Annotated in this window: 105 protein-coding genes, 5 tRNA genes and 1 pseudogene (2 of these 111 only partly in view); 95 read left to right on the top strand and 16 right to left on the bottom strand. The window is 67.7% G+C overall.

All coding sequences use genetic code 11. The features are described from left to right. The 3 genes in view from KL788_RS02815 to KL788_RS02805 are tightly spaced (at most 9 nt apart) and all read right to left on the bottom strand, a layout consistent with a single transcriptional unit that may run on beyond the window. Positions 1-678, bottom strand: the 5' portion of a protein-coding gene (locus tag KL788_RS02815) for a dihydrofolate reductase family protein (protein ID WP_293168298.1). Its footprint begins 54 nt before the window's first position; only the first 678 of its 732 coding nucleotides appear in the window; it begins with the start codon at positions 676-678; its stop codon lies off the left edge, out of view. Then, positions 678-1,109 carry a SufE family protein gene (locus KL788_RS02810; protein WP_293168296.1) on the bottom strand — a complete coding sequence of 144 codons (432 nt, stop codon included), beginning with the start codon at positions 1,107-1,109 and terminating at the stop codon, positions 678-680. Before KL788_RS02810 ends, KL788_RS02815 begins: the two co-directional genes overlap by 1 nt. Positions 1,110-1,118: 9 nt before the next feature. Then, on the bottom strand, positions 1,119-2,018 hold the full coding sequence (locus KL788_RS02805) for a sulfurtransferase (protein ID WP_293168294.1): 900 nt from the start codon (positions 2,016-2,018) through the stop codon (positions 1,119-1,121). A gap of 114 nt (positions 2,019-2,132) precedes the next feature. Here KL788_RS02805 and zapE point away from each other — a divergent pair, with 114 nt between their 5' ends. The 9 genes from zapE to KL788_RS02760 all read left to right on the top strand — a co-directional run bounded on the left by zapE (position 2,133) and on the right by KL788_RS02760 (position 11,840). Continuing rightward, entirely contained in the window at positions 2,133-3,173 is a 1,041-nt protein-coding gene (zapE, locus tag KL788_RS02800) for a cell division protein ZapE (protein ID WP_293168292.1), read from the top strand. A gap of 215 nt (positions 3,174-3,388) precedes the next feature. After that, a complete protein-coding gene (gene mbhE / locus KL788_RS02795) occupies positions 3,389-6,238 on the top strand; it encodes a hydrogen gas-evolving membrane-bound hydrogenase subunit E (RefSeq protein WP_293173109.1) in 2,850 nt (949 codons plus the stop codon). After that, the gene (locus KL788_RS02790; RefSeq protein ID WP_293168290.1) at positions 6,235-6,585 is read left to right on the top strand and encodes a sodium:proton antiporter; all 351 of its coding nucleotides are present in this window, start codon (positions 6,235-6,237) and stop codon (positions 6,583-6,585) included. Before mbhE ends, KL788_RS02790 begins: the two co-directional genes overlap by 4 nt. Then, positions 6,582-8,216 carry a monovalent cation/H+ antiporter subunit D family protein gene (locus tag KL788_RS02785; RefSeq protein ID WP_293168288.1) on the top strand — a complete coding sequence of 545 codons (1,635 nt, stop codon included), beginning with the start codon at positions 6,582-6,584 and terminating at the stop codon, positions 8,214-8,216. Before KL788_RS02790 ends, KL788_RS02785 begins: the two co-directional genes overlap by 4 nt. Further along, positions 8,213-8,593 (top strand): Na+/H+ antiporter subunit E, encoded by a 381-nt coding sequence (locus KL788_RS02780; protein WP_293168287.1) that lies wholly within the window; start codon positions 8,213-8,215, stop codon positions 8,591-8,593. Before KL788_RS02785 ends, KL788_RS02780 begins: the two co-directional genes overlap by 4 nt. Next, positions 8,590-8,856, top strand: a complete 267-nt coding sequence (locus KL788_RS02775; protein ID WP_293168285.1) for a monovalent cation/H+ antiporter complex subunit F — start codon at positions 8,590-8,592, stop codon at positions 8,854-8,856. The genes KL788_RS02780 and KL788_RS02775 overlap by 4 nt, the downstream gene beginning before the upstream one ends. Next, complete coding sequence (locus tag KL788_RS02770; protein ID WP_293168283.1) at positions 8,853-9,254, top strand: cation:proton antiporter; 402 nt, start codon at positions 8,853-8,855, stop codon at positions 9,252-9,254. The genes KL788_RS02775 and KL788_RS02770 overlap by 4 nt, the downstream gene beginning before the upstream one ends. Before the next feature lie 191 nt (positions 9,255-9,445). Further along, positions 9,446-10,657, top strand: coding sequence for an ammonium transporter (locus KL788_RS02765; RefSeq protein WP_293168281.1), 1,212 nt, complete (start codon positions 9,446-9,448; stop codon positions 10,655-10,657). Between the two features lie 97 nt (positions 10,658-10,754). Then, positions 10,755-11,840, top strand: coding sequence for a hypothetical protein (locus KL788_RS02760; RefSeq protein ID WP_293168280.1), 1,086 nt, complete (start codon positions 10,755-10,757; stop codon positions 11,838-11,840). 4 nt (positions 11,841-11,844) lie between these two features. Here the strand turns inward: KL788_RS02760 and KL788_RS02755 are convergent. Then, positions 11,845-11,920 (bottom strand) — tRNA-Val (locus KL788_RS02755). 138 nt (positions 11,921-12,058) lie between these two features. Between KL788_RS02755 and KL788_RS02750 the strand changes: the two genes are divergently transcribed. From KL788_RS02750 to KL788_RS02665, 18 genes are all read left to right on the top strand, one after another. Further along, positions 12,059-12,130: transfer RNA gene (locus tag KL788_RS02750), tRNA-Gly, on the top strand. 38 nt (positions 12,131-12,168) lie between these two features. Then, a tRNA-Cys gene (locus KL788_RS02745) sits at positions 12,169-12,239 on the top strand. A gap of 36 nt (positions 12,240-12,275) precedes the next feature. Then, a tRNA-Val gene (locus KL788_RS02740) sits at positions 12,276-12,350 on the top strand. Positions 12,351-12,411: 61 nt separating this feature from the next. Further along, the gene (locus tag KL788_RS02735) at positions 12,412-14,292 is read left to right on the top strand and encodes a glycosyltransferase family 2 protein (protein WP_293168278.1); all 1,881 of its coding nucleotides are present in this window, start codon (positions 12,412-12,414) and stop codon (positions 14,290-14,292) included. Positions 14,293-14,383: 91 nt separating this feature from the next. Next, entirely contained in the window at positions 14,384-15,463 is a 1,080-nt protein-coding gene (locus KL788_RS02730; protein WP_293168276.1) for a hypothetical protein, read from the top strand. A 196-nt stretch (positions 15,464-15,659) separates the two neighbouring features. Then, positions 15,660-17,573, top strand: coding sequence for a threonine--tRNA ligase (thrS, locus tag KL788_RS02725; RefSeq protein ID WP_293173107.1), 1,914 nt, complete (start codon positions 15,660-15,662; stop codon positions 17,571-17,573). Positions 17,574-17,586: 13 nt separating this feature from the next. Further along, a complete protein-coding gene (locus KL788_RS02720; protein WP_293168274.1) occupies positions 17,587-18,162 on the top strand; it encodes an HIT family protein in 576 nt (191 codons plus the stop codon). Positions 18,163-18,240: 78 nt separating this feature from the next. After that, complete coding sequence (gene pdxS, locus KL788_RS02715) at positions 18,241-19,143, top strand: pyridoxal 5'-phosphate synthase lyase subunit PdxS (RefSeq protein WP_293168272.1); 903 nt, start codon at positions 18,241-18,243, stop codon at positions 19,141-19,143. Next, positions 19,133-19,744 (top strand): pyridoxal 5'-phosphate synthase glutaminase subunit PdxT, encoded by a 612-nt coding sequence (gene pdxT / locus KL788_RS02710; RefSeq protein WP_293168270.1) that lies wholly within the window; start codon positions 19,133-19,135, stop codon positions 19,742-19,744. Before pdxS ends, pdxT begins: the two co-directional genes overlap by 11 nt. Before the next feature lie 16 nt (positions 19,745-19,760). Further along, the gene (locus tag KL788_RS02705; RefSeq protein ID WP_293168268.1) at positions 19,761-20,393 is read left to right on the top strand and encodes a hypothetical protein; all 633 of its coding nucleotides are present in this window, start codon (positions 19,761-19,763) and stop codon (positions 20,391-20,393) included. Positions 20,394-20,441: 48 nt separating this feature from the next. Then, positions 20,442-21,206 carry a YebC/PmpR family DNA-binding transcriptional regulator gene (locus KL788_RS02700; protein WP_293168266.1) on the top strand — a complete coding sequence of 255 codons (765 nt, stop codon included), beginning with the start codon at positions 20,442-20,444 and terminating at the stop codon, positions 21,204-21,206. Positions 21,207-21,209: 3 nt separating this feature from the next. Continuing rightward, positions 21,210-21,803 (top strand): crossover junction endodeoxyribonuclease RuvC, encoded by a 594-nt coding sequence (gene ruvC / locus KL788_RS02695; RefSeq protein ID WP_293168264.1) that lies wholly within the window; start codon positions 21,210-21,212, stop codon positions 21,801-21,803. Continuing rightward, complete coding sequence (gene ruvA / locus KL788_RS02690; RefSeq protein ID WP_293168262.1) at positions 21,800-22,438, top strand: Holliday junction branch migration protein RuvA; 639 nt, start codon at positions 21,800-21,802, stop codon at positions 22,436-22,438. The genes ruvC and ruvA overlap by 4 nt, the downstream gene beginning before the upstream one ends. Beyond that, a complete protein-coding gene (gene ruvB, locus KL788_RS02685) occupies positions 22,416-23,468 on the top strand; it encodes a Holliday junction branch migration DNA helicase RuvB (RefSeq protein WP_428846106.1) in 1,053 nt (350 codons plus the stop codon). The genes ruvA and ruvB overlap by 23 nt, the downstream gene beginning before the upstream one ends. A gap of 90 nt (positions 23,469-23,558) precedes the next feature. Continuing rightward, the gene (locus tag KL788_RS02680; RefSeq protein WP_293168260.1) at positions 23,559-23,936 is read left to right on the top strand and encodes a preprotein translocase subunit YajC; all 378 of its coding nucleotides are present in this window, start codon (positions 23,559-23,561) and stop codon (positions 23,934-23,936) included. A 92-nt stretch (positions 23,937-24,028) separates the two neighbouring features. Then, a complete protein-coding gene (secD, locus tag KL788_RS02675) occupies positions 24,029-25,789 on the top strand; it encodes a protein translocase subunit SecD (RefSeq protein ID WP_293168258.1) in 1,761 nt (586 codons plus the stop codon). After that, positions 25,786-26,796, top strand: a complete 1,011-nt coding sequence (gene secF / locus KL788_RS02670; protein ID WP_293168256.1) for a protein translocase subunit SecF — start codon at positions 25,786-25,788, stop codon at positions 26,794-26,796. Before secD ends, secF begins: the two co-directional genes overlap by 4 nt. A 45-nt stretch (positions 26,797-26,841) precedes the next feature. Continuing rightward, complete coding sequence (locus KL788_RS02665; protein ID WP_293168254.1) at positions 26,842-29,097, top strand: RelA/SpoT family protein; 2,256 nt, start codon at positions 26,842-26,844, stop codon at positions 29,095-29,097. Here KL788_RS02665 and KL788_RS02660 read toward each other — a convergent pair. From KL788_RS02660 to KL788_RS02650, 3 genes are all read right to left on the bottom strand, one after another. After that, a complete protein-coding gene (locus tag KL788_RS02660) occupies positions 29,084-29,638 on the bottom strand; it encodes a hypothetical protein (RefSeq protein WP_293168252.1) in 555 nt (184 codons plus the stop codon). The genes KL788_RS02665 and KL788_RS02660 overlap by 14 nt on opposite strands. Positions 29,639-29,734: 96 nt before the next feature. Beyond that, positions 29,735-30,967 (bottom strand): DUF349 domain-containing protein, encoded by a 1,233-nt coding sequence (locus tag KL788_RS02655; protein ID WP_293168250.1) that lies wholly within the window; start codon positions 30,965-30,967, stop codon positions 29,735-29,737. A gap of 111 nt (positions 30,968-31,078) precedes the next feature. Beyond that, positions 31,079-31,852 (bottom strand): peptidylprolyl isomerase, encoded by a 774-nt coding sequence (locus KL788_RS02650; protein WP_293168248.1) that lies wholly within the window; start codon positions 31,850-31,852, stop codon positions 31,079-31,081. Positions 31,853-31,971: 119 nt separating this feature from the next. On the opposite strand from KL788_RS02650, the gene KL788_RS02645 reads away from it, so the two are divergent. The 51 genes from KL788_RS02645 (at position 31,972) to pyk (ending at position 85,602) form a co-directional block, all read left to right on the top strand. Then, complete coding sequence (locus KL788_RS02645) at positions 31,972-33,309, top strand: replication-associated recombination protein A (protein WP_293168246.1); 1,338 nt, start codon at positions 31,972-31,974, stop codon at positions 33,307-33,309. Positions 33,310-33,502: 193 nt separating this feature from the next. Further along, positions 33,503-34,132 (top strand): 30S ribosomal protein S4, encoded by a 630-nt coding sequence (gene rpsD / locus KL788_RS02640; RefSeq protein ID WP_255159518.1) that lies wholly within the window; start codon positions 33,503-33,505, stop codon positions 34,130-34,132. Between the two features lie 158 nt (positions 34,133-34,290). After that, the gene (locus tag KL788_RS02635) at positions 34,291-34,518 is read left to right on the top strand and encodes a hypothetical protein (RefSeq protein ID WP_293168241.1); all 228 of its coding nucleotides are present in this window, start codon (positions 34,291-34,293) and stop codon (positions 34,516-34,518) included. Positions 34,519-34,571: 53 nt separating this feature from the next. Next, positions 34,572-37,229: an alanine--tRNA ligase gene (alaS, locus tag KL788_RS02630; RefSeq protein ID WP_293168239.1), complete on the top strand. Its 2,658-nt coding sequence runs from the start codon at positions 34,572-34,574 to the stop codon at positions 37,227-37,229. 2 nt (positions 37,230-37,231) lie between these two features. Beyond that, positions 37,232-37,690: a Holliday junction resolvase RuvX gene (ruvX, locus tag KL788_RS02625; protein WP_293168237.1), complete on the top strand. Its 459-nt coding sequence runs from the start codon at positions 37,232-37,234 to the stop codon at positions 37,688-37,690. An 8-nt stretch (positions 37,691-37,698) separates the two neighbouring features. Continuing rightward, complete coding sequence (gene mltG, locus KL788_RS02620; protein WP_293168235.1) at positions 37,699-38,961, top strand: endolytic transglycosylase MltG; 1,263 nt, start codon at positions 37,699-37,701, stop codon at positions 38,959-38,961. Beyond that, complete coding sequence (locus KL788_RS02615) at positions 38,954-39,790, top strand: shikimate dehydrogenase (protein ID WP_293168233.1); 837 nt, start codon at positions 38,954-38,956, stop codon at positions 39,788-39,790. The genes mltG and KL788_RS02615 overlap by 8 nt, the downstream gene beginning before the upstream one ends. Before the next feature lie 58 nt (positions 39,791-39,848). After that, a complete protein-coding gene (gene aroC / locus KL788_RS02610; RefSeq protein ID WP_293168231.1) occupies positions 39,849-41,054 on the top strand; it encodes a chorismate synthase in 1,206 nt (401 codons plus the stop codon). Further along, a complete protein-coding gene (locus KL788_RS02605) occupies positions 41,047-41,595 on the top strand; it encodes a shikimate kinase (RefSeq protein WP_293168229.1) in 549 nt (182 codons plus the stop codon). Before aroC ends, KL788_RS02605 begins: the two co-directional genes overlap by 8 nt. Then, positions 41,592-42,668 carry a 3-dehydroquinate synthase gene (aroB, locus tag KL788_RS02600; protein WP_293168227.1) on the top strand — a complete coding sequence of 359 codons (1,077 nt, stop codon included), beginning with the start codon at positions 41,592-41,594 and terminating at the stop codon, positions 42,666-42,668. The genes KL788_RS02605 and aroB overlap by 4 nt, the downstream gene beginning before the upstream one ends. Before the next feature lie 34 nt (positions 42,669-42,702). Beyond that, the gene (gene aroQ, locus KL788_RS02595) at positions 42,703-43,137 is read left to right on the top strand and encodes a type II 3-dehydroquinate dehydratase (protein WP_293173104.1); all 435 of its coding nucleotides are present in this window, start codon (positions 42,703-42,705) and stop codon (positions 43,135-43,137) included. Between the two features lie 107 nt (positions 43,138-43,244). Next, positions 43,245-43,808, top strand: coding sequence for an elongation factor P (gene efp, locus KL788_RS02590; protein WP_293168225.1), 564 nt, complete (start codon positions 43,245-43,247; stop codon positions 43,806-43,808). Further along, positions 43,808-44,224, top strand: coding sequence for a transcription antitermination factor NusB (gene nusB / locus KL788_RS02585; protein WP_293168223.1), 417 nt, complete (start codon positions 43,808-43,810; stop codon positions 44,222-44,224). Before efp ends, nusB begins: the two co-directional genes overlap by 1 nt. Beyond that, positions 44,221-44,880: a hypothetical protein gene (locus KL788_RS02580; RefSeq protein WP_367120407.1), complete on the top strand. Its 660-nt coding sequence runs from the start codon at positions 44,221-44,223 to the stop codon at positions 44,878-44,880. The genes nusB and KL788_RS02580 overlap by 4 nt, the downstream gene beginning before the upstream one ends. A 170-nt stretch (positions 44,881-45,050) precedes the next feature. Then, positions 45,051-46,034, top strand: coding sequence for a phosphate/phosphite/phosphonate ABC transporter substrate-binding protein (gene phnD, locus KL788_RS02575; RefSeq protein WP_293168221.1), 984 nt, complete (start codon positions 45,051-45,053; stop codon positions 46,032-46,034). 72 nt (positions 46,035-46,106) lie between these two features. Continuing rightward, complete coding sequence (gene phnC / locus KL788_RS02570; protein WP_293168219.1) at positions 46,107-46,916, top strand: phosphonate ABC transporter ATP-binding protein; 810 nt, start codon at positions 46,107-46,109, stop codon at positions 46,914-46,916. Then, the gene (gene phnE / locus KL788_RS02565) at positions 46,913-47,719 is read left to right on the top strand and encodes a phosphonate ABC transporter, permease protein PhnE (protein WP_293168217.1); all 807 of its coding nucleotides are present in this window, start codon (positions 46,913-46,915) and stop codon (positions 47,717-47,719) included. The genes phnC and phnE (KL788_RS02565) overlap by 4 nt, the downstream gene beginning before the upstream one ends. Next, the gene (phnE, locus tag KL788_RS02560; RefSeq protein WP_293168215.1) at positions 47,716-48,579 is read left to right on the top strand and encodes a phosphonate ABC transporter, permease protein PhnE; all 864 of its coding nucleotides are present in this window, start codon (positions 47,716-47,718) and stop codon (positions 48,577-48,579) included. Before phnE (KL788_RS02565) ends, phnE (KL788_RS02560) begins: the two co-directional genes overlap by 4 nt. Before the next feature lie 83 nt (positions 48,580-48,662). Continuing rightward, positions 48,663-49,478 (top strand): ABC transporter ATP-binding protein, encoded by an 816-nt coding sequence (locus tag KL788_RS02555; RefSeq protein WP_293168213.1) that lies wholly within the window; start codon positions 48,663-48,665, stop codon positions 49,476-49,478. Between the two features lie 64 nt (positions 49,479-49,542). Beyond that, positions 49,543-50,571 (top strand): aliphatic sulfonate ABC transporter substrate-binding protein, encoded by a 1,029-nt coding sequence (locus tag KL788_RS02550; RefSeq protein WP_293168211.1) that lies wholly within the window; start codon positions 49,543-49,545, stop codon positions 50,569-50,571. Positions 50,572-50,597: 26 nt separating this feature from the next. Continuing rightward, the gene (locus KL788_RS02545; RefSeq protein WP_293168209.1) at positions 50,598-51,467 is read left to right on the top strand and encodes an ABC transporter permease; all 870 of its coding nucleotides are present in this window, start codon (positions 50,598-50,600) and stop codon (positions 51,465-51,467) included. A 69-nt stretch (positions 51,468-51,536) separates the two neighbouring features. After that, on the top strand, positions 51,537-52,067 hold the full coding sequence (pyrR, locus tag KL788_RS02540) for a bifunctional pyr operon transcriptional regulator/uracil phosphoribosyltransferase PyrR (RefSeq protein WP_293168207.1): 531 nt from the start codon (positions 51,537-51,539) through the stop codon (positions 52,065-52,067). Further along, complete coding sequence (locus KL788_RS02535; protein WP_293168205.1) at positions 52,064-53,035, top strand: aspartate carbamoyltransferase catalytic subunit; 972 nt, start codon at positions 52,064-52,066, stop codon at positions 53,033-53,035. Before pyrR ends, KL788_RS02535 begins: the two co-directional genes overlap by 4 nt. Next, positions 53,032-54,363: a dihydroorotase gene (locus KL788_RS02530; protein WP_293168203.1), complete on the top strand. Its 1,332-nt coding sequence runs from the start codon at positions 53,032-53,034 to the stop codon at positions 54,361-54,363. Before KL788_RS02535 ends, KL788_RS02530 begins: the two co-directional genes overlap by 4 nt. Next, entirely contained in the window at positions 54,356-54,883 is a 528-nt protein-coding gene (locus KL788_RS02525; RefSeq protein WP_293168201.1) for an ABC transporter permease, read from the top strand. The genes KL788_RS02530 and KL788_RS02525 overlap by 8 nt, the downstream gene beginning before the upstream one ends. Next, positions 54,880-56,022, top strand: coding sequence for a glutamine-hydrolyzing carbamoyl-phosphate synthase small subunit (carA, locus tag KL788_RS02520; protein ID WP_293168199.1), 1,143 nt, complete (start codon positions 54,880-54,882; stop codon positions 56,020-56,022). The genes KL788_RS02525 and carA overlap by 4 nt, the downstream gene beginning before the upstream one ends. Continuing rightward, a complete protein-coding gene (carB, locus tag KL788_RS02515) occupies positions 56,022-59,306 on the top strand; it encodes a carbamoyl-phosphate synthase large subunit (RefSeq protein ID WP_293168197.1) in 3,285 nt (1,094 codons plus the stop codon). The genes carA and carB overlap by 1 nt, the downstream gene beginning before the upstream one ends. After that, positions 59,303-60,130, top strand: a complete 828-nt coding sequence (gene pyrF / locus KL788_RS02510) for an orotidine-5'-phosphate decarboxylase (RefSeq protein ID WP_293168196.1) — start codon at positions 59,303-59,305, stop codon at positions 60,128-60,130. Before carB ends, pyrF begins: the two co-directional genes overlap by 4 nt. A gap of 8 nt (positions 60,131-60,138) precedes the next feature. Then, complete coding sequence (gmk, locus tag KL788_RS02505; RefSeq protein ID WP_293173098.1) at positions 60,139-61,053, top strand: guanylate kinase; 915 nt, start codon at positions 60,139-60,141, stop codon at positions 61,051-61,053. A gap of 48 nt (positions 61,054-61,101) precedes the next feature. Continuing rightward, positions 61,102-61,359: a DNA-directed RNA polymerase subunit omega gene (gene rpoZ / locus KL788_RS02500; protein ID WP_293168195.1), complete on the top strand. Its 258-nt coding sequence runs from the start codon at positions 61,102-61,104 to the stop codon at positions 61,357-61,359. 11 nt (positions 61,360-61,370) lie between these two features. Then, complete coding sequence (gene coaBC / locus KL788_RS02495; protein ID WP_293168193.1) at positions 61,371-62,606, top strand: bifunctional phosphopantothenoylcysteine decarboxylase/phosphopantothenate--cysteine ligase CoaBC; 1,236 nt, start codon at positions 61,371-61,373, stop codon at positions 62,604-62,606. A 24-nt stretch (positions 62,607-62,630) separates the two neighbouring features. Continuing rightward, positions 62,631-63,824: a methionine adenosyltransferase gene (gene metK / locus KL788_RS02490; RefSeq protein ID WP_293168191.1), complete on the top strand. Its 1,194-nt coding sequence runs from the start codon at positions 62,631-62,633 to the stop codon at positions 63,822-63,824. A 1-nt stretch (position 63,825) separates the two neighbouring features. Beyond that, a complete protein-coding gene (locus KL788_RS02485) occupies positions 63,826-65,865 on the top strand; it encodes a primosomal protein N' (RefSeq protein ID WP_293168189.1) in 2,040 nt (679 codons plus the stop codon). 49 nt (positions 65,866-65,914) lie between these two features. Beyond that, entirely contained in the window at positions 65,915-66,832 is a 918-nt protein-coding gene (gene fmt, locus KL788_RS02480; RefSeq protein WP_293173095.1) for a methionyl-tRNA formyltransferase, read from the top strand. Then, positions 66,829-68,232 (top strand): RsmB/NOP family class I SAM-dependent RNA methyltransferase, encoded by a 1,404-nt coding sequence (locus KL788_RS02475; protein WP_293168187.1) that lies wholly within the window; start codon positions 66,829-66,831, stop codon positions 68,230-68,232. The genes fmt and KL788_RS02475 overlap by 4 nt, the downstream gene beginning before the upstream one ends. Before the next feature lie 48 nt (positions 68,233-68,280). Continuing rightward, positions 68,281-68,943, top strand: a complete 663-nt coding sequence (rpe, locus tag KL788_RS02470; protein WP_293168185.1) for a ribulose-phosphate 3-epimerase — start codon at positions 68,281-68,283, stop codon at positions 68,941-68,943. 29 nt (positions 68,944-68,972) lie between these two features. Further along, positions 68,973-69,341, top strand: a complete 369-nt coding sequence (locus tag KL788_RS02465) for an FKBP-type peptidyl-prolyl cis-trans isomerase (RefSeq protein WP_293168183.1) — start codon at positions 68,973-68,975, stop codon at positions 69,339-69,341. Between the two features lie 40 nt (positions 69,342-69,381). Then, complete coding sequence (locus tag KL788_RS02460) at positions 69,382-69,645, top strand: phosphoribosyl-ATP diphosphatase (protein ID WP_293168181.1); 264 nt, start codon at positions 69,382-69,384, stop codon at positions 69,643-69,645. 50 nt (positions 69,646-69,695) lie between these two features. Further along, entirely contained in the window at positions 69,696-70,535 is an 840-nt protein-coding gene (gene hisG, locus KL788_RS02455) for an ATP phosphoribosyltransferase (protein WP_293168179.1), read from the top strand. Beyond that, positions 70,535-71,296 (top strand): imidazole glycerol phosphate synthase subunit HisF, encoded by a 762-nt coding sequence (gene hisF / locus KL788_RS02450; protein WP_293168177.1) that lies wholly within the window; start codon positions 70,535-70,537, stop codon positions 71,294-71,296. Before hisG ends, hisF begins: the two co-directional genes overlap by 1 nt. Further along, a complete protein-coding gene (hisI, locus tag KL788_RS02445; RefSeq protein WP_293168175.1) occupies positions 71,293-71,679 on the top strand; it encodes a phosphoribosyl-AMP cyclohydrolase in 387 nt (128 codons plus the stop codon). Before hisF ends, hisI begins: the two co-directional genes overlap by 4 nt. Further along, complete coding sequence (locus KL788_RS02440; RefSeq protein WP_293168173.1) at positions 71,676-73,196, top strand: anthranilate synthase component I; 1,521 nt, start codon at positions 71,676-71,678, stop codon at positions 73,194-73,196. Before hisI ends, KL788_RS02440 begins: the two co-directional genes overlap by 4 nt. Next, positions 73,193-73,786 (top strand): Trp biosynthesis-associated membrane protein, encoded by a 594-nt coding sequence (locus KL788_RS02435; RefSeq protein WP_293168171.1) that lies wholly within the window; start codon positions 73,193-73,195, stop codon positions 73,784-73,786. Before KL788_RS02440 ends, KL788_RS02435 begins: the two co-directional genes overlap by 4 nt. A 37-nt stretch (positions 73,787-73,823) precedes the next feature. Further along, positions 73,824-74,054 (top strand): DUF6704 family protein, encoded by a 231-nt coding sequence (locus KL788_RS02430; RefSeq protein ID WP_293168169.1) that lies wholly within the window; start codon positions 73,824-73,826, stop codon positions 74,052-74,054. After that, entirely contained in the window at positions 74,055-74,831 is a 777-nt protein-coding gene (trpC, locus tag KL788_RS02425; RefSeq protein WP_293168167.1) for an indole-3-glycerol phosphate synthase TrpC, read from the top strand. Then, positions 74,828-76,048, top strand: coding sequence for a tryptophan synthase subunit beta (gene trpB / locus KL788_RS02420; protein ID WP_293168165.1), 1,221 nt, complete (start codon positions 74,828-74,830; stop codon positions 76,046-76,048). Before trpC ends, trpB begins: the two co-directional genes overlap by 4 nt. After that, positions 76,045-76,827: a tryptophan synthase subunit alpha gene (gene trpA, locus KL788_RS02415; RefSeq protein WP_293168164.1), complete on the top strand. Its 783-nt coding sequence runs from the start codon at positions 76,045-76,047 to the stop codon at positions 76,825-76,827. Before trpB ends, trpA begins: the two co-directional genes overlap by 4 nt. Positions 76,828-76,853: 26 nt before the next feature. Then, positions 76,854-77,879 (top strand): prolipoprotein diacylglyceryl transferase, encoded by a 1,026-nt coding sequence (lgt, locus tag KL788_RS02410; RefSeq protein WP_428846105.1) that lies wholly within the window; start codon positions 76,854-76,856, stop codon positions 77,877-77,879. A 159-nt stretch (positions 77,880-78,038) separates the two neighbouring features. Continuing rightward, positions 78,039-82,616 (top strand): glutamate synthase large subunit, encoded by a 4,578-nt coding sequence (gene gltB, locus KL788_RS02405; RefSeq protein ID WP_293168160.1) that lies wholly within the window; start codon positions 78,039-78,041, stop codon positions 82,614-82,616. Beyond that, the gene (locus tag KL788_RS02400) at positions 82,609-84,066 is read left to right on the top strand and encodes a glutamate synthase subunit beta (RefSeq protein WP_293168158.1); all 1,458 of its coding nucleotides are present in this window, start codon (positions 82,609-82,611) and stop codon (positions 84,064-84,066) included. Before gltB ends, KL788_RS02400 begins: the two co-directional genes overlap by 8 nt. Before the next feature lie 78 nt (positions 84,067-84,144). Continuing rightward, positions 84,145-85,602 (top strand): pyruvate kinase, encoded by a 1,458-nt coding sequence (gene pyk, locus KL788_RS02395; protein WP_293168156.1) that lies wholly within the window; start codon positions 84,145-84,147, stop codon positions 85,600-85,602. Between the two features lie 48 nt (positions 85,603-85,650). Here the strand turns inward: pyk and KL788_RS02390 are convergent. Next, positions 85,651-85,733, bottom strand: a tRNA-Leu gene (locus KL788_RS02390). 52 nt (positions 85,734-85,785) lie between these two features. Between KL788_RS02390 and KL788_RS02385 the strand changes: the two are divergent. Next, positions 85,786-86,388, top strand: a pseudogene (locus KL788_RS02385) (ANTAR domain-containing response regulator); the annotation flags it as partial. Between the two features lie 79 nt (positions 86,389-86,467). Here the strand turns inward: KL788_RS02385 and KL788_RS02380 are convergent. After that, positions 86,468-86,893: a PaaI family thioesterase gene (locus tag KL788_RS02380; RefSeq protein ID WP_293168154.1), complete on the bottom strand. Its 426-nt coding sequence runs from the start codon at positions 86,891-86,893 to the stop codon at positions 86,468-86,470. A gap of 68 nt (positions 86,894-86,961) precedes the next feature. Here KL788_RS02380 and polA point away from each other — a divergent pair, with 68 nt between their 5' ends. The 3 genes from polA (at position 86,962) to rpsA (ending at position 92,970) form a co-directional block, all read left to right on the top strand. Then, positions 86,962-89,616: a DNA polymerase I gene (gene polA, locus KL788_RS02375; RefSeq protein ID WP_293168152.1), complete on the top strand. Its 2,655-nt coding sequence runs from the start codon at positions 86,962-86,964 to the stop codon at positions 89,614-89,616. Positions 89,617-89,696: 80 nt separating this feature from the next. Then, positions 89,697-91,376, top strand: coding sequence for a DUF885 domain-containing protein (locus tag KL788_RS02370; protein ID WP_293168150.1), 1,680 nt, complete (start codon positions 89,697-89,699; stop codon positions 91,374-91,376). A 151-nt stretch (positions 91,377-91,527) separates the two neighbouring features. Then, a complete protein-coding gene (rpsA, locus tag KL788_RS02365; protein WP_293168148.1) occupies positions 91,528-92,970 on the top strand; it encodes a 30S ribosomal protein S1 in 1,443 nt (480 codons plus the stop codon). A gap of 96 nt (positions 92,971-93,066) precedes the next feature. Here rpsA and KL788_RS02360 read toward each other — a convergent pair whose 3' ends face one another. Further along, positions 93,067-93,693, bottom strand: a complete 627-nt coding sequence (locus tag KL788_RS02360) for a DUF4126 domain-containing protein (protein ID WP_293168146.1) — start codon at positions 93,691-93,693, stop codon at positions 93,067-93,069. Between the two features lie 41 nt (positions 93,694-93,734). Between KL788_RS02360 and coaE the strand changes: the two genes are divergently transcribed. The 13 genes from coaE to KL788_RS02295 all read left to right on the top strand — a co-directional run bounded on the left by coaE (position 93,735) and on the right by KL788_RS02295 (position 108,951). After that, entirely contained in the window at positions 93,735-94,370 is a 636-nt protein-coding gene (gene coaE / locus KL788_RS02355) for a dephospho-CoA kinase (RefSeq protein ID WP_293168144.1), read from the top strand. Between the two features lie 10 nt (positions 94,371-94,380). After that, positions 94,381-96,459: an excinuclease ABC subunit UvrB gene (gene uvrB / locus KL788_RS02350; protein ID WP_293168142.1), complete on the top strand. Its 2,079-nt coding sequence runs from the start codon at positions 94,381-94,383 to the stop codon at positions 96,457-96,459. A gap of 284 nt (positions 96,460-96,743) precedes the next feature. Then, on the top strand, positions 96,744-97,556 hold the full coding sequence (locus KL788_RS02345) for a methyltransferase domain-containing protein (protein ID WP_293168140.1): 813 nt from the start codon (positions 96,744-96,746) through the stop codon (positions 97,554-97,556). A 62-nt stretch (positions 97,557-97,618) separates the two neighbouring features. Beyond that, entirely contained in the window at positions 97,619-100,504 is a 2,886-nt protein-coding gene (gene uvrA / locus KL788_RS02340) for an excinuclease ABC subunit UvrA (protein ID WP_428846104.1), read from the top strand. 1 nt (position 100,505) lies between these two features. Continuing rightward, positions 100,506-102,431 carry an excinuclease ABC subunit UvrC gene (gene uvrC, locus KL788_RS02335; protein ID WP_293168136.1) on the top strand — a complete coding sequence of 642 codons (1,926 nt, stop codon included), beginning with the start codon at positions 100,506-100,508 and terminating at the stop codon, positions 102,429-102,431. Between the two features lie 37 nt (positions 102,432-102,468). Next, a complete protein-coding gene (gene rapZ, locus KL788_RS02330) occupies positions 102,469-103,341 on the top strand; it encodes an RNase adapter RapZ (protein WP_293168134.1) in 873 nt (290 codons plus the stop codon). Positions 103,342-103,391: 50 nt separating this feature from the next. After that, entirely contained in the window at positions 103,392-104,372 is a 981-nt protein-coding gene (gene whiA, locus KL788_RS02325) for a DNA-binding protein WhiA (RefSeq protein WP_293168132.1), read from the top strand. A 129-nt stretch (positions 104,373-104,501) separates the two neighbouring features. Further along, positions 104,502-105,128 carry a superoxide dismutase gene (locus KL788_RS02320; RefSeq protein ID WP_293168130.1) on the top strand — a complete coding sequence of 209 codons (627 nt, stop codon included), beginning with the start codon at positions 104,502-104,504 and terminating at the stop codon, positions 105,126-105,128. Between the two features lie 102 nt (positions 105,129-105,230). Continuing rightward, positions 105,231-106,241, top strand: coding sequence for a type I glyceraldehyde-3-phosphate dehydrogenase (gap, locus tag KL788_RS02315; RefSeq protein ID WP_293168128.1), 1,011 nt, complete (start codon positions 105,231-105,233; stop codon positions 106,239-106,241). Between the two features lie 31 nt (positions 106,242-106,272). Then, the gene (locus tag KL788_RS02310) at positions 106,273-107,487 is read left to right on the top strand and encodes a phosphoglycerate kinase (RefSeq protein ID WP_293168126.1); all 1,215 of its coding nucleotides are present in this window, start codon (positions 106,273-106,275) and stop codon (positions 107,485-107,487) included. After that, positions 107,478-108,269 carry a triose-phosphate isomerase gene (gene tpiA, locus KL788_RS02305; protein ID WP_293168124.1) on the top strand — a complete coding sequence of 264 codons (792 nt, stop codon included), beginning with the start codon at positions 107,478-107,480 and terminating at the stop codon, positions 108,267-108,269. The genes KL788_RS02310 and tpiA overlap by 10 nt, the downstream gene beginning before the upstream one ends. A 65-nt stretch (positions 108,270-108,334) precedes the next feature. Next, positions 108,335-108,583 carry a preprotein translocase subunit SecG gene (secG, locus tag KL788_RS02300; RefSeq protein ID WP_293168122.1) on the top strand — a complete coding sequence of 83 codons (249 nt, stop codon included), beginning with the start codon at positions 108,335-108,337 and terminating at the stop codon, positions 108,581-108,583. An 11-nt stretch (positions 108,584-108,594) separates the two neighbouring features. Beyond that, positions 108,595-108,951, top strand: a complete 357-nt coding sequence (locus tag KL788_RS02295; protein ID WP_293168120.1) for an RNA polymerase-binding protein RbpA — start codon at positions 108,595-108,597, stop codon at positions 108,949-108,951. A 29-nt stretch (positions 108,952-108,980) separates the two neighbouring features. Here the strand turns inward: KL788_RS02295 and pgl are convergent, their stop codons facing one another. The 6 genes in view from pgl to tkt are tightly spaced (at most 48 nt apart) and all read right to left on the bottom strand, a layout consistent with a single transcriptional unit that may run on beyond the window. Next, a complete protein-coding gene (gene pgl / locus KL788_RS02290) occupies positions 108,981-109,793 on the bottom strand; it encodes a 6-phosphogluconolactonase (RefSeq protein WP_293168118.1) in 813 nt (270 codons plus the stop codon). A 48-nt stretch (positions 109,794-109,841) separates the two neighbouring features. After that, on the bottom strand, positions 109,842-110,771 hold the full coding sequence (locus tag KL788_RS02285; RefSeq protein ID WP_293168116.1) for a glucose-6-phosphate dehydrogenase assembly protein OpcA: 930 nt from the start codon (positions 110,769-110,771) through the stop codon (positions 109,842-109,844). Next, complete coding sequence (zwf, locus tag KL788_RS02280; protein WP_293168114.1) at positions 110,768-112,297, bottom strand: glucose-6-phosphate dehydrogenase; 1,530 nt, start codon at positions 112,295-112,297, stop codon at positions 110,768-110,770. The genes KL788_RS02285 and zwf overlap by 4 nt, the downstream gene beginning before the upstream one ends. Beyond that, positions 112,294-113,889, bottom strand: coding sequence for a glucose-6-phosphate isomerase (locus tag KL788_RS02275; protein ID WP_293168112.1), 1,596 nt, complete (start codon positions 113,887-113,889; stop codon positions 112,294-112,296). Before KL788_RS02275 ends, zwf begins: the two co-directional genes overlap by 4 nt. Further along, positions 113,886-114,995, bottom strand: a complete 1,110-nt coding sequence (gene tal / locus KL788_RS02270; RefSeq protein WP_293168110.1) for a transaldolase — start codon at positions 114,993-114,995, stop codon at positions 113,886-113,888. Before tal ends, KL788_RS02275 begins: the two co-directional genes overlap by 4 nt. 39 nt (positions 114,996-115,034) lie before the next feature. Continuing rightward, positions 115,035-115,343, bottom strand: partial view of a transketolase gene (gene tkt, locus KL788_RS02265; protein WP_293168108.1) — the 3' portion only. It continues 1,782 nt past the right edge of the window; 309 of the gene's 2,091 nt are visible here — the last part of the coding sequence; its start codon lies beyond the right edge, outside the window; its stop codon occupies positions 115,035-115,037.

Raw genomic sequence — 115,343 nt, 5'->3', positions numbered from 1 at the left:
GTCGACGAGCAGCGAGAGCGGTCGTGCGTCGTGGATGCGGGTCGGCGCCGACGTCAGCAGCGGTAGAGCCGGGCCGCCGAGGCGCGGCATGACGGTCAGGCACAGCTCGTCGACGAGGTCTGCCTCGAGCAGCTGAGCGGCGAGCCGCGGACCGCCCTCGGCGACGATGCGCCCGAAGCCCGCTCGACGCAGGGTCGTGATCACCTCGACGGGCTCGAGTCGCTCGTCGCCGTCGAGCACGAGGCGCTGCGCCGCCGGCAGGGTCTCGGCCGCCCGCCGCGCGCCGCTCTCGGTCGTCAGCACGAGCAGCGGGTGACCGCCCGCAGGAGCGTCGAGCCGGTGCCCCCGCAGGTCGCCCGAGGCGGTCACGATGGCCAGGGCGGCGCGCTTCGGGCGCAGGTAGCCCTCGCGCCGCGCCGACTCGGCGCCCACGAGCACGAGGTCGCTCAGCTCGCGGATCACGCCGAGAATGGTGCGGTCGACGCGCGACGTGAGCGACTCCGAGGTGCCGTCACTGCCGGCCGCGCGACCGTCGAGCGTGGTCACGAGGTTGAGCCGCAGGAGCTCGGGGGCGCGCGGGTCGTACGCATCGAGCAGGGTCGTGCGGGCATCCGTCGCGTCGAGATCGATGGCGCCGCCGTCGGCCGGAACGATGCGCCGCAGCGTGCCGTGCAGCATCAGACGGCCGCCTTGGCGCTCACTTGCCGCTTGATGCGCCACAGCATGCCCGACATGCCCCGCAGACGCAGCGGGCTGACAGCGGCGGTCAGGCCGAGTTGCAGCGGAAAGTCGTCGGGAATCGCGAGCACGACGTCGGCGGGCAGACCGGAGATGCCCTGTACGAGAATCGATGCGAAACCGCGGGTGGTCGGTGCCTCTGCAGGTGCGGTCGCGTGCACCTGAACATCACCATCGACGACATCGACAAAGAGGTACACGGGCGATTGGCATTCTTCGACCCGTTCGAGCAGTTCTGGATGCTCGGCATAGCGCTCGGGTAGCGCAGGCAGCTCGTTCGAGAACTCGAGCAGCAGCTGCAGCCGCTCTTTCTCGGTGAACGAGAGAAAGTCGTCGCGAATCTCGGCGAGGGGGCCGGGCAGGTCGGTCACGCGCCCAGGCTATCGGCCGGGTGCCGTGCCAGGCTCGGTGCCGACGGCAATCGGCACACGCACGGCGCTGCCCCACTCGGTCCACGACCCGTCGTAGTTGCGCACGCGCGGAATGCCGAGCAGGTGGGTGAGAACGAACCACGTGTGGCTCGAGCGCTCGCCGATGCGGCAGTAGGTGATCACGTCATCGGCGTCACCGAGCCCGGCTCCGTCGCGGTAGACCGTCGCGAGCTCGGCCGCGGTGCGAAAGGTGCCGTCGTCGTTCGCGGCGCGCGACCACGGCACGCTCGCGGCGGTCGGAATGTGGCCGCCGCGCAGCGCGCCTTCTTCGGGGTAGGCAGGCATGTGGGTGCGCTCGCCGCTGTACTCCTCGGGCGAGCGCACGTCGATCAGGGGATTGCCGAAGTGCGTGAGTACATCGTCTTTGAAAGCTCGTACCGCTGCGTCGTCGCGTTCGACGACGGGGTAGTCGGTGGGGGCGGGCTGAGCGGTCTCAGTCGTGAGCGAGCGCTCGTCGGAGACCCAGCGGTCGCGCCCGCCGTCGAGCAGCCGCACGTCGTGGTGGCCGAATAGCGTCAGAACCCACAGGGCGTAGGCCGCCCACCAGTTGCTCTTGTCGCCGTAGATGACGACCGTCGAATCACGGGCGATGCCCTTGGCGCTCATGAGCCGGGCGAACTGCTCGCCGTCGATGTAGTCGCGCATGACGGGGTCATTGAGCTCGGTGTGCCAGTCGAGCTTGACGGCGCCCGGAATGTGGCCCGTCTCGTAGAGCAGCACGTCTTCATCGCATTCGACGACGACAAGTCCGGATGTGTTGAGGTGAGCCTCGAGCCAGGCGGCCGACACCAGGCGCTCAGGGTGCGCGTACTGCTGAAACTTCTCGGCGGGGTCGAATGCGACGGTCATAAGGGCCTCTCTTCACAGCGGTAAACTGAACATCACCGCCCACCGATGAATCTACGCACTCCGGCTGGGCGTCGACCTATTGATGACGGAGTGCGACAACCTCGAGGGCACACAATGACGGGCGAACCCACGCGAACAGTGGCACGCCTGGTCGACCGGCAGCCCGGCATGACGGCGGCAGAGCTCGTCGGCCACCTGGTGCCGCCGCCGCAGTTCGCCCACGCGAGTCTCGAGAACTACGAGCCCGATGAGCGCTACCCCTCGCAGGCTCAGGCGGTCGAGGCGATGCGCACCTTCTCGGGCGACACGGTGTCGGCCTCGCGCGGCTTCTTCTCGCGCAAACCTGCGGCACCTGTGGCCAAGCCGGGTGTCTATCTTGACGGTGGTTTCGGCGTGGGAAAGACCCACCTGCTGGCCGCGCTGTGGCACCGCACGCGCGGTCGCAAGTACTTCGGCACCTTCATCGAGTACACCGCGATCGTCGGGGCACTCGGCTATCGCGAGGCTGTGGCGCACTTTCGAGGCGCCGCCCTCATCGCGATCGACGAGTTCGAGCTCGACGACCCGGGCGACACGATGGTGATGTCGCGGCTGCTGGGCGAACTCGTGGCGAGCGGATCGCGCATCGCGGCGACCTCGAACACACCCCCGCACGCGCTCGGCGAAGGCCGATTCGCAGCCATCGACTTCTTGCGCGAGATCAACGCGCTCGCCGACCGCTTCACGACCGTGCGCATCGATGGTGAGGACTACCGCAAGCGCGACATCGAGGGCCACGCCGTGTCGCTCAGTGACGAGGCATTCGATGCGCGCATCGTCGCCGAAGGCGACGGTGTCACGGTCGACGGCTTCCGCGATGTGTTGCGCCACCTCTCGACGGTGCACCCCAGCCGCTACATCGGCCTCATCGACGGAGTTACCGCCGTCGGCGTCCGTGATGTCGAGGTGCTGCACAACCAGACCGACGCGCTGAGGCTCGTCGCCTTCGTCGACCGGCTGTATGACGCACAGGTGCGCATCCATGCCACGGGGGTTCCTCTCGATCAGGTGTTCTCTGACGAGATGCTCGCGGGGGGCTACCGCAAAAAGTACCTGCGAGCGACGTCGCGCATGATCGCTCTCACGTCGGCGGCGCACGAGCACGCCGCTCGCTGACACCCGTGTAGATCGCGGTAGCGCTGGGTGCGGGCTGTGCGCCGCGACCGGTGACACCCAGTACCCTGGAAGCTGGTGTGCCGGGAAGCCTGGTCGGCGTAGTGGAGCGCGTTCGACGCGCTGCACGTCACCGTCGATACGGCGGTGCGACCGACGTTGCCCCCTCGTGAGGAGACCATGACCCCCGCACGCCCCTGCAAGACCCCAGCGTCGTGATGCTCACGGCGCTGCTGGTCGCGACACTCGCGGTCGTCGTCATCACGATGGTCGCCACCGTGGTGATCGGCCGCAATGCGGGATGGATCGCTGCGGCCGGGCTCGCGGTGCTCGCCACGCTCGTCGGCTTACGCCTACCTGAACTGCTCGACGGCCCGGGCGTGGTGCGCGAGGTCGTGCCGTGGATGCCGACGCTCGACGTCGCCCTGCGGTTGCGGCTCGACGGGCTCGCCGCGCTTTTCTTGCTCATCGTGCTGGGCATCGGCGCCCTCGTCATGGCCTACTCGGCCCGCTATCTCTCCGACATGACGGTGCACCGGCACACCGGCTACTTCGCCTGGATGCTGCTGTTCGCGTTCTCGATGACCGGGCTCGTGCTCGCCGACGATCTCGTGCTGCTCTTCGTGTTCTGGGAGCTCACGACGCTCTGCTCGTTCTTCCTCATCAACCGGTCGGGCCGTCGGGCGAGCGCTCCCGCCGTGCGCACCCTTCTCGTTACCGCGATGGGCGGACTGGCACTGCTGTTCGCGGTCGTGCTCATCGTCGCGCGCACCGGCACGACCGTGGTGAGCGACGCCCTGCAGAGCGATGCGTGGCAGACCGACAGCGGCTTCACGGCCGCCGTCGCCGTGCTGATCGCGCTCGCCGCGATGACCAAGTCGGCGCAGTTCCCTTTCCACATGTGGCTTCCCGATGCGATGGTGGCGCCGACCCCGGTGAGTGCCTACCTACACGCCGCCGCGATGGTGAAGGCCGGCATCTACTTGCTCATGCTGTTCTCACCTGCCCTCGCTGCGACGGTCGTCTGGCAGTCGATCCTCGTGACGAGCGGCCTCATCACCGCCATCATGGGGGCGGTCTTCGCGCTTCGACGCTTCGATCTGAAAGAGATCATGGCGTACTCCACGGTGAGCCAGCTCGGCTTCATCGTGGCGCTCATCGGCATCGGCACCCCGTCGGCGCTCGCGACAGCCGCGCTGTACACGCTCGCTCACGCTCTCTTCAAGTCGGCTTTGTTCATGGTCGTCGGCATCGTCGATCAGCGCGCGGGCAGCCGCGACATTAGGCTGCTGCGCGGCTTGCGGCGAACCATGCCGGTGACGTTCGTGGTCACGGTGCTCGCCGGGCTCTCGATGGCCGGCGTCTTTCCGCTGCTCGGCTTCATCTCCAAGGAGTACCTGCTCGGTCAGATGATCGAGCCCGGCGGTCCAGCGTGGCTGGGCATCCTCTTGGCGGCCACCGCCGTCATCGGAGCCACGGCCACCTTCGCCTATACCGGCCGCATCCTGCTCGGCGGATTCACCGACTATCGCGGAAGCGAGCGCGTCGACGACGACCTCGATACTCACCGAATGCCGCAGTACGTCTCCGAGGCCGGTCCGGGAATTATCGTGCCGGCACTGCTACCCGCGCTGCTCGGCCTCGTGCTCGGCCCCGCCGTGGTCTGGCTGCACCCGCTGATCGGCGCTGCAGGCGGTGCCGCGGCGGGCATCTCCTACAGCGCCACGTTCGCGCTGTTCGGCGGGCTCACCGTCGAGCTCGCGCTCTCGATCACGATCATCGCGCTCGGCCTCGTCACCATCAGCCGCCGTCGCGCGCTCGACCGCCTCTTCGAACGGCGCATCCTGCCCTTCACGGCGATCGATGTCGTCGAGCGCATCCGCACCGGCTTGATCTCTCTCGGCTCGCGTGTCGGAGATCTGACCCGCACCGACGCGCAGCCGGTCCACCTCGCGACGCCGTGGGCGCTTCTCGGCGTCGTTGCGCTGGCGGCGATCGCCATCGCGCCCGCTCTCGGAGAGATCGTCGAGCCGGGCGAGCCATGGACCGACGCTCTGCTGCTCGCCCTGCTGCTCGCCACCGTCGTGCCCGCCGTCATCACGCGATCGAGGTTGACCGCCCTCATCCTTGTCGGTGGCGCCGGCTTCGTCGTGGCTCTCTGGTTCTTCGCGCTCGGAGCGATTGACGTCGGCCTCACCCAGCTGCTCGTCGAGCTGCTCACCGTGGTCGCGCTCGTGCTCATATTGCGCCGTCTGCCCGCCGTCTTCCATCGCGTCACGCGGTCGCGACAATTCATCACGGCCACGATCGCTCTCGCGGTCGGCGCACTAGCGACTGTCGTCACGCTCGCCTTCACGGGTCGTCGCGACATCTCGGCGGCGGGGCAGTACTTCCTCGACGAGGCCTACACCGATACCGGGGGCACAAACATCGTCAACACGATCCTCGTCGACTACCGCGCGCTCGACACCTTCGGTGAACTCACCGTGATCGCCGTAGCCGGCATCGTGCTCATGGGGGTGCTCGCCGCCCGGCCCATCCTGCCCGAACGCACTCCCGATATGCGGGCGTGGGCGGGCACTGCTCTGCTGCGCGAGGCCGACAACACTCTGCCCATCAGGGTGGTCGCGCGCTGGGCTGCGCCCGTCATCATCGTGCTCTCGATCTACCTGCTGCTGCGCGGCCACTACGAGCCGGGCGGCGGCTTCATCGCCGCGCTCGTCGGTGGTACGGGCTTCGCGCTCGCCTATCTCGGAGCATCATCCGATCGGCGGGCACCCGTGCGATGGCCCTATCGAGCGCTGCTCTCGGCCGGGGTCGTCGTCGGCGTGGTGAGCGGCATCGGCGGCTACCTTGTCGGTTCGTTCCTCAAGCCCGTGCGCATCGATATTCCGTTGCCCTGGGGCGACGAGTACGGCTTCACGAGCGCCCTGATCTTCGACCTCGGCGTCTATTTCGCCGTCGTCGCCATCATCATCGCCGTGCTCAACGAGCTCGGCGGCGTGCGCGACCGCCCCGGCGAGGTTTCTGAACGTGCCGGGTCGCGCGATCAGGAGGTGGCGCGATGAGCCTCGCTCTCGGAATCGGACTGCTCGCGGCTGCGGGCGTCTACCTCGTGCTGCAGCGCGGCATGATCCGCATCATTCTCGGCTTCGTGCTGCTGACGCACGCGGTGAACCTGCTGCTGATCGCTGCCGGGGGAGTCGCGCGTCGAGACGCTCCGTTCTTCGGCGGCGACACCTCGAGCGCCGCCGACCCGCTGCCGCAGGCCTTCGTGCTGACCGCGATCGTGATCGCGTTCGCGATCACGGTCGTCATGGCGACGCTTGCGGTGGTGGGTCGAGGCGACGATGACACCGAGCCGCCGGCTGCCGGCCACGACACAGATGCGGCGACTCAGGAGGCAGCGCCATGATCCCCGTGATCGAGGCCCTGCTGCCTCTCTTCGTCGGCGCGCCCCTTCTCGTCGGCGGCGCCTTCTTCGTCGCGCCTGCGCACCACCGGCTGCGGCAGGTGCTCGGTGCGGCATCCCTCGTCGCGCTGCTGGTCGGCGCCGTGGTGCTCGTGGTCATTACGGCAGACGGCACAGTGCTCGCCCACCAGGTCGCTCTGTGGCCCGGCGGCATTGCGATCCCGTTCGTCGCCGATGCCTTCTCGAGCCTGCTGCTGCTCGTGACCGCGATTCTCTCGACCGTGACCTTCGGGCATCTGATCACCAGTGGCGAGGCCCGCAGCCCGTCGATCGCATCATTCGTGCTCGTGCTTGCCGGTGGCGTCGCGGGTGCGCTCCTGACTGCCGACCTCTTCAACCTCTTCGTGTTCATCGAGGTCATGCTGCTGCCTTCCTACGGACTGCTGGTGATTCTCAGCCGACGCGGAGACCTAGGCGGGTCGCGGCTGTATGTCACCGTAAATCTGCTCGCGTCGACACTCTTCCTCGCGGGCGTAGGGCTTATCTACGCCGTGCAGGGCACGGTCAACCTTGCGGAACTCGCCGGTGCGGGCGACGACCCGGCCACGGCCATCGCCGCGGCCGTGTGCTTGAGCGCGATTGCGGTCAAGGCCGCGGTCTTCCCGGCGCACGGTTGGCTCGCCCGCACCTACGGCGCCGCTTCGCCCGCCGTGGCCGCCCTGTTCTCGGGCCTGCACACGAAGGTCGCCGTGTACATCATCTTTCGCATCAGCGCGGTGATCTTCGAGGGCGACCCGGCGTGGATGACGCCGATCATCATCGTCGCCACGATCACGCTGCTGGTCGGTGCGCTGACGTCTCTGGGCGAGAGCGAGATGCGCCCTCTGCTCGTCTTCCAGATGGTCAGCGGCATCGGTTTCATCCTCGTCGGTGTCGCGGTGTTCACTCCCGCCGGGCTCGCCGCGGGCGTGGTCTACATGGTTCATCACATGATCGTCATGGGCTCGCTGCTGCTCATCGCGGGCGCCATCGAGCAGACTTACGGGTCGGGGCACCTCAGCCGCGTATCGGGCCTGCGCACGCGTGAACCGCTGCTGACGGCCGTGTTCGTTGTCGGGGCACTCTCGCTCGCAGGGCTGCCGCCGTTCTCGGGCTTTGTGGCCAAGTACGCGCTCGTGCAGGCCACGGCTGAGGGTGGCCAGGTGCTCGTCGCCGGGCTTCTCATCGTCGCCAGCTTGCTCGCTCTCGTGGCGATGATGAAGATCTGGGCCGAGATGTTCAACGGCAAGCGGCACGCCGACGTCGAGCTACTCGCGGCCGAGGCGCGCATCCGTGAACGGCATGCATTGCTCGATGACCAGCCGGTCGATGCCGACGCTGTCGCGGAGGAGGCGGCCCTCGCGGTCGAGCGACATGAACCGCCGCGCGGAGCCGAGACCGCCGCAGACGACGACGACCCGCACGAGCATCGGGGCACGCGCGTGCCGGTGCGGCTCCTGGTGCCATCACTGGTGCTTGCGGCGATCTCGGTCGGGCTCGGGCTCGGAGCAGAGGGCCTGCTGCAGCTTGCCGAACAGGCCGCCGCCGGGCTCGTCGACATCAACGACTATGTGCGGGCGGTGATCGACCGATGACTACTTCGCCCTGGAGCCTCCCCGTGCGCGCGCTCGCGCTTCTCGGCTGGTTCACCAAGCAGTTCATCGTGACGAGCGTGCAGGTGAGCGCTCTGATCCTCACGCCCGGCCGCCAACCTCAGCCGGGCATCGTGCGGGTCGACCTCGACGAGATGAGCGACGCCGAGCTCACCCTGCTCATCGCGATCATCACCATCACGCCCGACACACTTGTCATCGCCGTCGACCGTCGAGCGCGCGCGATGTTCGTGCACGGGATGTTCGTCGCGGGTGACCCGGAAGCATTCCGGTCGTCACTTCTCGACACGCAGGCGCGACTCGTGCGCGGGGTGCGCTGGCGAGCCCCGGCGTCTCATGCCAGAGAGGACACGCCGTGATTCCCACAGTCGTCGCCGCCATCGTCATCGGCTTGCTGGCGATCGCCGTCGTGCTCGCGGTAGTGCGCATCGTGCGCGGACCCACCGCGGGCGATACCGCGGTCGCCGGCGACCTCATCTTCTTCGCCTTCATCGGTATCGTCGCGGTCTTTGGCCTCACTTTCTCGATCGACGCCGTCATCGACATCATCCTCATCGCGGCGATTCTCGGCTTCCTGTCGATCCTCTCGCTCGCGCGCCTGCTGCAGGGGGGCCAGCGATGACCGCCGATCTCGTCGTGACGATCAGCGGCAGCGCACTGCTCATCCTCGGTGCGTTCATCATCGCCAGCGCTGCGATCGGCCTGATCAAGCTGCCCGACCTCTATACGCGCACCAGCGCGATCGGCACGGCCGCGGGTCTCGGCGTCGCGCTCATCATCGTCGGTGTCGTCGTACTCGACTTCAGCCCCCTGAATGTGGTGAAGGGCGTGATCGCCATCGCTGCACAGTTGCTGACGAGCTCGATCGGAAGCTTCGCCCTCGCACGATCCGGCTACCTGACCGGCAGTCGTCCTGTGGCGACGACGATCCCCGACGAACTCGCCGCTTCCACTGCATCGCCGCGCGATCGTCTGATCGATGACGACGAATCCTTCGGTGACGACTCGGCGACTTCATAGCCGCACCGCACATCGCCGAAACGCGATGTTTACCTGAGGCGCGTCTGCGTAACACCGGGGAAACATCGCGACACCGGTGCTGAAACCTCCTGCCTCAACACTGGGCACGTGACCGCGACGGCTGACCGTCGTGCTGGGTTCCCCTGACCCGACCGTCACGACCCACGTTCCACTATGAGAGGTAGAAACAGATGGATACCGGCGAACTCAGTTGGGCCATTACGGCCACCGCCCTGGTTCTGTTCATGACCCCGGGCGTCGCGTTCTTCTATGGCGGTCTCGTCAAGGCCAAGAGCGTCATCAGCATGATGATGATGAGCTTCGGCGCGATGGGCCTCATCAGCGTCCTCTGGGTGCTGTACGGGTTCAACATGTCTGCCGTCGGCGGACCGACCGAACTGTTCGGCAACCCGTTCTCAGACTTCGGCCTCATGGCGGCCGCGGGCGACAATGAGACGCTTGTAGGCGCTGCGTTCGGCGCGACCTTCGCGATCATCACCGTCGCGCTCATCTCAGGTGCCATCGCCGACCGGGCCAAGTTCGGCTCGTGGATGATCTTCGCCGGCATCTGGGCGACGCTCGTCTACTTCCCCGTTGCCGCGTGGGTGTGGGGCGGAGGCTGGATCCTCGAGCTCGGCAACACGCTCGGGCTCCCGGGCGTCATCGACTACGCGGGTGGTACGGCTGTGCACATCAACGCCGGTGCTGCGGCCCTGGCGCTCGCGCTCGTGCTCGGCAAGCGGGTCGGGTTCGCCAAGGGTGCTCACGTGCCTCACAACCCGCCGTTCGTGCTGCTGGGCGCCGGCATCCTGTGGTTCGGCTGGTTCGGCTTCAACGCTGGCGCTGAGTTCCTCAACGACCTCGCGCTCGTCGGCCTCATCGTCACCAACACGCTCGTCGCCACTGCCGCCGCGATTCTCGGCTGGCTCATCGTCGAGAAGATCAAGGACGGCAAGCCCACCTCGGTCGGCGCCGGTTCGGGTGCGATCGCTGGTCTGGTCGCCATCACCCCGGCGTGCGCCAACCTCGCACCGGGCTGGGCTCTGCTGCTGGGTGTCATTGCCGGTGTGCTGTGCGCTCTCGCGATCGAGCTGAAGTTCAAGCTCGGATTCGACGACTCGCTCGACGTCGTCGGCATCCACCTCGTCGGTGGCCTCATCGGAACCCTGTACCTGGGCTTCTTCGCGATCGACACCGGCCTCTTCACGGGCGGCGACCTCGGTCAGCTCGCGGTGCAGGCGATCGCCGCCTTCGGTGTGATGATCTACTCGTTCGTGGTCGCCTTCATCATCGGCTTCGCGATCGAGAAGTCCATCGGCTTCCGCATCAAGGAAGAAGACGAGATCGCGGGCATCGACCCGATCGTGCACGGCGAGACCAGCTACGTGTTCGAGACCAAGTAACACCGGCACTTCTCGATCCCTCTCGGGGGATTCCAGGGCGCTACTCTCGCAAGGGGGTAGCGCCCTTCGGTGTCTATGCGCAAGGAGGTTTGACGTCATGGTGACCAGCGATGTGCCTCTCCAGCTCATCGCCGCGCTGCTCGTGCTGCTGATTCCCCTAGGGCTCCTGCTGATCGACAGGGTCTCGATCCGGGCTCGAGCGGCGAGTGCATCGGCCGCGGTCGTCGTCGGCATGGTCGCCTCGTGGGCCCTGAATGCTGTGCTCTCGAGCCCGAGCGACCTGCCCGCCCGCGTGCTCGACGCATCGTTCGCCGGAGCGATCGCTGGCGGGGTGGCGATTCTCGCGGCCCGCTTCGGGCCCGTCGGCGCCGCCGTTTTCGCGAGCCTCTGGTCGGTGCTCGTCTTCCAGCCGGTGTTCGCCGCCACCGTCGGTTCGGTGCCTTCGCTCGTGCAGATCGTCTTCGGCGCGGTCGACTTCTCGGCAGTGCTCGCGACCCACGTCGCGGCCTCGGCGTCGATGATCGCTGCGTCCCTGCTACCGGGCCCTCGTCGACGTGTGGTGAGCGACCTGGCGGCGCTGAGCCGACCCCGGGGGATGGTGCCGGCCGGGCTCGTGGCCGTCGGTGCCACGGCGTGGATGGTGGGCGCAGAGCGCGTGCTGAGCGTGGCCACGGGCAGAACACTCGCGAACTCGATCGTGGGCCTGGTTCTGGGTGCCCTGATGTGGTGGCTGATCGAGCGCATAGCGGGTAGGCCCTTCTCACCGTCGGGTCTGACGACGGGTGTCGTCATTGCCTGGGGCGCTATCGGGCTCGGAGTGCCTTTCCTGGCCCCGACGGCCCTGGGCGCCACGGCTGTCATCGCCACGGCAGCCGGGGTGGCAATCGTCGTGCGCGCCCCCTCGGGGGCGATCGTCGAACGACGCGTGTCGATCGGCATCATCGTGGCGGTCGCCGTGGGAGGCACCGTGCTGGCGCTGCTTGCCGATGGTTTCGGGATGGCCGCGACGGGCTCGACCGCGCTCGTCGCCGCGCAGCTCGGAGCCGTGATCGCGGTCGCGGTCGGAGCATTCGGGTCGGGACTGCTGTGCGCGGGGGCCGCGCTCATCGCCATCGTGATCGCCGAACGTCGGTCGACGACGGCCGCACAGCAGGCGACGAAGGCCGGCGACGCGGAAGAATAGGTCGTGGTGGGCGATACCAGACTCGAACTGATGACCTCTTCCGTGTGAAGGAAGCGCGCTACCAACTGCGCCAATCGCCCGTGCGACACCATCTTGCCACAAACGGGGGAGAGCATCCGGCCGCCCGTCGACCATCTTCATCGCCGCGCGCGCCGGTTTGGCCGTCGATGAAAATGTGGGCTAGAGTTTCGATGCAGCCCGGCAACGGGAAGCAACATGCGGATGTGGCGCAGTGGTAGCGCATCACCTTGCCAAGGTGAGGGTCGCGAGTTCGAATCTCGTCATCCGCTCGAGTGACAGCCCTCTGGTAGTTGGGGGCGTTGCCCACGGTGGCGTGGCCGAGAGGCGAGGCAGCGGCCTGCAAAGCCGTATACACGGGTTCGAATCCCGTCGCCACCTCACAGCTACCACACCGAAGAAACACCCCATGAGAATGGGCGATTGGCGCAGCGGTAGCGCGCTTCCCTGACACGGAAGAGGTCACTGGTTCGATCCCAGTATCGCCCACCACACCCCCCTCTACCCCTTTCTGGGGCGAGCACTGGTGCGCCTCAGCACCTAGGCTGGTGGCATGGCTCCGGGGGGAGAGACAAGCGGCGTGCGCGTCAACGACAGCGAGGCGTTCGCCGATCTGTTGCTGCGCTCGGGCCTCGTGTCACCAGAGAATCTCGAGTTCGCGCGGCAGGTCAAGCAGCGCACGGGCGCTCATATCGACCAGGTGCTCATCAGCGAAGGCCTGCTCGATTCTGAATCTCTACTGCTTGTCGAGGCGAAGTCGTGGGGCATTCATCCCATCGACCTGGCCGCGGTGACCTTCGACGACGAGCTCGTGCGGCGCGTCTCTGGCCAGACGTACATCAGCGAGAACTGGCTGCCCATCCGTCGCAATGCGGCAGGCACCATCTTCGTGGCGACCGCACGCGGTGTCGCGCCCGAGCGTGTCGAGCGCATCCGCCACCTGCTCGCTGGCGCCGAGCTGCAGTTTGTCGCGACGACATCGTGGGACATCAAGAATGCCTGCCTGCGCCTCTTCCGCGCCGAGATCGCCGACGAGGCAGCCAACGAACTCTGGCGGCAGAATCCGGAGATGTCGGCGCGAGTCACTTTCAGCCGCGGCCAGAAGGTCGGAGGCGCCGTGCTCGCCGTCGCGCTGCTCGTGAGCGCCGTGCTCTGGCCGCTTCCCACCGCGATCGGCGTGCTCACGGTCATGAGCGTCACCTTCCTCGCCGGCACGAGCTTCAAGTTCTTCGTCGCGATGCGTGGTGCGCGGTATGACGTCGTCGAGCGCATCACCCGTGCACAGGTCGAGGCGCTCATCGATCGCGAACTTCCGCGGTACACGGTGCTCGTACCGGTGTTCCGCGAAGCCAACATCGTCGGCCAGCTCATTCGCAATCTCGGCGGTCTGGACTACCCGACCGAGAAGCTCGAGGTTCTGATTCTCATCGAGGAGGAGGACCACGAGACGCGGGATGCCGTGCTCTCGTCGAAGCCGCCACCCCACTTTCGTATCGTGACGATCCCGAAGGGGCACCCGCAGACGAAGCCTCGCGCGTGCAATGTGGGCTTGTACTTCGCGACGGGCGACTACCTCGTCATTTACGACGCCGAAGACACGCCTGACCCCGACCAGTTGAAGAAGGCTGTCGTCGCTTTTCGGCGGGGCGGCGAAGAAACGGTGTGCCTGCAGGCCTCTCTCAACTACTTCAATGACCGCGAGAATGCGCTCACTCGCATGTTCACCCTCGAGTACAGCTATTGGTTCGACTACATGCTGGCGGGGCTTGACTTCGGCGATCTGCCGATTCCGCTCGGGGGCACCTCGAACCACTTCCGCACCTCGGCGCTCATCGAGCTTGGCGGCTGGGACCCGTACAACGTGACGGAAGACGCCGACCTCGGCATTCGCGCGAGCGCGCTCGGCTACCGAGTCGGCGTCATCAACTCGACGACGATGGAAGAGGCGAACACCTCGATACCCAACTTCATCCGGCAGCGTTCCCGCTGGATCAAGGGCTACATGCAGACGACCCTCGTGCACGCCCGGCAGCCGGTGGCGCTCATCCGTCAGATCGGCCTGCGACGATTCGTGAGCTTCGTGCTGCTCATCGCCGGTACGCCCGCGACCTTCCTCGGGGTGATCCCGTTCTACATCGTCACCGTGCTGACGGTCTTCCTGCCGGTGACCGCACTCGCCGGCCTGTTCCCGATCTGGCTGCTGTGGCTCACCCTGCTGAACTTCGTCATCGGCAACGTCGTGATGATCTACCTCTCGATGATGGGACCGTACAAGCGCGGCACGTTCTATCTCGTGCTCTGGGCATTGCTGAACCCCGTCTACTGGCTGCTGCACTCGATCGCGTCGTACAAGGCGCTGTGGCAGCTGCTCACCAACCCGCACTACTGGGAGAAGACCGAACACGGTCTGACGACTCATGTCCAGCACCATTGAAGCCCCCGCACTGCGGCGCGATCGCAGCAACCGCGGTGCGCCGCCGCGAACCCGATTCGACGCGTTCCCGCGGGGCCCTGTGGCAAGGTGGATGCTCCGTCTCGGACTCGCGACCCCTCTCGCGCTCCTCGCGCTGCTGCACTCGCTGCTGCCCGCGCCTGCCGACACTCCGAATGCCGACCTGGTCGCGAGCCTCGCCAGCATCGACTGGAACCGCGGAGACGCCGAGTGGCTCGCGCTGCTCTACCCGCACGTGTCGATCATGCTCGCCGCCGCCAACCCGTTCGGACGCCTCGGCCTGAGCCTGATGGGTGCCATCGCCGCGGGATTCCTGCTGCAGAAAGTGGCGGAGATCATCGCGCAGCGCGCGATTCCGCGGTCGACGGGCATCATTCTCATCATCGCCCTCGCCGCGAACCCGTTGTTCGCCTATTTCGCGCTCGAGAACCTGCCCGGATTCCTGGCCCTGACCTTCTTCGGGCTGGCACTGGGCGACGTCGTGCGCTTTGTGAACTGGGGCAACACCGAGTCGGGGTTCCGGGGCGGGATCCTCATCATGCTCGCCGCCTTCAGCGACCCCTCGGGCATCCTCTTCGCGGTGATCATCGTGCTCGCCTCGCCGTTCCTCCGGCACGGTCGGGCCGCAGCGCCGGGGCTGCGCGCCGCGAACATGCTCGTCATCGCCTTCCCCACCCTCGGGGCTTTCGCGACCATTGCCTTCTTGAACATCCTGTTCTTCGGCACGCCGTGGCCGACGAGCGACGTCGAGGTGATCATCGGCAGCATCGCACCGGGGTTGTCTGAGCTCGTCGTGCGGTACGCGACCCCGACCGGCTGGCTCATCGCCGCTCAGCTCGCCAGTGCATGGCTCGTCGCGGTCATCGTGCGGCGGCCTCGCACCATTGCGGTGTCGACGATCGTCTTCCTGCTGCTCAACATCGCCTTCGTGCTGGGGGTCTTCCACCCTGCCGCAGCGGGGGTGAACTTCGCGATCCTGACGCTTCTCGCCATCGCCATCATCCCTTCTGCACGCACGATCAGCTCGAATGTGCTGGTCGATGCCGTTGCTCTGGGCCAGGTTGCTCTCGCGTGGCTCGCCGCATTCGACCGACCTGTGGTGCGGGAGTGGATGGCGCGGACCATCGACGCCTGGTCGATGCTCGTCGGCTGAGTGATCGCGAATCGAGGCCGGATGCTCGCCGGTAGAGTTGACGACGCCATCCCGCCCGCCCTACCGCACCAAAGGAGCACGCGTGCCTGACGCCGCCCCGGCAGAGAAGTCCGTCGTTCCGCCCGCCCCTGAGGCGGTCGACGTGGCAGAGGCCACCGACGGCTTCGGTATCTTCAGCGACCGCTCGGTGGTCGCCATGCGGGTCGACGGCGAGCTGCGTGATCTCGCTCACCGCCTGCAGCCCGGGGATCACGCTGAGCCGGTCACGATCAGTTCGCCCGATGGTCTCGCGATCTTGCGGCACTCGGCTGCCCACGTGCTCGCCCAGGCGGTGCAATCGATCAACCCCGAGGCCAGGCTCGGTATCGGCCCGCCAATCACCGACGGCTTCTACTACGACTTCGACGTCGAGACTCCGTTCACGACCGACGATCTCGCCGCGCTCAGTAAGGCCATGGACCGCATCATTCGGCAAGGGCAGCGGTTCGTGCGGCGGGTCGTGACGGACGAGGAGGCGCGGGCCGAGCTCGTGAACGAGCCCTACAAGCTTGAGCTGATCGGGCTGAAGGGCTCGGCAGGCTCGGGCGCTGACGGCGAGAGCGTCGAGGTCGGCGGCGGCGAGCTGACGATCTACGACAACGTCGACGGCAAGACCGGCGAGGTCTACTGGAAAGACCTCTGCCGCGGCCCGCACCTGCCGAACACCCGCATGATCGGCAACGGCTGGTCTCTCACGCGCGTTGCGGCGGCGTACTGGCGCGGCAGCGAGAAGAACCCGCAGCTGCAGCGCATCTACGGCACGGCGTGGCCGTCGAAGGATGCCCTGCGCGAGCACCTCGGACGCCTCGAAGAAGCCGCGAAGCGCGACCACCGCAAGCTCGGGGCCGAGCTCGACTTCTTCTCGTTCCCCATCGAGATCGGCAGCGGCATGTCGGTCTGGCACCCGCGCGGTGCGATCGTGCGGCAAGAGATGGAGCAGCACGCGATGCGACGCAACCGTGAGGCTGGCTACTCGTACGTCTACACGCCGCACATCACCAAGGGCGACCTCTTCGTGCAGAGCGGGCATCTCACGAACTATGCCGACGGCATGTTTCCGGCCATGCGCCTCGATGAAGAGCGCGACGCCGACGGCAAGGTGACCAAGGCGGGGCAGGACTATTACCTCAAGCCCATGAACTGCCCGTTCCACATCTTGATCTACCGCGAGCGCCCGCGCAGCTATCGCGATCTGCCCCTGCGCTACAGCGAGTTCGGAGCCGTCTACCGCAATGAGCTCTCGGGTGCACTGCACGGCCTCACGCGGGTGCGGGGCCTCACGATGGACGACGCGCATCTCTTCGTGCGACCCGACCAGCTCGAAGAAGAGGTCGCAAAGACGCTCGATCTCGTGCTGAGCATGCTGCGCGACTTCGGCCTGACCGATTTCTACCTCGAGCTCTCGACGCGCGACGACGAGAAGGCGAAGTGGCTCGGCGACGAGTCGATGTGGGAGGAGACGACCGGGGCTCTGCGGCGCGTCGCGCTCGCGTCGGGCCTCGAGCTCGTCGACGACCCCGGCGGAGCGGCCTTTTATGGCCCGAAGATTTCGGTACAGGCGCGCGATGCCATCGGGCGCACCTGGCAGCTGTCGACCGTGCAGATCGACCCCAACCTGCCCGAGCGCTTCGAGCTCGAGTACACCGCGAGTGATGGCAGCAAGCAGCGGCCGATCATGATCCACCGCGCGCTGCTCGGCTCGATGGAGCGGTTCTTCGCGATTCTGCTCGAGCACTATGCCGGAGCTTTCCCCGTATGGCTGGCCCCCGAGCAGGTCGTAGGCATCCCCGTCGCAGAAGAATACGCCGAGTACCTCGGAGGCGTGATCGGGCAGCTCGCCGCGGCGGGCGTGCGCGCGCACGTTGATGACTCTGACGAGCGTATGCAGAAGAAGATCCGCACGCACACGAAGGGCAAGGTGCCTTATTTGCTTATCGCGGGGGAGGAAGATCGTGCCAACGGCGCCGTGAGCTTCCGGTTCCGCGACGGCACCCAGGTCAACGGGGTGCCAGTGGCCGAGGCGGTCGAGCGCATCACCACGGCGATCGCGACCCGGTCGGCCGAGCTGTAGCGAGCATCCGTTCATGACTGACAGGCAGTCTGCGAGCATCGACGGCGTCGACGCCGAGAACGGTGCGTCCTTGGCGGGCGTGCCCGACGCCTTTCAACGGCTCTGGACTCCGCATCGCCTCGTCTACATCGAGAACGGGCAGCAGCCCGACGACGACGCCTGCCCGTTCTGTCGGGCTCCTGAGCTCGACGACAAGCAGGCCTTGATCGTCGCGCGCGGCGAACACGCCTACGTGCTGCTCAACCTCTACCCGTACAACAGTGGTCACCTGCTGGTGTGCCCGTACCGGCATGTTGCGCTGTATGACGAAGCGACGCCCGACGAGATCGCCGAGATCGGTGCCCTCACGCAGACAGCGATGCGCGTGCTCAGCGCCACCTCCGGGTGCCAGGGGTTCAACATCGGCATGAATCAGGGTCGCATCGCCGGCGCCGGAATCGCGGCACATCTGCACCAGCACATTGTTCCTCGGTGGGCGCTCGACTCAAACTTCTTTCCGATCATCGCCGGCACGAAGGCCGTGCCGCGGCTGCTCGGCGAGGTGCGCGACGAGATCGCGCGGGCCTGGCCCTCAGAATCGCCGCAGTAGACTGGCGCGCGCCGCCGCACCACTGAAACTCCTCGCGCGCGCGATCGCGCGCACCGTGCCAGAAAGGGCCGATAGACCATGACCGAGACCACGACGACGAGCGTGCAGGGCACGAGCCGCGTCAAGCGCGGACTCGCAGAAATGCTCAAAGGCGGCGTCATCATGGACGTCGTGAACGCCGAGCAAGCGCGTATTGCTGAAGACGCTGGGGCCGTCGCCGTCATGGCGCTCGAGCGCGTGCCGGCCGACATCCGCGCCCAGGGCGGAGTTGCCCGCATGAGCGACCCCGACCTGATCGACGAGATCATCGCGACAGTATCGATTCCCGTCATGGCGAAGGCCCGCATCGGCCACTTCGTCGAGGCGCAGGTGCTGCAGTCGCTGGGCGTCGACTACATCGACGAGTCGGAGGTGCTGAGCCCCGCCGACTACGTCAACCACATCGACAAGTGGCCCTTCACGGTGCCGTTCGTGTGCGGGGCGACCAACCTCGGCGAGGCGCTGCGCCGCATCACCGAGGGCGCGGCCATGATTCGCTCGAAGGGCGAGGCCGGCACGGGTGACGTTTCCGAGGCCACCAAGCACATCCGCACGATCCTCGGCGAGATCCGGGCACTGTCGGCCAAGGCTCCTGACGAGTGGTACGTCGCGGCGAAAGAGCTGCAGGCGCCGTACGAGCTCGTCGCCGAGGTCGCGCAGACCGGAAAGCTGCCCGTCGTGCTGTTCACGGCCGGTGGCGTCGCGACGCCCGCCGATGCCGCGCTCATGATGCAGCTCGGTGCCGACGGCGTGTTCGTCGGCTCGGGCGTCTTCAAGTCGGGCAACCCGGCCGCGCGCGCGGCAGCGATCGTCAAGGCGACCGCGGGCTACAACGACCCGGCCATCGTGGCTGAAGCGTCGCGTGGTCTGGGCGAGGCCATGGTCGGCATCAACGTCGCCGACCTGCCGGCACCGCACCGTCTCTCTGAGCGTGGCTGGTAGCGAACTTCCGCCCGTCGGAGTCTTCGCGCTGCAGGGCGATGTGCGCGAGCATGTCGCCCTGTTGCGTGCGCTCGGTGCCGACGTGCGTGAAGTGCGTACGACGGCACAGCTCTCAGAGGTCGCCGGTCTCGTCATTCCCGGTGGAGAGTCGAGCGTCATGGACAAGCTCAGTCGCCTGTTCGGTCTGCGCGAGCCGCTGCGCGAGCGCATCGCGGGCGGCATGCCGGTGTATGGCACGTGCGCCGGGCTCATCATGCTCGCCGACCGCGTGCACGACGCGATCGAGGGCCAGCAGACGCTCGGCGGGCTCGATGTGGCAGTGCGACGCAACGCCTTCGGCACCCAGCTCGAGTCGTTCGAGACTGACCTCGACGTGCCCGTGCTCGGCGAGCCGCCCGTGCACGCTGTCTTCATCCGCGCTCCCGTGGTCGTCGAGGTCGGCGAGGGCGTCGACGTACTTGCCTCGCTCGACGACGGTCGCATCGTCGCGGTCGAGCAGGGGCGACTGCTCGGTACCTCGTTCCACCCTGAGGTGGCGTCGGAGACCCGGTTCCACGAACGGTTCCTCGAGCACGTCGCCGCCGCGTCGTCTGCCGGTTAGCTGACACGATGGGGGCATGAGCCTCTACTCCGACTATCCGGCCGCTCGCACCCGCCAGATCATCGCCGACATCGTCGGCGTCATCTCGGTCATCGTCGTGGTGACGATCGCCGCGTCGATCGCGGCCGCGATCCGCACGCTGGCCGCTTTCGGCCGCGACCTCGAGACAGCCGGGCTCGACTTCCAGGCCGGGCTGCTCGACGCGGCAGACGCCCTCGGAGACGTTCCCGTGATCGGTGACGGCATCCGCGCCCCCTTCGATGCGGCCGCATCAGCCGGGCAGTCTGTCGCCGATGCCGGTCGCGGTCAGCAGCAGCTCGTCGAGTTCATCGCGGTGAGCGTGGGCTGGTCGGTCGCACTCGTGCCGCTACTGCTGATCGCCCTCATCTGGCTGGTTCCGCGCGTGCGATTCGCCCGACGCTCGGGCCGCATGCGCGCCATGATCGCGCGCGGGCTGACCGTTGACACGCTCGCCGCGCGCGCTCTCGCGCGTGCTCCCCTCGGCCAGCTTGTGGCCGTGCACCCCGACCCCGCGGCGGCGTGGCGCAGCCAGCAGCCCGACCTTCTGCGCGATCTCGCCGCCATCGAGCTGCGCCGAGCGGGCATTCGCCCCTCTGCGGTCAGCGGCGCCGTTCAGCAGGGTCACTGACCGCCCTGCCCTAAACTAACGGGGCACTGCAGACCCGCGAGGAGCACTATGTCAGGCCATTCCAAGTGGGCGACGACGAAGCACAAGAAGGCGATCATCGACAGTCGCCGCGCGAAGTCGTTCGCCAAGCTGATCAAGAACATCGAGGTCGCCGCCAAGATCGGCGGCGCCGACCTGAGCGGCAACCCGACTCTCGTCGACGCCGTGCAGAAGGCCAAGAAGACCTCGGTGCCGAACGACAACATCGAGCGCGCGATCAAGCGCGGCGCGGGCCTCACGGGCGAGTCGGTCGACTACCAGACGATCATGTACGAGGGCTACGGCCCCGGAGGCCTCGCGCTGCTCATCGAGTGCCTCACCGACAATCGCAACCGTGCTGCGGCCGAGGTGCGCACGGCGATGTCGCGCAATGGTGGCACGATGGCCGACCCGGGCAGCGTCGCCTACAACTTCAGCCGCAAGGGCGTGATCTCGATCACGAAGACCGACGGTGTGACTGAAGACGACATCCTCATGGCTGTGCTCGACGCCGGCGCCGAGGAGGTCATCGACCAGGGTGGGGGCTTCGAGGTCATCACCGACCCCTCGCACCTGCTCGCGGCGCGCGAGGCGCTGCAGCAGGCGGGCATCGAGTACGACTCGGCTGAGGCTGAGTTCGTGGCCAACCTGCAGATCGAGGCCGATGTCGACACGGCGCGCAAGCTCTTCCGCCTCGTCGATGCGATGGACGAGCTTGACGACGTGCAAAACGTGTTCACCAACGTCTCACTGACGTCAGAGGTTCGCGCCGAGCTCGACAACGACGACGAGTAGCCCGTGCTGCGGGTGCTCGGCGTTGACCCCGGCCTGACCCGCTGCGGGGTCGGCATCGTCGACATCGAGCCCAACCGGCGTGCGACGCTCGTCGCCGTCACCGTGATTCAGACCGCCCCCGACCTCGCACTCGAGCAGCGGCTGCTCGCGATCGGCTCTCAACTCGCGCTGCTTCTCGACGAGCATCGGCCCGACGCCGTCGCGCTGGAGAGGGTTTTCGCGCAGCACAATGTGCGCACGGTCATGGGCACGGCACAGGCGAGTGGAGTGGTGCTGCACGCTGCGGCCGCGCGCGGTCTTGCGGTCACTCTGCACACGCCGACCGAGGTTAAGGCGGCCGTGACGGGTCACGGCGGCGCCGACAAGAAGCAGGTCACCGCGATGGTGCAGCGCATTCTGCGTCTGGATGCTCCGCCGAAGCCCGCCGACGCCGCCGATGCTCTCGCGCTCGCCATTTGCCATGGGTGGCGCGGGTCATCGAGTCCGGCGGCGCGAGCAGCGGGGGAGTCGGCCCCGAGTTCCCCGGGTCTGACACCGGCCCAGCAGGCGTGGCGAACGGCGGAGAAGGCGACCCGCGCCCGTAGGCTCGACGGGTGATCGCCAGCCTGCGGGGAACCCTCATCGCCCGTGCGGGCTCACGTGTGGTGATCGATGTCGCGGGGGTCGGCTATGCCGTGGCGGTGACCGAGCGGCACGGGCGAGAGTTGCGCACCGGTGACACCGTGCGTCTGCACACGGCGCTGGTGGTTCGCGAAGACGATATGAGCCTGTTCGGGTTCGCTGACGAGGTCGAGCTGGGGCTGTTCGAGCTGTTGCGCACGGTCTCGGGGGTCGGGCCGAAGTCGGCGCTCGGCGTGCTCGGCGAGATGACACCCGACCAGATCGCTCGGGCGATCGCGGCCGACGACGATGCGCCGTTTCGCGCGGTGAGCGGCATCGGGCCCAAGACCGCGAAGCTCATTGTGGTGACGCTCGCCGGCAAGCTCGCAGCGCCTGCCGGAGAAGCCGCATCGGCAGAAGAGTCGTCTCCGCCAGCAGCGGTGACCATGTCACTCGTCGCGGCACTCACCGGCCTCGGCTGGCCCGAGCGCACCGCACTCGACGCGGCGACCCAGGTCGTCGAGGCCGACTCCGAGGCCGCGCAGACCGGGCTGCCGGTGCTGCTGAGGCGTGCGCTGAGCATCCTCGGTCCGACGCGCGGGCGCGGCGATGACGTCGGCGGCCGGTCATGAACGACGGGATGCGCTCGTGAGCGACGTTCTGCGTCCGACACCCGAATCCGACGCCGAGTTGGCGTTCGAGGGTGCGTTGCGGCCGCAGAGTCTTGACGAGTTTGTCGGTCAGCACAAGGTGCGTCGTCAGCTGCAGTTGCTACTCGAGGCGGCGGGCTTGCAGAACCGCACCCCCGACCACATTCTGCTCGCGGGCCCTCCCGGCCTCGGCAAGACGACTCTGGCGATGATCGTGGCCTACGAGGGTCAGCGACCACTGCGCATGACCAGCGGCCCGGCCATTCAGCACGCCGGAGACCTGGCTGCAGTGCTCTCGTCGCTCGTGCCAGGCGAAGTGCTCTTCATCGATGAGATCCACCGCATGGCCCGTTCGGCCGAAGAGATGCTCTATCTCGCGATGGAAGACTTCAGGGTCGACATCATGGTCGGCAAGGGCGCCGGCGCCACGAGTATTCCACTCGAGCTGGCGCCGTTCACCCTGGTCGGCGCGACCACACGATCAGGACTGCTGCCTAATCCGCTGCGCGACCGGTTCGGCTTCACGGCGCACCTCGAGTTCTACGAACCCGAAGAGCTGCATCAGGTGCTCGTGCGCGCTGCGCGCTTACTGAGCCTGGCGATCGACGACGACGCGCTGGCCGAGATATCCCGCCGATCACGCGGCACGCCTCGCATCGCGAACCGCCTGCTGCGGCGTGTGCGCGACTACGCGCTCGTTCACGGGGGCGCGGCCGATCGCACGGCGGTGCGCGCCGCGCTCGAGCTCTACGACGTCGACGAGCAGGGGCTCGACCGCCTCGACCGTGCTGTGCTCGCCGCGATCGTCGAGCGCTTCGAGGGCGGGCCCGTCGGCCTCTCGACCCTCGCCGTGTCAGTGGGGGAGGAGGCCGAGACGATCGAAGCGGTCGTCGAGCCGTTCCTGGTGCGCACAGGGCTGCTGTCGCGCACTCCCCGCGGTCGGGTGGCGACCTCACGAGCATGGGCCCACCTCGGGCACCCGCCACGGACTGCCTCGGCCAATGACCTATAGTTGTCGGCGGGCCTCGGCTGAGCATCCTGCTCGCCGACCGGCACCCGCACGAGTGCCACGCCGTCGAACTCCCCGAAAGGCTTCTCCCTCATGGATCCGTTGACGATCGTCATGCTGGGCATCCTCGCCCTGCTCATCTTCTTCATGTTCCGCAACTCTCGCAAGCGCAAGGCCGAGCTCGAGATGCTGCAAGAGAAGATGGTGCCCGGCGCGGAGGTTATGACCAACTTCGGCCTCTTCGGCACGCTCGTCGCCGTCGACGACGACACCAACGTCGCCACGATCGAGACGAGCCCCGGCAGCACGGTGCGCGTGCACCGCCAGACCCTCGCGCGCGTCGTCGAAGACGAGCCGGTGATCGACGAGGTCGCCGATGACGTCGAAGACGCATCGGGCCCCGTTCTCAATGAATCCAGCCTCGACGCGCCGCCGAAGAAGCCCAAGCGCGCGTCGAGCACTGACGACTAGCAACTGACGACTAGTAGCTGACCGCTGTTCCGCGCGGGGCGCGCCGTTCACCAACGTGCCCCGACACCCCCGTGAAGAAATGAGTACCTGAGGTGGCCAGAAGCACCGCAGAGCGCAAAGCCATTCGATCGCTTGTCTGGCTTCTCGTCATCATCATCGCCTTGATCGCTGCCAACGGCGCCAGCGTGCTGTTCAACAACGGCCAGTGGACTCCGAAGCTCGCACTTGACCTCGAGGGCGGCACGCAGATCATCTTGAGCCCTCAGATCGCGAGCGGTGAAGAGGTCACGCAAGAGCAGCTCGACCAGGCCGTCGCGATCATCCGTCAGCGCGTCGACGCCGGCGGCGTGAGCGAGGCCGAGATCAACACCCAGGGCGGCCAGAACATCGTCGTCTCGATTCCTGGCGAGCCCGACGACGAGACGCTCGAGCGCATTCAGAGCTCGGCGAAGCTCGAGTTCCGCGCCGTACTCATTGCCGACCTCGCCTCGAACAGCGTGATCGGCGACGAAGGCGCGACCGACCCCGAGGCTGAGTCCGATCCCGAGGCGACCGACGGGGCCTCGACCGACGACCCGTCTGCGGTGCCCAGCGATGAACCCAGCGCTGAGCCGACTCCGAGCGCCTCGCCGACCGACGCGAGCGACCTCGCCTGGATCACTCCCGAGCGTCAAGAGCTGTTCGACAGCTTCGACTGCGCCTCGCTCGACGTCGTCGGGGCCAACGTCGCGCCCGTCGACGAGCCGCTCGTGACGTGCGAGCAGGATTCGAGCATCAAGTACATTCTCGGCCCGGTCGAGGTCGCAGGTGAGCGCATCGCGGATGCTCGCTCGGGTCTCATCGCCTCGTCGACGGGCGTCACCACCAACGAGTGGGGCGTCTTCATCGAGTTCGATGCCGACGGAACCCAGCAATTCCGTACCGTCACCGAGCGTCTCGTCTCGCGCGTCGGCGTGCAGAATCAGTTCGCGATCGTGCTCGACGGTCGGGTGATCAGTGCGCCGCGCACGATCAGTGCGATCACCGACGGGCGCCCGCAGATCAGCGGCAACTTCACGGAGGAGAGCGCCCAGGTGCTCGCCGATCAGTTGAAGTTCGGCGCCCTGCCGATCGGCTTCGAGGTGCAGTCGAGCGAGAACATCAGTGCCACGCTCGGTGTCTCTCAGCTGCAGAGCGGCATTATCGCCGGCATCATCGGCCTGATTCTTGTGGCGCTGTACGGGTTCTTCCAGTACCGCGCCTTGGGCGGCGTGGTCGTGGCGTCGCTCGTCGTGGCGGCGATCGTGACGTACTTGATCATCACCTACCTCTCGAATCAGCAGGGCTACCGACTGTCGCTTGCCGGTGTCGCAGGCCTGGTGATCTCGATCGGCGTGATCGCCGACTCGTTCATCGTCTATTTCGAACGCATTCGTGACGAGCTGCGCGACGGCCGCAGCGTCGACGGTGCTGTGATGGCGGGCTGGAAGCGTGCCTTTCGCACCATCCTGATCTCCGACGTCATCAACTTCATCGCCGCCGTCGTGCTCTTCGTGCTGGCTGTGGGCAACGTGCGCGGATTCGCGTTCACACTCGGCATCACGACCGTGGTCGACCTCATCATCGTCATCATGTTCACGCATCCGCTGATGGTGCTGCTCGGCCGCACCTCGTTCTTCGGCGGCGGGCATCCGCTCAGCGGGCTCGACCCGAAAGCGCTCGGTGCGGTGTACCGCGGTCGCGCGCAGTTCCGGGCTCCGGCTGGCGTGTCGAGCGTCAAGGTCGCGAGCAGCAGTCGAGAGGCCCAGCGTCGCCAGACGATCGCCGAGCGCAAAGCCGCCGAAGCGAACGGCGAGAGGAAGGATGAACGATGAGCAGGCTCACGCAGTTCGGCAATGACCTCTACACGGGGGCCCGCTCGTTCGACTTCGTCGGCAAGCGACGCATCTGGTACGCCATTGCTGCACTCTTTGTCATCCTGGCGATCGGCCTCACGGCGCTGCGCGGCGGCTTCGTCTTCGGTATCGAGTTCCGCGGCGGCTCGGAGTTCCGCGTGCAGGGAACGACCGCGGTCGAGCAGGGCTCCGCAGCGGCGACGGCGATCGCTGTCGATGCCGTCAACACCGTCGTCGCGGGGTCGAATCCGCGCGTGTCAATTGTTGGTGGAGACTCGGTGCGCGTGCAGACCGAGCAGTTGACGCCCGCTGAGACTGACGAGGTGCGTGCCGCCCTGGCGGAGGCCTACGGAGTCAGTGAATCAGAAGTCAGCTCGTCGTTTATTGGCGCCACCTGGGGCGCCGACATCACTCGGCAGGCGATACTCGCGCTCGTGGTGTTCCTCGTGCTCGCGAGCCTCGTCATGGCGGTGTACTTCCGAACCTGGAAGATGGCCGCGGCAGCAATCGTGGCTCTCTTCCACGACCTCATCGTGACGACGGGTGTCTACGGCGTGCTCGGGCTCGAGATCACTCCGGCCGCGGTCATCGGCTTCTTGACGATTCTCGGCTACTCGCTCTACGACACGGTCGTCGTCTTCGACAAGGTGCGTGAGAACACGAGTGAAGACGGTGCAGAGTCGCGGCGCACGTTCGCGCAGTCGGTGAATCTCGCGGTCAACCAGACCCTCGTGCGATCGATCAACACATCGATCGTGGCCGTGCTGCCGACGGCCGCGATCTTGTTCATCGGTTCGCTGTTGCTGGGCGCCGGAACACTGCGCGACATCGCCCTCGCCCTCTTCATCGGCACGATCGTCGGCACGTATTCGTCGATCTTCTTGGCTGCTCCGCTCTACGTGCACCTGCGCGAGAACGAGCCCGAGGTCAAGAAGCAGGGAACCCGGCCGCGCGTCGTGCGCACCGAGTCGGGCGCTGTGCGCTGAGTCTCACCTGACGCGTCTTAGAATCTAGCGGGAGAGGACGCGCGCATGACGGATACGACCCAGCAGTCGACTCCTCCACTGCGCGCGCTCCTGCCTCGCATCTTCTCGCGAGCGCAACCGGCCGGCGCGCTCGAGAGCCTGATGCGCACCGTGCGCGCGCAGCATCCGAAAGCCGATCTCGCTCTGATCGAGCGGGCCTACAAGGTCGCCGAGCGGGCGCACGAGGGCCAGACGCGCAAGAGTGGCGAGCCGTACATCACTCACCCGCTTGCGGTGGCCCAGATTCTCGCCGATCTAGGCATCGGGGCGAAGACCATTGCGGCGGCGCTGCTGCACGACACCGTCGAAGACACCGGGTACAGCCTCGACGAGCTGCGGGCCGACTTCGGTGACGAGATCGCGATGCTCGTCGACGGTGTGACGAAGCTCGACAAGCTGAAGTACGGCGACAGCGCGCAGTCAGAGACCGTGCGCAAGATGATCGTCGCGATGTCTAAAGACATTCGCGTGCTCATCGTGAAGCTCGCCGACCGCCTGCACAATGCGCGAACCTGGGGCTTCGTGCCGGCTGAGTCGGCGCAGCGCAAGGCCCAGGAGACGCTCGACATCTACGCTCCGCTCGCGCATCGGCTGGGCATCCAGACCATCAAATGGGAGCTGGAAGACCTGTCGTTCGCGGTGCTGCACCCGAAGATCTACGTCGAGATCGAGAGTCTCGTGAAGGGCCGCACGCCCGAGCGCGAGGCCTTCGTGCAGCAGGTCATCGACGCCGTGAAAGACGACCTGCGGCAGGCGAAGATCAAGGGCGAGGTGAAGGGCAGGCCGAAGCAGTACTACTCGATCTACCAGAAGATGGTGCATCGCGGCCGCGACTTCGACGAGATCTACGACCTCACGGGCGTGCGAATTCTCGTCAACTCAATTCGCGACTGCTACGCGGTGCTCGGTGCGGTGCATGCCCGCTGGAACCCGATGCCCGGCCGGTTCAAGGACTACATCGCCACGCCGAAGTTCAACCTCTATCAGTCGCTGCACACGACGGTGTTCGGCCCGGGCGGCCGGCCCGTCGAACTGCAGATCCGCACCCACGAGATGCATCAACGGGCGGAGTTCGGTGTGGCGGCGCACTGGAAGTACAAAGAGCGTATGGCGGGCGCTGCTCGCGGCGACGCGGGAGTCGAGCGCTCGGATGCCGACATGGCGTGGCTGGCCCACATCTCCGACTGGCAGGCTGAGACGAGCGACCCGACCGAGTTCCTCGACAACCTGCGCTACGAGATCGGCGCGAAAGAGGTCTACGTCTTCACCCCACAGGGCAAGGTCATCGGGCTGCCGGGCGGTGCGACCCCGGTCGACTTCGCCTATGCCGTGCACACCGAGGTCGGCCACCGCACGATGGGGGCCAAGGTCAACGGGCGCCTCGTGCCGCTCGAGACGACGCTCACGAGCGGCGACTCGGTCGAGGTCTTTACCTCGAAGAACCCGGATGCCGGCCCGAGCCAGGACTGGCTGAACTTCGTCACGAGCACCCGGGCACGGTCGAAGATCAGGCAGTGGTTCACGAAGGAGCGCCGCGACGAGGCCATCGAGCAGGGCAAGGATGCGATCGCGCGCGCCATGCGCAAGCAGAACCTGCCGCTGCAGCGTCTGATGTCGCAAGATTCCGTCGGCCAGGTGGCGTCGCAATTGCGGTACGAGACGGTCGAGGCGCTGTACGCCGCGGTCGGTGAGGGGCACGTCTCGACACAGTCGGTGATCGAGAAGATCGTCGGCACGCTGCACCTCGAGGCAGAGTCTGACGACGAGCCCTTCAGCGTTCCGAGCCGCGGGCGAACGCCGGTGCGCTCGAGCGACTCGGGGGTGCTCGTGCGCGGGGCGCCCGACATTTTGGTCAAGCTCGCCAAGTGCTGCACCCCCGTGCCGGGTGACAGCATTGTCGGCTTCGTCACCCGCGGCCAGGGGGTCAGCGTGCACCGGGGCGACTGCACCAATGTGCAGTCGCTGCTCACCGAGCCCGATCGCATGATCGACGTCGAGTGGGCGCCGACGACCAAGAGCGTCTTCCTCGTGCAGATTCAGGTCGAGGCGCTCGACCGCAGCGGGCTGCTCTCGGATGTCACGCGCGTGCTCTCTGAGCACCACGTCAACATTCTCTCGGCGAGCGTCAACACCTCACGAGACCGCTTAGCCATCAGCCGGTTCGTCTTCGAGATGGGCGACACCACCCATCTCGACCGGGTCCTGAACGCCGTGCGACGCATCGACGCGGTCTACGACGTGTACCGGGTCAGCAACGGCTGATCGCCCGGTCGATGCGGCGCTGAGCGCGTCGCACGTAGGCGATACCCGGACGCCGGTGCACGGCGGCGTTCAGTTCTGCTGCGGTCACGCTGCTCGATCGCAGGGCGGCCTCGATCGCCTCGGTGGCGTCGTCGTCATCGTCATCGTGCCGTGCCAGATCGATCACCGTGCGCACGGGCGCGGTGACCCGCACGTCGTCGAGCCACACCACTTCGTCGCGGTCGAGCACTGCCTCGCGAGCACGCAGTCGCCGCCGCACCGGGGAGGCCACGCGAGCGTCGATCGATACGCAGGTCGACGCGACCGCGGGTGGGGGGACCCACCCCCACACCCAGGCCGCCGATCGATCGCACACGATCGCTCGGACATCGCCCAGCACGGGTGCCAGCGAGCGAGCCCGTTCGCGCGGGCTGTCGGGCTCATCGAGACCGAGGAAGCTCGTGCCGAGTCGAACGAGTTCTCCGTCGAGCAACGCAGACTGCAACTCGGCGGGGGCAAGACGCTGGTCGAGAGGCCGGGGGAGTCTCAGGGGTGAGGTCACGCCGGGCAGTGTGCCCTACCGGCGCATGAGACGGCTCAGGAGATCGCCCGGTGTGGAAAACCTCCGGCAGCGCAGGTGACGAGAACGAGCAGCAGACTAGCGGTCGACCGCGGCAAGCCAGGCCTTGCGCGCCTCCAGGGCCTCGGTGACCTCGGCGACCCGCTTCGCGTCTTTCGCGGCCGTGGCCTCGGCGAGATCCGCTTCCAAGCCAGCGATTGCCTGCTCGAGCTGCGAGGCCAATCCTTCAGAGCGGGCTTTCTTCTCGGGGTCAGAGCGGTTCCAGTGCTCTTCCTCGAGCTTCTTGACCGCGAGCTCGATCGCTCGCAGACGATCTTCAACCGTCTTGACCTGGTCGCGCGGCACCTTGCCCGCCGCATCCCACTTTCGCTGAATGGCCGTCAGGGTGCGACGTGCGGCGACGCGGTCGGTGGCCGTCATCAGTGGTGCGGCTTCGTCGAGCAGGGCGAGCTTGACCGTCAGATTCGCGGCGAACTCCTCGTTCTCGCGGGCATCGACCTCCGCCTTTGCGGCGTAGAGCACGTCACCAGCGGCCTTGAACTGATCCCACAGCGCGTCGTCGACCTTCTTGCCGGCGCGACCCGCGAGCTTCCACTCGTCGAGCAGGCGTCGGTAGGCCGGTATGCCTGCCGTGCCCTGCGGTGCGAGTGCCGCAGCGCGATCGACGAGTTCTTGTTTGCGGCTGCGCGCCTGCTTGTGCTCAGAGTCGAGACCCGCGAAAAACGCACGTCGATTCGATTCGACTGTGGTGCGCGCGGCGCGGAATCGCTTCCAGAGCTCGTCGCCGTGTTTCTTCGGCAGTCGCGGGCCGTTCTGCTGGTGGTCTTTCCAGCGCGTGAAGAGCTCGTCGAGCGATGCCGAGAGCTGTTTCCACTGCACCGACTGCGGGTCTTTCGCGGCGAGTGCCTCGGCGGCCTCGACGATCGCCGTGCGCTCCACGACGGCGGCCTCAACGGCTGCTGCCGCCTCGGCCTTCTGCTCTTCGGTGAGCTGCTCGACCTTCTCGGTCAGGGCACTGACCCGAGTGCGCAGCGACTCGAGGTCGCCGACGGCCGAGGGCTCGACGAGAGCCGCCGTCAAGGCGGTGACGGTCTTCGCGACGTCCTGTGCGGGCGCACCGGCTTTCGCACGCTGCTCGAGCAGTCGAACCTGGCCCTCGAGCTCGGTGTACTTGCGGGTGAAGTAGGCGAGCGCTTCGTCGGCGGTGCCGTCGGGGTACTGACCGACTGCCCGCTCGGCTCCGCCGTCGGTGACGTACACGGTTCCGGTCTCGTCGACGCGGCCCCAGGGGGTGCTCTCGTTCACTGACACGTCTGCTTTATCCCTCTCAACGGCGCCCGACCGCACGAGCGACGGGCGGTTTTTCAGCGTAGTGCACCCATGCCGGGCCGAGCGGGCCCGTCGCCCGGTCGAGACCGATCGCTATTGGATCGTGATGCCCGTGAGGGTAGTCGCGACGGCGGGCGCACCGTCGGGCGCGCCGCCGTCGGCACCGGCGGAGATCACCTCGGTGATCAGAGAATCCAGACCGCTCGTGATGCGCCCCATGATCGTGTATCCGCCCGCCGCATCCGAGGGGATCACCGACTCGTCGTACACGATGAAGAATTGGCTGCCCATGCTCGAGCCGTCGCCGCCCTGGCGTGCCATCGCGATGACGCCGGTGTCGTAGATGTCGTCGAGCGGCGGGTTCTCGATCGGTCCGAAGCGCCAGTCGGGGCCGCCGGTGCCGTCACCGTTGGGGTCACCGCACTGCAGCACGAAGATGCCCTCGGTCGTGAGCCGGTGGCAGTTGAGGCCGTCATAGAAGCCGCTCTGAACGAGGGTGACGAACGAGGCGACCGCCTGCGGAGCCGCGAGGCCGTCGAGCTCGTAGTCAAGGGCGATGCTCTCGTTCACCGTCATCGTGCCCGTCCACGTGCGGAACTCGCTCAGGGCAGCCGCGGGCGCCTCTGCGAGCGGGGTCTCGGTCGGCTCGGGGCTCGCGCTCGCGACCGGCTCGGGCGTGCCCGGACCGACGGTGAAGTAGACGATCTGGGCGGTCGCGGCGAGCGCACCGACGACGACGATGGCGAGCACGGCCACGAGGTTGTCGCGCCGGCGGCGGCGCGTCTTCGTCTCGTGCACGGTCTGGCGCGCCTGGTAGCGACGCAGGCGATCCTGCGCCTCGCGGTCTTTGGGCGATGCGGTAGCCACTGCTCCTCCGTTCGGCGCAGCCCGCTCCGGGTGCCGTGCGCCGCAGTGAACTCTAGTCGAGCAGGTGCGCGCGTGCGGGCGAGGCCGGTTGCGTCGGCCGCGGCCAGTAGCCTGAGGCCATGGATGCTCAGCCGGGCCTGGGCTCCGCCGCGGTTCCGCTGGCGGTGCGTATGCGGCCCACGCGCCTCGACGAGGTCGCCGGTCAACGGCATCTGCTCAAGGCCGGCTCTCCGCTCGTGAGCCTCGCGAGCGATGATCCCGCTCGTGTCCCAAGTGCGGTTTCTGTCATCCTCTGGGGCCCGCCGGGCACGGGCAAGACCACGCTCGCTCAGGCGATCGCGCGATCGAGTGGCCGTCGCTTCGTGGAGCTCTCGGCCGTGACCGCAGGCGTGCGCGATGTGCGCGAGGTCATGGAACGCGCTCTGGCCGACCGCGATCTCTACGGCACGTCGACCGTGCTCTTCCTCGACGAGATCCACCGTTTCACCAAGGCGCAGCAGGACGCGCTTTTGCCGGGGGTCGAGAACGGCTGGGTCATTCTCATCGCAGCGACGACCGAGAATCCTTCGTTCTCGGTCATTGCGCCGCTGCTGAGCCGAAGCCTGCTGCTCACCCTCGAGACGCTCGACGATGACGATCTCGGCACGCTCGTCGACCGAGCCGTCGCGGATCCGCGTGGCCTGGCCGGAGCCGTGACGCTCGAGACTGCGGCCCGCGAGGCGATCGTGCGACTGGCCTCAGGAGACGCGCGTCGAGCTCTGACGGCACTGGAAGCGGCCGCGCAGTCGGCCGCGGCCGAGGGCGAGCATCCCGTGATCACCGCCGAGATCGTGGCCGCCGCAGTCGATCGAGCCCTGCTGCGCTACGACAAGCAAGGCGACGAGCACTACGACGTGATCAGCGCCTTCATCAAGTCGATCCGCGGCAGCGATCCCGATGCCGCCCTGCACTACCTCGCACGCATGATCGAGGCGGGGGAGGACGTGCGGTTCATCGCGCGCCGCGTGATCATCTCCGCGGCAGAAGACATCGGCACGGCTGACCCGCAGGCGCTGCCGATCGCGGTGGCCGCAGCGCAGGCAGTGCAACTGATCGGCATGCCCGAAGGGCGCATCCCGCTCGCCGAGGCCGTCGTCTATCTCGCGACCGCGCCGAAGTCGAATGCCGCGTATATCGGCATCGACGCTGCGATCGCCGATGTCAAAGCCGGTCGCATCGGCCGCGTGCCGAAGCCGCTGCGTGATGCGCACTATGCCGGGGCGAAGCGGTTGGGACACGGCAAGGGCTATGTCTACCCGCACGACGAGCCCGTGGGTGTGGCGCAGCAGCAGCACCTGCCCGACGAACTCGTCGGTACTGAGTACTACCGGCCGACCGGGCGGGGTCATGAGCGCGAGATCAGTGCGCGCCTCGCGAAGCTGCGGGCGATCATCCGGGGCGAAGCATCGCCCGACTGAGGCTCGCACTGACAGCGACGACCGTCGGCCTCTGGCAGGTCCCGCGCTCTGGTAGGCTTTCCCGGCCCGTCAGATATGGGCACACCCTCCCTCGAAGCTTCCACCGAAGCGCCTCGGCGTGCGTTCGGACCGGACGGAGCGGTGTACGCCCGTGAGCCGCTGAAATTCTCGGCCACGCCCATGGAAGGAAACCGTGTCTACTAAGTCACGTACTCGCAGCAAAACCCGTCTCTCGCGCGCGCTCGGCATTGCCCTCACCCCGAAGGCCGCCAAGTACCTCGAGAAGCGCCCCTACGCTCCCGGTGAGCACGGCCGCACCAAGCGCAAGGCCGACAGCGACTACGCCGTTCGTCTGCGCGAGAAGCAACGCCTTCGTGCCCAGTACGGCATCCGCGAGGCCCAGCTCAAGATCGCGTTCAACGAGGCCCGTCGCTCGGCCGGCCTGACCGGTGAGAACCTGGTCGAGCTGCTCGAGATGCGTCTCGACGCTCTCGTGCTGCGCTCGGGCTTCGCGCGCACCACGGCGCAGGCGCGCCAGATGGTCGTGCACCGCCACATCATGGTCGACGGCCAGCTTGTCGACCGCCCGTCGTTCCGCGTCAAGCCGGGTCAGCTCATCCACGTGAAGCCGCGCTCCGAGGGCACCGAGCCGTTCCAGGTCGCCGCTGCCGGCGGTCACGTCGACGTGCTGCCCAAGGTTCCGGCCTACCTCGAGGTCGAGCTCGACAAGCTGCAGTCGCGGCTCGTGCGTCGCCCCAAGCGCGCCGAGGTTCCCGTGACCTGCGAAGTGCAGCTCGTCGTCGAGTACTACGCAGCGCGCTAGTCGCACGCGCACACGCTCCGTCGAACGGGGGTCCGGCCACTGGTCGGGCCCCCGTTCGCTGTCTGGCCCCGTTCGCTGCCGGAGCCGTGGCCGCTAGGCTGGGTCTCTGCCCGTTCGCGGGCGGGCCACCACATCGACCCCACCGAGAGGGAGCACTCATGAAGAACGTCATCTGGCTCATCGCCGGCATCGGCATCGGCTTCGTCGCCGCCCACCAGGTCTCGCGCACGCCGCAGGGCGCCCAGTTCTTCGACGACGTCGACGCGAAGGCCAAAGAGTTCGGTGCGGCGGTCGTCGACGGGTACAAGGCGCGCGAAGCCGAGCTTCGCGCGGCCGTCGCCGAGGCCGAAGACACCATCGCCGACCTCACTAGCCGCCTCAAGTAACCGGCGGGGCCCCGTGCCCCGCCCACTCTCGACTCAGGACGCCACAGCCCCTCATGCAGACCGCCGACATCCAACGCCGGTGGCTCGACTACTTCGGTACTCGCGGTCACACGGTCGTGCCCTCCGCTTCGCTCGTCAGCGACGACCCGACGTTGCTGTTCACGGTCGCAGGCATGGTGCCCTTCGTGCCGTACCTGACCGGCGTCGTGCCGGCGCCCTACCCGCGCGCCACGAGCGTGCAGAAGTGCATTCGCACCAACGACATCGAAGAAGTGGGCAAGACGCCCCGCCACGGCACCTTCTTTCAGATGAACGGCAACTTCTCGTTCGGCGACTACTTCAAAGAGGGCGCGATCGGGTACGCGTGGGAACTGCTGACCTCGGCGCAGGCCGACGGCGGTCTCGGGTTTGACGAGAAAGACCTGTGGGTCACCGTCTACGAAGACGATGACGAGGCGATCGCGCTCTGGAAGAAGATCGCCGGTCTGCCCGACGAGCGCATCCAGCGCCTCGGCATGGATACCAACTACTGGTCGACGGGCCAGCCAGGGCCGGCCGGGCCGTGCAGCGAGATCTTCTTCGACCGCGGTCCTTCGTACGGCATCGACGGCGGCCCCGCCACCGACGACGACCGCTACGTCGAGATCTGGAATCTCGTCTTCATGCAGTACCTGCGCGGCGCGGGCACGGGCAAGGGTGACTTCGAGATTCTTGGCGAGCTGCCGAGCAAGAATATCGACACCGGCATGGGCATGGAGCGGGTGGCCTTCTTGCTGCAGGGCGTCGAGAACATGTACGAGATCGACCAGGTGCGTCCGGTTCTGGATGCTGCTGCCGAGCTCTCCGGTCGCCGCTACGGTGCCGACCACGACGACGATGTGCGCATGCGTGTGATCGCCGATCACGTGCGCAGCGGCCTCATGCTCATGACCGATGGCGTCGCGCCCGGCAACGAGGGGCGCGGTTACATCTTGCGCCGCCTGCTGCGACGCAGTGTGCGGGCGATGCGCCTGCTCGGTGTGGATGCGCCGAGCTTCGAGGTGCTGTTCGCCGCCTCGCGCGATGCCATGAGCGCCGCCTACCCCGAGGTCGCCCAGAACTACGACCGCGTCTCGCGTCTCGCACTCGGCGAAGAAGACGCCTTCTTGCGCACGCTCGCTGCGGGCACGACGATTCTCGACCTCGCGGTGGCCGAGACCACGAAGTCGGGCGGCACGACGCTCGCGGGCGACACGGTCTTCCAGCTGCACGACACCTTCGGGTTTCCGCTCGATCTCACGCTCGAGATGGCTGAAGAGAACGGTCTCGCGGTCGATCGTGAGGCGTTCGACCGACTCATGGCCGAGCAGCGCACCCGCGCGAAGGCCGACGCGAAGTCGAAGAAGGGCGCTCTCGCCGACCTCTCGGTCTATGGCGAGTTCCGCGCGCACGGAGAGACGCAGTTCTTGGGCTACGAGGCGCTCGAGACCGAGACCCGCGTGCTCGGCATCATCGTCGACGGCGCGAGTGTTCCGGTGGCCCATGCGGGAGACCTGGCCGAGGTGATCCTCGCCGAGACGACGCTCTACGCCGAGTCGGGCGGCCAAGAGTCTGACGAGGGCCTCATCGTCGGCAGCGGCTACGAGCTCGAGGTGCTCGACGTGCAGCGCCCCGTCAAGGGGCTCGTGAGCCACCGCGTGCAGGTCGTGCACGGCCAGGTCGAGGTCGGGGCGGTGGCGACGACGAAGGTTGACCGGCAGTGGCGTCGATCGGCGACGCAGGCGCACTCCGCGACGCACGTCATCCACGCTGCGCTTCGTCAGACGCTCGGGCATGACGCGCACCAGTCGGGCTCGTACAACAAGGCCGGCTACATGCGGCTCGACTTCAGCTGGAACCAGGCTCTGAGCCCGGCAACGCGCAGCGAGATCGAAGAGATTAGCAATCTCGCCGTGCGCGACAACCTGCCCGTCGAGACGCGGGTGCTGCCGCTCGACGAGGCCAAGGCGCTCGGCGCCATGGCGCTCTTCGGCGAGAAGTACGGCGACGAGGTGCGGGTTGTCGACATCGGTGGCCCCTGGTCGCGCGAGCTCTGCGCGGGCACCCACGTGGGCTCGTCGGCTGAGATCGGCATGATCAGTCTCGTCAGCGAGTCGTCAGTCGGGTCGACGAATCGACGGGTCGAGGCCCTCGTCGGCTTCGAGGCCTTCCGTGAGTTCGCGGCTGAGCGGGCTCTCGTGCAGCAGCTGACGAGCACGCTCAAGACGCCGCGCGACCAATTGGCCGAGCGCGTGGCCGACCTCAGTGCGCAACTCAAGGCCGCCGAGAAGGCCGTGGCGCAGTTCGAGTCGGCGCGACTGACCGAGCGGGTTCCGGCACTGCTGGCGTCTGCCACACCTGTCGGCGCCGTATCGGTGATCGCCGACAACGTCGGCACCCTGTCGAACTCCGATGATCTGCGCACACTCGCGACCACCGTGCGCGGCCGCATCAGTGACACGGCCTCTGTGGTCGTGCTCGCCGCCGAGGTGGGGGGCAAGGCGGCCGTCATCGTCGCCACGACTGCCACGGCGCGCGACGCCGGAGCGAAGGCGGGCGTGCTCGCGCGTGCGGCCTCGGCGGTGCTCGGCGGGGGCGGCGGCGGTAAGGACGACCTCGCCCAGGGCGGGGGCGCCGACCCGTCGGCGATCCCCGCGGCGATCGAGGCTGTGCTCGCGCAGCTGCGGCACTAGCGGTGCGCACCGGTGTGCGGCTCGGCGTCGACGTGGGCACCGCCCGGGTCGGGGTCGCGCGCAGCGATCCGCACGGCATGCTGGCCACCCCAGTCGAGACGCTCGCGCGACGCGATGATGTCGTGGCGGGCATCCGTCGCCTCGTCGACGAGCACGGCGCGATCGAGATCGTCGTCGGGCTGCCGATCGCGCTGAGCGGCGCCGAGACCGCCTCGACAGCGGATGCGCGGGCCGTCGCGAGCACGATCGCGGACTCGCTCGATGTGCCGGTGCGCCTGGTCGACGAGCGCCTGACGACCGTGTCGGCCGCGCGCGGACTGCGCCAAGCGGGCAGGACGAGCAAGAACTCACGATCAGTAGTCGACCAAGCCGCCGCTGTTATCCTGCTCCAGCACGCCCTCGACCTCGAGCGCGCCTCTGGGAACCCGCCCGGAGCGCTCGTCGAGCCGCACGAAAGCTGACCAGCAGAGTGACTGAGAACGACAACTGGGACGACATCTTTCGCCCTCAGCCGTCCGCGGCCGACGATGCCCCGCGCTCGGGCGCGACGCCGGCAGCGGTGCAGACCGATGAGGGGGCTCCGCAGAGTCGTCGGGCAGCGCGCGAGAGCGAGGGGCGCGGCTCCCGCTCGAAGGGCTCGACTGCGCGCCCCCCGCGCCGTCGCCGCCGCTGGCCCTGGGTCGTGCTCGGCATTCTCGCGCTGCTGCTTGGCGTCGGCGCGGCCGGCACCTGGTACGTCTGGACCAATTACGAGTCTCAGGTGCGCGAACTGCTTGGCTGGGAACTGCCGAACGACTTCGAGGGAACCGGAAACGGCACCGAGGTGTTCGTGACCATCTACAGCGGCGAGATCGGGGCCGATGTGGCCGACTCGCTCGTCGAGCAGGGTGTCACGATGACCTTCGAGGCCTTCTACGACCTGCTGCTCGCCGACTCGACGATCCAGTTCATCCCCGGTACCTACCGTCTGCAGGAGGAGATGTCGGCGCAGTCGGCGCTGGATGCCTTGCTCGACCCCGCGAACAAGGTGGAGTTCAGCGCGACCGTGCGCGAGGGTTTGCGTGCTGGCGAGGTCATCGAGGCACTCTCCGCCGGGACCGGGATCCCCCTGGACGAGTACGAGGCCGCCATTGCCGACCCCTCGATCTACGGCATCCCTGCCGAAGCGCCCAACATCGAGGGCTACATGTTCCCGGCCACGTATACGTTCGAGCCGAACACCACGGCTGAAGACCATATCCGCACCCTGGTCGACGAGATGTTCCGACGGCTCGACGCGGCAGGGGTCGCTGAGGCCGATCGTCACACCGTGCTCACCAAGGCATCGCTGATTCAGCGCGAAGCACGCCTCGCAGACGACTTCTACCGGGTGTCGCGCGTCATCGAGAACCGCCTGGCCGATGGCTGGCGCCTCGAGTTCGACTCGGCCACGCAGTACGGCGCTGGCGAGACCGGCTCCGTCTGGTCGAGCGGCGATGCGCTGGATGCCGACAACCCCTACAACACCTACGTCATCACCGGGCTGCCGATCGGCCCGATCGCGGCACCGGGAGACGTGGCGATCGACGCGGTGCTCAACCCCGCCGACGGGCCCTGGTTCTTCTTCGTCACAGTTAACCTGGCCACGGGAGAAACCAAGTTCTCTGAGACTCTTCGTCAGCATGAGGAGGGTGTTGCTCAGCTGCGGGCCTGGTGCCGCGCGAGCGACGAGAACGCCGTCTACTGTGCGTAGGCGTCTCGCAGTACTCGGGTCTCCGGTCGCTCACTCGCTGTCGCCCACACTGCACACCGCCGCGTACCAGCACCTCGGCCTCGACTGGGTCTACGAGCGTCACGAGGTGCGCGAGGCTGAGCTCGCCGGCTTTGTCGACGGTCTCGACTCGAGCTGGCGTGGTCTCTCGGCGACGATGCCCCTCAAAGAAGAACTGCTCGCCCTGGCCGACGAGCGCGATATCGCGAGCATGCTGACCGGTGCCGCCAACACCCTGCTGCTCGACGACGATGGAGTTCGCCGGGTGCGCAACACCGATGTGGCGGGCATCGAGCGCGCCCTGCGCGATGCCGGGGTGGTGACGGCCGAGCACGCTGTGATCGTCGGGGCGGGCGCGACGGCGCGATCCGTGCTCGTCGCGCTCGAAGGCCTCGGGCTGCGTAGCGCCGTGCTCGCGGTGCGCGAGCCTGCTCGTGCACAGGCAATGGTCACGCTCGGCGACCGACTCGGCCTCGAACTCGACGTCGTGCGGCTCACCGACCTCGACCAGGTCGTCGACGAATGCGATGTCGTGGCGTGGACTCTGCCCAATGGGGTCGGCCTGCATCAGCCGCTGCCGTTCGACGCCCGCACGAGCGCGGTGGCTCTTGACGTCACGTACCACCCGTGGCCGGGGCCGCTCGCCGCGCAGTGGCTCGAGGTCGGCGGGCGCGTGGCATCGGGGCGCGACATGCTGTTGCACCAGGCCGTGCGCCAGGTGCGGTTCTTCGTCTCCGGACAGACCGAGGTGCCGCTCGACGACGAGTCCGGGGTCGAGGCGGCGATGCGGGCCGCCCTCGACCTCGTGTGACGGTGCGAGCGGCTGCGAGCGGGCATCCCGCCCCATGCGACCGTGGGAGGATGGAAGCATGCTGCGCTGGTTGACTGCCGGAGAATCCCACGGCCCCGAACTGATCGCCGTGCTCGAAGGGTTGCCCGCGGGCGTGCCCGTGCTGCGCGAAGCGATTCAGGCCGACATGCAGCGCCGCAAGCTCGGTTACGGGCGCGGAGCACGCATGAAGTTCGAGCAAGACGAGTTGACGATCTCGGGCGGCGTGCGCCACGGTGTGAGCATGGGCAGCCCGATCGCGCTGCGCATCGGTAACACCGAGTGGCCCAAATGGACCACGATCATGAGCCCCGACCCCGTCGACCCCGCCGAGCTCACGGGTGGTCGAGGTGCGCCGCTCACCCGCCCCCGCCCCGGTCACGCCGACCTCGTCGGCATGCAAAAGTACGGCTTCGATGAGTCGAGGCCGGTGCTTGAGCGGGCGAGCGCGCGCGAGACAGCCGCTCGCGTGGCGCTCGGGGCCGTGGCGCGATCGTTCCTCAGCGAACTCGGCATCCGTCTCGTCGCTCACACGCTCGCGATCGGGCCGGTGCGCGTGCCCGACGACGCGGCACTGCCGCTACCCGACGATGTGGATCGACTGGACGCCGACCCGATGCGGTGCCTACACGCCGAGACGAGTGCCGCCATGGTCGCCGAGGTCGATGACGCCCACAAGTCGGGTGACACACTGGGCGGCGTGGTCGAGGTGCTCGCCTACGGCGTGCCGCCGGGGCTCGGGTCGTACGTGCACTGGGACCGACGCCTTGACGCGAAGCTCGCCGCCGCGCTCATGGGCATTCAGGCGATCAAGGGCGTCGAGGTCGGCGACGGGTTCGAGACCACCCGGCGCCGCGGCTCAGCAGCCCACGATGAGCTCGTCGTCGACGATGGAGTTATTGAGCGATTGAGCGACCGCGCGGGTGGCACCGAAGGCGGCATGAGCACGGGCACCGTGCTGCGCGTGCGGGCCGGCATGAAGCCGATCGCGACCGTGCCGCACGCGCTGCGCACTGTCGACACCTCGACCGGTGAGGCCGCACCGGCCCACCACCAGCGCTCCGACGTGTGCGCCGTGCCCGCTGCGGGCGTGGTGGCCGAAGCTATGGTCGCCCTCGTGCTGGCCGAGGCCATGCTCGAGAAGTTCGGTGGCGACTCGATCGCCGAGACGCGTCGCAATCTCGAGGGCTACCTCGCAGCGATTCCCGCGACCCTCACGACGGCGGTCTCCGACGGCCGTGGCTGAGTCGGCAGCAGCGGGAGACAGCCCGACCGGCCCGCTGGTCGTGCTCATCGGGCCTCCAGCCGCCGGCAAGACGCGCGTGGGCAAGCGCGTGGCGCGCATCCTCGAGGCTCCCTTCATCGACACCGATCGGATCATCGCGGCCGAGCACGGACCGATTCCGGCGATCTTCGCCGAACGCGGAGAGCTCGCTTTTCGAAAGATCGAGGCCGACGCGGTCGAAGAAGCGCTGCAGCAGCGCGCCGTGGTCTCGCTGGGCGGGGGAGCCGTCATGACCCCGAGCGTCGCGGCCGGCCTGGCCTCAGCACCCGTTGTGCTGCTCACGGTCAGCGCCGACGCGGCGGCAGAGCGGCTCGACCCCGAGACGCGGCCGCTCGTGCGCGAGGGGATCGGCGCCTGGGTCGACCTCGTCGCGACCCGCATGCCGACCTACATCTCGCTCGCTTCCGCGACCTGGGACACCTCATCGCGGCCCATCGACCGCATTGCCGAAGAGATCGCCGAGTGGACGCGCGAGCGCGCCGTCTCGGCCGGAGGATCATGACCGACACCACCGTCATCCCCGTGAGTGGCCCGCCGACGTACGACGTGCTTGTCGGCCGTGGTCTGCTCGCGCAGTTCGACGAACTGCTGCCGCCGACGGCCGCGAAATTGCTGGTCATTCACGCGCCGCCTCTTGCGGCGCACGCGGAGGCTTTGCGCGAGCTTCTCACGGGCCGTGTCGAGGTGCTGCTCGCCGAAGTGCCCGACGCTGAGGGCGCCAAGCGGGTCGAGGTGGCTGCCTTCTGTTGGCAGATCATGGGACAAACCGATTTCACACGAACGGATGTCGTGGTCGGCCTGGGAGGGGGAGCCACGACCGATCTGGCGGGCTTCGTGGCCGCCACCTGGCTGCGTGGTGTGCCGGTGATCCAGGTGCCGACGACGGTGCTCGGCATGGTGGATGCTGCGGTCGGCGGCAAGACCGGCATCAATACGGCGGAAGGCAAGAACCTCGTCGGCGCTTTCTGGGCACCGGCTGCCGTGGTCGTCGATCTCGACCTGCTCGAGGGTCTGCCCCAGAACGAGATTCTTGCGGGGTTCGCCGAAGTCGTGAAGTGCGGCTTCATCGCCGACCCGGCCATTCTCGACCTGCTGGAGGCTGATGTCTCGGTCGCGACCGATCGACACAGCCCGGTGTTCCGCGAACTGATCGAGCGCAGCATCCGAGTCAAGGCGGCCGTCGTGAGCGATGACTTCACCGAGCAGGGCCAGCGCGAGATTCTGAACTACGGCCACACGCTCGGACACGCGATCGAGCACGCCGAGCGATATCGCTGGCGGCACGGCGCGGCCGTCGCGATCGGCATGGTGTTCGCCGCCGAGCTCTCGCACCTGGCGGGCTCGCTGCCGGCTGAGCAGGTCGATCGCACGCGGCGCATCCTCGCGTCGCTGACCCTGCCGACGGGGTACCCGCTCGGCCGGTGGAAGACCCTGCTCGCGACCATGCAGCGCGACAAGAAGGCTCGCGCCGGCATGCTGCGCTTCATCGTGCTCGACGACGTCGCCCGCCCGCGCGTGCGGGGCGGCATCGATGAGTCGATGCTCTTCGCGGCCTACCAGGAGGTGGGGGAGTGACCTCGCGCGCCTCTAGGCTGTGCGCATGACCGCCGTGACTCGAGTGCTCGTGCTCAACGGGCCGAACCTCAATCGACTGGGCACTCGTGAGCCAGAGGTCTACGGCACGCAGACTCTCGACGACATCCGCGCGATGCTCGCCGCCGAGGCGAGCGGCGTCGAGATCGACCTGCGTCAGTCGAACGACGAGGCAGAGCTGATCGGCTGGCTGCATGAGGCGGTGGATGCTCGCACGCCCGTCATTCTGAACCCGGCCGCCTTCACGCACTACAGCTACGCCCTGCGTGACGCGGTCGCCCTCGTGACCGAAGCAGGCGTGCCCGTCATCGAGGTGCACCTGTCGAACCCGCACGCCCGTGAGGCATTCCGGCACAACAGCGTGGTCTCCGGCGTGGCGACCGGGGTCATCGCCGGATTCGGTGCCGACTCGTACCGGCTCGCGCTCGCTCAAGTGCTGCGCGGCGCCTGACTGCCCGCCCCTGCCCGCTGGGCTGGGGCACTGTCGACTAGACTTCCAGGTCGGCGCGAGTGCGCGCCCGACAGACTGCTCTCCACCGGAACGGAACCCTCACACTCATGGCGACCACGAACGACATCAAGAACGGCAGCGTGCTCAATCTCGACGGCCAGTTGTGGAACGTCATCGAGTTCCAGCACGTCAAGCCGGGCAAGGGCGGCGCGTTCGTGCGCACCAAGATGCGCAACGTCATGAGCGGCAAGGTCGTCGACAAGACCTTCAACGCTGGCACCAAGGTCGACTTCGCGACGGTGGACCGACGCGACTACTCGTACCTGTACCAGGACGGCGCCGACTACGTCTTCATGGACACGACCGACTACGAGCAGGTCACCGTGCCCGCGACCGTCGTCGGTGATGCCGCGAACTTCATGCTCGAGAACCAGCAGGTGACGATCGCGATGCACGAGGGCGCAGCGCTCTACCTCGACCTGCCGGCCTCGGTCGTGCTCGAGGTCACCTACACCGAACCCGGCCTGCAGGGCGACCGCTCGACGGGCGGCACCAAGCCCGCGACGCTCGAGACGGGCTACGAGATTCAGGTTCCGCTGTTTCTCGAGACCGGCACGAAGGTCAAGGTCGACACGCGCTCTGGCGACTACCTCGGTCGCGTGAACGAGTAGTGAGCGCCCGCAGCAAGGCACGCAAACGCGCGCTCGACATGCTGTACATCGCAGACGTGCGCCAGGTGCCGATCGCTGCGGTGCTCGACGAGGAGACCCGCCGCGCCGCGGCGCTCCCGCAACGCGCGTCGAGCTGGCCCTACGCCGAGCAGATCGTGCGCGGGGTCGACGAGCACCGGGCAGAGATCGATGCGGTGATCGAGCAGCACGCCGTGGGCTGGACGCTCGCCCGCATGCCCATCGTCGACCGCGCGATCCTGCGACTCGCCACGTGGGAGCTGCAGCACAACCCCGAGATTCCGACGGCCGTGGCCATCGCCGAGGCGATGGAGCTCGCGAGCGTGCTCTCGACCGATGACAGCGCGCCGTTCGTCAACGGTCTGCTCGGATCGATCGCCGAGACCGCTCGGGCGTGATGGCCGACCGGCTGCTGATTCTCGACTTCGATGGCACGCTGTGCCTCGGCGACGGGCCAGTGCGCGCGTTCGCCCGGGAGGTGGCCTCGACGGCGGGTGCCGCTGCCGTCGACCTGCTCGACCCCCTCGATCGTTTTCTGCAGGGCGAGCTGGGCACGCCGTTCGAGGGCTGCGCCGACGCCTACACGGCGGTGGCGACATGGGCTCGTGAGCGCGGACTCGAACGCGGAGCGATGACGGCTGCTTTTCTGCGCGGGCGCGCCGAGCTCGATGCTGGCCATATTGAGATCTCCACCCCGGACGGGGTGATCGATCGCCTCGGGGCGATGCAGGGTTGGCACCGAGTGCTCGTGACGAACTCGCCGCTCGCGAGCACGGTGACGCTCACCGCGCGACTCGGGCTCGACACTGTGCTCGACACGATCATCGGCGACGCCGCGAAGCCAGGCGGACTCGAGGCTCTCCTGGCACCCGGCGGCGATCTCGACGCGCGTCGCTGGAGCCGCGTCGTCTCGCTCGGAGACATCTGGATCAACGACCTCGCGCCGGTGCACGCGGTCAGGGGAGAGACCGGGCTTATCGAACGCCACCCCCAGCCCCAGGCTGTTCCGACCTGGCGTGCAGGGAATGTTCAGGCATTGCTCCACCAGATCTGAAGGCGTTTCGACGTTCAGGGGTCGCGCGTGAACAGCGCGTAAACATCCTCATCCCGAAACGCACTATCACTCGACCACCCCCGAATGAGGGGTTACCGTGAGGGGGAACGGCGCGCCCACCAGGAGCGTCGCTCGCCACCTTCCTGCATCGACACCACAAGGAGCTCACAGTGAAGACCTCATTCCGTCGCCTCGGCGCCCTCGCGGCCGCCTCGGCCCTCGCCCTCAGTCTCGCCGCGTGCGCGACCGACGCTGCCCCCGAAGAAGACGCCGCCGGCACCGAATGGCCCGATGAGCTCGTGCTCGGCCTCGTGCCCTCCCAAGAAGTCGACCAGCTCGTGCTCGATGCCGAGGTGCTCGGCGAGTTGCTCACCGCCGAGCTGGGTATCCCCGTGACCACGGAGGTCACTGACAGCTACAACGCGCTCGTCGTGGCCATGCAGTCGGGACAGGCCCAGATCGGAATGTTCGGCCCGATCGCGCTCGTGCAGGCGGCCGACCAGGCCGGCGCGGTTCCGATTCTGCAGTCTGTGCGCTTCGGCTCGAGCACGTACGTCACGCAGTGGTTCACGAACGACCCCGATCGCTTCTGCACGACCGAGGTCGTCGTCGACGACGACGGCTTCGCGTTCTGCAACGGAGTCGACACCGCCGAGTCGGGTCCGGTCGGCGATGAGGCTCTCGCCAATATCGCCCAGGATGAGATCATCTCGTTCGTCGACGAGGGCTCGGCCTCGGGCTACTACTACCCGGCCACCCAGCTGCAAGAGGCCGGTCTCGACCCGTTCGACCTCAGCGGCGCGTTCTTCGCCGGTGGGCACCCCAACTCGGTGCTCTCGGTCGCCCGAGGCGATGCCGCGGTGGGTGTGAGCTTCAACGACGCTCGCGGCAACGTGGTCGAGGAACTGCCCACTGTCGGCACCGACGTCGTCGTCTTCGCGTGGTCGACGAACATTCCGAACGACGGCGTCGCTGTCGGCGGAGACCTGCCCCAAGACCTGCAAGACGCGATCACGGCGGCCTTCCTCGCGATCGCTGAGTCAGAAGAAGGGCTCGCCGCTCTCGACGCGGTCTACAACATCGAGGGGCTCGTGCCCGCCGACCTCGCCGCACTCGACGCAGCGCGTCAGGTCGAGGCCAACTTCGGCGAGTAGTACGGTCGAATCGGGGCCGGGTCACCCACGACCCGGCCCCGATCCTGTTTCGACGACGAACTGGAGCACGCGGTGATCTCCTTCCGTGACGTGACCGTCACCTATCCGACAGGAACGATCGGCCTCGACGGAGTCTCGCTCGACATCGAGCCCGGCGAGTTCGTGGTGGTCGTGGGCCTCTCGGGCGCGGGCAAGTCGACGCTCGTGCGCACCATCAACGGGCTCGTCCCCGTGAGTTCGGGCACGCTCGAGGTCGACGGTGTCGCGGTGCATGAGGCATCGAGCCGGCGTCTGCGCGAGCTGCGGGCCCGCGTCGGCATGATCTTCCAGTCGTTCAACCTCGTGGGCCGCGTCTCAGTTCTGCAGAACGTGCTCGTCGGCAGGCTGCACGCCACCCCGGTACTGCGCTCGCTGCTGGGGCTGTTCCGCGAGTCCGACCGCGAGCAGGCGTTTCAGGCGCTCGAGCGGGTCGGCATCGTCGAGAAGGCCTACGTGCGAGCATCCCAGCTCTCCGGCGGTCAGCAGCAGCGCGTGGCGATCGCCCGCGCGCTGGCGCAGAACCCCACCGTCATCCTCGCTGATGAGCCCGTCGCGTCGCTCGACCCGCCCACCGCCAACATGGTCATGCGCGACCTGCAGCGCATCAACGCCGAACTGGGCATCACGACCATTGTGAACCTGCACTTCCTCGACCTCGCCCGACGCTACGCGCATCGCATTATCGGTATGCGGGCCGGCACGATCGTCTTCGACGGGCCGCCCTCCGAAGCCGACGACGCCGTCTTCGAGCAGATCTACGGCCGCTCGCTCACGGCCGATGACGTGCTCACCACTGATCCGAGCGAGCTCGAGAGCGACGAGCCGACCGCGGCGGCATCGTGACGACCGTCGTCGAACGACCGGTGTCGCCCGCACGGCCACCGCGACCGCGCACTCGGCCGAGCACCTACATCGCGATCGTGGTCGTCGTCGCCATCACGGTCTGGGCGGGAGCCGGCATCTCGTTCGACCTCTCCCCGCTCTGGACCGATTGGGGCCGCGGCTGGTTCATCATTCAAGAGTTCCTGGCCCCGAACTGGTCGTTCATCGGCCGCACGATCTCGCCCTTCCTCGACACGCTCGCGATCGCGGTGATCGCGACGGCGGTCGGATGCGCGATCGGGCTCGGAATGGCGATGCTGGCCTCGCGAGTGACCATGAGCAACGCGTTCGTCTACCGCGCCGCCAAGATCTTCCTCTCCATCGTGCGCTCGCTGCCCGACGTCGGCTACGGACTGCTGTTCGTCGCCCTCGTCGGGGTCGGCACACTGGCAGGCGTGCTCGCCCTCATCATGTTCAACATCGGCATCATCGCAAAGCTGACCAGCGAGACGATCGACGCGATCGACCGGGGTCCGCTCGAAGCCGCCGCCGCTTCAGGTGCCAGGCCCGCGCAGACGGCGCAGTTCGCGGTCGTGCCGCAGATACTGCCGAACTACCTCTCGTACTCGCTGTACGTCTTCGAACTGAATATTCGCGCTTCGGTGGTGCTCGGCATCGTCGGCGCGGGCGGCATCGGCTCGACGCTCAGCGTCGAGTTCGCGCGGTTCAACTACTCGAACGTCTCGGCGATCATCGTGCTGCTCTTCATCGTCGTGTTCTCGATCGACCTGCTCTCTCAGTGGCTGAGGCGGAGGCTGATGTGAGCGTCGAACCGCGCCGGAGTGCCCCGCCCCGCCCCTCGGCACCGAGCCGACTCCGCTACACGCTGACGCAGCTCGGAGTGCTCGCCATCATCCTGATCTGCATCGTGGTCATCGATGCGCGCTGGGATCGCCTTCTCGACCTGCCGGCACTGTCGATCACGTACGGGCAGCTCATGATCGGCGGCGTCGTCCAGAACCCCTTCGTCGAGCCGAACCTGACCTACTGGGGCGACGCGCTGCGCCTGATGGTCGAGTCGCTGCAGATCGCCTGGGTGGGCACCGTCATCGGAGCCGTGCTGTCGTTTCCGATCGCCTTCATCGCGGCGTCGACGGTCGCTCCGCGATGGGCGGTCTTCCTGACGCGGCAGATCTTGAATATTCTGCGGGCGATTCCCGAACTGGTGCTCGCGATCGCGATCATGCTCCCGATCTTCGGCCTCGGTCCGCTTGCAGGGGCCCTCGCGATCGGCGTCGGCTCGGTGGGCACTCTCGGAAAGCTCACGGCAGAAGCGATCGAATCGGTGCCGCGCGGACCGGGAGAGGCCTTGACCGCCGCAGGCGCCAGCACGCTACAGAAGCTGCGCTGGGCCGTCGTGCCGCAGATCCTGCCCGAGGTCATCGCCTTCTGGCTCTACCGCTTCGAGATCAACATTCGTGCGAGCGCTATTCTCGGCGTGCTCGGCGCGGGTGGCATCGGTTCGCTACTCGCGCAAGTGTTCGAACGGCGCGACTGGGACCGCATCGGCATCACCCTCGTCGTGATCATCGTGGTGACGATCATCGTCGACCAGATCTCGGCGGCAGTGCGCCATCGCGTGATCTCAGGCGCGCCGGCCCTCAGCGCGAAGGCGCTCGTGTAGTCATGTGACGCTGTGTTTCGTTGCGTGTCGTCACGTTTCCGCACGGTTTGTCCGCGTCGCGGGCGTGCTCATACGGTGGCGTCATGTCGATCACCACGTCCCGCTCCGAGACCGCTGCCCCGGCGCTGCCGGTCGCGCTGCGCGGCGTGGGTCGCGAGTTCCCGGCACCGCAGGGGCAGGATGCCCGGCTCGTGCTGCGCGATATCGATCTCTCCATCGCGCCCGGTGAGATCGTCGCCCTGCTCGGCCCTTCCGGCTGCGGTAAGTCGACACTGCTGCGCCAGATCAGCGGTCTCGACCGCCCGACCGCCGGCAGTTTGACCATCGACGGCACCGCTGTGGCCGCGGCCGATCAGCGGTGCGCGGTCGCCTTCCAAGAGCCGCGACTGCTGCCGTGGCGCACCGTGGCGCGCAATGTCGAACTCGGGCTGCCCCGCGGCACGGAGCGCACGGCCGGACGTGAGCGCGTGGCCGAGCTGCTCGACCTGGTGCAGTTGACGGCAGCCGCCGCGCTCAAGCCCCGCCAGATCTCGGGGGGTATGGCGCAGCGCGTTTCGCTCGCCCGAGCACTCGCGCGGGGCCCAGGTGTGCTGCTGCTCGACGAGCCGTTCGGAGCGCTCGACGCGCTCACGCGCCTGACCATGCAAGACCTGCTCGTCGACATCCATCGCGCTGAGCCCGCGACCATCGTCCTCGTGACTCATGATGTCGATGAGGCTCTCGCCGTCGCAGACCGCATCGTCCTGCTCGGCACTCGCGCCGATCGGCCCGGCGCCACCATCAGCATGATCCTCGACGTGCCGGGCGCACGGCCTCGAGACCGCGGTTCGGTCGTGCTCGCGCGACTGCGCGCTCGACTGCTCGACGCTCTGGGCGTACCGAGCCACCACTCGAACTGAACCCTCCAGACCGCACCACCCGCACTACCGAACCGGTCGACCGACCGACAACCGAAAGGCCACCATGACCATCCGCACCCGATCGACCCTGCTGACCGCGACTGTCGCCGTGGCCGCCATGGCCATGACTGGATGCGTCGCCGGTGAAGGCGCACCGGCCGCGGAGCCCGTCGAGGGCGCCGAGTGGTCGAGCACGACGCTCACCGTCGACTTCGCGACCTACAACCCGCTGAGCCTCATCATCAAAGACCAGGGCTGGCTCGAAGCCGAGCTCGGCGACGATGTCGCCGTCACCTGGGTGCAGTCTGCCGGATCAAACAAGGCCAACGAGTTCTTGCGCTCCGGTGCAGTCGATGTCGGTTCGACTGCGGGATCTGCAGCGCTGCTCGCGCGGTCGAACGGCAGCCCGATCCACACGATCAATGTCTACACGCAGCCCAACTGGTCGGCGATCCTCGTGCCGACCGGCTCGGAGATCCGCACGGTCGACGACCTCGTCGGAGCGAACGTTGCGGCCACGAAGGGCACCGACCCGTACTTCTTCCTGCTGCAGACGCTCGCCGAGTTCGACCTCGGTCTCGACGACATCACCGTGCAGAACCTGCAGCACGCCGACGGCAAGACGGCGCTCGAGACGGGAGCAGTGGATGCCTGGGCAGGCCTCGACCCGCTGCTGTCGACGTCGGTCGCCAATGGCGCCTCCGAGATCATCTACGACAACGTGTCGTTCAACTCGTACGGGTTCCTCAACGCGACGGAGGACTTCATCACGAACCACCCCGATCTCGCGCAGCTCGTCGTGAACGCGTACGAGAAGGCTCGCCTCTGGGCGCTCGAGAACCCCGACGAGACGGCGGCCATCCTTGCCGAGGTCGCGGGCATCGACATCGCCATCGCCGAAGCCACGATCGAGCGCACCGTGATCGACATCGACTCGGTACCCGGTGAGGAGCACCGCGCAGTGCTCGCGGTGATCGGGCCAATCTTCGTCGACAGCGGAGACGTGGCGAATCAGCAGCTCATCGACGATGCACTCGATTCGCTCTTCTTCCCGGACTTCACCGAGGCGGCCGACCCGGACGCGATCGGCTGATCGTGAGCTTCGACGAGCGCGGAAGCGTGCCCCCCGTCCGGCCCCCTGCTCAGCAGGGGCGCCGGGCGGCGTCGTTGTTCGGCTGGGCAGACTCATTCGGCTTCGCGGCCGCGGGAACTGCTGTCTCTGGTGCACCCGACCGGAAGGTCAACCTGAGCACGGTCGTGCTCGGCCTGGTTATCCCGGTCGTCCTGTTCAGCTGGTGGTGGTGGGCCTCAGAGGTTGGCGACACGCCCGACTACCTCCTTCCGTCACCGGCGCAGGTAGTCCAGGCGGGCGTCGAACTGGGAGAGTCCGGCCTGCTGTGGACCTACATCCTCATCTCGGTGCAGCGTGTGCTCACTGGGTTCGCGATCGGGTCGGCGATCGGCCTTGCGCTCGGGGCGCTGGTCGGGCTCTCGCCGCTCGCGTCGAAGCTGCTCAGCCCCATTCTCGGAGCGATCCGCGCAGTGCCTTCGCTTGCCTGGTTGCCGCTGCTCACCATCACTCTCGGCATCTTCGAGACGCCGAAGATCACCCTCATCGCCATCGGTGCAGCGTTTCCGGTCTTCACGACGGTGGCCGGCGCGCTCCGGCACGTCGACCCCCACCTGGTCGAAGCAGGCCGCGCATTCGGTCTGAGTCGGGTGAGACTGCTCACCACCGTGCAGCTGCCCGCGGTGGTGCCCTCGGTCGTCTCCGGTTTGCGACTCGCGCTCGTGCAGGCCTGGCTGTTCCTCGTCGCCGCCGAACTGCTCGCTTCGTCGATGGGGCTCGGCTTCTTGCTCACCGACTCGGCGAACAATGGGCGTATGGACCGCATCTTCCTGGCGATCCTTCTGCTGGCGATTCTCGGAAAGACTTCCGACGCACTCGTCGGTGTCGGTGAGCGCGCCCTGCTGAAACGCTGGGGGTAGCACCCGCTAGACTCGAGCTCGTTCGACGTCCTTTAACCACCGTCCTGTGAGGCGGGAAAGGAGGTCAGAGTGGTCGCACGCACCGTGCTGCACGACGCTGACATCACCCGCGCTCTGCGCCGCATCGCCCACGAAGTGCTCGAGAGCCGGCGCGGCGATGGCCGCCTGGTGTTCCTCGGCATCCCGACCCGGGGCGCGACGCTGGCCCTGCGCATCCAGCAGATCGTCGACGAGATCGAGCCCGGTGTCTCGAGTGCCGGCTCCCTCGACATCACGATGTACCGAGATGACCTGGCGCGCACGCCGACCCGAACGCCGGCGCCCACCCGCATCCCTGCCGAGGGCATCGATGACGCGATCGTCGTGCTCGTCGATGATGTGCTCTACTCGGGACGCACGATCAGGGCAGCACTCGACGCGCTCGTCGACCACGGTCGACCTCGAGTGGTGCGGCTGGCCGTGCTCGTCGACCGCGGTCATCGAGAGCTGCCGATCCGCGCCGACTTCGTCGGCAAGAACTTGCCGTCGGCGACGAGCGAACGGGTGTCTGTGCGGCTCGCTGAGGTCGACGGTCTCGATGAGGTGACGATCGCACCATGAAGCATTTGCTGAGCACCCGCGATCTCGACCGCGAGACGGCCGTGCGCATTCTCGACGTGGCGGAGGACATGGCGCAGACCGCCGACCGCGAGGTACGCAAGCTGCCCCCCCTGCGCGGCAAGACCGTCGTCAACCTGTTCTTCGAAGACTCCACGCGCACACGGCTCTCGTTCGAGTCGGCGGCCAAGCGGCTCAGCGCCGACGTCATCACCTTCAGTGCGAAGGGCTCGAGCGTCTCGAAGGGCGAGAGCCTCAAAGACACGGCGCAGACGCTCGCGGCGATGGGCGCCGACGCGATCGTCGTGCGCCATCACGATTCGGGCGCGGCCCACCAGCTCGCCCACGCTGGGTGGATCGACGCGGCGATCATCAACGCCGGTGATGGTACTCACGAGCATCCGACTCAAGCGCTGCTCGACGCCTTCACCATGCGATCGCGTCGGCACGGTGCAGACTCCCGAGGCCGTGGCCTCGACGGGTTGCGCGTCGCGATTGTCGGCGACATTCTGCACTCACGCGTCGCGCGCTCGAATATCTGGCTGCTGTCGACTCTGGGTGCCGAGGTGCACGTTGTCGCACCGCGCACGCTGGTGCCGCACGGCATCGAGCAGTGGCCGGTGACCGTGCACGAGCACCTCGATGACGCGCTCGCAGCGACTCCCGACGCGGTCATGATGCTGCGCATCCAGACCGAGCGCATGCGCGACGCCTTTTTCCCGTCGAGTCGTGAGTACGCGCGCGAGTGGGGGCTGACGGCCGAGCGGATGACCCTTCTCGGCCCCGATACGATGGTCATGCACCCCGGCCCGATGAATCGGGGCCTGGAGATCTCGTCCGCCGCCGCCGACTCTTCAGCGTCGACGGTGCTCGATCAAGTCACGAACGGGGTATCGATCCGCATGGCCGTGCTCTACCTGCTTGTTGCGGGGTCATCCGAGATCGTCGACTCGACCGGGGGAGAGCGATGACCGGCATTCTGATCCGCGGAGCATCGACTCTCGGCGAGCACACTGACGACATCCGCATTCGCGACGGCGTCATCATCGCTCGCGGAAGCCTCACGACCGAGCTCGGCGAACGGGTCATCGACGGCGCGGGGCTCATCGCGCTGCCCGGGCTCGTCGACCTGCACACCCACCTGCGCGAACCGGGAGGCGAAGCGAGCGAGACGGTGCTCACGGGCACGCGCGCTGCTGCTGCAGGCGGCTTCACAGCGGTTCACGCCATGGCCAACACCTCACCGGTCGCCGACACCGCCGGCGTCGTCGAGCAGGTGCAGCGTCTCGGAGAGCGGCACGGCTACGCGACCGTGCGCCCGATCGGCGCCGTGACCGTCGGGCTCGCCGGCGAGCAGCTCGCTGAGATCGGCGCCATGGCGCGCTCGACAGCCGCCGTGCGAGTCTTCAGCGACGACGGCTTCTGCGTGCATGATCCGCTCATCATGCGCCGGGCGCTCGAATACGTCGCCACCTTCGACGGTGTCATCGCGCAGCATGCTCAAGAGCCGCGACTGACGCAGGGCGCGCAGATGAACGAGGGTGCACTCTCGGGCGAGCTCGGGCTTGCGGGGTGGCCTTCGGTGGCCGAAGAAGCGATCATCGCGCGCGATGTTCTGCTCGCCCAGCACGTGGGAGCGAGACTACACATCTGCCACGTTTCGACCGCGGGCTCGGTCGAGGTGGTGCGCTGGGCGAAGGCTCGAGGCATCGCCGTGACTGCCGAGGCGACCCCTCACCATCTGCTGCTGACGGAAGACCTCGCGCGCGGCTACGACGCACGCTTCAAGGTCAACCCGCCGCTGCGACGCGATGAGGATGTGCTGGCTCTGCGCGCGGCTCTCGCCGACGGCACGATCGACATCGTGGCCACCGATCACGCTCCGCATCCCACAGAGGCGAAGGAGTGCACGTGGGCTGAGGCCGCCTTCGGCATGGTCGGGCTCGAGTCGGCGCTCAGCATCGTGCAGCGCACCATGGTCGACACCGGCCTGCTCGAGTGGCAGGGGGTCGCACGTGTGCTGTCGACGGCGCCCGCCAAGATCGGCCGAGTGCCCGGATACGATGACCCGCTCGAGGTGGGCAGCCCCGCCAACATCACGCTCGTCGACGCATCGACGACGCGCACCTGGAGCGTCGCAGATTTGCGCGGTCGCAGCCGCAACTCGCCCTACGTCGGCGAAACGCTGCCGGGCCGCGTTGTGCACACGCTGCACCGCGGCGTGAGTACGGTGGTCGACGCCGAGCTCGTCGACGCCGAGACCGTTGCGGCCGCACAGCTGGCGGTGGCTCGTGGATAGGGCACTGCCGACGCTGCTCATCGTCGCGCTCGTCGTCGCGGCTGCCGCGCTCATGCTGGTCGGCTGGCGCGCACGCCGGCGACGTCAATCCGGCGTCGAAGCCCCGCTGGCGGTAGCAGCCGAGCTCGGCCCCGCGACGCTCGACGTCGAGGGGTGGTACGTCGCGACGACGCCTGCCGGTGAGCCCCTCGAGCGCATCGCCGTGCACGGGCTCGGGTTCCGCGCGCGGGCGACGGTGAGTGTGCATCCACAGGCCATCGTGCTCGACCGCCGCGGTTCAGACGCTGTGTACCTGCCCGCGTCAGATCTGCGCACGGCAGGCCGGGCGACCTGGGCGATCGATCGCGTCGTCGAGCGCGAGGGGCTCGTCGTTATCGGCTGGATGCTCGGCTCGACCCCGGTCGACACCTACCTGCGGCTTCCCGACCGCAACGACGCCGAGCGGCTGCTCGCCGCCGTCACCGACCTGCTGCCCGGCTCTGCCCCCGCCCCCGACCCTGCTGAGGAAGTCGCATCGTGACCAGTTCTGCCGCCGTACTCGTGCTCGAAGACGGCACCCGCTACGTAGGCCGCCGCTACGGGGCCGAGGGCCGCACCGTCGGCGAAGCCGTCTTCGCCACCGGCATGAGCGGCTATCAAGAGACCCTGACTGACCCGAGCTATGCCGGCCAGATCGTCGTCATGACGGCACCGCACATCGGCAACACCGGTATGAATGACGACGACGAAGAGTCGCGGCGCATCTGGGTCGAGGGCTTTGTTGTGCGCGACCCAGCGCGCCGCGTGTCGAACCACCGCGCCACCCGCAGCCTCGACGACGATCTCGAATCGAACGGCATCGTCGGCATCAGCGGCATCGACACGCGCGCTCTGACGCGGCGCATTCGCGAGAGCGGGGCGATGCGCGCGGGCATCTTCTCGGGCTCCGACGCGACTCTCGGCGACCACGAGCAGCTCGCGATCGTGCGCGCGTCTGCCGAGATGACGGGCCGCAACCTGTCGGCCGAGGTCTCGGTCGAGTCGCTCAGGGTGGTGCCGGCGATCGGGGAGAGCATCGGCCGCCTCGCCGTGCTCGATCTGGGAATCAAAGAAGCCACGGTGCGACACCTGGCCGAGCGTGGCTTCGAGGTGCATGTACTGCCTCAGTCGGTCACGCTCGAGGAGCTTCGTGCGATCGATCCCGCCGCCGTCTTTTACTCGAACGGCCCCGGCGACCCCGCGGCGAGCGCCGCGCATGTCGAGCTGCTGCAGGGCGTACTGCGCGACGGCCTACCGTTCTTCGGCATCTGCTTCGGCAATCAGCTGCTGGGTCGTGCGCTCGGCTTCGGCACCTACAAGCTGCCCTACGGCCACCGCGGCATCAATCAGCCAGTGCTCGACAGAGAGACGGGTCGCATTGAGATCACGGCCCACAACCACGGCTTCGCTGTCGATGCGCCGCTCGAGGGCATCGTCGAGAGCCCCGCGGGGTTCGGCCGCGTCGAGGTGAGCCACATCGGCCTCAACGACCAGGTGGTCGAGGGCCTGCGGGCGCTCGACATCCCCGCCTTCTCAGTGCAGTACCACCCCGAAGCCGCGGCTGGCCCGCACGACTCCACCTATCTGTTCGACCGTTTCCGCGACCTTGTCGTGGCCCACAGCCGAAAGGCCGACGCCTGATGCCCAAGCGCGACGACATCAACAGCGTGCTGGTGATCGGCTCAGGCCCGATCGTCATCGGCCAGGCGGCCGAGTTCGACTACTCGGGCACCCAGGCGTGCCGCGTGCTGCGGGCGGAGGGCATCCGGGTCATCCTGGTCAATTCGAACCCCGCGACGATCATGACCGACCCCGACTTCGCTGACGCGACTTACATCGAGCCGATCTCCGCCGAGGTCATCGAGGCGATCATCGCGAAGGAAAAGCCGGATGCTGTGCTGCCGACCCTCGGCGGCCAGACGGCCCTCAACGCCGCCATCCAGCTGCACGAGCGGGGCATCCTTGCGAAGTATGGCGTCGAGCTCATCGGCGCCTCGTTTGAGGCGATCCATAAGGCGGAAGACCGCCAGCTCTTCAAGCAGCTCGTGCTCGCGGCGGGCGCCGACGTGGCGCGCAGCCATATCGCGCACACCGTCGACGAGGCTGTCGATTTCGCCGACGACCTCGGGTACCCGCTCGTCATCCGCCCCTCGTTCACGATGGGCGGCCTCGGCTCGGGCTTCGCGCACGACCGCGATCAGCTCATCCGCATGGTCACCGACGGCCTGCACCAGTCGCCGACGACCGAGGTGCTGCTCGAGGAGTCGATTCTCGGCTGGAAAGAGTATGAGCTCGAGCTCATGCGCGACAACGCCGACAACACGGTCGTCGTCTGCTCGATCGAGAACGTCGACCCGGTCGGCGTGCACACGGGCGACTCGATCACGGTCGCGCCCGCGCTGACGCTCACCGACCGCGAGTACCAGAACCTGCGCGACATCGGCATCCGCATCATCCGCGACGTGGGCGTCGACACGGGCGGATGCAATGTGCAGTTCGCGGTTGATCCCGCGACGGGCCGCGTCATCGTCATCGAGATGAACCCGCGCGTCTCGCGTTCGAGCGCGCTCGCCTCGAAGGCCACGGGCTTCCCGATCGCGAAGATCGCCGCAAAGCTCGCGATCGGCTACCGGCTCGACGAGATCCCCAACGACATCACCAAGGTCACCCCGGCGAGCTTCGAGCCCACGCTCGACTATGTCGTGGTCAAGGTGCCACGCTTCGCGTTCGAGAAGTTTCCAGGCGCCGATGTCGAGCTCACCACGACCATGAAGTCTGTCGGCGAGGCGATGGCGATCGGCCGCAATTACTCCACCGCGCTGCAGAAAGCGCTGCGCAGCCTCGAGAAGCGTGGCAGCAGCTTCCACTGGCAGGGCGCACCCGGCGACAAGGATGCTCTCCTCGAGCTCGCGAAGACTCCGACCGACGGCCGCATCGTGACCGTGCAGCAGGCGATGCGCTCGGGCGCGACCATCGACGAGCTCTTCGCCGCGACCGGCATCGATCCGTGGTTCCTCGACCAGATGGTGCTCATCAACGAGGTCGCCGCTGAGATCGCCGAGGCCCCAGAACTGACGGCCGAGGTGATCCGGCACGCGAAGGATCACGGTTTCAGCGATGCTCAGCTGGGCGAACTGCGCGGCCTCGATGAGAGTGCCGTTCGTGAGGCTCGCTGGGCCGCGGGCGTGCGCCCGGTGTTCAAGACAGTCGACACCTGCGCGGGCGAGTTTCCGGCCCTCACGCCGTACCACTACTCGAGCTACGACGACGAGACTGAGGTCGCGCCGAGCGAGGCCCGCAAGGTCGTGATTCTCGGCTCGGGCCCGAACCGCATCGGCCAGGGCATCGAGTTCGACTACAGCTGCGTGCACGCGAGCTTCGCGCTGCGTGACGCCGGCTTCGAGACCATCATGATCAACTGCAACCCCGAGACGGTGTCGACCGACTACGACACGAGCGACCGGCTCTACTTCGAGCCGCTCACGCTCGAAGACGTGCTCGAGGTGATCCACGCCGAGTCGGCGACGGGTGAGCTCGTCGGAGTGGTCGTGCAGCTCGGCGGCCAGACGGCGCTCGGTCTCGCGCACGGGCTCGAGCGCGCGGGCATCCCGATTCTCGGCACGAGCCCCGACGCGATCGACCTCGCGGAAGAGCGCGGAGCCTTCTCGCGCATCCTCGACTCGGCGGGGCTCATCGCGCCGCGCAACGGCACAGCGACCGACGTCGACAGCGCGGTCGCGATCGCCGAGGGTATCGGGTATCCGGTGCTGGTGCGCCCGAGCTTCGTGCTCGGCGGGCGCGGTATGGAGATCGTCTACGACAGCGCGACCCTCGTCGACTACTTCGATCGTGTGAAAGACCAGGCGATCATCGGGCCCGAGCAGCCGCTGCTCGTCGACCGATTCCTCGACGACGCTGTCGAGATCGACGTCGATGCTCTCTACGACGGCGATGAGCTGTACATCGGCGGCATCATGGAGCACATCGAAGAGGCCGGCGTGCACTCGGGCGACTCCGCGTGCACCCTGCCGCCCGTGACGCTCGGTCGCACCGTGATCGATCGCGTGCGCGAGGCCACGCGCGGCATTGCCGCCGGCATCGGCGTGCGGGGCCTCCTCAATGTGCAGTTCGCGATCGGCGCCGGCGTGCTCTACGTGCTGGAGGCCAATCCGCGTGCCTCGCGCACCGTGCCCTTCGTCTCGAAGGCCCTCGGCATTCCGCTCGCCAAAGCGGCATCGCTCGTCATGACGGGCCGCAGCATCCGCTCGCTGGTCGAGGAGGGGCTGCTGCCGGTCGCCGACGGCTCGACGGTGCCCCTCGACGCCCCCGTGGCGGTCAAGGAGGCCGTGCTGCCCTTCAAGCGCTTCCGCACGCGCGAGGGCGTCATCGTCGATTCGGTGCTCGGCCCCGAGATGCGCTCGACCGGCGAGGTCATGGGTATCGATCGCGACTTCCCTCGCGCGTTCGCCAAGAGCCAGGATGCCGCGTACGGCGGCCTTCCGAAGCAGGGCGTGGTCTTCGTCTCGGTGGCCGACCGCGACAAGCGCGCGGTCGTGCTGCCTGCGCTGCGGTTGCACCAGCTTGGGTTCGAGCTGTGGGCGACCGACGGCACGAACGAAGTGCTCGCGCGCTACGGCATTCCCGCGCGGGTCGTGCGCAAGCACAGCAGCGCGGCGCAGGGCGAGAAGTCGATCGTCGACCTCATCAACGCGGGCGAGGTCGACATCGTCATCAACACGCCGTCGGGTCGCTCGGCGCGCGCCGACGGCATCGAGATCCGCACGGCGACCGTGGCGGCCGACAAGCCCCTCATCACCACGATGGCCACGGTCGGAGCCGTCGTCGCCTCGCTCGAGACGGCCGCCGAGCCGGTGACGGTGACAAGCCTGCAGGATTACGCGCTCGCGAGGGCGGAACGGGCATGATGAGCTTCGGCGAGCGTCTGCGTTCCGTGGTGGATGCTCACGGCCGGTTGTGCCTCGGTATCGACCCACATGACTCGCTGCTGCACCAGTGGGGCCTCGAGTCGACCGCTGAGGGTGCGCGGTCGCTGGCCATGACCGCTCTCGAGGCCGCTCAAGGACGCGTGGGCATCGTCAAGCCGCAGGCAGCCTTCTTCGAGCGGTTCGGCGCAGCCGGCTACGCGGTACTCGAAGAGGTGATCTCGACCGCCCGCGCGGCCGGCCTGCTCGTCATCGCCGATGTGAAGCGGGGAGACATTGGGTCGACGGCCGCGGCCTACGGCGAGGCCTGGCTCGGGCCGGGCTCGCCTCTCGAGTCAGATGCGATGACGGCCGTCGCCTATCAGGGGCTCGGCTCGCTTGATCCGGTGATCGCCCTCGCGACGCAGCACGGCAAGGGCGTCTTCGTGCTCACCTCGACGTCGAACCCCGAGGGGCGCGACCTGCAGCAATCGGTGAGCGGCAGCGGCCGATCGGTCGCCGGCCAGCTCGCACGCGACGTCGCCGTGCGCAACGCCGGTGCGCGCGGCTGGGGCTCGATCGGCGTGGTCATTGGCGCCACCGAACCGATCACCGCGAGCGGCATCGATCCGGTGCTGCTGCAGCACACGCCGGTGCTCGGTCCTGGGTTCGGCTACCAGGGCTCACGACTGAGCGATCTCGCGAGCGTCTACGGTGTTGCGGCCGGCTCGGTCATCCCGACCGTCACGCGCAGCGTGCTCTCGGCGGGCCCCGCCGGGCTCGCCGACGCCCTCGACGAGCATCGTGCTGAGTTGGAGTCTGCGTGACCCGCGGTATGCCCGAGGTCGACCGGTCGGCAGCGTCGCGGGCGGCGGTCGCCGCGCGCCGTGCTCGCGCGCAGATCAAGCAGGCCGTGCGGGCGTCGGAGCGCACCGCTCTGGATGTCGCGGAGACCGCGTGGCGAGTGGCCGGCAGCTCTGAGGCGGGTCTCCGAGTGCCCGAATTGCTCGGCGCAATGCGCGGCCTCGGTCCGGCTCGCGTCTCTGAGGTTCTCGACCGGCTTCGCATCTCGCCTGTCAAACGACTCGGGGGGCTCGGGCCGCAGCAGCGAGATCGGCTGCGCGAGTGGTTGCGGGCTCGCGAGTCGGTGCCCGGCCGCGGACGCCTCGTTGTGCTCGCCGGTCCGACGGCGGTCGGCAAGGGCACGGTCGCGGGCTATATCCGTGAGCATCACCCCGACGTGCTGCTGAGCGTCTCGGCAACGACCCGAGCGCCGCGACCGGGCGAGCACGATGGCGTGCACTACTACTTCGTCTCCGACGAGGCCTTCGACGGGCTGATCGAGCGAGGCGAGCTTCTCGAGTGGGCGATCGTGCACAACGCCTCGCGGTACGGCACGCCGCGACCTCCCGTCGATGCCGCGCTCGACGCCGGGCGTAGCGTGCTGCTCGAGATCGACCTGCAGGGGGCTCGTCAGGTGCGCGCCGCGATGCCCGAGGCCCTGCTCGTCTTCCTCCTGCCGCCCAATTGGGAGGAACTGGTGCGGCGGCTCGTCGGTCGCGGCACCGAATCGCCTGACGAGCAGTCGCGCCGCCTCGACACCGCGCGAGTCGAGCTCGCTGCCCAAGACGAGTTCGATGAGCTCGTTGTCAACGACGATGTGCAGCGCGCGGCACAGGAGGTCGTAGACTTGCTGGCAGTGCCCAGCGGCGGAGCGCGACCGGCCGGTCGCGCCGGCTCGGCGCGATAGCGAGACCCGGCACCACAGTGCCTCGGGCGAAACGAGAGCGAGCATCCCATGGCTGACAAGAATTCCGGCATCATCGAGCCCCCCATCGACGAACTGCTGTCGAAGGTCGACTCGAAGTACCAGCTGGTCATCTTCGCCTCGAAGCGTGCGCGCCAGATCAACGACTACTACGCCGACCTGCACGAGGGCAGCCTGTTCGACAACGTCGGCCCGCTCGTCGACTCGACCGTCGACGACAAGCCGCTCTCGGTTGCTCTGCACGAGATCAACGAGGACAAGCTCGTCCTCACCCGCCTCACGGACTAGGCACGGTGCGCATGACCGCGGCGACGACGGATGCTCCGCGTCGGTTGACGGTCGTGCTCGGTATCACGGGTGGCATCGCGGCCTACAAAGCTGTCGGCGTCGCGCGTGCGCTGGTCGTCGGCGGGCACGACGTTCACATCGTGGCCACCGAAGGCGCACTGCGCTTCGTGGGCCGACCGACGCTCGAGGCCATCAGTCGCAACCCGGTGCACACCGATCTCTACGAAGGTGTCGCCGAAGTCAGGCACGTGGCTCTCGGGCAGCGCGCCGACCTCATCGTGATCGCACCCGCGACAGCCCACACGATCGCGTCGCTCGCGGCCGGGCTCGCGGGCGATCTGCTGGGCACGACGGTGCTCGCGAGCTCGGCGCCGCTCGTCATCGCGCCCGCGATGCATACCGAGATGTGGGAGCACCCAGCGACCGTCGCGAACGTCGCGACGCTGCGCGACAGGGGAGTGACCATCGTCGGTCCTGACTCGGGGCGCTTGACCGGCACCGATGTGGGCGCGGGGCGCATGGCAGAGCCCGAGGTCATCGCCGCGGCGGCTCTCGCCGTGGTCGGCCCGCACGACCTGCGCGGCCGCAGCATCGTCATCTCGGCCGGCGGCACCCGCGAGCCGCTCGACCCCGTGCGCTTCATCGGCAACCGATCGAGCGGGCGCCAGGGAGTCGCTCTGGCGCAGGCCGCGCTCGCCCGCGGCGCGACAGTGACGCTCGTGGCAGCGCACCTCGAGGTCGAGCTGCCCACGGGTGTGCGCGCCGTGGTCGTCGAGACCGCTGCCGAGCTCGAGACCGCGATGCGCGAGCAGGCCGCGACGGCCGACATCGTGGTGATGGCCGCCGCGGTCGCCGACTACCGGCCGACCACGGTCGCTGACGGCAAGCTGAAGAAGGACGACGTGGGCGAGTCGCTGCAGCTGCGACTCGAACGCACCCCCGATGTTCTCGCGGGGCTCGCTCGTGACCGTCGACGGGGCCAACTCGTCGTCGGCTTCGCCGCCGAGACCGAGAGCGACGACGACCGACTGCTGGCTGTCGGCGCCGAGAAAGCTCGTCGCAAGGGCGTCGACCTCCTCGTCGTGAACAGGGTCGGCTGGCACGAGGGCTTCGGGTCGACGACCAACAGCGTCATCATGCTCGACGGCGACGGTAGCGTGGTGGGTCGGACCGACGGCGACAAGCTGTCGGTGGCCCACCGTATTCTCGACGTGCTGGCCGAGACGGCGACGACCACCCACGATTGACGACGACAGGAACCCATCCCTCTCATGAGCCCGTTGCGCCTGTTCACGTCAGAGTCGGTCACCGAAGGGCATCCTGACAAGATCTGCGACCAGATCTCCGACAGCATTCTCGACGCCCTGCTCACGGTCGACGCGAAGAGTCGCGTCGCGGTCGAGACTCTCGTCACGACGGGGCTCGTGCACGTCGCGGGCGAGGTCAGCACGAGCGGCTACGTCGACATTCCCGGCATCGTGCGCAAGCGGGTGACCGATATTGGATACACCTCGAGCGACGTGTGGTTCGACGGTCGGTCGTGCGGCGTCTCAGTCTCGATCGGCGAGCAGTCGCCTGACATCGCTGCCGGCGTCGACTCTGCCTTCGAGTCGCGCGAGGGCACCTCGACCGACCTCGACGATGTTCAGGGCGCCGGCGACCAGGGCATCATGTTTGGCTACGCCACGAACGAGACTCCGCAGCTGATGCCGTTGCCCATCTGGCTCGCGCATCGACTGGCCGAGCGCCTCGCCGAGGTGCGCAAGCAGGGGGTGCTCGACTACCTCGCGCCCGATGGCAAGACGCAGGTGACGATCGGCTACGACGGCGTCGTGCCGCGCACTGTCGAGACTGTCGTGCTCTCGACCCAGCACCTGCCCGCCGTTTCGACCGAGCAGCTGCGCGCCGAGGTGCGGCAGGCGGTCATCGACCCCGTTCTCGAGGCCGCCGGTTTCGATCCGCACTCGCCTCGCGTGCTCATCAATCCGACGGGGCGCTTCGAGATCGGCGGGCCTCAGGGCGACGCGGGCCTCACGGGCCGCAAGATCATCGTCGACACCTACGGCGGCGCGTCGCGGCACGGCGGCGGCGCTTTCAGCGGCAAAGACCCCTCGAAGGTCGACCGCTCGGCGGCGTATGCGATGCGCTGGGTCGCGAAGAATGCGGTGGCAGCCGGGCTCGCCGATCGCCTGGAGGTGCAGATCGCCTACGCGATCGGCACGGCGGCGCCCGTCGGGCTCTACGTCGAGACCTTCGGCACAGCGCACGTCGACGAGCAGCGCATCATCGAGGCCATCCAGGCCGTGTTCGACTTGCGGCCGGGAGCCATCATTCGTGATCTCGACCTGCTGCGGCCGATCTACGCGCAGACGAGCACCTACGGTCACTTCGGGCGAGAACTGCCCGATTTCACCTGGGAGCGCCTCGACCGCGTCGATGCCCTGCGCACGGAGGCAGGTCTCTAGAGTGCCCTCGGCATCCATCGCCCGGGTGCTGCTCGATTCGCCCCTGCCGCAGCTCGATCGGCTCTTCGACTATCGCGTTCCTGACCGGTGGCGTGAGCAGGCCCAGCCGGGGGTTCGGGTGCTCGTGCCCCTGAGGTCGGCCGGGCGTCAGGCCAAAGGATTCATCATTGAGCTTGCCGATGAAGTCGGCTACGAGGGCGTGTTGAGCGAGCTCGACGAGGTGGTGTCTGCTGCGCGCGTGCTCGACCCCGCGGTCTACCGTCTGGTGCGACGTGCAGCTGATCGCTCGGCAGGTGTCGCGAGTGATCTGGTTCGTCTCGCGGTGCCGACACGCCAGGTGCGGGTCGAGAAGTCATGGATGGCGCGGCGGGCCGAATCCGCTGATGAGGCGCGAGCGCGCGATGCGGCCCGCCCGATCGCACCGTCGATCACGGGGTACGCCGCCGACGCGCTGACCCCGGTGCTGCGGGTCGACGCCGAGCCGCTCGAGGGTGCCGGAGCCTCGCGGCGCATCGCGCTGGCCGGCATTCCCTCGCTCGTCGACATCGGCGAGGGCACCTGGGTACCGGCGGCGATGCGCACTCTGGCCGAGCTGGCAGCTGCGACTCTCGCGGGGGGCCGGAGCGCGATCGTGAGCGTGCCCGACTATCGCGATCTCGATCATCTGGAGCAGTGCCTCACGCGCCTGGTGCCGGCCGATGACATTGCGCGCATCGACGCCACCCAACCGGCAGCAGACCGATATCGAGCCTTCCTGCGAGGCCTCGAGTCTCGCCCGCTCGTCCTCATCGGCAATCGCTCGGCACTCCTTGCCCCCGCGCCGACCCTGGGTCTCATCGCGATGTGGGACGACGGCGACGGCCTGCACGTCGAACCGCATGCACCGGGAATCCACGGTCGTGATCTCGCTCTGCTGCGCCAGGAAGACACCGGATGCTCGCTCGTGCTCGCCGCCCACGCGCGCAGCACCGAGGCGCAGCGGCTGGTCGAGCTGGGGTGGTTGACGGCAGTCGAGCCCACCGGCCGCTGGCGCCGGCGTATCACCCCGACGGCACAGCAGACGACGGCCGCCGACAGTGCACCGGCCCGCATTCCGTCGACAGCCTGGAAGGCCGTCTCGGATGCGCTGGCGAGCGGCCCCGTGCTCGTACAGGTCGCGCGGCCCGGGTACGCGCCGCGCATCGCGTGCGCCGAGTGCGGCGAGACCGCGCGGTGCACGGCCTGTCAGGGTCCTCTCGGCATCGCGCGAGCGGGCGCCTCGGTGTCGTGCCGTTGGTGCGGGTCGGTCGCGGCGCAGTGGTCGTGCTCGACCTGCGAGAGCACCCGCTGGCGCACCGTGGGGCGTGGCTCATCCCGCACCGCCGACGAGCTCGGGCGCGCCTTCGCCGGGGCCCGCGTCGTCGTCTCCGACGGCACGACGCCGTTGCAGACCGCGCCGGGCGGCCGCACGCTCGTCGTGGCGACGAGAGGTGCAGAGCCGACGGTCGCCGGTGGGTACAGGGCTGTGCTGCTCCTCGACGGGGAAGGCATGCTCGCCCGCGAGAGTCTGCGCGTCGTCGAAGACTGCGTGCGCTGGTGGTGCAACGCAGCCGCCCTCGCGGCCGTCGATGCGCCCGTGCTGCTGGTCGGCGTCGGGGGAGCGGTGGCGACCGCGCTCGCGACCGGCCACCCCGAGCGTGTCGCGGAGGCCGAGCTCGCCGATCGTCGCGCGCTGCGGTTTCCGCCCGCGGTGCGCGTGGCCGCCGTCGCGGGCACCCCCGACGCAGTCGCGAGAGCGACGTCGGCCGTCGATGAGCTCGAGGGTGTCGACGTGCTCGGCCCGATCGAGCTCGACGAAGGCCGCGTGCGTGCCATTGTGCGGCTCGACTACAGCCGCGGCGCCGAGGTGGCCTCCCGCCTTAAGGCCGAGCTCGTGCGCGGGGCGACGGCGAAGGTGCCTCGACCGCCCGGGTCAGCTCCGCGGCGCCGCGTGCCCGCGCTGCGGGTGCGATTCGACGATGCCGAGCCGTTCGACGACCCTGGCGGGCGCTCGACCGTGTGACGCGGTCGAGCACAGGGCGAGCATCCGGTTGAATGGGCCTATGCCTGCCCTGCGTATCGTCGTCGCCGGAAGCCCGGCGGCAGCGGTTCCGACGCTCACGGCGCTCGCGTCGAGCGAGCACGACGTGGTGCGGGTGATCACTCGGCCGCCGACTCCGCAGGGGCGCAAGCGCGTGCTGACGCCGACCGCGGTGGCCCAGGCCGCCGCCGTGCACGATGTGCCCGTGCTCGAGGCGCGCCGACTCGCCGACCTCGAGCCCGATCTGCTGCCGCTTGATATCGATCTCGGCGTGATCGTCGCCTACGGCGGTCTTGTGCGGTCGCCCCTGCTCGAATGGCCCAGGCTGGGCTGGATCAACCTGCACTTCTCGCTGCTGCCTCGGTGGCGGGGTGCGGCGCCCGTTCAGCATGCCGTGATCGCGGGCGACACCGTGACGGGGGCGACGGTGTTTCAGCTGACCGAGGGCCTCGACGAGGGTGACTGGTTCGCCCAGCTCACGACCCCGATCGGCGCGCACCGCACTGCGGGGTCGCTGCTCGACGAGCTCAGCACCTCGGGTGCCGCACTCGTGCTCGAGGTCGTCGACGCCCTCGCGGCGGGCACCGCTGTAGCGCAGCCGCAGACCGGAGAGGTGACGCTCGCACCGAAGCTGACTCGCCACGACGGCGCCTTGCGACTTTCCGACCCCGCGGAGACCGTGCACGCGCGCCTGCGGGGGGTCACACCCGAGCCGGGAGCGTTCGCCCTGTGGGGCGAGCAGGTCATTAAGGTGCTCGAGGCGGGGATCGCTCGAGACGCGGCAGCGCTGCCGGTCGGCGCGGTTCGCCATGAGAACGGCCGAGTGCTCGTCGGAACCGGCACGCAGCCCCTCGAACTGTTGCGCGTGCAGCCTGCGGGCAAACAGTCCATGTCGGCGGTTGACTGGGCGCGCGGCTGGCCGGCTGGTCGCGCGCCGGTGCTCTCGTGACCGAGCGGCCACAGTCAGCGGGGTCGCAAGCGCGCGCGCGTACGACGGCCACGCCGCGGCAGGTCGCCTTCGATGTGCTGCGCGCCGTGACTGACGACGACGCCTACGCGAATCTGCTGCTGCCCGCGCGCCTTCGGCGAGCGCGGTTGAGCGGCGCCGACGCGGCCTTTGCGACCGAACTGACCTACGGTACCTTGCGCCGCCGCGGGCACTACGACCGCGTCATCGCGCACGCCGCGAACCGCGGAATCGAGGCCATCGACCCGGTGGCGCTCGACGTGCTGCGACTCGGAGCGCACCAGCTGCTCGGCATGAGCACACCAGCCCACGCGGCTGTCGGCGAGACGGTCGAGCTCACGCGTCGCGCTCGGGCTGCGCGCACCACGGGGTTCGTCAACGCGGTGTTGCGCACCATCTCGCGCGACGACGATGCGGTGTGGATAGGGCGACTGCTGGACAACGTGGTCGACGTCGACGAACGGCTCGCGATCACGCACGCTCACCCGGCATGGGTGGTGCGTGCGTTGCGTGCATCGCTCGATCGCGAAGGGCGCGCACAGGAACTCGAGGCGCTTCTCATGGCCGACAATGTGCCGCCGACAGTCACGCTCGCCGCGCTGCCCGGGCTCGCCGAACCGGCTGAACTCGGAGAGCCGTCGCTCTACGCGCCTACCGCGGTGCCGTCGGGCTCAGGCGACCCTGGAGCGCACCCGTTGGTCGCGAGCGGACGTGCGCGAGTGCAAGACGAAGGCTCGCAGCTCGCCGCGCTGGCCCTGTCGCGCTGCCGACCGATCACGCCCGACGAGACGTGGCTCGACCTCTGCGCAGGCCCTGGGGGCAAGGCCGCGCTGCTCGCCGCTGAGGCGCAGCTCGGTGGTGCCCGCCTCGTCGCGAACGAGCTGGTGCCGGCTCGAGCAGGGCTCGTGCGCTCAGCGCTGCAGGCCGTCGACCCGGCCGTCGAGGTTCGCACGAGCGACGGTCGTACGATCGGCGAGACCGATGTCGCCGCGTTCGACCGCATTCTGCTCGACGCTCCCTGCACGGGCCTCGGAGCTCTGCGTCGCCGACCCGAGGCGCGCTGGCGCAAGACCGACGAGGATGTCGCCCCGCTCGCCTCGCTGCAGGCCGAGCTGCTACGCGGTGCGCTCGAGGCACTGAAGCCCGGGGGAGTGCTCGCCTACGTGACGTGCTCCCCGCACGTCGACGAGACGACGGCGGTCGTGGATGCCCTCCTGACTGAACGCCCCGACCAGGTCGCCCCGCTCGACGCCCGGGCCGTGCTCGCCAGCATCACGCGCACCCCGCTCGACCTGGGCGCGCTCGAGCACGGGGCCGCGCAGCTCTGGCCGCACCGTCACGGAACCGATGCGATGTTCATTCAGCTACTTACGCGCCGCTGACCCGCTGACCCGCTGCCCGTCGACGAGTCGGGTCGCTACGCTGGCGACGTGACCGCGCGCATCAACCCGAGCATCCTGTCGGCCGACTTCGTCAATCTGCAGCGAGATGTCGAGCGCATCGCGAGCGCCGACTACGTGCACGTCGACGTCATGGACAACCACTTCGTGCCGAACCTCACGTTCGGCCCGCAGATGGTCGGCCGACTGCAGGCGATCGCGCCGATTCCTCTCGACGTGCATCTCATGATCAGCGACGCTGACCGCTGGGCACCGGGCTACGCCGAGCTCGGGGCCTTCTCGGTGACCTTCCACGCTGAGGCAGCTGCCGACGTCGTGGCCACGGCGCGCGCCTTGCGCGAGCGCGGCAGTCGTGCGGGCCTCGCGGTCAAGCCCGGCACCCCGATCGAGCCCTACCTCGACTTACTGCCAGAGTTCGACCAGGTGCTCGTCATGACCGTCGAGCCCGGCTTCGGCGGGCAGTCGTTCATGGCCGAGACGATGCCGAAACTGGCGACCCTGCGGTCTGCCGTCGATCGGCTCGGTCTCGATGTCTGGCTGCAGGTCGACGGCGGCATCGCGCTCGACACCATCGGCATCGCCGCCGAAGCCGGGGCCGACACCTTTGTCGCCGGTTCGGCCGTCTATGGCGCCGAGAACGTCGAGCACGCGATCGCCGCGCTGCGGGCGGCCGCCGAGCAGCACGCGCACTGAGCGAGCGCGGGGTCTGGTTTGATAGTGCCATGAGCCAGAACACGAAGCCCGAGATCGACTTCTTCGAGGGCCCAGCGCCCACTGACCTCGTGATCACCGACCTCGTGGTCGGCACGGGCGCCGAGGCCACGCCCGGCGCGACCGTCGACGTGCACTACCTCGGTGTCGAGTTCGAGACCGGCGAAGAGTTCGACGCGTCGTGGAACCGCGGTTCGTCGATCAACTTTCCGCTTGGCAGCCTCATCGCCGGCTGGCAGCAGGGCATTCCCGGCATGAAGGTCGGCGGCCGCCGGCAGCTGGTGTGCCCGCCCCATCTCGCGTACGGCCCCGCCGGTGGCGGTCATCGACTCTCGGGCAAGACGCTCGTCTTCGTCATCGACCTGCTCGGCGTCTCCTGAGCCGAGCTTTCCCCCGGCGCGGGGCCGGTACCCTGGGCCGGTGAAGACTTTCGATGCGTTGTTCGCCGAGTTGAGCGACAAGGCGCGCGAGCGGCCCGAGGGCTCTGGCACGGTCGCGCAGCTCGATGCGGGCATCCACGCCATCGGCAAGAAGATCGTCGAAGAGGCTGCCGAGGTCTGGATGGCCGCCGAGTACCAGAGCGACGAGGCGACGGCCGAAGAGGTCTCGCAGCTGCTCTACCACCTGCAGGTGCTGCTCATCGCGAAGGGCCTCACCCTCGACGACGTCTACCGCCACCTGTGACCAGCACGACTGACCGGCCCTCGGGGCTGCCCACTGAAGAGACCACTGCCATGCTGAGAATCGCGGTACCCAACAAGGGCTCGCTCTCCGAGACCGCCGTCGAGATGCTCGTCGAGGCGGGCTATGCCGGCCGGCGCGACCCGCGTGCGCTCACCGTCGCCGACCCGCGCAACGGGGTCGAGTTCTTCTACCTGCGACCGCGCGACATCGCGACCTACGTGGGGTCGGGCGCGCTCGATGTGGGCATCACCGGGCGAGACTTGCTGCTCGACTCGGGGTCGGCGGCGGTCGAGATTCAGTCGCTCGATTTTGGTGGCTCGACCTTCCGGTTCGCGGCACCTCCCGGCACGATCGCCTCGCTCTCCGATCTGGGCGGCGTGCGCATCGCGACCAGCTATCCGGGCCTCGTCGGCGCCTTTCTCGAGAAGCAAGGCGTCTCGGCCGAGCTCATCCGCCTCGATGGCGCAGTCGAGTCGGCGGTGCGGCTCGGTGTGGCGGATGCTGTTGCCGATGTCGTCTCGACCGGCTCGACCCTGCGCGCTCAAGGGCTCGAGATCGTGGGGCCGGTGATTCTCGAATCAACGGCCGTGCTCATCAGCGCCCAGCCCGAGCGCGCGGGCATCGCAACGTTGCAGCGCCGCCTGCAGGGCGTGCTCGTCGCCCGTCAGTACGTGCTCATCGACTACGACTTGCCGCGCGAGCTGCTCGAGCGCGCGCAAGCGATCACACCGGGGCTCGAGTCGCCGACGGTCTCTCCGCTCGCCGACGGCTCGTGGGTCGCCGTGCGTGCGATGGTGCCGCGTGACGAGACGAATCACGTCATGGATGAGCTCTACGAGCTCGGCGCGCGCGCGATCCTCGTCAGCTCGATCCACGCCGCTCGCATCTGATGGCCGTCTCTGTGCGGGTTATTCCGTGCCTCGACGTCGCTGCGGGTCGCGTGGTGAAGGGCGTCAACTTCCTCGATCTGCGCGACGCGGGTGACCCGATCGAGCTCGCCCGCACCTATTACGAGCAGGGCGCCGACGAGATTACCTTCCTTGACGTGAAGGCCACGGTCGACAACCGCGAGACGATGTTCGACCTCGTGCAGGCGACGGCCGAGCAGGTTTTCATCCCGCTGACCGTCGGGGGAGGGGTGCGCACGGTCGACGATGTCGCCCGGCTGCTCGGCCACGGGGCTGACAAGATCGGCGTGAACAGTGCGGCCATTCTGCGCCCCGAACTGGTCGGCGAGATTGCCGATCGGTTTGGCGCGCAAGTCTGCGTGCTGTCGCTCGACGTGACGCGCGACGCGGCCTCGAGCAGCGGCTTCGTCGTGACTACGCACGGCGGGCGCGAACGCACGTCGATCGATGCCATCGAATGGGCCCGTGAGGCGATCGACCGCGGGGCGGGCGAACTGCTCGTCAACTCGATCGACGCCGACGGCACGAAGAACGGCTTCGACCTTGAGCTCATCAGGGCGATCGACGCGGTGTCGACCGTGCCCGTGATCGCCTCCGGCGGCGCAGGAGCCCTCGAGCACTTCGCCCCCGCCGTCATCGCCGGCGCCGATGCGCTGCTCGCCGCGAGCGTGTTCCACAACGCCGAGCTGACAGTCGGCGATGTCAAGGGTGCCCTGCGCGCCGAGAGGATGAGCGTGCGATGACCGCTGACGACCGTTCCGAGACCGCCGCCGTGATCGACCGTGCGCGCTTCGACTCGGCCGGCCTGCTGCCCGCAATCATTCAGCAGCACGACTCACGTGAGGTACTCATGATGGGCTGGATGGACGCGGAGGCTCTGCGCCGCACCCTGACCGAGGGCCGCGTGACTTTCTGGAGCCGGTCGCGGCAAGAGTACTGGCGCAAGGGCGACACGAGCGGCCACGTGCAGCACGTGCGTGGCGCTGCGCTCGATTGCGACGGCGACACGCTTCTCGTGCAGGTCGAGCAGGTGGGCGTCGCCTGCCACACGGGTGCGCGGTCGTGCTTCGATGTCGACCTCCTCGATCCCGTGGTGCTCTCCGCGGATTCAGGAGAGCAAGCATGACCGAGACCACGCGCGATGAGTTCGCGCAGCAGGTGCGCACCGCGCGGGTTGTTCCGGTCATCCGCACCCTGTTCGCCGATGCCTTGACTCCCGTGGGACTCTACCGAGCACTCGCAGAGGGTCGCACCGGCACATTCTTGCTCGAATCGGCCGAGCAAGGCGGCATCTGGTCGCGGTACTCGTTCGTGGGCGTGCGCTCGTTCGGTGTGCTCACCGAATCAGAGGGCCGTGCGGTGTGGTTGCCCGGATCTCTCGAGGCCGAGCGCGCCTTCGGAGGGCCGCTGCCCGAGACCTCGCTCGCCGCGCTCGACGCACTGCACGCTCGATGGGCCTCGCCCGACAACCCCGAGAACCCTCCCCTCACCGGTGGCCTCGTCGGCTTCATCGGCTGGGACGCCGTGCGCCAGGTCGAGCACCTGCCCGACGCGCCGCCGCGCGATTTCACCTGCCCCGAGCTGGCGATGGCGTTCGTGAGCGAGCTCATCGTCATGGATCACCGGCAGGGCACCGTCTCGCTGATCGCGAGCGCCCTCGCCGACGGCGACGATGACGACGACTCGCTGTGGGCGGATGCTCAACGGCGGCTCGACGCACTCGAAGCCGCTCTCGCGCATCCCGCTGAGCCCGACATCGCCCGTATCGACCTCGACGCAGCTGCTCAGCCGCAGCACAGGTCGACGCCGGCCGAGTTCTTGGCCGCGGTTGACCGCTCGAAAGAGTTCATTCGCGACGGCGACGTCTTCCAGGTGGTCATCGGGCAGCGGTTCGATCATGAGCTCACGGCGAGCCCGCTCGATGTCTACCGCGTGCTGCGCGCGCTGAACCCCTCGCCGTACATGTACGTGCTCGCGCTTGAGACCGTCGAGGGGGCGCCGTACGCGATCGTCGGCTCCTCGCCGGAGGCTCTCGTGAAGGTCACGGATGGCCGGGTGCACACGCACCCGATCGCCGGTTCGCGCCCGCGCGGCGAAACGCCCGAGCGCGACGGAGAACTGGCCGACGAACTGCTGGCCGACCGCAAAGAGCAGGCAGAGCACCTCATGCTCGTCGACCTCGGTCGCAACGACATCTCGAAGGTCTGCCGAGCCGGCACGGTCGAGGTCACCGAATTCATGCAGATCGAGCGTTTCAGCCACATCATGCACCTTGTGTCGACCGTCGAGGGAGACCTGCGCGACGAGGTGTCGCCCATCGATGTGTTCCGCGCCACCTTCCCGGCCGGCACTCTCAGCGGGGCTCCGAAGCCGCGCGCGCTGCAGATCATTGACGAGCTTGAGCCGGCCAGACGCGGGGTCTACGGCGGGGTCGTGGGCTATTTCGCTTTCTCGGGCGACCTCGACCTGGCGATTGCTATCCGCACGGCCTTCCTCTCAGAGGGCATCGCCCGCGTGCAGGCCGGTGCCGGGCTCGTCGCCGACTCGGTGCCCGAGACCGAGTTTCAAGAAACCATCTCGAAAGCGGCGGCCCCGTTGCGGGCGGTCGCGATCGCCAACGCGCTCAGCCGGTCAGGCTCATGAGCGGCGCACGATTGCGGCTGCTGGCGATCATGGCGCCGCTCGCCGCGAGCGCACTCGCCTTTCTGGCCTGGTCTCAGCCGTGGGTCGAGGTGACCCTGACCGACGGGCGCGAGCTCGTGGCCTACGGCGATGTCGCCGCACCCGCTGTGCCGCCCCTCGCGATCGCGGCCCTGGCGCTCGTCGGAGCGCTGGCTCTCGCCGGGCCCGTGTTCCGCGTTGTGCTCGGCCTGCTGCAGGCTCTTCTGGGTGCGGGCATCATCGCCTCCGGTTTGCTCACGATCTCTGACCCCGTGCAGTCGGCGGCGGCGACCATCACGACTGCGACGGGGGTCGAAGGGCTCGACTCTGTACGGGCACTTGTGTTGCACGCTGCGACCACCGGGTGGCCGGCGTTCGCGATCGCGGCGGGAGCCCTCGGGGTCGCGATCGGCGTACTCACGGCGCTCACGGCATCCCGCTGGCCGCAGCGCACCCGTCGATTTGATGCTGTGCGCCTGGCCCCGATCGACGAGTCAGAGTCAGCGGCGGCACCCGATCGGCAGGACGCGTGGGACGCGCTGAGCGACGGCGACGACCCGACGGCGCGATAGACTGACCCCGCACTGACCGCCCGACTGAGGAGAGCTGATGAACGCGCAGAACGACCCCGGCCACGGAGACTCGCCCGCCGCCTGGACCGCCGTGACGATCATGCTCATCGCCGTCACGGTCGGAACCGTCGCGTTCTTCTTTGACCTCGCCTGGCTCGTCTGGGCGAGCGCGGGCCTCCTGCTTCTCGGCTGGCTGACCGGTGTCGTCATGGCGAAGGCCGGTTACGGCGTCAAGGGCCCGCGGTACGCGCCCAAGGCGCACAGCTAGGTGCTCGACGGCCTGGTCGCCGGCGCGCTCTCTGATGCGGCACGGCGACGCGAGTCGCGCCCGCTGAGCGACGTCGAAGCGGCAGCCCATGCAGCCCCGCCAGCACTCGATGCTCGGGCTGCGCTCCAGCGTGCCAAGACCATCAAAGTGATTGCCGAGGTGAAGCGCGCAAGCCCTTCGCGCGGGCAGCTCGCGACGATCGCCGACCCGGCCGCGCTCGCGCGACAGTACGCCGAGGGTGGCGCGAGCGCGATCAGCGTGCTCACCGAAGAGCGGCGGTTCGGTGGCAGTCTCGACGACCTTCTGGCTGTTCGAGCCGCGGTCCAGGTTCCCGTGCTGCGCAAAGACTTCATCGCCGAGCCCTACCAAGTGCTTGAGGCGCGCGCAGCAGGCGCCGACCTCGTGCTGCTCATCGTCGCGGCGCTCGACGATGCGACCTTGCGCGAGCTGCACACACTCATCGTCGACCTCGGCATGACGCCGCTGGTCGAGACTCACGACGCCGACGAGGTGCGCCGAGCGGTCGATCTCGGCGCGGAGGTGATCGGTGTCAACGCGCGCAACCTCAGCACCTTCGAGCTCGATCGAGACCTGTTCGGTCGGCTCGCGGCGAGCATCCCCGACAGCACGGTGCGCATCGCCGAGTCGGCGGTCAGCGGAGTCGCAGATGTCGAGCACTACCGTCGAGCAGGAGCCGATGTAGTGCTGATCGGCGAAGCACTGGTCACGGGCGGCGATCCTGTCGCAGCCCTCAACGAGTTTCTGGCGGTCTCATGAATTTGCGCGAACAGGTCGGCCCCTACTTCGGCGAGTTCGGCGGGCGCTTCGTGCCCGAGTCGCTCATCGCCGCGCTCGACGAGCTTGACGCGGCGTACCAGGCCGCTCGCGTCGACCCGTCGTTCGCCGCTGAGCTCGATGAGCTGCACCGCACCTACACCGGGCGACCCTCGATCATCACCGAGGCCCGACGGTTCTCCGAGCACGCTGGCGGCGCGCGCGTCATCCTCAAGCGCGAAGACCTGAACCACACCGGCAGTCACAAGATCAACAATGTGCTCGGGCAGGCGCTGCTCGCGAAACGCCTCGGCAAGACCCGCATCATCGCCGAGACCGGCGCAGGCCAGCACGGCGTCGCGAGCGCCACGGCCGCCGCTCTCTTCGGCCTCGAGTGCGTGGTCTACATGGGTGAGGTGGATACCGAGCGTCAGGCGCTCAATGTCGCGCGTATGAAGCTCCTCGGTGCCGAGGTTGTGCCGGTGACGGTGGGTTCGCGCACGCTCAAGGACGCGATCAATGAGGCGCTGCGCGACTGGGTCGCCAACGTCGAGAACACGCACTACCTGCTCGGCACTGTCGCGGGACCGCACCCGTTCCCGACGATGGTGCGCGACTTCCACTCGGTCATCGGCATCGAGGCGCGTGAGCAGGTGCTTGCCCTCACGGGGCGCCTGCCGGATGCCGTGGTCGCCTGCGTGGGCGGCGGCAGCAACGCGATGGGCATCTTCCACGCGTTTCTCGATGACGAGAGCGTGCGCCTGGTCGGAAACGAGGCCGCGGGCGACGGCGTCGACACGCTCTTTCACGCCGCGACGATCTCGAAGGGCCGCCCGGGCGTGCTGCACGGCGCGCGAAGCCTCATGCTGCAAGACGACGACGGCCAGACCATGGAGTCGCATTCGATCTCGGCCGGCCTCGACTACCCGGGCGTGGGCCCCGAGCACGCCTGGCTCGCGTCAATCGGACGCGCAGAGTACCGCCCCGTGACCGATGCCCAGGCGATGGATGCTCTGCGCCTGCTGAGCCGCACCGAGGGCATTATTCCCGCCATCGAGACGGCGCACGCGCTGCACGGCGCGATCGAGCTCGGCCGCGAACTCGGTCCGGAGGGCATCGTGCTCGTGTCACTGAGCGGCCGCGGCGACAAAGACATGGAGACCGCGGCTCGCTACTTCGGCCTGCTCGACGCCGCCGCCGCAGGGGAGGCGACCCCGTGAGCGCGGTCGCCTCGACCATCGCCCGGCGCAACGAGGAAGCAGCTGGCGCCCTCATCGGCTATCTGCCGGTGGGCTTTCCGAACCTCGACGCGAGCGTCGATGCCGCGGTCGCACTCGTCGAGAACGGTGTCGACATCATCGAGCTGGGCTTGCCGTATAGCGACCCGGTCATGGACGGTCTCACGATTCAGCGTGCGACGCAGACCGCGCTACGCAACGGGTTCCGTTTGCGCCACGGCTTCGAGGCGGTCGAGCGCATCCGCGCACGCGTTGATGCCCCCCTCCTCGTCATGACCTATTGGAACCCTGTTGTGCAGTACGGCGTCGAGCGATTCGCCACCGACCTTCAGAGCGCCGGGGGAGCAGGGCTGATCACGCCCGACCTGATTCCCGATGAAGCCGCAGAGTGGATGTCTGCTGCGCAGTCGCACGACCTCGACCGGGTCTTCCTCGCCGCACCATCCTCGAGTGATGCACGAATGAAGCAGGCGGTCGACAGCAGTCGTGGGTTCGTCTATGCCGTGTCGACCATGGGCATCACTGGCGCGCGTGACGACGTCGACAAGGCCGCGCGCGGCGTTGTCGCTCGCTTGCGCGAGGCAGGCTCGACAAGTGCGTGCGTCGGCCTGGGCATCTCGACTGCCGAGCAGGTGGCCGATGTTCTGAGCTACGCCGACGGCGCCATCGTCGGCTCCCGACTTGTCGCAGCGCTCGAGCACGGCGGCGTGGCTGAAGTTGCCGCTGTCGCCGCTGAACTGTCGGCGGGCACTCGCCGCTAGGCTGTCTGCGCCCCCCCGAGAAAGGTTTGACGTCCGTGATTCTGCCTGTGAGCATCCCGAGTCCGCCGCCCGAGTGGCAGGTCTTCAACCTCGGTCAGTGGCTGCGCGACCTCGGACTGACCTGGTTCGGTTTCGACATCAATATCTACGCCTACGCGCTGTGCATCCTGACGGGCATTATCGCGGCCGTGTGGCTCACCAACCGTCGCCTGACGGCGCGCGGCGCCGAGCCGTGGATCACGCTCGATATCGCGCTCTTCGCTGTGCCGCTCGGCATCATCGGCGGGCGCGTCTATCACGTGCTCACGCACCCCGACGACTACTTCTTCGAGGGGGCCGATCTTCTCAAGACGCTCTACATCTGGGAGGGCGGCATGGCGATCTTCGGCGCACTCGTCGGTGGTGCGCTCGGCGCCTGGATCGGCTGCCGCGTCACCGGGGTGCGCTTCTGGTCGTGGGCCGATGCACTCGCGCCCGGGCTGCTGCTCGCGCAGGCCTTCGGCCGTTTGGGCAACTGGTTCAACCAAGAGCTCTTCGGGCTGCCGACCGACCTGCCCTGGGGTCTCGAGATCGATCGACCGAACCCGGCGATCCCCGTGGGCCTGCCCGCCGACACGCTGTTCCACCCCACGTTCTTATACGAGATCATCTGGAACCTCGCGGGCGTCGCGGTCATTCTGCTGCTCGACAAGCGGCTGACACTGCAGTGGGGCAAGCTGCTCGGCGTCTATCTCATCTGGTACGGCGCAGGCCGTAGCGTGTTCGAGACGATCCGCCTCGACCCCAGCGAACTGTTCCTCGGCATCCGAGTGAATGTCTGGGGCGCCTGGGTCGCTGTGCTCGTCGGCATCGCGATCATCATCATCCAGTCGCGCCGCCACCCGGGGCTCGAGCCCTCGCCCTATATGGCGGGTCGAGAGTGGTCGCCCGAGGCTCCTGTAGACTCGAACGACATCTACACCGACGCCGATGTCGAGGGCAATGGAGCTCTCGCCGTCTCCGGTGCTCCCGGTTCGACTGACGCCACAAGCGGGTCGGCCGCGAAACCGTAGCAGCCCGGCACGCGCAGTCCGCCATGTGAGACTGAGTGCCGCAAGCTCGCCGATCGCCACCACACCGATCCGGCTCCCGCCGCGCAGCGTGCGCGTCTCCATCTCAGGGCCAGCGACGTCCCGCACGGTATCCGCAACGACGTGAGGACGGTTCTCGGCATGGACATCGCATCTCCGATGCAGCGCTTCTCAGCCATGCCCGCTGCACAGGGCCTGTTCGACCCTGTCCGTGAACGTGATGCCTGCGGTCTCGCGATGGTCGCCACACTGCGCGGCACGGCGGGGCACGACATCATCCAGGCGGCTCTTGACGCTCTGCGAAATCTCGAGCACCGAGGCGCGGTCGGCTCTGATGCCGGCACCGGTGACGGTGCGGGCATCGTGACACAGATTCCCGATGCCTTCCTGCGGGCCGTTGTCGATTTCGAGCTTCCTGCGGCGGGCAGTTACGCGGTCGGCACCGCCTTTCTGCCGACCGACGACGAAGAGCGCGACCGCGAGAAGCAGGGCATCGAGGCCATCGCGCTCGAAGAGGGTCTCGACGTCATCGGCTGGCGCACGGTTCCCACCGACGACTCGCTCATCGGCAACCTGGCCCGCGCGGCCATGCCTGCGTTCGAGCAACTCTTCGTGCGGTCGGCTCGGTCCGACGACAAGGGTGCGGCACTCGCGGGCGTCGCACTCGACCGTCAGACCTTCCGCGCACGCAAGCGCGCCGAGCGCGAGCTCGGCTCGTACTTCCCGTCACTCTCGTGCCGCACGCTTGTCTACAAGGGCATGGTGACGACTCTGCAGCTCGAGCCGTTCTACCCCGACCTGAGCGACGAGCGCTTCGTCTCGACGCTCGCGCTCGTGCACTCCCGTTACTCGACCAACACCTTCCCGTCGTGGCCCCTCGCGCAGCCGTTCCGCATGATCGCGCACAACGGAGAGATCAACACCGTGCAGGGCAATCGCAACTGGATGCGTGCGCGCCAGTCGCAGCTGCACTCCGACGTGTTCGGAGACCTGCGCGATGTCTTCCCCATCGTGACTCCCGGCGCGAGCGACTCTGCCTCGTTCGACGAAGTCGTCGAGCTGCTCTCGCTTGGCGGTCGGTCACTGCCCCACGCGATCATGATGATGGTGCCGGAGGCCTGGGAGAACCAGACCGACATCGACCCCGCCCTGCGCGACTTCTACGAGTACCACGGCATGCTCATGGAGCCGTGGGACGGACCCGCCGCTCTCGTGTTCACCGACGGCAGTCTCGTCGGGGCGACGCTCGACCGTAACGGTCTACGACCCGGCCGCTTCGTCGTCACCGACGACGGTCTCGTCGTGCTCGCGAGCGAGATCGGAGTGCTCGACATCGAGCCCAGTCGTATCGTGCGCAAGGGCCGCTTGCGTCCGGGCAAGATGTTCCTCGTCGACACGGTCGAGGGCCGCCTCATCGAAGACGACGAGATCAAGTCGCAGCTCGCCGGCCTCTCGCCCTGGGGGGAGTGGCTCGAAGGCCAGCGCATCCACCTCAAAGACCTCCCGGAGCGCGAGCACATCGTGCACACGCCCGCTTCGATCGTGCGCCGCCAGCGCACTTTCGGCTACACCGAAGAAGAGGTGCGCGTTCTCCTCGCGCCCATGGCGAAGGCGGGAGCCGAGCCGCTCGGCGCGATGGGTTCCGACACGCCCATCGCCGTTCTCTCCGATCGTCCCCGTTTGCTCTTCGACTACTTCACGCAGCAGTTCGCCCAGGTGACGAATCCGCCGCTCGACTCGATCCGTGAAGAAGTCGTCACCTCGATGCAGCTCGGGCTCGGCCCTGAACGCAACCTGCTCGATGCCACCCCGCGTCACGCGCGGCAGGTCGTGCTCGGCTTCCCGATCATCGACAATGACGAGCTCGCGAAGATTCAGCACATCGACCCCCGTCCCGGCAGCTCATTGACCACGACGATCCGCGGCCTCTATCGCGTCGACCGCGGGCCGAAGGCTCTCGAGAAGCGCATCGCCGCAATGTGCGTCGAGGTCGACGAGGCCATCGCCGACGGTGCCGAATTCATCGTGCTGAGCGACCGCGACTCGACCGCCGATCTCGCCCCGGTGCCGTCGCTGCTCATGCTCGCCGCCGTTCACCACCACCTGATCCGCACCGAGAAGCGCATGCAGGTCGGCCTCATCGTCGAGGCAGGTGACGTGCGCGAGGTTCACCACTGCGCCGTGCTCATCGGCTACGGCGCCTCGGCCATCAACCCCTACCTGGCGATGGAGACCGTCGAGAACCTCGTGCGATCGGGCATGATCGTCGGCATCACTCCCGAGAAGGCCGTGAGCAACGTCATCAAGGCGCTCGGCAAGGGCGTGCTGAAGATCATGTCGAAAATGGGCATCTCGACCGTGGGCTCGTACGCCGGAGCCCAGGCCTTTGAAGCTGTCGGCCTGAGTCAAGAGTTCGTCGACCGCTACTTCACGGGCACGTCGAGCGTGCTCGGCGGCGTCGGCATCGACACCATCGCGGCCGAGAACGCCGCGCGGCACGAGCTCGCCTACCCGAGCTCGGCTCCGGTCAACCCGCACGAGCGGCTGCAGACCGGAGGCGAGTACCAGTGGCGCCGTGAGGGCCCGCCTCACCTGTTCAACCCGGAGACCGTGTTCCGACTGCAGCATGCCACGCGGTCGAAGCGCTACGACATCTTCCGCGAGTACACGCAAGCGGTCGACCAGCAAGCCGAGAACCTCATGACGCTGCGCGGGCTGTTCCGGCTGAAGACCGAAGAGCGTGCGCCGGTGCCGCTCGACGAAGTCGAGTCGGTCGAGTCGATCATCCGTCGGTTCACGACCGGTGCCATGAGCATGGGGGCGATCAGCCCCGAGATGCACGAGACGCTCGCGGTGGCGATGAACCGCATCGGCGGCCGCAGCAACACCGGCGAGGGCGGCGAGAGCCCTGAGCGCCTGCTCGACCCCGAGAAGCGCAGCGCCATCAAGCAGGTCGCCTCCGGGCGCTTCGGCGTGACGAGCCTCTACTTGACGCACGCCGACGACATCCAGATCAAGATGGCGCAGGGAGCCAAGCCCGGCGAAGGCGGCCAGCTGCCCGCCAACAAGGTGTACCCCTGGATCGCGCGACTGCGCCACGGCACACCGGGCGTCGGCCTCATCTCGCCACCGCCGCACCACGACATCTACTCGATCGAAGACCTCAAGCAGCTCATCTTCGACCTCAAGCGCGCGAACCCGCTCGCCCGCGTGCACGTCAAGCTCGTGAGCCAGTCGGGCATCGGAGCGGTCGCGGCCGGCGTCGCGAAGGCGAAGGCCGACGTGATCCTCATCTCGGGGCACGATGGCGGCACGGGCGCGAGCCCACTCAACTCGCTCAAGCACGCCGGCACCCCGTGGGAGCTCGGGCTCGCCGAAGCGCAGCAGACGCTCATGCTGAACAGCATGCGCGGGCGGGTCACTGTGCAGGCCGATGGTCAGATGAAGACGGGTCGCGACGTCATCATCGCGGCGTTGCTCGGCGCTGAAGAGTACGGCTTCGCGACCGCGCCCATGGTGGTCTCAGGATGCATTCTCATGCGTGTCTGCCATCTCGACACGTGTCCGGTCGGTGTCGCGACTCAGAACCCCGAACTGCGCAAGCGGTTCACGGGCACGCCTGAGTTCGTCATCACCTTTATGGAGTTCTTGGCGCAAGAGGTGCGCGAGTACCTCGCGGCCCTCGGCTTCCGCTCGCTCGAAGAGGCGATCGGTCGTGCCGACCTGCTCGACGTCGACCGCGCCGTGCGCCACTGGAAGGCCGACGGTCTCGACCTCTCGCCGATCTTGCACGGCCCGCAGTTCGATGGTTCCGCTCCGCGCACGAAGCGCGAGAGCCAAGATCACGAGCTCGACGAGCACTTCGACAACGAGCTGATCAGGCTCAGCACTGACGCTCTCGAGCACGGCGCGCCGGTGCGCATCGACCTTCCTGTGCGCAACACCGAGAGGGCTGTCGGCACCATGCTCGGCAACCTCGTGACGCTCAAGCACGGCGAGAACGGTCTGGCGCCCGACACGATCGACGTCACGCTGACCGGTTCGGCCGGTCAGAGCCTCGGCGCCTTCATGCCCAGGGGCATCACGCTTCGGCTCTACGGCGACAGCAACGACTACGTCGGCAAAGGACTGTCGGGCGGCCGTGTCGTGGTGCGTCCGAGTCGCGATTCGGTATTCCACGCCGAGCGCAACGTCATCGCGGGCAACGTCATCGGCTACGGCGCCACGAGCGGCGAGATGTTCATCCGTGGCATCGTCGGCGAGCGCTTCCTGGTGCGCAACTCGGGCGCTACCGCGGTCGTCGAAGGTGTCGGAGACCACGCTCTCGAGTACATGACGGGCGGGGTCGCGGTGATTCTCGGCGCGACAGGGCGCAACCTCGGCGCTGGCATGTCGGGCGGTGTGGCCTACGTGCACGACCTTCGTCCGCAGCGGGTCAACGCCGATGCGCTCGACACGGGCGAACTGACGCTCATGACGCTCGACGACGACGATCGCGCGATCGTGAGCGACTTGCTGCGCCGCCACCACGACGAGACCGAGTCGGCTCTGGCTGCGCGTCTCATCGCCGACGGCGAGGCAGCTCTCGACCGATTCGTGAAGGTCATGCCCCGCGACTACGCCGCCGTGCTGGCGACTCGGCAGACCGCACTCGACGAAGGCCTCGACCCCGACGGAGACGTCGTGTGGGGCCGCATCCTGGAGGTGACCGGTGGCTGACCCCCGTGGCTTCATCAACGTGCCCGAACGAGAACTGCCGGCGCGCCGGCCGGTGCCGTTGCGGCTCATGGACTGGAAAGAGGTCTACGAGCAGGGTGACCCCGGAGTGCTCCGCCGTCAGGCGGGGCGCTGCATGGACTGCGGCATCCCGTTCTGCCATCAGGGCTGTCCGCTCGGCAATCTGATTCCCGAATGGAACGACCTGACGTGGCGTGGCGAGGGCCGTCAGGCGATTGAGCGGCTGCACGCGACGAACAACTTTCCTGAGTTCACGGGCAAGCTCTGCCCGGCGCCGTGTGAGTCGTCGTGCGTGCTCGCGATCAACCAACCCGCAGTGACCATCAAGCAGGTCGAGGCCTCGATCATCGAGAACGCCTGGAACAACGGCTGGGTGCAGCCGATGCCTCCCGAGCGGCTTACGGGCAAGACCGTCGCCGTGGTGGGTTCGGGGCCCGCGGGTCTCGCCGCCGCGCAGCAGCTCACACGGGTTGGGCACACGGTCGCCGTCTTCGAGAAGGATGACCGCATCGGTGGGCTACTGCGGTACGGCATCCCCGATTTCAAGATGGAGAAGCGGCATCTGGATGCCCGCCTCACGCAGATGCAGGCCGAGGGCACGCGCTTCCGGGCCGGTGTGGAGATCGGCGTCGACATCACGTGGGACGAGCTGCGCGCACGCTACGACGCGGTCGTGATCGCGACCGGCGCACCCGTGCCGCGCGATCTGCCCATTCCTGGCCGCGACGCGCTTGGCATCCACTACGCGATGGACTACCTGACCCAATCGAACCGGGTTCAGGCCGGCGACACGGTCGCCGACCAGATCACCGCCGAGGGCAAGCACGTCGTCGTGCTCGGAGGTGGCGACACCGGCGCTGACTGCATTGGCACGGCTCACCGGCACGGCGCCCTGTCGGTGACCAACCTCGCGATCGGCAAGCAGCCCCCGCACGAGCGGCCCGAGTCTCAGCCGTGGCCCGTGCAGCCGACCCTCTTCGAGGTGCAGAGCGCGCATGAGGAGGGCGGCGATCGCGTCTACCTGGCGTCGACCGTGGAGTTCTTGAGCAACGCCGCGGGCGAGGTGCGGGCGATCCGTGTGGCAGAGACTGAGTACGTTGATGGCCGCCGTGTTCCCAAGGCCGGCACCGAGCGCGAGATTCCCGCCGACCTCGTGCTGCTGGCGCTCGGCTTCACCGGCGCTCAGCACGGCGGGCTCGACGACCAGCTCGGCCTGCCGTTCGCGGCATCGGGCGCCGTCGACCGCGAAGCCGACTACTCCACCAACGAGGCGGGAGTCTTCGTCGCAGGCGACGCCGGACGCGGTGCCTCCCTCATCGTCTGGGCGATCGCCGAGGGCCGTGCAGCGGCGGCATCCGTCGACACCTACCTGCAAGGCGCAAGCGACCTGCCCGCGCCCGTGCGTGCGACCGATCGGCCGCTCACCGTATAGTCGGCACGACGCGAACCGGCACGCCGTCAGCCGCCCCATCACGTTCCACCCCTACCACCACCACCACGTGAGGAAGTCATGAGACGCGCAAAGATCGTCGCCACCCTTGGGCCGGCGACATCCAGCTACGAGAACATCAGAGCCATCATCGAAGCGGGCGTGAACGTCGCCCGCATGAACCTCAGCCACGGCACCTACGACGTGCACGAGGAGATCTACAGCACGGTGCGGCGGGCAGCGGCCGACGCCGACAAGGCAGTCGCGATCCTCGTCGATCTACAGGGTCCGAAGATCCGACTCGGCAAGTTCGAGAACGGTCCGCACGAGCTGGCCGAAGGCGACATTTTCACGATCACGACCGAAGACATCGCGGGAACCCGTGAGATCTGCAGCACCACGTACAAGGGCCTTCCCGCTGACGTCAACCCGGGCGACTTCCTGCTCATTGACGACGGCAAGGTGCGCGTGCGCGTGATCGATAGCGATGGCGTGCGCGTGCGCACCGAGGTGATCGTGGCGGGAACCGTCTCGAACAACAAGGGCATCAACCTTCCCGGGGTGGCGGTCAATGTGCCCGCGCTCTCGGACAAGGACGAGGACGACCTGCGCTGGGGACTCAAGCTCGGTGCCGACTACATCGCTCTGTCGTTCGTGCGCAACGCCTCCGATGTCAACCGCGTGCACCAGATCATGCGCGAAGAAGGCCGCACGGTTCCCGTGATCGCCAAGATCGAGAAGCCGCAGGCCGTCGAGGCGCTCGAAGGCATTGTCGACGTGTTCGACGGCATCATGGTCGCGCGCGGCGATCTCGGTGTCGAGCTGCCTCTCGAAGCCGTTCCGATCGTGCAGAAGCGCGCCGTCGAACTCGCTCGGCGCATGGCGAAGCCGGTGATCGTGGCCACGCAGATGCTCGAATCGATGATCAGCAGCCCGATTCCCACACGCGCGGAGACGAGCGACGTCGCGAACGCGGTGCTCGACGGTGCCGACGCGGTCATGTTGAGCGGCGAGACGAGCGTCGGCGAGTTTCCGGTGATCACCGTCTCGACGATGGCGCGCATCATCGCCTCGACGGAGGAGCACGGTCTCGAGCGCATTCCTCCGCTCGGCACGAAGCCCCGCACCCAGGGTGGCGCCATCACGCTGGCCGCGGCAGAGGTGGCCGACTTCGTCGATGCGAAGTACGTGTGCGTCTTCACCGAGTCGGGTGATTCTGCGCGACGCATGTCGCGACTGCGCTTCCGCATTCCGATGAAGGCCTTTACGCCCTACGAGTCGATCCAGCGGCGCATGTCGCTCACCTGGGGAATCGAGTCGTTCCTGGTCGATCGCGTGACGCACACTGATGAGATGTACCGCCAGGTCGACAGTGTGCTGCTGCGCGAGGGTCTCGCAGATGAGGGCGACAAGGTCGTCGTCATCTCGGGTTCCCCTCCCGGCATCTCCGGATCGACCAACGACCTGCGGGTGCACGTCGTCGGCGACGCCATCAACGCCAAGGCTCCGGCCTGGCAGGCTGGTGAGCACGCCGACTGACCCGCGCACGAAGGGCCCCTGTCTCACGACAGGGGCCCTTCGACGTTGTACCGGCTGTGGGGCTCGAACCCACACGTCCTCTCGGACAACGCATTTTGAGTGCGCCGCGTCTACCATTCCGCCAAGCCGGCATAGGGCGCGTGCTCGGCCCTGTGGCCTCGACGATACCGTAGGCTCTCACGCGTGAGTGACCAGGATTCGAGCACAGCAGCCCCCCGTCGTGTCGTCGTCGCGGAGGACGAGTCGTTGATCCGCATGGACATCGTCGAGATCCTGCGCGACAACGGTTTCGACGTCGTCGGCGAGGCGGGTGACGGCGAGACGGCCGTGGCGCTGGCCACCGAACTGCGTCCCGATCTCGTGATCATGGACATCCGCATGCCGCAGCTCGATGGCATCGAGGCGGCAAAGCGCCTGAGTGAGAACCACATCGCTCCGGTCGTGCTGTTGACGGCGTTTAGCCAGAAAGAGCTCGTCGAGCAGGCCAGTGAGGCCGGAGCGCTCGCCTACGTCGTCAAGCCGTTCACGCCCAATGACCTGCTGCCTGCGATCGAGATCGCGCTCAGCCGCTACCAGCAGATCCTCACTCTCGAGACCGAGGTCGCCGATCTCGTCGAGCGCTTCGAGACGCGCAAGCTCGTCGATCGCGCCAAGGGCCTCCTCAACGAGCGCATGGGTCTCAGCGAGCCCGAGGCCTTCCGCTGGATCCAGAAGGCCTCGATGGACCGCCGCACGACCATGCAGGCCGTGGCCCAGGCGATCATCGACCAGCTCGGCACCAAGAAAGATTCCGCGAAGAAGTCGGCGGCAGCGTCGCCGGACGAGACCGAAGGCACTCAGGCGGAGTAGCCTCTGCGGCCTCTGGTCAGCGGTCGCGCAGCATGTTCGTCATGCGCACCGTCGACAGACGACGGCCCTGCTCATCGGTGATGACGATCTCGTGCGTGCAGAGCGTGCGGCCGAGCACGAGCGCGGTGCAGGTCGCTGTCACGACGCCCTCGGTGACCGATCGGCTGTGCGTCGCGTTGATCTCGATGCCGACCGCGTACCGATCGGGGCCGCCGTGGATCGCCGACGAGATCGACCCGAGGCTCTCGCCCAACACGACGTGTGCTCCGCCGTGCAACAGGCCGATCACCTGCGTGTTGCCCTCGACCGGCATAGTCGCGACCGAGCGTTCGGCCGAGAGCTCGTGAAACTCGATGCCCATCTTGCGGCACAGATCGCCGCCGCCGGTGGCGACGAGGCGCTCGATGAGTTCAGGGTCGAGGTCGGGGGGCAGCAGAGTCATGGAGAGCATCCTCGAAGGGCGCCGATTCTTCGGCTTCAGGGTCGGACCGCCTGAGTAGGCTGAGCCGCGTGACGGACTCAGAAAAGCCTATCCTCCTCATCGTCGACGGCCACTCGCTCGCCTTCCGCGCGTTCTACGCCCTGCCGATCGACAGCTTCGTCACGCGCGACGGGCAGCACACCAACGCCATCCACGGCTTTCTCTCGATGTTCCTGAGCCTGCTGGCGAAAGAGAAGCCGACGCACGTCGCGGTGGCCTTCGACATCTCGCGCTACTCGTTCCGCACACGCGAGTACCCCGAGTACAAGGGCACGCGCGGCGAGACGCCGCCCGAGTTCGTGGGGCAGGTGCCGCTGCTGCAGGAGGCGCTTGCGGCCATGAGCATCCCGACTCTCACGAAAGAAGATTTCGAGGCCGACGACATTCTCGCCACTCTCGCGACGCGCGGCGCGGCCGAGGGCTTCCACGTGCTCGTGGTCTCGGGCGACCGCGACACGATCCAGCTCGTCACCGACGACGTCACGCTGCTGTACCCGAATGCCCGGGGGGTCAGTGAACTCAAACGGTACGACCCCGAGGCTGTGCGAGAGCGCTACGGCATCAACCCCGAGCAGTACCCCGAGATCGCCGCTCTCGTCGGCGAGACGAGCGACAATCTGCCCGGCATCGACAAGGTCGGCGAGAAGACGGCTGTGAAGTGGATCACGCAGTATGGCTCTCTCGACGGAATCTGGGAGCACATCGACGAGATCGGGGGAGTCGTCGGCGCGAATCTGCGCGAGCAGCGTGACCGCGCCGAGCGCAATCGCCGCCTCAACCGGCTCGTCACCGATCTCGAGCTGCCCATCGGTCCGCATGACCTCGACCGTCGTCCCATGGATGTCGCCGCGGTGAAGCAGGTGTTCGAGCGGCTGCAGTTCCGCACCCTGACCGAGCGCGTGCTGAAGCTCGCCGAGGCCGAGGGAGCCGACATGGGCGAGCCTGTGCAGGCCGAGGCACGCACAGACCTTCCGACCGTTCGCACCCTCGTCGATGAAGAGCTGGCGAAGTGGCTGGCCTCGACAGCGGGCACCGAGGTCGCTGTCGTGGTGGATGCTCCGCATGGCGAGCTCGCGGCCTTCGGGCTGGCGACCGCGACCGAGACGGTGCAGGTCAACTGGGCCGCACACCGGCCCGACTACGCCGCGCTCGAGGCCTGGCTGTCGAGCGACGCCCCCAAGCTGCTCGCCGATGCCAAGACGGCCACCAGTGTGCTCGCGGCCCTCGACATCGAACTTGCCGGAGTGGTGTGGGACACCCGGCTCGCTGCGTGGCTCGAGCGCCCGGGTGCGAAGTCGTACGACCTCGCAGACCTCGTGCACGACGTGCTCGGCGAGTCGATGCCGCAGGCTGATCCGAACCAGCTCGTGCCCGATACCGAGAGCATCAGCCCTGCGACCGTCGCATGGTTTCTTCACCGGCTCGTGGCCGAGCAGCGAGAGACGCTGCCGGAGACGAGCGTGCGCGTGCTCACCGAGATCGAGCTGCCGACCGCCGCGGTGATCGCGCGCATGCAGCGCACGGGCATCGCCGTCGATCGCGCCGCCCTCGACTCGATCAGCGCCGAGCTCGGCGAAACGAGTGCCGCTCTCGCCCAGCAGGCCTTCGCCGAGATCGGCCGAGAGGTCAACCTCGGCTCGCCGAAGCAGCTGCAAGAGGTTCTCTTCGACGAGCTGGGCATGCCCAAGACTCGTGCGACGAAGACGGGCTACTCGACTGACGCGGCAGCCCTCGCCGATCTGCAGGAGGCGCATCCGCACCCCTTCCTCGGTCTGCTGCTGCAGCACCGCGACGCGACGAAGCTGCGGCAGATCGTCGAGACCCTGTCGACTGCTACCGCGGCCGACGGCCGCATCCACACGACCTACGACCAGACGGGCACGACGACCGGGCGCATCTCGTCGACCGACCCCAACCTGCAGAACATCCCGGTGCGTACCGAGGTCGGCCACCGTATTCGCGCGGCCTTCGTGGCGAGCGAGGGGTTCGACGGGCTGCTGACCGCCGACTACTCGCAGATCGAGATGCGCATCATGGCGCACCTGTCGGGCGACGACGGGCTCATCGAGGCCTTTAAGTCGGGGGAGGACCTGCACCGGTTCGTGGGCGCCCGCATCTTCGGGGTCGAGCCTGCCGACGTGACGAGCGAGATGCGCACGAAGGTCAAGGCCATGAGCTACGGCCTCGCTTACGGGCTCAGCGCGTTCGGGCTCAGCAAGCAGCTTCGCATCGACTCGAAAGAGGCGAAGCAGTTGATGACCGACTACTTCGCTCGATTCGGCGCGGTGCGCGACTATCTGCGCAGCGTCGTCGAGCAGGCGCGCGCCGACGGCTACACCGAGACCATCTTCGGCCGCCGCAGGCCGTTCCCCGACCTCGCGAGCCCGAATCGCGTTCTGCGCGACAACGCCGAGCGGCAAGCGCTCAACGCTCCCATCCAGGGCTCTGCCGCCGACATCATGAAGATCGCGATGATCGACGTCGCCGCCGACATGGCGAAAGACTCCCTCCGTTCTCGCCTGCTGCTGCAGGTGCACGACGAGCTCGTCTTCGAGGTGGCCCCCGGAGAGCACGAGGCGCTGGAGTCGATCGTGCGCGCGCGCATGGGGTCTGCGGCCGAGCTCGCCGTGCCCCTCGAGGTGCAGGTCGGCATCGGTCGTGATTGGGATGACGCCGCGCACTAACGGCCAGGCAGAGTGTCTGACAGGCCGACGGGCCGCGCGCTGATACCGGTCACGGCACGGTGAGCGTTAGGCTCGCACGCATGTCTGACAGCGCAACCTCACGCCCCGCCACCGACGTCGACGCCATCGCCGAGCAGTGGGTCGCCACGCTCGTCGAGCTGAGCCCCGATCTTGCGACGTACATCGGCGCCGAGGGACGTCTCGACGAGTACCAGGACTTCTCGCCCGCGGGGCGAGCCACGTACGAAGACGCGGCGCGCGCGGCTCTTGAACAGCTCGCCGCGGCGACTCCCGTCGACGACACCGACCGTGTGACGATCACCGATCTGTCTGCAGAGCTCTCGCTCGACCTCGAACTCGCCGCCGCCGGCTGGGATCAGCGCGACCTCAACGTGCTCGCCTCGCCCGCGCAGGGCATCCGAGAGATCTTCGACCTCATGCCGACGGCCACCGAGCACGATTGGGGCATCATCTCCCGCAAGCTCGGCAACGTGGCCGGCGCTCTGGAGGGCTACACCGAGACGTTGCGCGAGGGCATCGCCGCCGGCAACACTCCGGCGCGTCGCCAGGTGACCGAGGTGCTTGCCCAGGCGCGCCGCAACGCGGCCGCCGACGGGTTTTTCCCCGAATTCGCCGCCGAGGCCGCGATCGAGGGCGGCGAAGTGCCGGAGTCGCTGCGGGCCGACCTGCAGCGGGGTGCAGCAGCCGCTGCCGAGGCGTACGGCGCGTTCGCTACTTTCCTCGAGTCAGAGCTCGCTCCGGCTGCTCACGAGCACGACGCCGTCGGCAGAGAGCTCTACGGGCTCATGTCGCGACGGTTCCTCGGGGCCACGATCGACCTCGATGAGACCTACGAGTGGGGCATCGAGGAGCTCGCCCGCATGGTCGAGGAGCAGACGCGCGTCGCGGGAGAGATCCTGCCCGGCGCGAGCGTCGAGGAAGCCATCGCGCACCTCGAGAAGGATCCGGCGCGCAAGCTGCACGGCCGCGACGCGCTCAAAGCGTGGATGCAGAACTTGAGCGACACCGCCATCGCCGAGCTCTCTCGTACGCACTTCGAGATACCTGAGCCGGTGAAGGCGCTTGAGTGCATGATCGCGCCCACCGCCGGGGGAGCGATCTACTACACCGGCCCCACCGACGACTTCTCGCGGCCGGGCCGTATGTGGTGGAGCATTCCCGAGGGCGTCGACGAGTTCGACACCTGGCGCGAAACGACGACCGTGTACCACGAGGGGGTTCCCGGCCATCACCTGCAGATCGGCCAGGCCGTGTACAACCGCGCGCAACTCAACTCGTGGCGCCGCCTGCTCGCGGGTACGAGCGGGCACGCGGAGGGCTGGGCGCTCTACGCCGAGCGGCTCATGGAGGAGCTCGGCTACCTCGACGACCCGGCCGACCGCCTTGGGATGCTCGACGGCCAGCGCATGCGCGCGGCGCGTGTCGTGCTCGACATCGGTGTGCACCTCGGCAAGATCCACCCTGAGACGGGCCAGGTATGGACGAGCGACGACGCGTTCGCCTTCATGCGCAAGAACGTCAACATGAACGACGGCTTCGTGACCTTCGAGGTGAACCGCTACCTCGGCTGGCCCGGCCAAGCTCCGTCATACAAGGTCGGCCAGCGCATCTGGGAGCAGATCCGCGACGCGTACAAGGCGAAAGAGGGCGCGTCGTTCTCGAACAAGGTCTTCCACAAGAACGCGCTCGACCTCGGCGGTGTCGGACTCGACACCCTGAAGTCAGCGCTGCTCGACTGACCCGGCGGCGTTCGCGGTTTGCCGCCCGTCTGGGCGGCGGGGTAGGCTGGAGAGTCGTCGATTTGACGGCAGTCCTGTCCGCATGCCTTGGCGACTCTCTCGTACCACGTCGTCACGGCCTGATTCCTGTCCGCATCGGAGCAACCACTACATGACCCCCGTAACGACCAAGGCACCTCAGCAGATCGCCATCAATGACATTGGCTCTGCCGAAGACTTTCTGGCCGCGGTCGAACTGACTCTCAAGTTCTTCAACGACGGCGACCTCATCGAAGGAACCGTCGTCAAGATCGACCGCGACGAGGTCCTCCTCGATGTCGGCTACAAGACCGAGGGTGTCATCCCCTCGCGCGAGCTGTCGATCAAGCACGATGTCGACCCGACCGAGGTTGTCGCCGTCGGCGACATGGTCGAGGCCCTCGTCCTCCAGAAGGAAGACAAAGAGGGTCGCCTGATCCTCTCCAAGAAGCGTGCCCAGTACGAGCGCGCATGGGGCGACGTCGAGAAGATCAAAGACGCTGACGGCGTCGTCACCGGCACCGTCATCGAGGTCGTCAAGGGCGGCCTCATCGTCGACATCGGCCTGCGCGGCTTCTTGCCCGCATCGCTCATCGAGCTGCGCCGCGTGCGCGACCTCACTCCGTACCTGGGCCAGGAGATCGAGGCCAAGATCCTCGAGCTCGACAAGAACCGCAACAACGTCGTTCTCTCGCGCCGCGCGCTGCTTGAGCAGACGCAGTCGGAGAGCCGTTCGACCTTCCTCAACAACCTCGCCAAGGGCCAGGTTCGCAAGGGCGTCGTGTCGTCGATCGTCAACTTCGGTGCGTTCGTCGACCTCGGCGGCGTCGACGGCCTGGTGCACGTCTCCGAGCTCAGCTGGAAGCACATCGAGCACGCCAGCGAGGTCGTTGAGGTCGGTCAGGAAGTCACGGTCGAGATTCTCGAAGTCGACCTCGAGCGCGAGCGCGTGTCGCTGTCGCTCAAGGCGACGCAGGAAGACCCGTGGCAGGTCTTCGCTCGTACGCACGCCATCGGCCAGGTTGCCCCGGGCAAGGTCACGAAGCTTGTTCCGTTCGGCGCCTTCGTGCGCGTTGCCGACGGCATCGAGGGCCTCGTGCACATCTCGGAGCTCTCGGCCAAGCACGTCGAGCTCGCCGAGCAGATCGTGTCGGTCAATGACGAGGTCTTCGTCAAGGTCATCGACATCGATCTCGAGCGTCGCCGCATCTCGCTGAGCCTCAAGCAGGCCAACGAGGGCGTCGACCCCGAGAGCGCCGAGTTCGACCCGGCCGTCTACGGTATGCCGACCGAGTACGACGAGGCGGGCAACTACAAGTACCCCGAGGGCTTCGACTCTGAGACGCAGGAGTGGAAAGACGGGTTCGACGAGCAGCGTGCCAAGTGGGAGCAGGACTACGCCGCTGCCCAGGCTCGCTGGGAGCAGCACAAGAAGCAGGTCATCGCGGCCCTCGCCGACGAAGACAACGAGCTGCCCGCCGCTGCCGGCTTCACGAGCGAGGCGGCCTCGGCCGGCACGCTCGCCGACGACGAGTCGCTCGCCGCTCTGCGCGAGAAGCTCTCGAGCAACAGCTAGCAGTTCTCGCACGAGAAGCTCGAACGGGTCGCCCTGCGGGGCGGCCCGTTCTGCGTTGGTCGAATTGCCGGGTGGTGCGAGGTGGCGACCAGAAGCCTACGCGGGTGCCACCGACTGCCGCCGCCTGCGCATGCGGCGGAAAATCGAGAACACGATGACGACCAGTGCGATGAGCGCGATGATCACGAGAATCGGGATGAGGATCGCGAACAGACTGAACATCACCGCGCCGATGTCTTCGCCTGTCGACAGCACGGGGGCGGCGGCGCCCGCCGTGAGGGCGTTCGCCGCGGGGCGCACGAACATCTTGGTCGCGTGCACGCCCAGGGCGATGACGATGCCGGCCACGACCGGCACCCACTGATTCGACTCGAAGAACGCAGCAGGGTCGGTCACGGCCGCGGTCTGCGTCGCGCTGCCCGTGCCGAACACGATGCCGCCCGCCGCCGGGCGCACGATCGACTGGATCCAGTCATTGATCGAGTCGACGGCCGGAATCTTGTCCGCGACGATCTCGACCACCAGCAGCACCGCGAGAATGAGCAGCACCCATTCGTTCTGCAACCAGGCCCAGCCCGTGGGCAACTCGATGAAGTCGAGGAAACGGCCTGCGAGGCCGAGAATCAGCAACGGCACGTAGGCGTTGAGGCCCGCGGCGACGGCGAGCCCAGTTCCGGTGAGCAGTTCGAGCACAGAGACCTCCGGGAAGCGACTGGCCCTCATGCTACCCGCTGGCACCCGCGACCAACCGTTAGGGTCGGGCCGTGGATGTGATCGGGCTCACGGGTGGAATCGCCGCCGGCAAGTCGACAGTGGCGCGCCGCCTCGCTCAACACGGAGCGGTCGTCATCGATGCCGATGAGCTCGCGCGCACAGCGGTCGCACCGGGCTCGCCTGGCCTGGCGGCGGTGCGCGCCCGCTTCGGCGAAGCGGTGATCGCACCCGATGGCTCGCTCGATCGCGCGGCGCTGGGGCACATCGTCTTCGCCGATGGCACTGCACGTTGTGATCTGAACGCGATCGTGCACCCCGAGGTCGCCCGGCTCTACCGCGAACGACTCGCCGAGATCGAGAGCGCGCAGCCCGACGCCGTCGTCGTCTACGACGTGCCCCTGCTCGTCGAGGCCAGGTCGGCCGACGAGTTCGCGCTCGTCGTCGTAGTGCACGCACCCGCCGACGTGCGCGTCGAGCGACTCGTCGCCCTGCGCGGCGTCGACCGAGCATCCGCACAGCGCCGTATCGACGCCCAGGCGACCGATGACGAGCGCCTCGCCGTCGCCGACGTCGTGATCGACACGAGCGGCACGATCGAGAGCACCGAGCAGCAGACGGATGCTCTCTGGCAGCAACTCGTCGCTCGCCGTTCGGGTCACACCGCAGTGTCAGACCCCTCTTCGTAGACTGAGGGGCATGGAACCCACTCGCTCGGTGCGGCCGTTCGAAGTCGTGAGCGTCTACCGTCCGAGCGGCGATCAACCACAGGCCATCGCTGAGCTCGCCGCGCGCATCAACGCGGGAGAGACCGACATCGTGCTGCTCGGCGCGACGGGCACCGGAAAGTCGGCGACGACGGCCTGGCTGATCGAGCAGGTGCAGCGCCCGACACTCGTGCTCGCGCACAACAAGACGCTCGCTGCGCAGCTCGCGACCGAGTTCCGCGATCTCATGCCGCACAACGCGATCGAGTACTTCGTCTCGTACTACGACTACTACCAGCCCGAGGCGTACGTGCCGCAGACCGATACCTTCATCGAGAAAGACAGCTCGGTCAACGCCGAAGTAGAGCGGCTACGCCATTCGACGACGAACTCACTGCTCAGCCGTCGAGACGTCATCGTGGTCTCAACCGTCTCGTGCATCTACGGCCTCGGCGCGGCAGAAGAGTACCTCGAGGCCATGGTCGCCCTGCAGGTGGGGCAGAGCATTCCCCGTGACGTGCTCATTCGCAAGTTCGTGGGCATGCAGTACCAGCGCAACGATGTTGACTTCTCGCGCGGCAAGTTCCGGGTGCGCGGCGACACTATCGAGATCATCCCGATGTACGAAGAGCTCGCGATACGCATCGAGATGTTCGGCGACGAGATCGAGGCTCTCTACGCTCTGCACCCGCTCACGGGCGACGTTGTGCGTGCGCTCGATGCTGTCTCGGTGTTCCCGGCGACGCACTACGCCGCCTCGCCCGACACCATGCAGCGTGCGATCGTGTCGATCAGAGAAGAGCTTGAGCCGAGGCTTGCCGAGCTCGAACGGCAGGGAAAGCTGCTCGAGGCTCAGCGCCTGCGCATGCGCACGACCTTCGACCTCGAGATGATGGAACAGATCGGCTTCTGCAACGGCATCGAGAACTACTCGCGCCACATTGACGGCCGGGCGCCAGGCGAACCGCCGAACTGCCTGCTCGATTATTTTCCCGATGACTTCCTCGTCGTGATCGATGAGAGCCACGTCACGGTGCCGCAGATCGGCGCAATGTACGAGGGCGATGCCTCGCGCAAGCGCACGCTCGTCGAGCACGGCTTCCGACTGCCGAGTGCGCTCGACAACCGTCCGTTGCGGTGGGAAGAATTTCTCGAGCGCACGGGCCAGAAGGTCTACCTCTCGGCCACGCCCGGCAAGTACGAGCTCGGCATCACCGACTCGATCGTCGAGCAGATTATCCGGCCGACCGGCCTCGTCGACCCGCAGATCGTCGTCAAGCCGAGCAAGGGCCAGATCGACGATTTGCTCGAACAGATCCGCCAGCGCACTGAGCGTGACGAGCGCGTGCTCGTGACGACCCTCACCAAAAAGATGGCCGAAGAGCTCACCGACTTCTTGACCGACGCCGGTGTGCGCGTGCGCTATCTGCACTCCGATGTCGACACCCTGCGCCGCGTTGAGCTGTTGAGCGAGCTGCGTCAGGGTGTCTACGACGTGCTCGTCGGCATCAACCTGTTGCGCGAGGGTCTCGATCTGCCCGAAGTGTCTCTCGTGGCCATTCTCGACGCCGACAAAGAAGGCTTTTTGAGATCGTCGACCTCGCTCATCCAGACCATCGGCCGCGCGGCCCGTAACGTGTCAGGCGAGGTGCACATGTACGCCGACGTCGTCACGCCCTCGATGGCGCAAGCGATCGACGAGACGACGAGGCGTCGTGAGCGGCAGGTCGCCTACAACCTCGAGAACGGCATCGACCCGACGCCGCTGCGCAAGAAGATTGCCGACATCACCGACCAACTCGCGCGCGAAGGCGCCGACACGGCCGAACTGCTCGCGAGCCGGCGCGCCGCGGCTGGTGGCGGCAAAAAGTCGCCGACTCCGGGGCTGCGGCGCGAGGGGCGCGGCGCAGAGGGGGCGGCCGAGCTCGAGTCGATCATCGCCGACCTCACGGCCCAGATGCTCACGGCGGCCGAAGAGCTCAAGTTCGAGCTCGCCGCTCGATTGCGCGACGAAGTGCAAGACCTCAAGAAAGATCTGCGTGGCATGGTCGAGGCGGGGCACGTGCGCTGAGCGCCCCTCGAGCAGCGCTCGAACCGCGCGCGTACCGGGGCTAGCCTCGACCTGTGCGCATCCTCCGTCGGCCGCTCCCCGCCGCTCCCATCACCGAAACCCCGACACTCGCCGTGACCATCGATCGCTACTGGTGCGATCCGCATGGCACGCACGTCACGGGATGGGCGCACTGCGGGGGTTTCCCCGTGAACGGCCTCACCCTGGCGACCCGCTCGGGAAGCGTTGCTACCGTCGTACTCCATCGTCCCGATCTTCCTGTGTTTTTCGGAGGAAACGAGGCAATGGCAACCGCGGGCTTCTCGGCCTATTTGCCCGGCCCTCCCGACGTCGAACTCGAGTTCCTGGGCGAGACTGGGCACCTCGCTGTGCGGTGCATCGTTCCCGCACCACGGCATCCGCTGCCGGTTGTACCCACAGACACAGAAGGGCGCGACTGGCGCGATGCCGCCCGCGAAGCGATCGAGGCCGCACCGCCCGGTCGTGTGCTTGCACTCGGAGTGCGCACGGGCCGTGCAGAAGACGATCGTTCCTTGCGCGAGAAGTTCCCGAACCGGGAGGTGATCGGAGTCGACATCCACCCAGGTATCGGGGTCGACCTGGTAGCCGACGTGCACGAACTTGATCTGGCCGCCGGTGTTGCCAGCGCCGCGATCGTCTACTCGGGCAGCCTGCTCGAGCACGTCGCCGCCCCGTGGCTCGTCGCGCGCGCGTGCGCGACCGTTCTCGTGCCCGGGGGATACGCTCTGCACCACGCTCCGTGGGCCTGGCCGACCCACGCGCGGCCGAACGACTTCTGGCGCATGTCTCCTGATGGGCTGCGCCAACTCTTCACGCCGATGCTGGGGTTCGAGGTTGTCGAGACGGGGTCGTCAGTCGACGTGCGCATGCAGGTTGAGCCCCACCCGTTCTCGCCTGACGATCCACGACTGCCTCTGCTCGCCTTCAGCACCACCCACTCCGCCGCGACGAGCTGGATCATCGCTCGCAAGACCACGGAGCCGCCCGCGGTAACAGAGTGGCCGTACACCGGCACCGAGGTGGCTGCTCTGGCGGCTCGGTACCCGGTAGACGGCATCGCAGTGTCTTCGGACTGATAGCGCTGAGCCCTGCTCTGTAGACGCCCGCGCGGGGGAGACTGTCGGGAGCCGCACCTACAATGGCGAGAGTGTCGGCGACCCCTCTTGAGACTGCTCCCCATCTGAGTGTGCGCGGTGCGCGCGTGCACAACCTGCGCGATGTCGACCTCGTGATTCCGCGCGACGCGCTCGTCGTCTTCACCGGTCTGTCGGGATCGGGCAAGAGCTCGCTCGCCTTCGACACGATCTTCGCCGAGGGGCAGCGTCGCTACGTCGAGTCGCTCTCGGCCTACGCACGCCAGTTCTTAGGTCAGGTCGACCGGCCCGACGTCGACTTCATCGAGGGGCTGAGCCCTGCCGTCTCGATCGACCAGAAGTCGACCAACCGCAACCCGCGCTCGACCGTGGGCACGATCACCGAGATCTACGACTACATGCGCCTGCTCTGGGCTCGAGTCGGCACCCCGCACTGCCCCGAGTGCGGCGAGCGCATTCAGCGCCAGACGGTGCAGCAGATCGCCGACGAGCTCATGACGCTCGAGACCGGCACCCGTTTCCAGGTGCTCGCCCCGGTGGTCAGTCAGAAGAAGGGCGAGTTCGTCGACCTCTTCCGTGAGCTGGCCGCGGGAGGCTACGCCCGTGCCGTCGTCGATGGCGAGGTCGTGCAGCTCAGCGAGCCCCCAACGCTGAAGAAGCAGGTGAAGCACGACATCGCCGTCGTCGTCGACCGACTCGTGGCGAACGACGAGGCCCTCACCCGGCTCACCGACTCGCTCGAGACGGCCCTCGGCCTCGCCGACGGCCTCGTCGTCATCGACTTCGTCGACCGCGAAGGGCCCGACGGCACCCGCACATTCAGCGAGCGGCTGAGCTGCCCCAATCGTCACCCGCTGCAGCTCACCGAGATCGAGCCCCGCACGTTCTCGTTCAACGCCCCGTTCGGCGCCTGCCCGGTCTGCTCGGGGCTCGGCACCCGCATGGCGGTCGATGTCGACCTGCTCATCGGCGACCCCTCGCTGTCGCTCAATGACGGCGTCATCCTGCCGTGGAACCAGCAAGGAAAGGGTCTCTACAGCTACTTCCAGAAGCTGCTCTCGGGGCTCGGCCGCGACCTCGGCTTCTCGCTCGACACGCCCTGGGGCGAGCTCGAAGAGAGTACGCAGCAGGCCATTCTGCTCGGCAACGATTTCGACGTGCGCGTCAAGTGGCGCAACCGCTATGGCCGCGACGTGACCTATTCGACCGGGTTCGAGGGCGTGATCCCCTACATCGAACGCAAGTACGCCGAAGCCGAGAGCGACTGGTCTCAGCAGCGGTTCGCCGAGTACCTGCGTGAGGTTCCCTGCTCTGAGTGCGACGGCGCCCGGTTGAAGCCCGAAGTGCTCGCGGTGACAGTCGACGGGCGCAGCATCTCGTCGGTCGCCGAGCTGAGCCTGCTCGACGCCTACGCGTTCATGCAGGCGATCACCCTCACCGAGCGCGAGGCCGCCATCGCCGCCGCCGTGCTGCGTGAGATCAGGGCGCGTCTCGAGTTTCTGCTCGAGGTCGGGCTCGGCTACCTCAGCATGGCGCGCGCCGCAGGCAGCCTCTCGGGCGGCGAAGCGCAGCGCATCCGGCTTGCGACGCAGATCGGCTCGGGGCTCACGGGTGTGCTCTACGTGCTCGACGAGCCCAGCATCGGGCTGCACCAGCGAGACAATCGCAGACTCATCGACACGCTCGTGAAACTCAAGAACCTCGGCAACACGCTCATCGTCGTCGAGCACGACGAAGACACCATCCGCACCGCCGACTGGATCGTCGACATTGGCCCCGGGGCGGGGGAGCACGGTGGTGAAGTCGTGCACTCGGGATCGTACGCCGGCCTCATCGCGAATCCGGCGTCGATTACGGGCGACTATCTCGCGGGCCGCCGCAGGGTCGTCGACGTCGTTGAGCGCCGCACACTCGACCACGACCGCGTGCTCACGGTCGAAGGCGCCAAGGCCAACAATCTGCAGAACGTGACGGTTGACTTTCCACTCGGAGCCTTCGTCGCTGTCACGGGGGTGAGCGGTTCGGGCAAGTCGTCGCTCGTCAACGACATCCTCTACAAGGTGCTCGCCAACAAGCTCAACGGCGCGCGTCAGGTGCCGGGCAAGCATGTGCGCGTCACGGGCCTCGAGCATCTCGACAAGGTGGTGCACGTCGATCAGGCGCCCATCGGCCGCACCCCGAGGTCGAACCCGGCGACCTACACCGGCGTCTTCGACCGCATCCGCACCCTCTTTGCCGAGACTCTCGAGGCCAAGGCACGCGGCTACCTGCCCGGGCGATTCAGCTTCAACGTCAAGGGCGGGCGCTGTGAGAACTGCGCGGGCGATGGCACGATCAAGATCGAGATGAACTTCTTGCCCGACGTGTACGTCGCGTGCGAAGTCTGCGGCGGAGCCCGCTATAACCGCGACACGCTCACTGTGCACTACAAGGGCAAGAACATCGCCGAAGTTCTCGACATGCCGATCGAAGAGGCTGCTGAGTTCTTCGAGCCCATCTCGGCCATCCACAGATTCTTGAAGACTCTCGTCGATGTCGGTCTCGGCTACGTGCGGCTCGGGCAGAGCGCCACCACGCTCTCGGGCGGTGAAGCGCAGCGCGTCAAGCTCGCGACCGAGCTGCAGAAGCGGTCGAATGGCCGCAGCGTCTACGTGCTCGACGAGCCGACGACCGGCCTGCACTTTGAAGACGTGCGCAAGCTGCTCATGGTGCTGAACGGTCTCGTCGACAAGGGCAACACCGTCATCGTCATCGAGCACAATCTCGACGTGATTCGTGCCGCCGACTGGCTGATCGACCTGGGGCCCGAGGGCGGTGCCGGCGGCGGGCAGGTCATCGCGACGGGCACTCCCGAGCACCTCGCGACCGTCGACGAGAGCCACACCGGTGCCTTCTTGCGCGAGATGCTCGCCGAGGTCTCGGGAGCCTGAGGTGGCCTCGCGGGATGAGTGGCGCCCGAAACGCGGCGAGATTCCCACCGATCCCGGTGTCTACCGGTTTCTCGACGCGAACCGGCGTGTGCTCTACGTCGGCAAGGCCAAGAACCTGCGCAGTCGCCTGAGCAACTACTTCCAACCCGTCACGAGCCTGCACGAGCGCACGAGGCGCATGGTCACGACGGCGCAGGGAGTCGAGTGGACGGTCGTGGGCAGCGAGCTCGAGGCGCTATCTCTTGAGTACACCTGGATCAAAGAGTTCGCGCCGCCGTTCAACGTCAAGTTCCGCGACGACAAGACCTATCCCTATGTGGCCATCACGCTCGCGGAGCGCGTGCCGCGGGTGATGGTGACGCGCACCCGCGGTATCCCGGGCGCGCGCTACTTCGGGCCGTACACGAAGGTCTGGGCCGTGCGCGAGACGGTCGACCTCATGCTCAAGGCATTTCCGATGCGATCCTGTTCTGACAGCACCTACAAGCGGGCCCACGACACCGGTCGGCCGTGTCTGCTCGGCGACATCGGAAAGTGCGCCGCACCGTGCGTCGGCCGCATCTCGCCCGAAGACCACCGCAGCATCGCACTCGACTTCGCCTCGTTCATGGGCGGCAACGACGAGGGTCACGTGAAGGCCCTGAAGACGCGCATGGCCGAGGCGGCGCACGAGCTTGACTACGAGTCCGCCGCCCGGCTGCGCGACCAGATCGGTGCGCTCGAGACGGCCCTCGCGAAGAGCACCGTCGTCATGACCGATGACACCGACGCCGACGTGTTCGGCATCGCGCACGACGAGCTGGCAGCCGCCGTGCAGCTGTTCATCGTGCGCGGCGGGCGCATTCGCGGCGTGCGGGGCTGGGTCGTCGACACCGAGCTCGACGTCACCCTCGCCGAGCTCGTCGACACCGTGCTGCAGAACGCCTACGACGAAACCACCGTGCCGGCTCGCGAAGTGATCGTGCCCGAAGTGCCCGACGACGTGCTTGCGCTGCAAACCGTACTCACTGAGCGGCGCCGCACGGCGGGGGAGCGAGGTGCGGTCACGGTGAAGACGGCGCAGCGCGGCGAGAAGGCCGCCCTCGCTGCGACGGTCGGCACCAATGCGGCGGGTGAGCTCGTGCGCTACAAGACACGACGCAGCGGCGACTTCACAGCGCGGTCGCAGGCCCTCGCCGACCTGCAGGAGGCACTCGGGCTCGAGGAGGCTCCGCTTCGGCTCGAGTGCTTCGACGTCTCGCACCTCGGCGGCACGAACCAGGTCGCGTCGATGGTCGTCTTCGAAGATGGGCTGCCGCGCAAAGACCAGTACCGCAAATTCGCGATCGCCGAGGCGCGCGATGACACCGACGCGGTGTACCAGGTGCTGCGCCGCCGCCTCGCCTACCTGCACGACGATGCCGCAGCACCAGAGCTCCACGGGGTCGATGCGACCGTCGACGGCGCGGGCGAGCCCGTGGTCGCTCCGGCGCCGACACGCAAGTCGTTTCACTACCGCCCTGGTCTGCTCGTGATCGACGGCGGGCAGCCGCAGGTGGCCGCCGCAGCTCGAGCGCTGCGCGACGAGGGCATCGACGACATCGCTGTCTGCGGCATCGCGAAGCGGCTCGAAGAGGTGTGGCTGCCCGACAGCGAGTTTCCGGTGATCCTGCCGCGGGCATCCGACGCCCTGTTTCTGCTGCAGCGGTTGCGCGACGAGGCGCATCGCTTCGCGCTGAGGTACCAGCGCACCACGCGTTCCCGCGATATCCGCACCGTGCTCTCGAGCGTGCCGGGTCTCGGACCGTCGCGCATTCGCGAGCTGCTCAAGCACTTCGGGTCGGTCACACGGCTGCGCGCGGCGAGTGTCGATGAGATCGTGGCAGTCGACGGCATCGGTCCGGCGACCGCAGAACTCGTGCATCGTGCCCTGAGGTCTGGCGGTTAGGCTGGAACCGCCCACTTTGACGAGCTCTCGAGGACCGATGCCCGACGCCGTACCCCATGATGTGCTCATCGTCACCGGCATGTCGGGCGCGGGGCGCTCGACAGTCGCCAACGCTCTCGAAGACCTCGGCTGGTACGTCGTCGACAACCTTCCTCCGCAGATGCTGCGTCCGCTCGTCGACCTGGCGGTGCACCCCGGCAGCGCGCTCCCGCGAATCGCCGCGGTCGTCGACGTGCGCGGCGGCAAGCTCTTCGCCGACCTGGCCGCGATCATCGCAGAGTTGCGGTCGAGAGACATCGTCCGCGTGCTATTCCTCGAGGCGACGGATGCTGTGCTCGTGCGCCGTTTTGAGCAAGTGCGGCGACCCCACCCGCTGCAGGAAGACGGCACGCTGCTCGACGGCATTGCACGCGAGCGAGAGCGCATGTTTGAGGTTCGTGAACTTGCCGACATCATCATCGACACGACCGAGTTCAATATTCACCAGTTGGCGACGACCGTCACAGAAGTGTTCGCTCCGCAGGGCACTGCTGAAGTGACGATCACGCTCGAGAGCTTCGGTTTCAAGTACGGCTCGCCCGCCGACGCAGACATCGTGGCAGACGCCCGCTTCTTGCCGAATCCGTTCTGGCAGCCTGAGCTGCGCGAGTCGACCGGTCAGGATGCAGCAGTGAGCGACTACGTGCTCGCCCAGGAAGGTGCTCGCGAATTCCGTGATGCTTTCGTCGCCATGCTCGTGCCCGTGCTCAAGGGCTATGCCCGCGAGAACAAGCGCCACGCGACCATCGCGATCGGCTGCACGGGCGGCAAGCACCGCTCGGTCGCGCTCATCGACGATGTGGCCGCGCACCTGCGCGGCATGCCCGGCATCGCCGTGACCGTGAAGCACCGCGACCTCGGACGCGAGTAGGGTCGATCTGCACACCCACCATCAGATCGTGATTCGAGAGGACGGCTTCTGTGGCCCTGACCGCTGACGTGAAGGAAGAACTCTCGCGGCTCGCGGTGACGAAGACCACGGTGCGCGCTGCCGAGCTCGCGACCATTCTGAGATTCGCCGGTGGGCTGCACCTCATCTCGGGGCGTGTGGCCGTCGAGGTCGAGCTCGATACACCATCGATCGCGCGACGAGTGCGCAAAGATCTCGTCGAGCTCTACGGCATGCGCAGCGACGCGGCGATGCTCTCGCCCGGCGGCATCCGCAAGACGCCGGCCTACGTGGTGCGAGTTCTGGAGGGCGGGGAGACGCTCGCGCGGCAGACCGGGTTGCTCGACGCGCGACGGCGACCCGTGCGGGGTCTGCCGAACAAGCTCACGACAGGGTCGCACGACGAGCTCGCGGCAGTCTGGCGCGGTGCCTTCCTCGCGCACGGCTCGCTCACCGACCCCGGCCGCTCTGCCGCGCTCGAGATCACGTGCCCCGGCAACGAGGCGGCGATGGCGCTGGTCGGTGCCGCCGGTCGTCTCGGCATCTCGGCGAAAGCACGCGAAGTACGCGGCGTGCATCGCGTGGTGATTCGCGACGGCGAGAAGATCAGTCAGATGCTGCGTCTCATCGGTGCCGTCTCGACCGTCGACGACTGGGAGGCACTGAGGGCCAGACGCGAAGTACGGGCGACCGCGAATCGGTTGGTCAACTTCGACGACGCGAACCTGCGTCGCTCAGCGCAAGCCGCTGTCGCCGCCTGCGCGCGGGTCGAGCGAGCGCTCGAGATTCTCGGCGACGACCTGCCTGATCACTTGAGGTACGCCGGGCAGCTGCGTTTGAACCACCGCGACGCGAGCCTCGATGAGCTCGGGCACTTCGCGGATCCTCCCATGACGAAAGATGCCGTGGCCGGTCGCATCCGGCGCTTGCTGGCCATGGCTGATAAGCAGGCGGAGTCTCTGGGTATTCCGGGGACCGATGCGAATCTGCCTCCGGACTACGACGGCGGCTGAGTTCCGTGCAGAGCCCGAGGGAACACTCCCGACGGGTCGCGGGTTGGCCTCGGTAGACTGACGCCTTGTCAGAGCGGCCGTCGGCGAAGACCGGTGGCCGACCGCACAACTGCGAGGAGATATCGCTCTATGTCCGTGTACACCCTCCCCGAACTGAGTTATGACTATGCGGCGCTTGAGCCGCACATTAGCGGTCGCATCATGGAACTGCACCACTCGAAGCACCACGCCGCCTATGTCGCGGGCGCGAATGCAGCGCTCGAGGGCATGGCCGAGGCGCGCGAGTCGGGCAGTTTCGCGAACATCAACCGACTCGAGAAAGACCTGGCTTTCCATCTCGGCGGCCACATCAACCACTCGATCTTCTGGACCAACCTCTCGCCGAACGGAGGCGATAAGCCCGCGGGTGAACTCGCGGCCGCGATCGACGAGTTCTTCGGATCGTTCGACGCTTTCGTCGCGCACTTCACGGCCGCCTCGATGGGAATCCAGGGATCAGGCTGGGGCGTGCTGTCGTGGGACCCCATCGGCCGCCGCCTCATCATCCAGCAGCTGTTCGATCAGCAGGGCAACACGGCGCAGACCACCGTGCCGCTGTTGCAGCTCGACATGTGGGAGCACGCCTTCTACCTCGACTACGTCAACGTGAAGGCCGACTACGTCAAGGCGTTCTGGAACATCGTCGACTGGCAGAACGTGGCCGATCGGTTCGCCGCTGCTCGTTCGACGACTGACGGGCTCCTGCTACTGTCGTAAGCGGCGTCGTGGCCGGGGCTCGCGCCCCGGCCACCGCTTTTTCTCCACCTCCACCACTACCACCACCCGGCGCTCTAGAGCGCCAGAGCCACAGGAGATCTCGTGAGCGTGAAAGTCGGCATCAACGGATTCGGTCGCATCGGCCGCAACTACTTGAGGGCGGCTCTCGCCCAGGGCAGTGAGCTCGAGATCGTCGCGGTCAACGACCTCACCGACAATGCGGCGCTCGCGCACCTGCTGAAGTACGACTCGGTCGGTGGCGTGCTCGCGCACGATGTCTCGCACGATGGTGACTCGATCACTGTGGGCGGCAAGCGCATCCGGGTGTTCGCCGACCGCGACCCGGCCAACCTTCCCTGGGGCGACCTGGGCGTCGACATCGTCATTGAGTCGACCGGTCACTTCACCAAGGCCGAGGACGCGAAGAAGCACATTGCCGGCGGCGCGAAGAAGGTGCTCATCTCGGCTCCGGCCACGGGCGATGACGCCACTATCGTCATGGGGGTCAACGAAGAGACCTACGACCCCGCGACCGACGTCATCATCTCGAACGCCTCGTGCACTACCAACTGCCTCGCCCCGCTCGCCAAGGTCTTCAACGACGCTTTCGGCATCGAGCGCGGCTTCATGATGACGGCCCACGCCTACACGGCCGACCAGAACCTGCAAGACGGCCCGCACAAAGACCTGCGGCGCGCTCGTGGCGCGGCCATCAACATCGTGCCGGCCTCGACCGGAGCCGCGAAGGCCATCGGTCTCGTGCTGCCCGAGCTTCAGGGCAAGCTGAGCGGCTCGTCGTACCGCGTTCCGGTTCCGACCGGCTCGATCGTTGACCTCACGATCGTCACCCCGACCGAGGGCCTCACCGTCGAGACGATCAACGCCGCCTACCAGGCGGCCGCATCAGAGGGCCGACTCAAGGGCTACCTCGAGTACACCGACGACCCGATCGTCTCGAGCGACATCCAGCTCAACCCGCACTCGTCGATCTTCGACTCCGAGCTGACCAACGTCAGCGGCAACCTCGTCAAGGTCTCGGCGTGGTACGACAATGAGTGGGGCTACTCGAACCGTCTCGTCGACCTGACCGAGTTCGTTGCGGCCCGCCTTTAGGCGGCCGACCAGCCGATAGGCAGATTCACGCATGGCATTGCGCTCTCTCGATTCGCTCGGTGATCTCACCGGTCGCCGAGTCATCGTCCGTTGCGACCTCAACGTTCCGCTCACCGACGGTGCGGTGACGGACGACGGGCGCATCCGTGCGTCGCTTCCGACCCTGAGGTTGCTGCGCGATCGCGGCGCGAAGGTCGTCGTGGTCTCGCACCTCGGTCGCCCCAACGGGGCGCCCGACGCCCGCTACAGCCTGGCTCCGGTGGCGCGACGGCTCGGCGAGCTGCTCGAATCGCCGGTCGCCTTCGCGGGCGACACGGTGGGCCCGACGGCGACGGATGCGGTGGCCGCGCTCGCCGACGGAGACGTCGTGGTTCTCGAGAACCTGCGTTTCAACCCCGGCGAGACGGCGAAGGGCGACGATGATCGCGAAGCCTTCGCTGCGCAGCTCGCGCTTCTCGGCGACGCCATGGTGTCTGACGGTTTCGGCGTCGTGCACCGCAAGCAGGCCAGCGTCTACGAGCTCGCCCAGGCACTTCCGAGCGCCGCCGGCCTGCTCATCGAGACCGAGACCGATGTGCTCGAGCGCCTCACCGAGCGCCCCGATCGGCCGTACACCGTGGTGCTCGGCGGCTCGAAAGTCTCGGACAAGCTCGGGGTCATCGCTCACCTGCTGCCACGGGTCGATCGTCTTCTCGTCGGCGGTGGCATGCTGTTCACCTTCCTCGCCGCCAAAGGGCTGGCCGTCGGCGCGAGTCTGCTCGAGGCCGATCAGCTCGACACGGTGCGGGGCTACCTGGCCGAGGCTGAGCGGCGCGGCGTGCACATCGAGCTGCCGACCGATGTACTCGTCGCCGAGAGCTTCGCCGCCGACGCTCCGTTCACCGTGCAGTCGGTCGATGAGCTCGAGAGCGGCCCGGCGGGAGCATCCGGCATCGGGCTCGATATCGGCCCCCGCACGGCCGAGCGCTTCGCTGAGCTCGTCGCCTCGTCGACCACCGTCTTCTGGAACGGCCCCATGGGGGTCTTCGAGTTCGCGTCGTTCTCCGCTGGCACGAAAGCGGTCGCTGAGGCCCTGACGCGCGTCACGGGACTGGGCGTCGTCGGAGGAGGCGACTCGGCCGCCGCCGTGCGCGCCCTCGGTTTCTCTGACGACGATTTCGGCCATGTCTCAACGGGCGGCGGCGCCAGCCTCGAGTTTCTCGAGGGCAAGAAGCTACCCGGACTGGAGGTCCTCGGATGGCAGTGACGCGTGTTCCGCTCATCGCGGGCAACTGGAAGATGAACCTCGACCACCTGCAGTCGATCGCCTTCGTGCAAAAGCTCGCGTGGAGCTTGCGCGACGCCAAGCACGACTACCGAGCGTGCGAGGTCGCGGTCTTCCCGCCGTTCACCGACCTGCGCAGCGTGCAGACCCTCGTCTCTGCCGACAAGCTCGAGCTCGCGTACGGGGCACAAGATCTGTCGGTGCACGACAGCGGCGCCTATACGGGCGAGATCTCGGGTGCGTTCCTGGCAGCGCTTGACTGCCGATATGTCATCATCGGGCACAGTGAGCGACGGCAATTCCACCACGAGAGCGACGCCCTCGTGGCCGAGAAGACGATCGCGGCCGTGCGCCACGGCCTGGTGCCGGTCGTCTGCGTCGGCGAGACGGCCGACGATCTCGAGCAGCACGGCCCCTCGGCGGTGCCGGTCGCCCAGCTCGACGTGGTGCTGCAGCAACTGTCGGGCGACGCCGACCTGGTGGTCGCGTATGAGCCGGTCTGGGCCATCGGCTCCGGACAGGCCGCGACACCAGAACAGGCGCAGCAGGTGTGCTCGGCACTGCGAGCCCGCATCGCCTCGGCACTGGGCGACGAGGCTGCCGCCCGCACGCGCATCCTCTACGGCGGGTCGGTCAAGGCTGCGAATATCGCGGGCTTCATGAAGCAGCCCGACGTCGACGGGGCGCTCGTGGGCGGCGCAAGTCTCGACGTGGACGAGTTCTCGGCGATCTCGCGCTTCCGTCAGCACGTCGGCACTGCCTGACCATCCCTCCGCCCTGCGTCCGGTAGGGTAGGAGACTGTCCGAAAAGCGCGAGAGGTACCATTCCGTGGAAATTCTTCAGGTAGTGCTCCAGGTGATCCTGGGCATCACGAGCCTTCTGCTCACCTTGATGATCCTGCTGCACCGCGGTCGCGGCGGCGGGCTCTCCGACATGTTCGGGGGCGGCGTGACGTCGAATCTCGGTGCCTCGGGCGTGGCTGAGCGCAACCTCAACCGCATCACGATCATTCTGGCCCTCGTCTGGGTCAGCGCGATCGTCATTCTCGGCCTCATCACGCGCTTCGACGCGGCCTAAGGAGCATCAGCATGGTTTCAGGCGGAAGCGCCATTCGTGGCTCGCGCGTCGGCTCCGGCCCCATGGGGGAGCAAGACCGCGGTGTGCACGCTGACCGCATCTCGATCTCGTACTGGGATGCGATGGGTAACGAGACCGTGCGGCATTTCGCGGCGAACCTGCCCGAAGAAGAGATCCCCGACGTCATCGATTCACCGTCGACGGGGCTTCCCGCGGGCCGCGACCGCGACAACCCTCCTCAGGTCGCCAAGAACGAGCCCTACAAGACGCACCTCGCGTACGTGAAAGAGCGTCGCAGTGAAGAAGAAGCCACGCAGATCCTCGACGAGGCCCTGCTCAAGCTCCGGCAGCGTCGCGGCACCGCATAGAGATCATCGGCGCGCACCTTGCCGAGCCGCTAGTCTGCGCTGGGGCTCCAGTCGGGCTGATCCATCGCGCCCGTCCAGTATTCGGGCTGCGTGATGAGCGACTCAGGCACTTCTGACGACGCCGCATCGTCGACGAAGAAGATGGTGCGCTCGGTGCCCATCACTCCGGCGACGGGCACGTCTGCAGAAGATGCTCCCGCTAGAGCGAGGCCGAGCGCGGATGCCTTGTCGGCACCAGCGAGCACCAACCAGACTCGCTCTGAGAGGTTGAGCAGAGGCAGGCTCAGCGACAGTCGTCCCGGCGGCGGCTTGGGTGAGTCGTGCACGGCGATCACCGTGGCCTCAGCGATGCGCGGACTTTCGCGTTCGGGGAAGAGCGAGGCCACGTGGCCGTCGGGCCCGACTCCTAGGAAGGTGATTGCGAAACGGGGCAGTTCTCCCGCGCCGGCGCGCACGAGCTCGTCTGCATAGCGAGCGGCTGCAACTTCAAGGTCGACGCCGTCGTCGGCTGCGGGGAACTCGTGCACATTGACGTCCGGGATGCTGATGTGGTCGAGCAGGGCCTCGCGCGCCTGTCGTGCATTGCGATCTGCGTGGTCACGATCAACCCAGCGCTCATCGCCCCACCAGACGTGCACTCGGCTCCAGTCGATCGACGTGCGGTCGTCTCGCTGGGCAATGGAGCGAAGCACGCCGATGCCGACTGAGCCGCCGGTCAGTGCGATGTGCACGGTGTCGCGCGAGCTCAGCAGCTCGATCATCGTCTCGACGAAGCGGGCCGCCACAGCGTCAGCGAGGGCTGCGGGGTCGGAGTGGACGATGACGCGACGATCGTGGGGCACGATGCACAGTACCTTTCTCGGGAGCGACGGTGCGGGAGCACCGCCCGGTCAGGCGACGGGCTCAGCCGCGCGCACGCCGTTGTCGAGCACAGCGCCGAACTCATCGTCAGGGTCGAGCCTACGCAGTTCTTCGGCGAGGCATTCGCGCAGACCCGGCCGCGGCAGCGAGAGCTCGTGGGTCGGCTGTCCCGGCTGGCTCAGCACGACGACGGTGGGGGAGGTTCTCTCGAGACTGATCGGTCCGCTCTCGCGGTGCAGCACGACCCGGTGGATGCCCGTCGAGGGGTTGCCATCGGCGACATCGACGGAGACTGGCACCTGAAGCCGCAGCTCGAGCCAGGCCGCGAGCAGCACCGTCGACGGGCTGTCGACAGCACCGGAGACCTCTGCTCGCAGCACGGTGTCGAAGGGCGGCTGGTCGAGCGTGGCCGCGAGTTGCGACCGCCACTTGGTGAGCCGGGTCCACGCGAAGTCGGTGTCGCCAGGCCGGTAGCCGGCGGCGACGCGTCGCAGACTGTCGGTCGGGTCGCTCGCGGCAGCCGCGTCGGTGATGCGGCGCTGTGCGAGCTTGCCGAGAGAGGTGTCGCCGACGCAGTCGGGGCACTGACCCGGCCACCACGTGACCACGGGTGCATCGGGCAGCAGCAGGCCGGTGACGAGCCCTCGCAGATCGTGCGCGGTGCCGCCGTGCGCGCGCAGCACGATGACCTCGCTCGCGCCGGCATCGCCGCCCACGCGAATCTCGGCGTCAAGCCGCGCGGTCGTCGCCTCGGCATCGGTCGAGACGACGATGATGCGCATCGGATGCTCGCGCGAGGCCTCGTTGGCGGCGGCGATGACGTCTTCTTCGTCACCGATCTCGCTCGAGATGATCAGGGTGAGCACGCGGCCGAGCGCCACCGCGCCCGCTTCGTCGCGGATGCGCACGAGGGTTTTCGAGACCTGGCTGGCGGTCGTATCGGGCAGGTCGATGATCATGGCCGCCTCCAAACGCGTCCATCACGAGCGAGCAGGTCATCAGCGGATGACGGGCCCCACGTGCCGGGCGAGTACAGCTCGGGACGACCTTGCGCCGCCCAGAACTCTTCGATCGGATCGAGAATCTTCCAGCTGAGCTCGACCTCTTCGTGGCGGGGAAAGAGCGGCGGTTCGCCCAGCAGCACGTCGAGAATTAAGCGCTCATAGGCTTCGGGGCTCTGCTCGGTGAAAGCGTGCCCGTACCCGAAGTCCATCGTGACGTCGCGCACCTGCATGCCTGCACCCGGAACCTTCGACCCGAATCGGATCGTCACTCCTTCGTCGGGCTGAACGCGGATCACGAGGGCGTTCTGTCCGAGCGCCGAGGTCTGCGCCTCGGCGAACAGGTACTGCGGGGCCCGTTTGAAGACCACGGCGATCTCGGTCACGCGGCGTCCCAGCCGCTTGCCGGCCCGCAGGTAGAAGGGCACGCCAGCCCAGCGCCTCGTGCCGATGTCGAGCCGCATCGCCGCGTAGGTCTCGGTGACCGACTCGGGGTTCATGCCCTCTTCGTCGAGAAACCCGGTGACCCACTCGCCTCCCTGCCAGCCGCTCGAGTACTGCCCGCGAGCGGTGCCGGTGGCGAGATCTTTCGGCAGCCGCACTGCAGACAGCACCTTCTCCTTCTCAGCGCGCAGATCGGCGGCGTCGAACGACACCGGCTCTTCCATGGCGGTCAGTGCGAGCAGCTGCAGCAGGTGGTTCTGAATGACGTCGCGCGCCGCACCGATGCCGTCGTAGTAGCCCGCTCGCCCACCTACGCCGATGTCTTCGGCCATGGTGATCTGCACGTGGTCGACATAGTTCGCGTTCCAGAGCGGTTCGTAGAGCATGTTGGCGAACCGCAGCGCAAGAATGTTCTGCACCGTCTCTTTGCCGAGATAGTGATCGATACGGAAGACGGAGTCGGCCGGAAAGACCGACTCGACGACATCGTTGAGCTCGCGTGCCGTCGCGAGGTCGCTGCCGAACGGCTTCTCGATGACGACGCGCCGCCACTCGCCATCGGGAGCGTCGGCGAGGCCGCTCCGCCGCAGCTGCTCGGTGACGAGCGGGAACGACTTCGGAGGAATCGAGAGGTAGAAGGCGTGATTGCCCATCGTGCCGCGGTCACGATCCAGCTCGGCGAGCGTCTGCGAGAGACGTTCGAAGGCATCGTCATCGTCGAAATCGCCCGAGACGAAGCGGATGCCCGCCGCGAGTTGCCGCCAGACCTCTTCATCGAACGGGGTGCGAGCGTACTGTTTCACCGCATCGTGCACGACCTGCTCGAAGTCTTGCGTCGCCCAGTCGCGTCGTGCGAAGCCGACGAGCCCGAACCCCGGGGGCAGCAGTCCGCGGTTCGCGAGGTCGTAGACGGCGGGCATGAGCTTCTTGCGCGACAGGTCTCCGGTGACTCCGAATATGATGAGACCGCTCGGGCCGGCGATGCGGTTGAGACGGCGATCGTCGGGGGAGCGAAGCGGATTTGACCCGGGAGCGATCACGAGACCGAATCGATGATCGCGACGAGAGCATCCTCGTCGGTAACGCGCAGCGTGAGCACCGGAGCGCCGTGGTCGCCCAGTACGACTGCGTCACCCGCGGCCTGAGCCGCGATGAGCTCGCGGTAGCTGAACGGGCGGTCGGGAATCTCGAGGTCATCGGCGAACGTGCCGGTGATCTGCAAGAAGACGCCGTGGGCGGGGCCGCCCTTGTGATACTGGCCTGTGGAGTGCAGGAAGCGGGGACCCCAGCCGAACGTGACCGGTCGACCCGTGCGTTCCGAGATGCGGTGCCGCAAAACCTCGAGCTCGGGGTGGCCGAGGCGGTCGAGGTAGACCTGCACCGCGACGTAGCCATCGGGGGAGAGCCGTGACTCGAGACGCCCGATCGCCTGCGCGAGTGTGCTGGCGTCGCCGATGAGCTCGGGCGAACCGACGACCTCAACTCCGCGGTCGACGAACGCGGCGGCGAGGGGTTCGGGACGCGCATCGAGAAGCCCGCGTGCCGCGATCTTGGCCGACTCGACGTCGGGCTGATCGAACGGGTTGATGCCGAGCATCATGCCGGCGATGGCCGTCGCGTACTCCCAGGTCATGAGCAGAGCGCCGAGGGTGCCCGATAGCTCGATCTCGTTGTTCTCGACCTCGCGCGTCGCACCTCGGTCGGCGACGAGACGCACGATCTGCACGTCTTCGGCGCGGGTGGTGAGCTCGGGCGCATCGGTACCGACGACGACAGGAAGGATTCCGGTGCCGTTCTTGCCGGTCGACTCGGCGACGAGCTGCTCGATCCAGTCGCCGAGTCCGACGACATGAGTACCGTCTGAGACGATCACGAGCTTGTCGCGACGCGGCTCGGTGCCGGCGATCGCCGCGGCGAGCTGCAGGCCGGGGTTCGATTCGCTGTCGACGGCGAGCGGCAACGACGCGGCCTCGGCTTCGTCGAGCAAAGCGTCGAGATCGACACCGGCGAGTCCGGAGGGGACCAGGCCGAAGGCAGTGAGTGCCGAGTAGCGACCGCCGACGGTCGGGTCGGCTGTGAAGACTCGGTAGCCCGCCTCGAGCGAGGAGGCCTCGAGCGGTGATCCGGGGTCGGTCACGATGATGATGCGCTCGGCCGGGTCGATGCCCGCATCGCGGAACGCGCCCTCGAAGCTGCGCTTCTGGCTGTCGGTCTCGACGGTCGAACCCGACTTCGACGACACGACGACGGCGGTGTGGCCAAGGTGCTCGGTGAGCGCGCTGCGCACTTGCGTCGGGTCGGTCGAGTCGAGCACGACGAGGTCGACCCCCGCCGTGCGCGTGATGACCTCGGGAGCCAGGGATGACCCGCCCATACCGCACAGCACAACGCGGGTGATGCCGCGCTCGGCCAGTTGCTCGCGCAGCGCGACGATCTCGCCGACGAGGGGTCGCGATACGGAGACGGCCTGCGTCCAGCCGAGGCGCTTGCTCGCCTCATCTTCGGCCTCCGGACCCCACAGGCTTGCGTCGCCGCCCGTGATGCGGCTCGCCACGAGCTGCTCAACCAGGCGGGGCACGTGCTGCTCGATCGCATGCTGCGCCGCACCACGGGCAGCGACGGTCACGGTCACCGGGCAGCCTCGAGTGCCGCGCTCACGGTGTCGAGCAGTTCGTTCCAGCTCACGACGAACTTCTCGACGCCCTCCTTCTCGAGAAGTGCGGTGACTTCGTCGTATGAGACCCCCAGAGCCTCGAGCTGAGCGAGAACGTCTCGAGCGTCGTCGTACGTGCCGGTCACGGCGTCGCCCTCGAGGCGAGCGTGGTCGAAAGTGGCCTCGAGCGTCTTCTCGGGCATCGTGTTGACCGTGCGCGCTACCGCCAGCTCGGTGACGTAGAGCGTGTCGGGCAGGCTCGGGTCTTTCACGCCAGTCGACGCCCAGAGGGGGCGCTGCAGGTTCGCACCGGCGTCGATCAGGGCCTTTGCCCGGTCGCTCGCGAACGCCTTCTCGAAGACCTCGTAGGCGAGTCGCGCATTCGCGATTCCCGCCTTGCTCTTGAGCGCGAGCGCCTCGGGGGTTCCGATCGCGACGAGGCGCTTGTCGATCTCGGTGTCGACCCTCGAGACGAAGAATGAGGCGACCGAGTGGATCGTCGACAGATCGATGCCAGCAGCGTGCGCCTTCTCGAGGCCCGACAAGTAGGCGTCGATCACGGCACGGTGCCGGTCGAGGCTGAAGATCAGAGTGACATTGACACTGATGCCCGCCGCGATCGTTTCGGTAATGGCCTGGAGCCCGGGGATCGTGGCCGGAATCTTGATCATCGCGTTGGGCCGACCGACCTTCTTCCAGAGCTGCTGAGCTTCAGCGATCGTGCCCGCCGAGTCGTGCGCGAGACCCGGCTCGACCTCGATCGACACGCGGCCGTCGACGCCCTTGGTCGCGGCATAGACGCCGTCGAAGATGTCGCACGCGGCGGCAACGTCGTCGGTCGTGATCTCGAAGACGGCGCGGGTGACGTCGGTATTCTGCTGGGCGAGCTGGCGCACCTGGTCGTCGTAGGTCGTGCCGGTGGCCAATGCGGCCGCGAAGATCGTCGGGTTCGTCGTGACACCGACGACGTTGCGGTCGGTGATCAGCGTGGCGAGGCCGCCAGAGCTGATGCGGTCGCGCGACAAGTCGTCGAGCCAGATGCTGACGCCGAGATCGCTGAGTTGTGCGGTGGGCGTGGAACTCATGGGGTCCTCAATCAATGTCGGTGGTCGGCGGTGAGGGGGTTAGTGGGCCGCAATACTCTCGAGCGCGGCCGTGGCCACCGCTTCGGGAGTGATGCCGAACTCGCGGAACAGGGTCTGATAGTCGGCCGAGGCACCGAAGTGCTCGATCGACACGCTGCGGCCGCGATCGCCGACGTAGCGGTGCCAGCTCAACGCGAGGCCCGCCTCGACCGACACTCGAGCCGTCACCGTTGCCGGCAGCACCGACTCGCGGTACTCGGCGCTCTGCTCGTCGAACCATTCGAGACACGGTGCCGAGACGACGCGGGCGTGGATGCCCTGCTCGGCGAGCTGCGTGCGTGCATCCAT

This window comes from Microcella sp., assembly GCF_019739195.1.
Lineage (GTDB): Bacteria > Actinomycetota > Actinomycetes > Actinomycetales > Microbacteriaceae > Microcella.
Note: the sequence above shows the minus strand (reverse complement) of the source record. Positions and strands in the feature narration are given on the sequence as shown.

Coding starts and splice junctions, on each gene's coding strand:
- thrS (WP_293173107.1), top strand. CDS start 15,660: ATGCGGGTCGACGGCGAGCTGCGTGATCTCGCTCACCGCCTGCAGCCC.
- KL788_RS02320 (WP_293168130.1), top strand. CDS start 104,502: ATGTCCGTGTACACCCTCCCCGAACTGAGTTATGACTATGCGGCGCTT.
- uvrA (WP_428846104.1), top strand. CDS start 97,619: ATGGCGAGAGTGTCGGCGACCCCTCTTGAGACTGCTCCCCATCTGAGT.
- gltB (WP_293168160.1), top strand. CDS start 78,039: ATGGACATCGCATCTCCGATGCAGCGCTTCTCAGCCATGCCCGCTGCA.
- KL788_RS02370 (WP_293168150.1), top strand. CDS start 89,697: ATGTCTGACAGCGCAACCTCACGCCCCGCCACCGACGTCGACGCCATC.
- KL788_RS02805 (WP_293168294.1), bottom strand. CDS start 2,018: ATGACCGTCGCATTCGACCCCGCCGAGAAGTTTCAGCAGTACGCGCAC.
- KL788_RS02555 (WP_293168213.1), top strand. CDS start 48,663: ATGTCGATCACCACGTCCCGCTCCGAGACCGCTGCCCCGGCGCTGCCG.
- tpiA (WP_293168124.1), top strand. CDS start 107,478: ATGGCAGTGACGCGTGTTCCGCTCATCGCGGGCAACTGGAAGATGAAC.
- KL788_RS02765 (WP_293168281.1), top strand. CDS start 9,446: ATGGATACCGGCGAACTCAGTTGGGCCATTACGGCCACCGCCCTGGTT.
- uvrB (WP_293168142.1), top strand. CDS start 94,381: ATGGAACCCACTCGCTCGGTGCGGCCGTTCGAAGTCGTGAGCGTCTAC.
- KL788_RS02720 (WP_293168274.1), top strand. CDS start 17,587: ATGACTGACAGGCAGTCTGCGAGCATCGACGGCGTCGACGCCGAGAAC.
- zapE (WP_293168292.1), top strand. CDS start 2,133: ATGACGGGCGAACCCACGCGAACAGTGGCACGCCTGGTCGACCGGCAG.
- KL788_RS02680 (WP_293168260.1), top strand. CDS start 23,559: ATGGATCCGTTGACGATCGTCATGCTGGGCATCCTCGCCCTGCTCATC.
- ruvB (WP_428846106.1), top strand. CDS start 22,416: ATGACGTCGGCGGCCGGTCATGAACGACGGGATGCGCTCGTGAGCGAC.
- KL788_RS02440 (WP_293168173.1), top strand. CDS start 71,676: ATGACCGAGACCACGCGCGATGAGTTCGCGCAGCAGGTGCGCACCGCG.
- KL788_RS02465 (WP_293168183.1), top strand. CDS start 68,973: ATGAGCCAGAACACGAAGCCCGAGATCGACTTCTTCGAGGGCCCAGCG.
- carB (WP_293168197.1), top strand. CDS start 56,022: ATGCCCAAGCGCGACGACATCAACAGCGTGCTGGTGATCGGCTCAGGC.
- KL788_RS02635 (WP_293168241.1), top strand. CDS start 34,291: ATGAAGAACGTCATCTGGCTCATCGCCGGCATCGGCATCGGCTTCGTC.
- efp (WP_293168225.1), top strand. CDS start 43,245: ATGGCGACCACGAACGACATCAAGAACGGCAGCGTGCTCAATCTCGAC.
- aroB (WP_293168227.1), top strand. CDS start 41,592: ATGACCGACACCACCGTCATCCCCGTGAGTGGCCCGCCGACGTACGAC.
- mbhE (WP_293173109.1), top strand. CDS start 3,389: ATGCTCACGGCGCTGCTGGTCGCGACACTCGCGGTCGTCGTCATCACG.
- KL788_RS02770 (WP_293168283.1), top strand. CDS start 8,853: ATGACCGCCGATCTCGTCGTGACGATCAGCGGCAGCGCACTGCTCATC.
- rapZ (WP_293168134.1), top strand. CDS start 102,469: ATGCCCGACGCCGTACCCCATGATGTGCTCATCGTCACCGGCATGTCG.
- tal (WP_293168110.1), bottom strand. CDS start 114,995: ATGAGTTCCACGCCCACCGCACAACTCAGCGATCTCGGCGTCAGCATC.
- KL788_RS02760 (WP_293168280.1), top strand. CDS start 10,755: ATGGTGACCAGCGATGTGCCTCTCCAGCTCATCGCCGCGCTGCTCGTG.
- KL788_RS02730 (WP_293168276.1), top strand. CDS start 14,384: ATGCTCCGTCTCGGACTCGCGACCCCTCTCGCGCTCCTCGCGCTGCTG.
- alaS (WP_293168239.1), top strand. CDS start 34,572: ATGCAGACCGCCGACATCCAACGCCGGTGGCTCGACTACTTCGGTACT.
- hisG (WP_293168179.1), top strand. CDS start 69,696: ATGCTGAGAATCGCGGTACCCAACAAGGGCTCGCTCTCCGAGACCGCC.
- KL788_RS02360 (WP_293168146.1), bottom strand. CDS start 93,693: ATGAGGGCCAGTCGCTTCCCGGAGGTCTCTGTGCTCGAACTGCTCACC.
- aroC (WP_293168231.1), top strand. CDS start 39,849: ATGCTGCGCTGGTTGACTGCCGGAGAATCCCACGGCCCCGAACTGATC.
- KL788_RS02645 (WP_293168246.1), top strand. CDS start 31,972: ATGGATGCTCAGCCGGGCCTGGGCTCCGCCGCGGTTCCGCTGGCGGTG.
- KL788_RS02285 (WP_293168116.1), bottom strand. CDS start 110,771: ATGATCATCGACCTGCCCGATACGACCGCCAGCCAGGTCTCGAAAACC.
- KL788_RS02785 (WP_293168288.1), top strand. CDS start 6,582: ATGATCCCCGTGATCGAGGCCCTGCTGCCTCTCTTCGTCGGCGCGCCC.
- metK (WP_293168191.1), top strand. CDS start 62,631: ATGAGCCCGTTGCGCCTGTTCACGTCAGAGTCGGTCACCGAAGGGCAT.
- rpsA (WP_293168148.1), top strand. CDS start 91,528: ATGACCCCCGTAACGACCAAGGCACCTCAGCAGATCGCCATCAATGAC.
- KL788_RS02435 (WP_293168171.1), top strand. CDS start 73,193: ATGAGCGGCGCACGATTGCGGCTGCTGGCGATCATGGCGCCGCTCGCC.
- KL788_RS02700 (WP_293168266.1), top strand. CDS start 20,442: ATGTCAGGCCATTCCAAGTGGGCGACGACGAAGCACAAGAAGGCGATC.
- trpB (WP_293168165.1), top strand. CDS start 74,828: ATGAATTTGCGCGAACAGGTCGGCCCCTACTTCGGCGAGTTCGGCGGG.
- KL788_RS02705 (WP_293168268.1), top strand. CDS start 19,761: ATGAGCCTCTACTCCGACTATCCGGCCGCTCGCACCCGCCAGATCATC.
- KL788_RS02430 (WP_293168169.1), top strand. CDS start 73,824: ATGAACGCGCAGAACGACCCCGGCCACGGAGACTCGCCCGCCGCCTGG.
- KL788_RS02380 (WP_293168154.1), bottom strand. CDS start 86,893: ATGACTCTGCTGCCCCCCGACCTCGACCCTGAACTCATCGAGCGCCTC.
- KL788_RS02530 (WP_293168203.1), top strand. CDS start 53,032: ATGACCGGCATTCTGATCCGCGGAGCATCGACTCTCGGCGAGCACACT.
- KL788_RS02735 (WP_293168278.1), top strand. CDS start 12,412: ATGGCTCCGGGGGGAGAGACAAGCGGCGTGCGCGTCAACGACAGCGAG.
- KL788_RS02345 (WP_293168140.1), top strand. CDS start 96,744: ATGGCAACCGCGGGCTTCTCGGCCTATTTGCCCGGCCCTCCCGACGTC.
- rpoZ (WP_293168195.1), top strand. CDS start 61,102: ATGGCTGACAAGAATTCCGGCATCATCGAGCCCCCCATCGACGAACTG.
- secF (WP_293168256.1), top strand. CDS start 25,786: ATGAGCAGGCTCACGCAGTTCGGCAATGACCTCTACACGGGGGCCCGC.
- hisI (WP_293168175.1), top strand. CDS start 71,293: ATGACCGCTGACGACCGTTCCGAGACCGCCGCCGTGATCGACCGTGCG.
- hisF (WP_293168177.1), top strand. CDS start 70,535: ATGGCCGTCTCTGTGCGGGTTATTCCGTGCCTCGACGTCGCTGCGGGT.
- pyk (WP_293168156.1), top strand. CDS start 84,145: ATGAGACGCGCAAAGATCGTCGCCACCCTTGGGCCGGCGACATCCAGC.
- coaBC (WP_293168193.1), top strand. CDS start 61,371: ATGACCGCGGCGACGACGGATGCTCCGCGTCGGTTGACGGTCGTGCTC.
- KL788_RS02790 (WP_293168290.1), top strand. CDS start 6,235: ATGAGCCTCGCTCTCGGAATCGGACTGCTCGCGGCTGCGGGCGTCTAC.
- pyrF (WP_293168196.1), top strand. CDS start 59,303: ATGATGAGCTTCGGCGAGCGTCTGCGTTCCGTGGTGGATGCTCACGGC.
- KL788_RS02310 (WP_293168126.1), top strand. CDS start 106,273: ATGGCATTGCGCTCTCTCGATTCGCTCGGTGATCTCACCGGTCGCCGA.
- KL788_RS02665 (WP_293168254.1), top strand. CDS start 26,842: ATGACGGATACGACCCAGCAGTCGACTCCTCCACTGCGCGCGCTCCTG.
- KL788_RS02780 (WP_293168287.1), top strand. CDS start 8,213: ATGACTACTTCGCCCTGGAGCCTCCCCGTGCGCGCGCTCGCGCTTCTC.
- KL788_RS02295 (WP_293168120.1), top strand. CDS start 108,595: ATGGTTTCAGGCGGAAGCGCCATTCGTGGCTCGCGCGTCGGCTCCGGC.
- KL788_RS02535 (WP_293168205.1), top strand. CDS start 52,064: ATGAAGCATTTGCTGAGCACCCGCGATCTCGACCGCGAGACGGCCGTG.
- gmk (WP_293173098.1), top strand. CDS start 60,139: ATGCCCGAGGTCGACCGGTCGGCAGCGTCGCGGGCGGCGGTCGCCGCG.
- KL788_RS02550 (WP_293168211.1), top strand. CDS start 49,543: ATGACCATCCGCACCCGATCGACCCTGCTGACCGCGACTGTCGCCGTG.
- pdxS (WP_293168272.1), top strand. CDS start 18,241: ATGACCGAGACCACGACGACGAGCGTGCAGGGCACGAGCCGCGTCAAG.